100 protein-coding genes and 4 tRNA genes (1 of these 104 running past the window's edge) are annotated in these 104,570 nt (G+C 69.8%); 62 read left to right on the forward strand and 42 right to left on the reverse strand.

The features are described 5' to 3' along the window. The 5 genes from AABM41_06530 to sodX form a co-directional block, all read left to right on the forward strand. Window positions 1-893, forward strand: partial view of a beta-ketoacyl-ACP synthase III gene (locus AABM41_06530; protein ID MEK6191965.1) — the 3' portion only. 184 nt of this gene lie to the left of the window's left edge; 893 of the gene's 1,077 nt are visible here — the last part of the coding sequence; its start codon lies off the left edge, out of view; the stop codon is at window positions 891-893. Further along, the gene (gene fabG, locus AABM41_06535) at window positions 893-1,648 is read left to right on the forward strand and encodes a 3-oxoacyl-[acyl-carrier-protein] reductase (GenBank protein ID MEK6191966.1); all 756 of its coding nucleotides are present in this window, start codon (window positions 893-895) and stop codon (window positions 1,646-1,648) included. The genes AABM41_06530 and fabG overlap by 1 nt, the downstream gene beginning before the upstream one ends. A 21-nt stretch (window positions 1,649-1,669) precedes the next feature. Then, window positions 1,670-2,251, forward strand: a complete 582-nt coding sequence (locus AABM41_06540) for a urate hydroxylase PuuD (GenBank protein MEK6191967.1) — start codon at window positions 1,670-1,672, stop codon at window positions 2,249-2,251. Between the two features lie 67 nt (window positions 2,252-2,318). Continuing rightward, on the forward strand, window positions 2,319-2,738 hold the full coding sequence (sodN, locus tag AABM41_06545; protein ID MEK6191968.1) for a superoxide dismutase, Ni: 420 nt from the start codon (window positions 2,319-2,321) through the stop codon (window positions 2,736-2,738). Next, window positions 2,735-3,175, forward strand: a complete 441-nt coding sequence (sodX, locus tag AABM41_06550) for a nickel-type superoxide dismutase maturation protease (protein MEK6191969.1) — start codon at window positions 2,735-2,737, stop codon at window positions 3,173-3,175. Before sodN ends, sodX begins: the two co-directional genes overlap by 4 nt. Here the strand turns inward: sodX and AABM41_06555 are convergent. Then, on the reverse strand, window positions 3,165-3,557 hold the full coding sequence (locus AABM41_06555) for a hypothetical protein (GenBank protein ID MEK6191970.1): 393 nt from the start codon (window positions 3,555-3,557) through the stop codon (window positions 3,165-3,167). The genes sodX and AABM41_06555 overlap by 11 nt on opposite strands. A gap of 62 nt (window positions 3,558-3,619) precedes the next feature. Between AABM41_06555 and deoC the strand changes: the two genes are divergently transcribed. From deoC to AABM41_06580, 5 genes are all read left to right on the forward strand, one after another. After that, window positions 3,620-4,540, forward strand: coding sequence for a deoxyribose-phosphate aldolase (gene deoC, locus AABM41_06560; protein MEK6191971.1), 921 nt, complete (start codon window positions 3,620-3,622; stop codon window positions 4,538-4,540). A gap of 15 nt (window positions 4,541-4,555) precedes the next feature. Further along, complete coding sequence (locus AABM41_06565) at window positions 4,556-5,071, forward strand: sigma-70 family RNA polymerase sigma factor (protein ID MEK6191972.1); 516 nt, start codon at window positions 4,556-4,558, stop codon at window positions 5,069-5,071. Beyond that, window positions 5,068-5,676: a methylated-DNA--[protein]-cysteine S-methyltransferase gene (locus AABM41_06570; protein ID MEK6191973.1), complete on the forward strand. Its 609-nt coding sequence runs from the start codon at window positions 5,068-5,070 to the stop codon at window positions 5,674-5,676. The genes AABM41_06565 and AABM41_06570 overlap by 4 nt, the downstream gene beginning before the upstream one ends. Before the next feature lie 89 nt (window positions 5,677-5,765). Then, window positions 5,766-7,226: an aldehyde dehydrogenase family protein gene (locus AABM41_06575; GenBank protein MEK6191974.1), complete on the forward strand. Its 1,461-nt coding sequence runs from the start codon at window positions 5,766-5,768 to the stop codon at window positions 7,224-7,226. A gap of 14 nt (window positions 7,227-7,240) precedes the next feature. After that, the gene (locus tag AABM41_06580; protein MEK6191975.1) at window positions 7,241-8,245 is read left to right on the forward strand and encodes an aldehyde dehydrogenase family protein; all 1,005 of its coding nucleotides are present in this window, start codon (window positions 7,241-7,243) and stop codon (window positions 8,243-8,245) included. A 95-nt stretch (window positions 8,246-8,340) separates the two neighbouring features. Here the strand turns inward: AABM41_06580 and AABM41_06585 are convergent, their stop codons facing one another. From AABM41_06585 to AABM41_06595, 3 genes are all read right to left on the reverse strand, one after another. Continuing rightward, a complete protein-coding gene (locus tag AABM41_06585) occupies window positions 8,341-9,096 on the reverse strand; it encodes a helix-turn-helix transcriptional regulator (GenBank protein ID MEK6191976.1) in 756 nt (251 codons plus the stop codon). 174 nt (window positions 9,097-9,270) lie between these two features. Then, window positions 9,271-10,626, reverse strand: coding sequence for a magnesium transporter (gene mgtE / locus AABM41_06590; protein ID MEK6191977.1), 1,356 nt, complete (start codon window positions 10,624-10,626; stop codon window positions 9,271-9,273). A gap of 201 nt (window positions 10,627-10,827) precedes the next feature. Further along, on the reverse strand, window positions 10,828-11,502 hold the full coding sequence (locus AABM41_06595) for a CGNR zinc finger domain-containing protein (GenBank protein ID MEK6191978.1): 675 nt from the start codon (window positions 11,500-11,502) through the stop codon (window positions 10,828-10,830). Between the two features lie 139 nt (window positions 11,503-11,641). On the opposite strand from AABM41_06595, the gene AABM41_06600 reads away from it, so the two are divergent. From AABM41_06600 to AABM41_06620, 5 genes are all read left to right on the forward strand, one after another. Next, on the forward strand, window positions 11,642-11,803 hold the full coding sequence (locus tag AABM41_06600; protein ID MEK6191979.1) for a hypothetical protein: 162 nt from the start codon (window positions 11,642-11,644) through the stop codon (window positions 11,801-11,803). A gap of 81 nt (window positions 11,804-11,884) precedes the next feature. Beyond that, window positions 11,885-13,633, forward strand: a complete 1,749-nt coding sequence (polX, locus tag AABM41_06605; GenBank protein MEK6191980.1) for a DNA polymerase/3'-5' exonuclease PolX — start codon at window positions 11,885-11,887, stop codon at window positions 13,631-13,633. After that, entirely contained in the window at window positions 13,630-14,418 is a 789-nt protein-coding gene (locus AABM41_06610; protein ID MEK6191981.1) for a hypothetical protein, read from the forward strand. The genes polX and AABM41_06610 overlap by 4 nt, the downstream gene beginning before the upstream one ends. Window positions 14,419-14,544: 126 nt before the next feature. Continuing rightward, on the forward strand, window positions 14,545-15,372 hold the full coding sequence (locus AABM41_06615; GenBank protein ID MEK6191982.1) for a tetratricopeptide repeat protein: 828 nt from the start codon (window positions 14,545-14,547) through the stop codon (window positions 15,370-15,372). A 5-nt stretch (window positions 15,373-15,377) separates the two neighbouring features. Then, a complete protein-coding gene (locus AABM41_06620) occupies window positions 15,378-18,206 on the forward strand; it encodes a hypothetical protein (protein MEK6191983.1) in 2,829 nt (942 codons plus the stop codon). A 269-nt stretch (window positions 18,207-18,475) separates the two neighbouring features. On the opposite strand, the gene AABM41_06625 is transcribed toward AABM41_06620, so the two are convergent. Next, a complete protein-coding gene (locus tag AABM41_06625; GenBank protein ID MEK6191984.1) occupies window positions 18,476-18,817 on the reverse strand; it encodes a metal-sensitive transcriptional regulator in 342 nt (113 codons plus the stop codon). 75 nt (window positions 18,818-18,892) lie between these two features. On the opposite strand from AABM41_06625, the gene AABM41_06630 reads away from it, so the two are divergent. After that, window positions 18,893-20,956, forward strand: coding sequence for a thioredoxin domain-containing protein (locus AABM41_06630; protein MEK6191985.1), 2,064 nt, complete (start codon window positions 18,893-18,895; stop codon window positions 20,954-20,956). Here the strand turns inward: AABM41_06630 and AABM41_06635 are convergent. Beyond that, window positions 20,953-21,366 carry a secondary thiamine-phosphate synthase enzyme YjbQ gene (locus tag AABM41_06635; protein MEK6191986.1) on the reverse strand — a complete coding sequence of 138 codons (414 nt, stop codon included), beginning with the start codon at window positions 21,364-21,366 and terminating at the stop codon, window positions 20,953-20,955. The genes AABM41_06630 and AABM41_06635 overlap by 4 nt on opposite strands. A gap of 89 nt (window positions 21,367-21,455) precedes the next feature. On the opposite strand from AABM41_06635, the gene AABM41_06640 reads away from it, so the two are divergent. Then, entirely contained in the window at window positions 21,456-22,424 is a 969-nt protein-coding gene (locus AABM41_06640; GenBank protein MEK6191987.1) for an LCP family protein, read from the forward strand. A 7-nt stretch (window positions 22,425-22,431) separates the two neighbouring features. On the opposite strand, the gene AABM41_06645 is transcribed toward AABM41_06640, so the two are convergent. Further along, window positions 22,432-22,800: a zinc ribbon domain-containing protein gene (locus AABM41_06645; GenBank protein ID MEK6191988.1), complete on the reverse strand. Its 369-nt coding sequence runs from the start codon at window positions 22,798-22,800 to the stop codon at window positions 22,432-22,434. 76 nt (window positions 22,801-22,876) lie between these two features. Here AABM41_06645 and AABM41_06650 point away from each other — a divergent pair, with 76 nt between their 5' ends. From AABM41_06650 to AABM41_06660, 3 genes are read left to right on the forward strand one after another with little or no spacing between them, the layout of a single operon-like run. Continuing rightward, a complete protein-coding gene (locus tag AABM41_06650; GenBank protein ID MEK6191989.1) occupies window positions 22,877-23,953 on the forward strand; it encodes an adenosine deaminase in 1,077 nt (358 codons plus the stop codon). An 18-nt stretch (window positions 23,954-23,971) separates the two neighbouring features. Next, window positions 23,972-24,850, forward strand: a complete 879-nt coding sequence (locus tag AABM41_06655) for a PIG-L deacetylase family protein (GenBank protein ID MEK6191990.1) — start codon at window positions 23,972-23,974, stop codon at window positions 24,848-24,850. A gap of 42 nt (window positions 24,851-24,892) precedes the next feature. After that, the gene (locus tag AABM41_06660) at window positions 24,893-25,978 is read left to right on the forward strand and encodes an Mrp/NBP35 family ATP-binding protein (protein ID MEK6191991.1); all 1,086 of its coding nucleotides are present in this window, start codon (window positions 24,893-24,895) and stop codon (window positions 25,976-25,978) included. A 1-nt stretch (window position 25,979) separates the two neighbouring features. Here AABM41_06660 and AABM41_06665 read toward each other — a convergent pair whose 3' ends face one another. The 4 genes from AABM41_06665 to AABM41_06680 form a co-directional block, all read right to left on the reverse strand. Next, window positions 25,980-27,044, reverse strand: a complete 1,065-nt coding sequence (locus tag AABM41_06665) for an ABC transporter permease (GenBank protein ID MEK6191992.1) — start codon at window positions 27,042-27,044, stop codon at window positions 25,980-25,982. A 4-nt stretch (window positions 27,045-27,048) separates the two neighbouring features. Further along, window positions 27,049-28,176, reverse strand: coding sequence for an ABC transporter permease (locus AABM41_06670; protein MEK6191993.1), 1,128 nt, complete (start codon window positions 28,174-28,176; stop codon window positions 27,049-27,051). Then, window positions 28,173-29,750 carry an ABC transporter ATP-binding protein gene (locus tag AABM41_06675; protein MEK6191994.1) on the reverse strand — a complete coding sequence of 526 codons (1,578 nt, stop codon included), beginning with the start codon at window positions 29,748-29,750 and terminating at the stop codon, window positions 28,173-28,175. Before AABM41_06675 ends, AABM41_06670 begins: the two co-directional genes overlap by 4 nt. A 73-nt stretch (window positions 29,751-29,823) precedes the next feature. Further along, window positions 29,824-30,990 carry a BMP family ABC transporter substrate-binding protein gene (locus tag AABM41_06680; GenBank protein MEK6191995.1) on the reverse strand — a complete coding sequence of 389 codons (1,167 nt, stop codon included), beginning with the start codon at window positions 30,988-30,990 and terminating at the stop codon, window positions 29,824-29,826. Between the two features lie 198 nt (window positions 30,991-31,188). Between AABM41_06680 and AABM41_06685 the strand changes: the two genes are divergently transcribed. Further along, window positions 31,189-32,022, forward strand: coding sequence for an HAD-IIA family hydrolase (locus tag AABM41_06685; GenBank protein MEK6191996.1), 834 nt, complete (start codon window positions 31,189-31,191; stop codon window positions 32,020-32,022). Here the strand turns inward: AABM41_06685 and add are convergent. Further along, window positions 32,012-33,070: an adenosine deaminase gene (gene add, locus AABM41_06690; protein MEK6191997.1), complete on the reverse strand. Its 1,059-nt coding sequence runs from the start codon at window positions 33,068-33,070 to the stop codon at window positions 32,012-32,014. The two genes, AABM41_06685 and add, sit on opposite strands and share 11 nt — an antisense overlap. 20 nt (window positions 33,071-33,090) lie before the next feature. Here add and AABM41_06695 point away from each other — a divergent pair, with 20 nt between their 5' ends. Genes AABM41_06695 through AABM41_06730 form a run of 8 tightly spaced genes read left to right on the forward strand, consistent with a single transcriptional unit; the run spans window position 33,091 to window position 43,822 of the window. Beyond that, window positions 33,091-33,963: a hypothetical protein gene (locus tag AABM41_06695; GenBank protein ID MEK6191998.1), complete on the forward strand. Its 873-nt coding sequence runs from the start codon at window positions 33,091-33,093 to the stop codon at window positions 33,961-33,963. A 3-nt stretch (window positions 33,964-33,966) separates the two neighbouring features. After that, complete coding sequence (locus tag AABM41_06700) at window positions 33,967-35,511, forward strand: aminopeptidase (GenBank protein ID MEK6191999.1); 1,545 nt, start codon at window positions 33,967-33,969, stop codon at window positions 35,509-35,511. A gap of 2 nt (window positions 35,512-35,513) precedes the next feature. After that, on the forward strand, window positions 35,514-36,167 hold the full coding sequence (locus tag AABM41_06705; GenBank protein ID MEK6192000.1) for an A24 family peptidase: 654 nt from the start codon (window positions 35,514-35,516) through the stop codon (window positions 36,165-36,167). Between the two features lie 51 nt (window positions 36,168-36,218). Continuing rightward, entirely contained in the window at window positions 36,219-38,996 is a 2,778-nt protein-coding gene (locus AABM41_06710) for a transglycosylase domain-containing protein (GenBank protein MEK6192001.1), read from the forward strand. A 15-nt stretch (window positions 38,997-39,011) separates the two neighbouring features. Then, a complete protein-coding gene (gene glgD, locus AABM41_06715) occupies window positions 39,012-40,268 on the forward strand; it encodes a glucose-1-phosphate adenylyltransferase subunit GlgD (GenBank protein MEK6192002.1) in 1,257 nt (418 codons plus the stop codon). A gap of 34 nt (window positions 40,269-40,302) precedes the next feature. Next, window positions 40,303-40,827: a hypothetical protein gene (locus AABM41_06720; GenBank protein ID MEK6192003.1), complete on the forward strand. Its 525-nt coding sequence runs from the start codon at window positions 40,303-40,305 to the stop codon at window positions 40,825-40,827. Beyond that, window positions 40,824-42,791: a hypothetical protein gene (locus AABM41_06725; protein ID MEK6192004.1), complete on the forward strand. Its 1,968-nt coding sequence runs from the start codon at window positions 40,824-40,826 to the stop codon at window positions 42,789-42,791. The genes AABM41_06720 and AABM41_06725 overlap by 4 nt, the downstream gene beginning before the upstream one ends. Next, entirely contained in the window at window positions 42,788-43,822 is a 1,035-nt protein-coding gene (locus tag AABM41_06730; GenBank protein ID MEK6192005.1) for a nicotinate phosphoribosyltransferase, read from the forward strand. Before AABM41_06725 ends, AABM41_06730 begins: the two co-directional genes overlap by 4 nt. Here AABM41_06730 and AABM41_06735 read toward each other — a convergent pair. Then, the gene (locus AABM41_06735; protein ID MEK6192006.1) at window positions 43,819-44,349 is read right to left on the reverse strand and encodes an NUDIX hydrolase; all 531 of its coding nucleotides are present in this window, start codon (window positions 44,347-44,349) and stop codon (window positions 43,819-43,821) included. The two genes, AABM41_06730 and AABM41_06735, sit on opposite strands and share 4 nt — an antisense overlap. Window positions 44,350-44,425: 76 nt before the next feature. Here AABM41_06735 and AABM41_06740 point away from each other — a divergent pair, with 76 nt between their 5' ends. The 10 genes from AABM41_06740 to AABM41_06785 all read left to right on the forward strand — a co-directional run bounded on the left by AABM41_06740 (window position 44,426) and on the right by AABM41_06785 (window position 52,247). Then, on the forward strand, window positions 44,426-45,382 hold the full coding sequence (locus tag AABM41_06740) for an ABC transporter ATP-binding protein (protein ID MEK6192007.1): 957 nt from the start codon (window positions 44,426-44,428) through the stop codon (window positions 45,380-45,382). Further along, window positions 45,372-46,163, forward strand: a complete 792-nt coding sequence (locus AABM41_06745) for an ABC transporter permease (GenBank protein MEK6192008.1) — start codon at window positions 45,372-45,374, stop codon at window positions 46,161-46,163. Before AABM41_06740 ends, AABM41_06745 begins: the two co-directional genes overlap by 11 nt. 36 nt (window positions 46,164-46,199) lie before the next feature. Continuing rightward, window positions 46,200-46,275: transfer RNA gene (locus tag AABM41_06750), tRNA-His, on the forward strand. Window positions 46,276-46,291: 16 nt separating this feature from the next. Beyond that, window positions 46,292-46,798, forward strand: coding sequence for an RDD family protein (locus tag AABM41_06755; protein MEK6192009.1), 507 nt, complete (start codon window positions 46,292-46,294; stop codon window positions 46,796-46,798). A gap of 148 nt (window positions 46,799-46,946) precedes the next feature. Further along, on the forward strand, window positions 46,947-47,870 hold the full coding sequence (locus AABM41_06760) for a CAP domain-containing protein (protein ID MEK6192010.1): 924 nt from the start codon (window positions 46,947-46,949) through the stop codon (window positions 47,868-47,870). A gap of 40 nt (window positions 47,871-47,910) precedes the next feature. Continuing rightward, window positions 47,911-48,657, forward strand: a complete 747-nt coding sequence (locus tag AABM41_06765; protein ID MEK6192011.1) for an ABC transporter ATP-binding protein — start codon at window positions 47,911-47,913, stop codon at window positions 48,655-48,657. A gap of 22 nt (window positions 48,658-48,679) precedes the next feature. Continuing rightward, window positions 48,680-51,214: an FtsX-like permease family protein gene (locus AABM41_06770; protein ID MEK6192012.1), complete on the forward strand. Its 2,535-nt coding sequence runs from the start codon at window positions 48,680-48,682 to the stop codon at window positions 51,212-51,214. 11 nt (window positions 51,215-51,225) lie between these two features. After that, complete coding sequence (locus AABM41_06775) at window positions 51,226-51,654, forward strand: PPC domain-containing DNA-binding protein (GenBank protein ID MEK6192013.1); 429 nt, start codon at window positions 51,226-51,228, stop codon at window positions 51,652-51,654. 25 nt (window positions 51,655-51,679) lie between these two features. Next, window positions 51,680-51,755, forward strand: a tRNA-Arg gene (locus AABM41_06780). 15 nt (window positions 51,756-51,770) lie between these two features. Further along, the gene (locus AABM41_06785; protein MEK6192014.1) at window positions 51,771-52,247 is read left to right on the forward strand and encodes a hypothetical protein; all 477 of its coding nucleotides are present in this window, start codon (window positions 51,771-51,773) and stop codon (window positions 52,245-52,247) included. On the opposite strand, the gene AABM41_06790 is transcribed toward AABM41_06785, so the two are convergent. From AABM41_06790 to aceE, 8 genes are all read right to left on the reverse strand, one after another. Further along, complete coding sequence (locus tag AABM41_06790) at window positions 52,244-54,316, reverse strand: APC family permease (GenBank protein MEK6192015.1); 2,073 nt, start codon at window positions 54,314-54,316, stop codon at window positions 52,244-52,246. The genes AABM41_06785 and AABM41_06790 overlap by 4 nt on opposite strands. 55 nt (window positions 54,317-54,371) lie before the next feature. After that, window positions 54,372-55,883 carry an alpha-amylase family glycosyl hydrolase gene (locus AABM41_06795; GenBank protein MEK6192016.1) on the reverse strand — a complete coding sequence of 504 codons (1,512 nt, stop codon included), beginning with the start codon at window positions 55,881-55,883 and terminating at the stop codon, window positions 54,372-54,374. Then, window positions 55,880-57,145: an MFS transporter gene (locus AABM41_06800; GenBank protein MEK6192017.1), complete on the reverse strand. Its 1,266-nt coding sequence runs from the start codon at window positions 57,143-57,145 to the stop codon at window positions 55,880-55,882. Before AABM41_06800 ends, AABM41_06795 begins: the two co-directional genes overlap by 4 nt. After that, window positions 57,145-57,513, reverse strand: coding sequence for a hypothetical protein (locus AABM41_06805; GenBank protein MEK6192018.1), 369 nt, complete (start codon window positions 57,511-57,513; stop codon window positions 57,145-57,147). Before AABM41_06805 ends, AABM41_06800 begins: the two co-directional genes overlap by 1 nt. Next, window positions 57,510-58,496 (reverse strand): DUF4097 family beta strand repeat-containing protein, encoded by a 987-nt coding sequence (locus tag AABM41_06810; GenBank protein MEK6192019.1) that lies wholly within the window; start codon window positions 58,494-58,496, stop codon window positions 57,510-57,512. Before AABM41_06810 ends, AABM41_06805 begins: the two co-directional genes overlap by 4 nt. Then, the gene (locus tag AABM41_06815; GenBank protein MEK6192020.1) at window positions 58,496-58,921 is read right to left on the reverse strand and encodes a DUF2089 domain-containing protein; all 426 of its coding nucleotides are present in this window, start codon (window positions 58,919-58,921) and stop codon (window positions 58,496-58,498) included. The genes AABM41_06810 and AABM41_06815 overlap by 1 nt, the downstream gene beginning before the upstream one ends. Next, window positions 58,921-59,061: a hypothetical protein gene (locus AABM41_06820; GenBank protein ID MEK6192021.1), complete on the reverse strand. Its 141-nt coding sequence runs from the start codon at window positions 59,059-59,061 to the stop codon at window positions 58,921-58,923. The genes AABM41_06815 and AABM41_06820 overlap by 1 nt, the downstream gene beginning before the upstream one ends. 128 nt (window positions 59,062-59,189) lie before the next feature. Next, entirely contained in the window at window positions 59,190-61,871 is a 2,682-nt protein-coding gene (gene aceE, locus AABM41_06825) for a pyruvate dehydrogenase (acetyl-transferring), homodimeric type (GenBank protein ID MEK6192022.1), read from the reverse strand. A gap of 38 nt (window positions 61,872-61,909) precedes the next feature. On the opposite strand from aceE, the gene AABM41_06830 reads away from it, so the two are divergent. Genes AABM41_06830 through pgsA form a run of 3 tightly spaced genes read left to right on the forward strand, consistent with a single transcriptional unit; the run spans window position 61,910 to window position 63,493 of the window. Continuing rightward, a complete protein-coding gene (locus tag AABM41_06830) occupies window positions 61,910-62,218 on the forward strand; it encodes a hypothetical protein (protein ID MEK6192023.1) in 309 nt (102 codons plus the stop codon). A 4-nt stretch (window positions 62,219-62,222) separates the two neighbouring features. Beyond that, the gene (gene plsY, locus AABM41_06835; protein MEK6192024.1) at window positions 62,223-62,870 is read left to right on the forward strand and encodes a glycerol-3-phosphate 1-O-acyltransferase PlsY; all 648 of its coding nucleotides are present in this window, start codon (window positions 62,223-62,225) and stop codon (window positions 62,868-62,870) included. Then, on the forward strand, window positions 62,867-63,493 hold the full coding sequence (gene pgsA / locus AABM41_06840) for a CDP-diacylglycerol--glycerol-3-phosphate 3-phosphatidyltransferase (GenBank protein MEK6192025.1): 627 nt from the start codon (window positions 62,867-62,869) through the stop codon (window positions 63,491-63,493). The genes plsY and pgsA overlap by 4 nt, the downstream gene beginning before the upstream one ends. On the opposite strand, the gene AABM41_06845 is transcribed toward pgsA, so the two are convergent. The 3 genes from AABM41_06845 to AABM41_06855 are packed head-to-tail and all read right to left on the reverse strand — an operon-like array spanning window position 63,486 to window position 66,012. Then, window positions 63,486-64,310: an ABC transporter permease gene (locus AABM41_06845; GenBank protein ID MEK6192026.1), complete on the reverse strand. Its 825-nt coding sequence runs from the start codon at window positions 64,308-64,310 to the stop codon at window positions 63,486-63,488. The genes pgsA and AABM41_06845 overlap by 8 nt on opposite strands. A 2-nt stretch (window positions 64,311-64,312) precedes the next feature. Further along, window positions 64,313-65,080, reverse strand: coding sequence for an ABC transporter permease (locus AABM41_06850; protein ID MEK6192027.1), 768 nt, complete (start codon window positions 65,078-65,080; stop codon window positions 64,313-64,315). Then, the gene (locus AABM41_06855) at window positions 65,077-66,012 is read right to left on the reverse strand and encodes an ABC transporter ATP-binding protein (protein MEK6192028.1); all 936 of its coding nucleotides are present in this window, start codon (window positions 66,010-66,012) and stop codon (window positions 65,077-65,079) included. Before AABM41_06855 ends, AABM41_06850 begins: the two co-directional genes overlap by 4 nt. A 446-nt stretch (window positions 66,013-66,458) precedes the next feature. Here AABM41_06855 and AABM41_06860 point away from each other — a divergent pair, with 446 nt between their 5' ends. From AABM41_06860 to AABM41_06890, 7 genes are all read left to right on the forward strand, one after another. Further along, the gene (locus AABM41_06860; GenBank protein MEK6192029.1) at window positions 66,459-66,761 is read left to right on the forward strand and encodes a PadR family transcriptional regulator; all 303 of its coding nucleotides are present in this window, start codon (window positions 66,459-66,461) and stop codon (window positions 66,759-66,761) included. Beyond that, window positions 66,758-67,342 carry a hypothetical protein gene (locus AABM41_06865; GenBank protein MEK6192030.1) on the forward strand — a complete coding sequence of 195 codons (585 nt, stop codon included), beginning with the start codon at window positions 66,758-66,760 and terminating at the stop codon, window positions 67,340-67,342. Before AABM41_06860 ends, AABM41_06865 begins: the two co-directional genes overlap by 4 nt. Window positions 67,343-67,389: 47 nt before the next feature. After that, window positions 67,390-69,588 carry a glycine cleavage T C-terminal barrel domain-containing protein gene (locus tag AABM41_06870; GenBank protein ID MEK6192031.1) on the forward strand — a complete coding sequence of 733 codons (2,199 nt, stop codon included), beginning with the start codon at window positions 67,390-67,392 and terminating at the stop codon, window positions 69,586-69,588. Further along, on the forward strand, window positions 69,575-69,955 hold the full coding sequence (locus AABM41_06875) for a hypothetical protein (protein MEK6192032.1): 381 nt from the start codon (window positions 69,575-69,577) through the stop codon (window positions 69,953-69,955). The genes AABM41_06870 and AABM41_06875 overlap by 14 nt, the downstream gene beginning before the upstream one ends. Next, window positions 69,952-71,160 carry an FAD-dependent oxidoreductase gene (locus AABM41_06880; protein MEK6192033.1) on the forward strand — a complete coding sequence of 403 codons (1,209 nt, stop codon included), beginning with the start codon at window positions 69,952-69,954 and terminating at the stop codon, window positions 71,158-71,160. Before AABM41_06875 ends, AABM41_06880 begins: the two co-directional genes overlap by 4 nt. Further along, the gene (locus AABM41_06885; GenBank protein MEK6192034.1) at window positions 71,160-71,396 is read left to right on the forward strand and encodes a sarcosine oxidase subunit delta; all 237 of its coding nucleotides are present in this window, start codon (window positions 71,160-71,162) and stop codon (window positions 71,394-71,396) included. Before AABM41_06880 ends, AABM41_06885 begins: the two co-directional genes overlap by 1 nt. Window positions 71,397-71,548: 152 nt before the next feature. After that, window positions 71,549-71,953 (forward strand): hypothetical protein, encoded by a 405-nt coding sequence (locus AABM41_06890; GenBank protein MEK6192035.1) that lies wholly within the window; start codon window positions 71,549-71,551, stop codon window positions 71,951-71,953. 18 nt (window positions 71,954-71,971) lie between these two features. Here the strand turns inward: AABM41_06890 and AABM41_06895 are convergent, their stop codons facing one another. From AABM41_06895 to lipA, 6 genes are read right to left on the reverse strand one after another with little or no spacing between them, the layout of a single operon-like run. After that, the gene (locus AABM41_06895; protein MEK6192036.1) at window positions 71,972-72,679 is read right to left on the reverse strand and encodes a metal-dependent hydrolase; all 708 of its coding nucleotides are present in this window, start codon (window positions 72,677-72,679) and stop codon (window positions 71,972-71,974) included. Window positions 72,680-72,684: 5 nt separating this feature from the next. After that, a complete protein-coding gene (locus tag AABM41_06900) occupies window positions 72,685-73,125 on the reverse strand; it encodes an SRPBCC family protein (GenBank protein ID MEK6192037.1) in 441 nt (146 codons plus the stop codon). A 12-nt stretch (window positions 73,126-73,137) separates the two neighbouring features. Beyond that, complete coding sequence (locus tag AABM41_06905) at window positions 73,138-73,833, reverse strand: MBL fold metallo-hydrolase (protein ID MEK6192038.1); 696 nt, start codon at window positions 73,831-73,833, stop codon at window positions 73,138-73,140. Further along, window positions 73,830-74,576: a lipoyl(octanoyl) transferase LipB gene (lipB, locus tag AABM41_06910; GenBank protein ID MEK6192039.1), complete on the reverse strand. Its 747-nt coding sequence runs from the start codon at window positions 74,574-74,576 to the stop codon at window positions 73,830-73,832. Before lipB ends, AABM41_06905 begins: the two co-directional genes overlap by 4 nt. A gap of 3 nt (window positions 74,577-74,579) precedes the next feature. Next, window positions 74,580-75,113, reverse strand: coding sequence for a DinB family protein (locus AABM41_06915; protein ID MEK6192040.1), 534 nt, complete (start codon window positions 75,111-75,113; stop codon window positions 74,580-74,582). An 8-nt stretch (window positions 75,114-75,121) separates the two neighbouring features. Further along, window positions 75,122-76,156 (reverse strand): lipoyl synthase, encoded by a 1,035-nt coding sequence (gene lipA, locus AABM41_06920; protein MEK6192041.1) that lies wholly within the window; start codon window positions 76,154-76,156, stop codon window positions 75,122-75,124. Window positions 76,157-76,196: 40 nt separating this feature from the next. Between lipA and AABM41_06925 the strand changes: the two genes are divergently transcribed. The 3 genes from AABM41_06925 to AABM41_06935 all read left to right on the forward strand — a co-directional run bounded on the left by AABM41_06925 (window position 76,197) and on the right by AABM41_06935 (window position 79,843). Then, a complete protein-coding gene (locus AABM41_06925; GenBank protein ID MEK6192042.1) occupies window positions 76,197-76,934 on the forward strand; it encodes a DNA alkylation repair protein in 738 nt (245 codons plus the stop codon). 189 nt (window positions 76,935-77,123) lie between these two features. Beyond that, a complete protein-coding gene (locus AABM41_06930; protein ID MEK6192043.1) occupies window positions 77,124-78,923 on the forward strand; it encodes a diguanylate cyclase in 1,800 nt (599 codons plus the stop codon). Beyond that, the gene (locus AABM41_06935; GenBank protein MEK6192044.1) at window positions 78,920-79,843 is read left to right on the forward strand and encodes a hypothetical protein; all 924 of its coding nucleotides are present in this window, start codon (window positions 78,920-78,922) and stop codon (window positions 79,841-79,843) included. Before AABM41_06930 ends, AABM41_06935 begins: the two co-directional genes overlap by 4 nt. Here AABM41_06935 and AABM41_06940 read toward each other — a convergent pair. The 6 genes from AABM41_06940 to AABM41_06965 are packed head-to-tail and all read right to left on the reverse strand — an operon-like array spanning window position 79,840 to window position 86,628. Beyond that, window positions 79,840-81,549, reverse strand: coding sequence for a dihydrolipoamide acetyltransferase family protein (locus tag AABM41_06940; protein ID MEK6192045.1), 1,710 nt, complete (start codon window positions 81,547-81,549; stop codon window positions 79,840-79,842). The genes AABM41_06935 and AABM41_06940 overlap by 4 nt on opposite strands. Before the next feature lie 21 nt (window positions 81,550-81,570). Continuing rightward, entirely contained in the window at window positions 81,571-82,557 is a 987-nt protein-coding gene (locus AABM41_06945; GenBank protein MEK6192046.1) for an alpha-ketoacid dehydrogenase subunit beta, read from the reverse strand. Between the two features lies 1 nt (window position 82,558). After that, window positions 82,559-83,572 carry a thiamine pyrophosphate-dependent dehydrogenase E1 component subunit alpha gene (locus tag AABM41_06950; protein MEK6192047.1) on the reverse strand — a complete coding sequence of 338 codons (1,014 nt, stop codon included), beginning with the start codon at window positions 83,570-83,572 and terminating at the stop codon, window positions 82,559-82,561. Window positions 83,573-83,574: 2 nt separating this feature from the next. Then, complete coding sequence (gene lpdA, locus AABM41_06955; GenBank protein MEK6192048.1) at window positions 83,575-84,993, reverse strand: dihydrolipoyl dehydrogenase; 1,419 nt, start codon at window positions 84,991-84,993, stop codon at window positions 83,575-83,577. Next, entirely contained in the window at window positions 84,990-85,433 is a 444-nt protein-coding gene (locus AABM41_06960) for a thioesterase family protein (GenBank protein ID MEK6192049.1), read from the reverse strand. Before AABM41_06960 ends, lpdA begins: the two co-directional genes overlap by 4 nt. Before the next feature lie 19 nt (window positions 85,434-85,452). Beyond that, on the reverse strand, window positions 85,453-86,628 hold the full coding sequence (locus tag AABM41_06965; GenBank protein ID MEK6192050.1) for a M20 family metallopeptidase: 1,176 nt from the start codon (window positions 86,626-86,628) through the stop codon (window positions 85,453-85,455). 24 nt (window positions 86,629-86,652) lie between these two features. On the opposite strand from AABM41_06965, the gene AABM41_06970 reads away from it, so the two are divergent. Then, window positions 86,653-88,278, forward strand: a complete 1,626-nt coding sequence (locus tag AABM41_06970) for a Mur ligase family protein (GenBank protein ID MEK6192051.1) — start codon at window positions 86,653-86,655, stop codon at window positions 88,276-88,278. Between the two features lie 12 nt (window positions 88,279-88,290). On the opposite strand, the gene cphA is transcribed toward AABM41_06970, so the two are convergent. Continuing rightward, window positions 88,291-91,044, reverse strand: coding sequence for a cyanophycin synthetase (cphA, locus tag AABM41_06975; protein MEK6192052.1), 2,754 nt, complete (start codon window positions 91,042-91,044; stop codon window positions 88,291-88,293). 74 nt (window positions 91,045-91,118) lie between these two features. Continuing rightward, a complete protein-coding gene (locus tag AABM41_06980) occupies window positions 91,119-92,108 on the reverse strand; it encodes a cyanophycinase (GenBank protein ID MEK6192053.1) in 990 nt (329 codons plus the stop codon). Between the two features lie 54 nt (window positions 92,109-92,162). Here AABM41_06980 and AABM41_06985 point away from each other — a divergent pair, with 54 nt between their 5' ends. Next, complete coding sequence (locus AABM41_06985; GenBank protein MEK6192054.1) at window positions 92,163-93,311, forward strand: J domain-containing protein; 1,149 nt, start codon at window positions 92,163-92,165, stop codon at window positions 93,309-93,311. Here AABM41_06985 and AABM41_06990 read toward each other — a convergent pair. From AABM41_06990 to AABM41_07005, 4 genes are all read right to left on the reverse strand, one after another. Beyond that, a complete protein-coding gene (locus AABM41_06990) occupies window positions 93,308-94,669 on the reverse strand; it encodes a pitrilysin family protein (GenBank protein ID MEK6192055.1) in 1,362 nt (453 codons plus the stop codon). The two genes, AABM41_06985 and AABM41_06990, sit on opposite strands and share 4 nt — an antisense overlap. Beyond that, window positions 94,666-95,955, reverse strand: a complete 1,290-nt coding sequence (locus AABM41_06995) for a pitrilysin family protein (protein ID MEK6192056.1) — start codon at window positions 95,953-95,955, stop codon at window positions 94,666-94,668. The genes AABM41_06990 and AABM41_06995 overlap by 4 nt, the downstream gene beginning before the upstream one ends. Before the next feature lie 77 nt (window positions 95,956-96,032). After that, a tRNA-Lys gene (locus tag AABM41_07000) sits at window positions 96,033-96,107 on the reverse strand. Window positions 96,108-96,142: 35 nt separating this feature from the next. Continuing rightward, window positions 96,143-96,787 carry a DUF3105 domain-containing protein gene (locus AABM41_07005; protein ID MEK6192057.1) on the reverse strand — a complete coding sequence of 215 codons (645 nt, stop codon included), beginning with the start codon at window positions 96,785-96,787 and terminating at the stop codon, window positions 96,143-96,145. Between the two features lie 79 nt (window positions 96,788-96,866). On the opposite strand from AABM41_07005, the gene AABM41_07010 reads away from it, so the two are divergent. From AABM41_07010 to valS, 8 genes are all read left to right on the forward strand, one after another. Next, window positions 96,867-97,274, forward strand: a complete 408-nt coding sequence (locus AABM41_07010; protein ID MEK6192058.1) for a phage holin family protein — start codon at window positions 96,867-96,869, stop codon at window positions 97,272-97,274. Continuing rightward, window positions 97,244-97,930 (forward strand): hypothetical protein, encoded by a 687-nt coding sequence (locus tag AABM41_07015; GenBank protein MEK6192059.1) that lies wholly within the window; start codon window positions 97,244-97,246, stop codon window positions 97,928-97,930. Before AABM41_07010 ends, AABM41_07015 begins: the two co-directional genes overlap by 31 nt. 64 nt (window positions 97,931-97,994) lie before the next feature. Next, a tRNA-Leu gene (locus AABM41_07020) sits at window positions 97,995-98,078 on the forward strand. A 37-nt stretch (window positions 98,079-98,115) separates the two neighbouring features. Continuing rightward, entirely contained in the window at window positions 98,116-99,465 is a 1,350-nt protein-coding gene (tig, locus tag AABM41_07025) for a trigger factor (GenBank protein ID MEK6192060.1), read from the forward strand. A 5-nt stretch (window positions 99,466-99,470) separates the two neighbouring features. After that, entirely contained in the window at window positions 99,471-100,154 is a 684-nt protein-coding gene (clpP, locus tag AABM41_07030; GenBank protein ID MEK6192061.1) for an ATP-dependent Clp endopeptidase proteolytic subunit ClpP, read from the forward strand. Window positions 100,155-100,232: 78 nt separating this feature from the next. Next, the gene (gene clpX / locus AABM41_07035) at window positions 100,233-101,546 is read left to right on the forward strand and encodes an ATP-dependent Clp protease ATP-binding subunit ClpX (protein MEK6192062.1); all 1,314 of its coding nucleotides are present in this window, start codon (window positions 100,233-100,235) and stop codon (window positions 101,544-101,546) included. A gap of 146 nt (window positions 101,547-101,692) precedes the next feature. Further along, entirely contained in the window at window positions 101,693-102,829 is a 1,137-nt protein-coding gene (locus AABM41_07040) for a hypothetical protein (GenBank protein MEK6192063.1), read from the forward strand. Window positions 102,830-103,107: 278 nt separating this feature from the next. After that, window positions 103,108-104,570: valine--tRNA ligase (gene valS / locus AABM41_07045; protein ID MEK6192064.1), on the forward strand; the 1,463-nt coding region annotated here is incomplete at its 3' end.

Raw genomic sequence — 104,570 nt, forward strand, 5'->3', positions numbered from 1 at the left:
GCCGCGACGCGCTGGCAGTGGCCGGACTCGATCCGGCCGATCTCGACCTGGTGGTGGTGGCGACCTCCAGCCCCGACTACCTGATGCCGGCCACTGGGGTCCTGGTAGCCCGCGACCTGGGGGCCACGCGAGCCGCGGGGTTTGACGTGAACGCCGCCTGCTCCGGCTTCCTGTTCGGGTTGGCGACCGGGGCCAGCTTCATCGGCAGCGGGATGTACCGCAACGTGCTCATGGTCGGCGTGGACCTGTTGAGCCGGTACCTGGACTGGACCGATCGGAACACGTGCGTCCTGTTCGGCGACGGGGCCGGCGCGGTGGTCCTGTCCGCCTCGGAGGGCCCCGGTGGGCTGCTCGGGCTCCAGCTGTTCAGCGATGGGACCGGGGCCGAGGGCATCATCATCCCCGGAGGCGGCACCGCCCACCCAGCCACGGCCGAGACGGTCGCCGGGCGGCTCCACTACATGCGGATGGCCGGCAAGGAGGTCTACCGATACGCCACCCGCCAGCTGGCGGACTCCACCCAGGCGGCGGTGGCACAGGCCGGGCTGCGCATGGCCGATGTCGACCTGTTCCTGTACCACCAGGCCAACCTTCGCATCCTCGAGACGGTGCGTGACCTGCTGGGCGTGCCGGCCGACAAGGTGTACGTGAACATCGACCGCTACGGAAACACCTCGGCCGCATCAGTGCCCATGGCCCTGGTCGAGGCGGTTGCCGGCGGCCGGGTGCAGGTCGGGGATCGGCTCTTGATGGGCGCCTTCGGGGCAGGCTACACGGCCGGCGCAGCTGTCGTGGAGTGGACCGCGGATCCCGCGCGCGCGTTCCTGGCTCCTGGGGAGCAGACCCGCGCCGGCCAACCGCGCCGCGAGCCGGTGACGGCCGGCAGCGCCTGATGTTCGACCTGGCCGGCCGGGTGGCGCTGGTCACGGGTGCCAGCCGGGGCTTGGGTCGGGCGATGGCACTGGCGTTCGCCCGGCAGGGCGCCGACGTGGTGGTCAACTACCGCGAGAGCGCAGCCGCCGCTGACGAGGTGGTGAGCGAGATCACGGCCATGGGCCGCCGCGCAATCGCGGTCCAGGGCAGCACCGCGGAGGGACGCGAGGCCTGCGAGGCGATCGTGAAGGCTGCGCTGGACGAGTTCGGCAAGGTCGACATCCTGGTCAACAACGCCGGCATCACACGCGACGACCTCCTCATCCGAATGGACGCCGAGGAGTGGGACGCGGTCATCGCCACCAACCTGTCGGGACCGTTCTGGATGACCCGGGCCGTGGCCCGGCCGATGATGAAGGCCCGCCATGGCCGGATCATCAACATGTCCAGCGTGGCAGGCCGGATCGGGAATCCCGGCCAGGCCAATTACACGGCGGCCAAGGCGGGCCTCATCGGTCTGACCAAGACGACCGCACGCGAGCTGGCAAGCCGGAACATTACCTGCAACGCCATTGCGCCGGGGCTCATCGACACCGACATCTTGATCGGGATGCCAGAGGCCGCGACGCAGGCCATCCTGCAGATCACGGCTATGGGCAGAATCGGGAAGGTCGAGGACGTCGCCGCCGCCGCCGTCTATTTCGCGAGCGATGAATCAGGCTTCGTCACCGGCCAGGTGCTGGGGGTGGACGGCGGCATCGCGATGGGAAGCTGAGGACAGGAGGAGAGCGAGCCGATGTTCACACCGGAGGTCTTGATCGGCCTGCGCTGGGTCCACTTCGTGGCCGGCATCACCTGGATTGGTCTGCTGTACTGGTTCAACGTGGTCAACGTGCCGTTCCAGAAGGTCCTGGACCCATCGGTCAAGGGCCAGGTCAATCCACCCCTGTTCACCCGGGCCCTGGCCTGGTTCCGATGGTCAGCGGTGGTCACCGTGGTCGCCGGCCTGCTCTTGATCTGGGGCCTGTACTGGCAGGACGGCAACCTGTTCGGGAGCGACACCGAGATCACGATCTTCGCGGGCGGGCTGCTGGGCGTGGTCATGCTCGTCAACGTGTGGGCCTTCATCTGGCCCAGCCAGCGCCGGGTGCTGGCCGCCATGCGGGCCGGCGAGACGCCCGACCCCGCCTGGGCCCGGACCGCCCTATTGGCATCGCGGACGAACTTCGCCCTGTCGTTCCCGATGCTGTTCTTCATGGCCGGCTCGAGCCACTACCCGTTGGGCTGGACCGGAGTCGTGGTCGTCGGCGTGGTGCTTGCGGCGCTCGGCGCGGGCGTGGTCCTCACCGTGCAGAAGTACTGGGCTGCCCGCTTCTGAATCGTTTCCGAACCTGCTTCCACCGCGCTGCAATGCGCTTGCCCGCGGCGTGGGGGACAATCGGCGTATGTTGAACCTTCGCCGTCTCATCCACCCCACCCGCCGCGTGTCGGCGCACTGCGACCTGCCGTGCGGCATTTATGACCCCGATCAGGCGCGGATCGAGGCCGAGTCTTGTCTGCGGATCCTGGAGAAGTACGCCGCCAGCGATGACCGCCATTTCCGCGCACGATGCATCCATATCAAGGAGGAGCGCGCCGATCTCGTGATTCACCACCTCGACGACCTGTGGCACGACTATTTCAAGCCAGCCCACCTTGAGAAGTATCCAGATCTCCACGACACGTTCTGGATGGCTGCCAAGCAGGCGTCCGCCGTGAAGGGTTCGCTCGACGTCGAGGAAGCGCGGAAGCTGCTGACCATGATCGATCGCATCGGAGAGATGTGGAAGGCCACCGGGGGTCCGGAGAAGACCCGGGTCCAGTGATCCGCACGGTCATGGCGCGCCAGGCCTGGATCGCCGCCGCCGCCGGCGCGGCCGCGGTCATGGTCGGGCTTGGCTTCCTCGGTCGGCGGGTGCTGGGCCACCTGGACGCGGTCGAGGTTTCCGGACGCTCCATGGTCCCGACCCTGCGACCCGGCGACCGTCTGCTGGTCGAGACCTGGACCTACCGCCGACGCCCGCCACAGGTCGGGGAGGTGGTCGTCGCACCCGATCCCCGCGCTCCGACCCGCGAGCTGGTCAAGCGAGTGGCAGCCGTGGCCGACGGGCGCGTCTCCCTGCGCGGGGATGCCGCTCGCAGCACCGACTCCCGTCGGTTTGGCTTCGTTCCGCTGGCATCGGTGCGGGCCCGGGCGGCCTTTCGGTATTGGCCGCTGGCCCGAGCTGGCCTCATCCCGGCGAGGAGCGCCGTCAGCGACTGAGCGCGACCACCGCCTCGGCGCAGGCGGCGACGCCCACCGGCAACATCACCACCCCCGCGCCCGCCTCGGCCCCTACCAGCCAATCGGCGCCCGATCCCGGCCGGACCGCGATCCGCGCTGTCGCCGCCCGCTCTCGGACGAACCTCACCACCGGGCCTAGCCCCGCATCGCCGAACTCGGGCCGGATAGCCCCGGTGTCGATCACCACCAGGTCTGGCGGCCGCAGCACGATCGCCTGGTGGAGGCGGGCCGCGTCGTTGTAGAAGAAGACGAGCGCGCGATCGAGTCGCTCGTCGAGGATGCCCGCCAGCTCCCGGTCACGGGTCAGGCAGTAGACCAGCGGCTCGGCCGAACCGCCCAACGGCTCAGCGGGAGTGCCCACGGCCAGAGCGTATCATCGGCTCCGTGGCTCGAACCTCGCTCGCCCCGCGCAAGCCAGCCGGCCTGAGTGCCCCCCGTCACCAGGCCCTTGGCAACCTGCTGGGGCGGGTGTGGGCGGTGGACCAGGTGGGGATCGAGGAGCGCGCGGCCATGCTCGCCCGCCGCAGCATCAAGCGCGAGTCCAAGCTGTGGGCGCTCGACCTGGCGATCCGGATGATCGACCTCACCACCCTGGAGGGGAAGGACACGCCCGGCAAGATCCGGGCCCTGGCCGGCAAGGCCGTCCGCCCCGATCCCACCGACCCCACCATTCCATCGGTGGCCGCCCTGTGCGTGTACCCGAACATGATCGGCCCGGCCAAGGAAGCCCTGCGCGGCTCGACTGTCAAGGTCGCCGCGGTGACCACCTACTTCCCCTCCGGCCAGGCGCCGCTGACCGTCAAGCTCGAGGACGTGCGCCAGGCGCTGGCCGCGGGCGCCGATGAGATCGACATGGTCATGGACCGCGGTGCGTACCTGGCCGGCGACTACGGGAAGGTCTACGACGAGATCGTATCGGTCAAGCAGGCGTGCGGGGACACCCACCTCAAGGTCATCCTGGAGACCGGTGAGTTGGAGACCTACGACAACGTGCGCCGGGCATCGGTGCTGGCCATGGCCGCCGGGGCCGATTTCATAAAGACCTCCACCGGCAAGATCCAGCCCGCCTCTACCCTGCCCGTGACGCTGGTCATGCTGGAAGCCATCCGCGACTTCCACGCCCAAACCGGGCGTGCGGTGGGCATGAAGCCGGCCGGCGGGATCCGCACCTCCCGGGAGGCCATCGCCTATCTGACGGTGCTGTACGAGACCCTCGGGCCGGACTGGATGACGCCGGACCGATTCCGGTTCGGTGCGTCAACGCTGCTGAACGACGTGCTGATGCAGATTCGCAAGGAGCGGACCGGGCGCTACAGCGGGAGCGACTACTTCACCATCGACTAGCCGTACCCTTGGCCGGTGCCTCACGTTTCGCCCCGACCGCGCGTTTCAAGACGTGTGAGCCTGCCGCCGTTCCAGCGCCTGGTCGACGACCACGCCACCGAGCTGCATCGGTTCCTGGTGGGTTGCGTCGGGCCTGACATGGCCGAGGACTGCCTGCAGGACACGCTGATCGCCGCCCTGCGAGCGTACCCACGCCTGCGTCACGCCGAGAACCTTCGTGCGTGGCTGTACACGATCGCGCACCGCAAGGCGACCGACATCATCCGCCTTCGCGCGCGACGACCGAAAACGGTTCAGCTCAATGGGATGGGTCCGGCAGAACCCCGAACAGCGCCCGCCGCACTCCCCGACGATGGGCTGTGGGCCGCGGTCCGGGCGTTGCCCGCCAAGCAGCGCGAGGCCGTGGTGCATCGGTATGTTGTGGACCTCGACTACCGCCAGATCGCCGAACGGATGGGCACCAGCTCCGAAGCAGCCCGACAGAACGTGAGCGCCGGCCTGCGCCGGCTGAGAATTGAGGTAGACCGATGACCGAGCTTGAGCGGCGGCTAGCCCGTCCCGCCACGCCAGACCTGGATCCCGCGCGGGTCACCGTCGAGCTGGCGCGCCGCGCCGATGCGGAGGGGCTGCTCGATGTCGCATGGTCGACCCTCGACACGCCCCTGGGCCCGATCGCGGTATTCGTGACGCCCCGCGGCCTGGTCCGGATTGCCTACGATCGCGAGAATTTTGGCGCGGTGGCGGACGAGGTCGCCGAACGCGTCTCGCCCCGCGTTCTGCTGGCCCCGCGGCGCACCGATGCGGTGCGAGCGCAGCTGGACGCCTATTTCGCAAAGGGGCGGCGGGTATTCGACCTGCCCATCGACTGGACGCTGGTCCGCGGCTTCAACCAGGGTGTGCTGCGCGCCACGGCGGCCATCCCGTACGGGGAGGTCGCGAGCTACGGGGACGTGGCCTCGGCCGCCGGTTCGCCCCGTGGCGCCCGCGCGGCGGGCAACGCCCTGGCCGGAAACCCCATCCCGATCGTCGTGCCCTGCCACCGGGTCATTCACGCCGATGGTGGCCTGGGCGGCTACACCGGCGGCCTGGAGACCAAGCGCTTCCTGCTCAAGCTCGAAGGAGCGCGACCCAGCTAGCGCGTTTCGGGCCGCGATCGGTCCATAATCGGTCGCATATGGCGCTGACCAAGAAGCCGGAGACGCGGCCCGCCCCTGCCTCGTGGGGCATGGCCGCCCGAGGCGTGCCGTGGGAGTACGCCGCCGCTCCGGAGTCCACCGACCACATCCGGATCGAGCGCGAGTACGGGCTGTTCATCAACAACGCCTTCTCGCCGGCCCGCCCAAGGGCCACCTTCGACGTCATCAATCCGGCCACCGAAGAGGTCCTGTCCAAGGTCGCGCGGGCCAGCAAGGCGGACGTCAATCGGGCCGTGACCGCCGCACGCCAAGCCCACGACACGACCTGGTCGCGCCTGCCCGGCAGGGAGCGCGCCAAGTACCTCTACCGGATCGCCCGGATCATGCAGGAGCGCTCCCGCGAGTTCGCCGTGGTCGAGACCATGAACTCCGGCAAGCCAATCAAGGAGAGCCGCGACGTCGACGTCCCGTTGGCAGCGGCCCATTTCTTCTACTACGCGGGCTGGGCCGACAAGCTGGACTACGCATTCCCCAACCGTCGCCCGACGTCATTGGGCGTGGCCGCGCAGATCATCCCCTGGAACTTCCCGCTCCTGATGCTGGCCTGGAAGATCGCGCCCGCCCTGGCCTGCGGCAACACGGTCATCCTGAAGCCCGCCTCAACAACCCCGCTTACCGCCTACTTATTTGCCGACGTCGTCCGTCAGGCGGAGCTCCCGCCGGGGGTCGTGAACATCATCACCGGGCCGGGCGAGATTGGGATGGAGCTGGTCCGCCATCCGCTGGTCGACAAGGTCGCGTTCACCGGCTCGACCGCCGTCGGCAAGCTCATCGGCCGCGCCATCGCCGGCACCCACAAGAAGGCGACCCTGGAGCTGGGCGGCAAGGCGGCCAACATCGTGTTCGACGACGCGCCGCTGGACCAGGCCATTGAGGGCATCATCAACGGCATCTACTTCAACCAGGGCGAGGTGTGCTGCGCCGGTTCGCGCCTGTTCGTGCAGGAGTCGGTCTATGAGCCGCTGCTGGACAAGTTGAAGGACCGATTGTCGACGCTCCGCGTCGGCGACCCACTCGACAAGAACACCGATGTCGGGGCCATCAACTCCGCCGGCCAGCTGGCCAAGATCGCGGAGCTGGTGGAATCGGGCATCGCGGAGGGGGCCGAGATCTTCCAGCCCGACTGCGTCCTGCCCGACAAGGGCTTTTTCTTCCGGCCCACCCTCTTCACCGGCGTGTCGCAGAGCCACCGCATCGCGCAGGAGGAGATTTTCGGGCCGGTCCTGTCGGTCCTCACCTTCCGGACCCCGGAGGAGGCGGTCGAAAAGGCGAACAACACCCCCTACGGCCTGTCGGCCGGGGTGTGGACCGAGAAAGGGAGCCGGATCTTCAAGATGATCGGCGCCATGAAGGCCGGGGTGGTGTGGGCCAACACCTTCAACCGCTTCGACCCCTCCTCACCCTTCGGCGGGTACAAGGAGTCCGGCTATGGGCGTGAGGGCGGCCGCCACGGGCTGGCGGGCTACCTGCGCCTGGACGGCGCGGCCTAGGCCGATCCGGACCGATGGCCACCGCTCGCCGACCCGCGGCCCAGAATCGCACCGCCACGCGACGCCGCGCGGCCCGCGCTACGGTCCTGTACGCCCGCGCCCCGGCGCCGCTGGCCCTGCGGGACGGGGCCGGGACCGCCGTGGAGCGGCTCGGCGTCCGCAAGACCTACAAGCTCTTCATCGGCGGCGAGTTTCCGCGCACGGAGTCGGGGCGGTCGTACCTGGTCTACGGGGCGCGGGGCGAGCTGTTGGCCAACGCGTGCCGGGGGACGCGCAAGGACATCCGCGACGCGGTGCGGGCCGCACGCAAGGCGCAGCCGGAATGGGCGACCAAGACCGCCTTCAACCGGGGCCAGGTTCTGTACCGAATCGCCGAGCTCATGGAGGGTCGGCGTGACCAGTTCGTGGCCGACGTCATGGCCGCCGAGGGCGTGGGCAAGCAACGCGCGCGGCGCCTGGTGGACGCGGCCATCGACCGCTGGGTGTGGTACGCCGGCTGGGCCGACAAATTCCCGCAGATCCTGGGCAACGTGAACCCGGTCGCCGGGTCGTACTTCAACTTCAGCATCCCCGAGCCCACCGGCGTGGTTGGGATCATCGCGGCCCAGGACTCGGCGCTCCTCGGGCTCGTGAGCCGGCTGGCGCCCGTCATCGTGTCCGGGAACGCGGCGGTCGTCATCGCCAGCCAGACGCGCCCGCTGCCGGCCATTACCCTGTCCGAGGTGATTGCCACCTCCGACGTCCCAGGCGGCGTCGTGAACGTCATCACCGGCTTGCGCCGCGAGCTCGTCGGCCACCTGGCCAGCCACATGGACGTCAACGCCCTGGACGGTTTCGGCCTGGAAGCGGCGGCGGTGACCGCCGTGGAGGAGGCGGCCACCGACAACGTGAAGCGCTTCGCGCGCCCCCCATCAGGCGGACTGGACGGCTACGACTGGCTCGCCCCAGCCGCCCAGTCGCCGTACCTCATCGGCGAGTTCGTCGAGATCAAGACCGTCTGGCATCCCATCGGCGTCTGACCAGGCCGGCTACGCCGCTGCCGTCCCGTCTTCCTGGAGCGCCAGCTACACATGACTGACATCAAGCGCAGGTGGCGCTTGGGGCACCGATTCAGTCACACGTGACTCCCATCACGTCGGTTCGGACCTTCGCTCTCGTTGCCAGTCACCCGTAACTCGGATCCGCGGCCCGAACGTAAAGGTCGGATCCACAACAGCCCATCCCGGTTCAGAGCCACGCCGCCACGCAGCGCCGCCAACACCTCCCGCGATGACGCGGGTAGGGCCGCTCGAACGACGCTACCCACGCCTCGGACCGCCGAACGATTGCGTTCGGACTCGCGAAGAGCCATCACGAACGCGAGTTTGATGCCGGCCCTGCGCTCCAGCCCGTCCCGCTTCAGCTGGCCCTTCCGCAGCTGGGCCTGCAGATCAACGAGCGCCGATTCGAGCTCGATGTGGATGCCGAACGAGCGCCCAAGCAACAGAACGTCGGCAGCCTGTCCATTCTGATCGCCCACCGGCGCCTCGAGGCTGAGCCGCCAGCTGGGGTGCGCTTCCACTCGGATCATCTCGGTTAGAGCGATCTGGCCGCTATCCCGAAGCCGCACCCCAGCTCCGGGAAAGGCGCGCAGCGACAGATCCATCCCGAGGGCGGAGAACACGCTCCCAATGATCATGACCGATAGACGGGCGTCGCCGGCTTCCAGTCGCCCCACACTGGTCTGGGACACTCTTGCCCGGCTCGCCACGGCGGCCTGGGACATTCCTTCAGCCACCCGCGCCATCCGCGCATCGGTTCCAAGTCGTTGGATCTGATGCTGAATGCGGGTCCGGGCGGCGTTGGCCGGCTCTGCCCTGGCACCACCCATGCAGTAAGCCTACTGACCGGTGCATACCGCGGACTTATCGGTCAGTCACGTCAGACTCGCATCTCGCGCGGTCGGCGCTTGCGGCACCGTTTCAGCCACTCAGGGCTGACGGCCCGTCGCTTCGGGCGTCCGCTCTCGTTACAAGTCACTCCTGCCTCGGAATGCCGAAGGGCGTCAGAGGTTGAGCACCAGGCGGGCGATCTCGAAGTAGATGATCAGCCCGGTCCCATCCACCACGGTCGTGATCAGCGGCGCCGAGACGACCGCTGGATCGACCCGCAATCGGCGAAGGACCAGCGGCAGGGCGGCGGCGACGGTCGCCGCCCACACGCAGATGGCGATGATCGTGAGGGCCACCACGACCCCGATATCGGCGCTCACCCCCAGCAGCTCGGCCCGCACGAACGCGGCCACGGCCATGACCCCGCCCAGGACCAGTGCCACCCGCATCTCCTTGAAGACGATCCACGCGATGTCGCGCATCGCGACCTCGTTGAGGGCCATGGCCCGCACGATGAGCGTGACCGTCTGGCTGCCGATGTTGCCGCCGGTGCCGATGAGCAGGGGGATGAAGAAGCTCAGGGCCACCACATCGGTCAATTCGCCCTGGAAGTTCTGGAGCACGGTGCCGGTGTATCCCGCCGCCACGAAGAGGAGCAGGAGCCAGATCACGCGCTTGCGCACCAGGAGCGGGACACTCGCCAGGCGGTAGGGCAGGTTCAACGGCTGCGAGCCACCCAGCCGCTCGATGTCCTCGGTGGCCTCGGCCTGGAGGACGTCGGCCACGTCGTCCTCGGTGATGATTCCCAGCAGGTGGTCCTCATCGTCGACGACCGGGATGGCCAACAGGTTGCGGTCGGTCAGCAGCCGGGCCGCAGCCTCCTGGTCGGCGGATGCCCGAACCCGGACCGTGGTCGGGGCCATGAGCTCGCTCACGGGCGTCTCGCCGGGGCTCAGGAGGAGCCGATACAGGGACAGAACGCCAAGCAGGTGGCGTTCGGCGTCCACGACATAGACGTAGTTCACCGTCTCCGCCTCGTCCACCAGGCGACGAATGGCCGAGATGGCCTGGTCGCTGGTCGCGTCGGCGGCGACCGCCACGAAGGCGGGAGTCATGATCCCGCCGGCGCTGTCGGGTGGATACGCCGCCAGGCCGCGGATCTCGGCCGCATCCTCGGCGCGCATGCGGACCAGGATCTGGTCCATGGCCAGGGAGGGGAGGTTCTCCAGGACGTCGGCCGCGTCGTCGGGGTCCATCTCCTCCAGGAGGGCGGCGGCCTCCGGCTCGGCCAGGGTCCGCAGGATGCGGGCCGCCTCGACCGGTGGCAGCTCCTCGAGCAGGGCCGGGATTTCCTCGTCCGGCAGCCATTGCAGGAGCACGGCCACCTCCCCCGGTTCCAGCTGGGGGACCAGGTCAGCCCACTCGGGCGGACCGATGCGCTCGGCGAGGCCGCGCACACCCTCCTCCTCGCGCTCGCGAATGAGAGCCTGCACCTCGGCGAGCAGCTCGCCGGTCTCCACGGAGCTCATCGGACCACCTCCTCGTCAGCGCCGCGGGAGGGCATGCAATGACCACCTCGTCGCGGCCCCGTGATTGGGATACGCGCCGGGTGGTCGTCGATCGCCGGGTCCGCCGGATCGGGTCTCGCTAGGCGGTCACCTCGGCGTCGGCCGGCCGACGGCGCGCGGATATCGGGGTTTGGAACCAGCGTCCACTGGGGCGATTCGGCCTCAGATGCGGATTGATCCGATTCTAGTGTGCGGCACCGCCGTCGGGAAGTGCTGGGGGAACGTCGCCTCACGGACTCGGGCGCGGTGACGGGCGGCCTTGGCCTGGTTGCCGCAGGTCCGCATGTCGCACCAACGCCGCCGCCCGGTGGGGGAGCGGTCGATGAAGATCTCCAGGCACCCCTGGTTGTCGCAGATCCTCAGCTGGCGGGCCGCGCGCCCGGCCAAGAAGTCGGCCAGGGTTCCAGCGATCGTGGCCCGGGCCTGGTCCAGGCGGTCGCCGACCCGTGCCAGCCCGTATTGGGTCCCATCGGTGCTTACCTCCAGCTGGTGATAGTGGAGGCCGTGGCGCAGGATGTGGTTCAGGGCCCGCACGTTCTCCCGGCCCACCTGGTCGGTATCGGTGACCTCGGTCGCGATGCCGCGGATGAGATCGCGCAGGTCGTGGAACCGCTCGATCCGGCGCGCGGCCTCGTCGGGATCGTCCCGCAGGTGCGCCCGCTCGGCGCTCGCCGCTCGATCCGACAGCAGGCGCGCCTTGCGCAGCCAGCCGATGAGGGCGTCCGCATCCGCGACCTCGTCCGCCGGCCGGCCGTGGGTGAAGGCCAGGGTGTTCACGAAGCGGACCCACAGATCGCTGGAGGGCGGTTCGGGCAGGAAGTCGCGCGTTCGATTCATGGCGGTAACCATTATAGGGCCCTTGACAAGTTACTGACACTCTCTTAGTATCAGTAACCGATAGTGACATTGTGAACAGTTACCGATGCCTCCGGTTCGCCCGGCGGGGAATTATCGGGAATACACAGGAGGAACCAGGATGAGCCGCGGTCTGACATATATGGCTTTGATCGCATCCATCCGCCAGCGCGAGCTGCTTGAGGAGGCGCATCGGGAGCGGTATCACACCGAGATCCCGCGTCGCCGCCGAAGCCGAATCTTCGGCCTGAGCCTGCCGCGCGCGCTGCGCCGGACGCGATAAGACCACCACAACCGAAGACGCCGGGCCGACGGGCCCGGCTTCTTTCGTTTTCCGATGAGTGTCGGTTCGTAGAATGACCGGATGCCGCGACCCCAGGCCGCTCGGCGTTCGGCGTCCACCGGGCTGTCCAACGCCGAGCTGGCCGCCACCTTTCGCGAGATCGGTGACCTTCTCGACCTCCTCGACGAGGTCCCGTACAAGGCGGTCGCCTACCGTCGGGTGGCCGATGCCATCGAGCGCTATCCAGCCGACCTCGCCCCGCTGGTGTCTGCCGGCCGAACGCCCAAGATCCCGGGCGTGGGCCCGGCCATCGGCGCCCGACTGACCGAGCTGGGCACCACCGGCAAGCTGGAGTACCACCAGCGGCTGCGCGAGCAGGTCCCGCCCGGGCTGCTCGACGTGCTCCACATTAGCGGCGTCGGGCCGCGCACCGCGCGCCAGCTCCACATCGAGCTGGGCATCACCTCGGTCGACGAGCTGCGCGCCGCGGCCGAGACCGGGCGCGTGCGCGAGGTGTCGGGCCTCTCGGCGCGCACCGAGCAGAACATCCTGGAGGGCATCGCGCGGCTCGACCGCCAATCGGATCGGCTGCTGCTGCACGAGGCGGATCGATTGGCCAACGAGATCCTCGACGGCCTCCGGCGCGTGCCGGGCGTCCGGCGCCTGGAGGCCGCCGGCTCGCTTCGCCGGCGCCTGGCGACCATCGGTGACCTGGACTTGCTCGCCGCCTGCGACGACCCGGCCGAGCTGGTGCGCGCCTTCGAAGGCCTGTCCACCATCAACCGCGTGATCGCCTCGGGAACCGATAAGGCGAGCGTCGTGCTCGCCGTCGACGGCGACCGGCAGGTGGATCTCATGCTGTGCCGGCCCGAGGCGTGGGGGTCGCACCTGGTCCACTTCACCGGCAGCAAGGAGCACAACGTCACGCTCCGGGCCCGAGCCCTGGATCGCGGGCTTTCCCTCAGCGAGAAGGGGTTCCGGGTGGTGGACACCGGGGAGCTGCTGCTGGCGGCCGACGAGGAGGAGGTCTACGCCCGACTGGACCTGCCGTGGATCGCCCCCGAGCTGCGCGAGGGTGAGGGCGAGATCAGCGCGGCGGCAGACGGGCGCCTCCCGCACCTGGTCGAACGCGCGGACATCCGCGGCGACACCCACACCCACTCGTCCTGGACCGATGGCGTGGATGACATTGCGACCATGGCCAACGCCGCCCGGGCGACGGGCCTGGAGTACATGGTCCTGACCGATCACTCCCCGTCGCTGGGCGTGACCCGTGGTCTGTCACCCGAACGGGTGGCCGAGCAGCGCGCCGAGATTGGGCGCCTGAACGCGGAGCTGGACCCGTTCCGCATCCTGCACGGCACCGAGATGGAGATCCACGCCGACGGCTCGCTCGACTACCCCGACGAGCTGCTGGCCGGCTTCGATGTCGTGGTGGCAAGCATCCACACCGCCCGCAGCCAGCCCACCGAACAGCTGACCCGGCGCGCCCTGGCCGCCATCGAGAACCCGCACGTCGACATCCTGGCCCACCCGACCGGACGCATCGTGAACCGCCGCGACCCGGTGTCGTACGACTGGCCGCAGCTGTTCGAGGCGGCGGCTCGCACCGGGACCCTGCTCGAGATCAACGGCAGCCCGCGCCTGGACCTCGACGAGCGGCTGGCCCGGGATGCGGCCCGCGCCGGTGTCCGGCTGACGCTGGCCAGCGATGCCCACCGCACCGAGGAGCTCGGGTACCTCGACTACGCCGTCGGCGTGGCGCGCCGAGCGTGGCTGGAACCGGATCAGATCGCCACCACCCGTGGCGCGAAGGACCTGCTCGGATGAGCGCCGTGGCCGACGGACGCCGGATGCTGCGCGCAGGGCGGGTGCGCAGCGCCCGGGCGGTCAAGCGGGCCGGGCCGCTCGCCCTGCCCCTCCTGCTGGCCGCCCTCGTGGCTGCCGGCTGGGCCGTCGATCCGGTGGCCCTGGCCATAGTCCTGGCGCTTGAGCTGGCTCTTGCTGGCCTGGGGACGGCGGCCCTGCTGGGGGCCGTGCGTCCGTCGATCGGCTATGCGCGTTACGCCATCCTGGCCGTGGTCGCGGTATCGGTCACCCTCGCCGGACGGCAGCTGCCGGACGGCATCGGCCCGTTGGCCGCCCCTGTCGCCTGGGCGTTCCTGTGGTGGACCCTCAACACCGAGCGGAAGGGGGCGACCAAGCGCAGTGGCCGGCTGGCATTGGACCTGTTCCTGGTGTTGACCGTGTTCGCCGCCGCCGTCGGCCTGGCGGGGCTGCTGCCGCCCGAGCTGTGGCTGTTGCAGATTGTCCTGCTGGGCATCCTCACCTCCGTCGCGTGTCTGCGCGCGGCCGAGGCACGGGGCGCGCTCGGGGTACCCGCCGTCGGCCACGCGGCGCTGCACCTGCTCGTCGTCCTCCAGGTGGCCACGGCCCTCATGCTGCTGGAGCTTCCCCAGCCGGTGGGGCCTGCGCTGATTGCGCTGACCTTTCATTCGTGGAGTGGGGCCGCCGACGCCCTGGAGTCCGGCACCTCCGACCGCGCCGTGGTGCTGGAATACGGTTCGCTGGCCGCCATCGGCGCCATCGTGGCCCTCTTCCTGAGCCGCGCCTGACCAGCGCCGAAATCGCGTTGACACCATGAGGGGGCGGTGATACAAATTGGCGCCCTCCGACGGTCCCGCCTGCCGCACGCGGTGCCGTTCGCCCACTGATCACGCCGCGGGGAGAGTCGCGCGCCCATGACCGCCGGGGATCCGGACGCCACCATCCGGCAACGCCGCCAGCTGGCCGACATCGCGATTGGCCAGGCGACGCGCGGCGAGTGGCCGGCTGCGGTCGAGACCAACCAGCAGATCATCGAGCTGGGCGGCGACGTCGACGCCTACAACCGGCTGGGCAAGGCGCTGAGCGAGCTCGACCGCCACCCGGAGGCGCTGGAGGCCTACCAGGCCGCCCTGGAGCGGGAGCGGACCAACCGGATCGCAGAGCGCAACATCGAGCGCCTCGAGGCGTTGCTGACCGCCGCGGATGCCGCCCGCGGCGACCGCCACGCGGCCCGCGCGCCGGCTGCCCTGTTCATCGAGGAGATGGGCAAGACCGGCAGCGCGCGGCTCATCAACTTGGCGCCCGCCAAGCAGCTGGCCCCCCTGTCACCCGGCGACGCGATCGAGCTGCAGGCCGCGGACGAGGAGCTGGAAGCCCGGGTGCGCGGCCTGAAGGTGGGCCAGGTTGAGCCGCGGGTGGCGAATCGGCTCCTGAAGCTGATGGCCAAGGGAAATCGGTATGAGGCGGCCCTGACCACCATCCGCGACGACGACCTCCGCCTCATCATCCGCGAGGTGTTCGCCGACCCGGCGAATTTCGGGACCGTGTCCTTCCCGGGCGCGGCCGCCGGGCGCACGGGTGACGTCCGACCGTACATGAAGGGCACCGCCCTCCGGTACGATGACGACGAAGAGTCGGAGGAGCCCGAAGAGGAGCCGGAGGAGGTCGAGGAGCTCGACACCTCCCTTCCGGAGCTCTCGAGCGAGCCCGAAGAGGAAGAGGAACTGCTCGAAGAGACCTAGCGCTCATGACCGAGGCCGAACGGAAGAGACTTGACCACGTCGTCCTTCCTAGGCGGCTTCCCGGCCTCGCCCTGCTGGAGCGCTACTTCCCCTCGCCGGCGGATAACGTCCTCGACGCCGAGCTGGCCTCGTTCGCCGCATCGGGCGACACGATCCTCGACCCGTGGTCCGGGACCGGGTGGACCGCTCGGCGCGCCGTGGCGCACGGGATGCGGGTGGTCGCGGCCGAGGCCAGCCCGTTCGCCCAGATGGCGGCGCAGGCCTTCCTGCTCGCGCCCGAAGTGGCCGCGGTGGATGCCGCCTTTGCCCAGCTGGCTTCCTCGCGGCGGGTGGACATCCCGCTCCGCCAGCACATCGAGGAGCTGTACGCGTCGCGCTGTCCGGTTTGCAACCGCCCGGTCGTGGCCGATGAGTTCATCTGGCCGCGGGACGCGGATGCGCCGGGGCGCAAGGTCTACCGCTGCACCGCCTGTGACATCGCCCTCGGCGGAGCCGACGAGCGCGTGGCTCCGGTCGACGAGACGGACTACGCCAAGCTGGGGCTGGAACCGCCCCGGCCGCAGGCCGCCGAGCCGGCCGTGGAGCCGGCGGCCGATGCCGACGAGGACCTGCCCCCCGCCCCGGTGGGCCTGATCGGGGATCCTCTCCCGGTCGAGCCGCCCATCCTGGCCCCCCTCGGCGAACCGGGTGGTCCGCCGCCTCCGCCGGCCCGGGCGCCGGATCCGCCGGTGTCGTTCCCATCCGGTGAGGGGCCGCGGTACGCCTCCACCGTGCGGCCGACGCCGGTGCCCGGGCCGGTCGGGACCGATATCCGCCAGGGGCTGGCCTACCAGCAGATGCACGACCGGTTCCCCGTGCTCGACGACCGGCGCGACGTCGTGGACGAAGTGCTCGACCTGTACACCGCGCGCAACCTGTACGCCCTGCAGGCGATCGCCAACAAGATCGACGCTGAGTTCCACGACCAGCCCCTGGCGGCGGTGTTCCGCCTCGCGCTGGCCGGCTGTCTGCTCCCCGCCAGCCGGCTGAACGGCTACCCCGGGCGTGTCGCTTCGCTCCGGATCAGCGGCGGCCACGTCCGCCAACCGGCCTCGCGCCATAACCGCGAGGTCAACGTGTGGCGCCTGTTCGAGGTCGCCTACCAGGACGTACGGACCGCGCTGGCCGCGCTGGGCCGCGATCGGCGTCCGGTGCGATTCGCCGCCGATCTGGACGAGCTGGGCGGCATGAATGCCGCCAATCTGCTGTGGATCCGGTGCCGCCCCGCGGTGGTGGGCCAGTACCTGCCGCCCGAAAGCGTGGACCTCGTGATCGGCGCCCCACCACCGCCGGAGAGCGTGGACGAGCTGAGCTTCGAGTACCTGGCCACCGCCTGGCTGCTGGGACGGGAAGCTGCCGAGACGCTTCGCCTGGAGCCGCTCTTCGGCGGCGGCTCGTCCCGCGCCGATGGCGCGGAGGTGACCGCCTACCGCCACGCCATGGCCTCCGCCGCGGGGGCCCTCAAGCCCGGCGGCTGGTTCTGCGTCCTGCTGGAGGGCGATGACCCGGACCGGGTCCTCGCGGTGGCCATGGCCGCCGCGGCCGCGGAGCTGGAGCTGATGCATGCCATTCCCCGGGAGTCGGGCCGGGTGGGAGACGGTGTGGCGCTCCATTTCCGTCGCGCGTCGGCCGAGGATCGGCTCCGGGACGCGGTCCGACCCAAGCCGCTGCGCCTGGGCGCGGAAGGCGGTCACCTGACGTATCCGGAGCTGGCGGGCGCCATCGAGCGAGCCACGGTGGGGCTGCTCCGCGACCGCGGCGAGCCGGCCGGCCTGGCGCGGATCGCATGCGCGGTGCTGATCGAGCTGGAGCGGACCGGCCTGCTGCGGCGCCTGGTGCAGGCCCGATCGCCGGACGAGGACGACGATGGAGCCACCCCGCGCGAGGAGGAGCTGGTCGGCCGGGTGGAGCGCGCCGGTCCCGCCCTGCTGGCCGTCCTTCTCCGCGAGGAGCTATGGCGCGACGACCACCCCAGCCTCGAGCGGATCGCCGATGCCCAGCGCCCCGTCTGGTGGCTGCGTGAGCCCGCCCTGGCTGACGGGACACTGGCCGACCGCGTCGAATGGGCGACCTTCTCGCTTGTCACCACGGCTGGCCGCCTGGACGAAGCCGGGTTCCTGGACCGGATCTTCGCCCTGTTCCCGGGGACGGCGTCGCCTGACGAGGAGCTCGTCCGCGCGTGCCTGGGCGCCTATGCCGCGGTCGGGGATCACGGTCAGCTGCGGAGCGAGGAGGACCTCGCGACCCGAATCGCCGATCACACGCGGGTTTTGGCCACCATCGTCGAATTCGGGCATCGGCTCGGGCTGCGGACGTGGGTCAGCCGGCGTGAGCAGGAGCGTCCGTGGCGGGATGCCACGCTCGGTGACCTGCTGCGCGAGGACGAGCGGCGAACGTACCTGCCGCTCGTGATCCGTGCGCCGGCCGATGTGCTGGGCGCCGTGGATGGGCTGTGGTACGTCCGCAATCGGTCCAGCTACCTGTTCGAGGTTGAATGGACGGCCATGATTGGCGAGGCCGTCCTGCGCCGCGGCAGCCAGATCCCGACGTCGGAGCAGCAGGCCCGGTTCCTGGTCATTCCCGCCGAGCGGACCGACCTGCTGCGGCTGAAGCTCGATCGCTCACCGTGGCTGCGGGCCGAGGTCGAGCGCCAGAACTGGCACGTCCTGAAGTGGCCGCACCTGGAAGCCCTGGTGGCGCGCGACGGCGCTCGGATCGAGTGGCTGGAGCCCATGATCGGCCTGGACCCGCTGGTCGAGCGCGGCGGCAAGCAGCTCACCATGTTCGGGGAGTGAGTCCGTGACCGAGCCCCATGGGCCCAGAGTGCGCTGACGCGGCCCGAGTAGTCACCTGCGACTGGCAACGCGCCTAAGCCGCGGAATCTCGGGGCCCGCATTCACACCTGACTGGTTGGCTGGCCCTGGCAGGTCCCACGCAGGATGCCAGTCACTGGTGACTGCCCATCCGTAGTCATGCCGGCCGGCTTGACCGGCGCCCGTATAGTCGAATTCGGGAGTGCCGCGGTTCCCCCCTGCGGCACTCCCGTTCTGTCTGCGGAAGCGCCTCAGCCGGTTCGACTCGCGCGACGCCCTGGCCGGCGCATGGCGCGCCGGACGACCGTCATGACCTCGCGAACGTACGGCTCGCCCTGCCCGCTGTCGATGGCATGCGTCAGGCAGCCGTCGATGTGGTCTTCCAGAACCAGCATCGCGACCTGGTCGGCAGCGGCGGTCATGGCCTCGACCTGCTGGAGGATGTCGAGGCAGTAGGCCTCGTCCTCGACCAGGCGCTGGAGGCCACGGGCCTGGCCCTCGATCCGGCGCAGCCGGTTGATGAGCTCTCGGCGATCGCGGGTGTAGCTGTGGCGGAAGTGCTCGGTCTCGGCCGCGGCGTCACGCGTGTCCATACTCGGGGGTAGTATGCGCATCGGCTCCGAAGGCGGTCAATTCGATCTGCCAAGCCTTCCGATACGATGCCCGACATGAATCGGCTTGCGAGCGCCACCAGCCCGTACCTGCTGCAACACGCCGACAACCCGGTCGACTGGTACCCGTGGGGGCCCGAAGCCCTAACCCGGGCGCGGAGCGAGGATCGGCCCATCTTCCTGTCCATCGGCTACTCGGCCTGCCATTGGTGCCATGTCATGGCCCACGAGTCATTCGAGGACCCCGTCACGGCCGAGCGGCTCAACCGCGACTTCGTGGCCATCAAGGTCGACCGCGAGGAGCGCCCGGACATCGACGACGTGTACATGGGCGCCGTGCAGGCCATGACCGGGTCGGGCGGCTGGCCGCTCAGCGTTTTTCTGACCCCGGACCTGGAACCGTTCTTCGGCGGGACTTATTTCCCGCCCGATAACCGGCACGGCCTGCCCGCATTCACGACCGTGCTGGAGGGCGTGGCGGAGGCGTATCGGGAACGGCGTGGCGAAGTGGCCGGAATCGGGGCCCAGCTGGCCGCCCACCTGCGGCACCAGATGGCCGTTGACGACAGCGCCGGCGCCGCCCCAGGGAGTGAGCAGCTGGACGCCGCGGTGCGCCGGCTGGGCGGGTCGTTCGACGCGGTCCGCGGCGGCTTTGGCCCGGCCCCCAAGTTCCCCGCTCCCATGACCCTGGAGTTCCTGCTCCGCCGCTGGCGGGACACGCGGGACGAGGCCACCCTGCGGATGGTGACGGTCACCCTGGATCGCATGGCCGACGGCGGCATCCATGACCAGCTGGCCGGCGGCTTCGCGCGCTACAGCACCGATGCCTCCTGGCTGGCACCCCACTTCGAGAAGATGCTCTACGACAACGCCCTGCTGGCCCATGCCTACCTGGATGCGTTTCGGGCCACCGGGATGGACCGATACGCCCGCGTCGCCTCCTCGACCCTGGACTTCATGCTGGCCGAGCTGCGGACCGATGAGAATGGGTTTGCGGCCGCGCTGGACGCGGACAGCGAGGGCGAGGAGGGCCGGTTCTACGTTTGGGACGCCGACGAGGCGGCCGCGGTCCTGACCGATGCCGGGCTGGCCGCGGCGGACGCGGCGGCGGTGGCCGCACACTGGGACGTCACGGGTGGCGGCAACTGGGAGGGCCACACCATCCTGCACGTCACCAACCATCCGCCGCCGGAGCCGCCGATCCTGGAACGCGCCCGGGCGGCCCTGCTGACCCGCCGGAGCGAGCGGGTCCGTCCGGGGCGCGACGACAAGCAGCTGGCGGCCTGGAACGGCCTCGCGCTGCGGGCGTTCGCCCTCGCCGCGCTGGTGCTGGGTGATGAACGGTTCGTGGCGGCAACCCGGGACCTGGCGGCATTCATCCGAAAGGCCCTGGTCCACGATGGTGACCGGTTGTGGCGCACGGCCCGCGCGGGCGTGGCCCATACCCCCGGCTTCGCCGAGGACTACGCGGCGGTGGCCGACGGGCTGCTGGGGGCATATGCCGCCCTCGGCGAGCCGCGGGATCTGGAATTGGCCGAGGCGCTCATGGGGCGGCTGGGGTCGGACTTCTGGGACGAAGAGAGTGGCACCCTTTACGACACGGGGCCCGATCACGAGCAGACGGTGGCCCGTCCACGGTCGCTCCTCGACGGCGCGACTCCTGGCGCGAACTCGATCGCCGCTGACGTCTGGCTCCGGCTGGCGCTTCTGGGCGGCGATTCGGAGCACGACCGACGCGCCCGTCGCATCCTGGCGGCGGTCGGTTCGGCCATCGAGCGCCAGCCGTCGGCCTTCGGGCGGATGCTGTGTGCCGCCGATCGCGCTCTGCGCCCGGCAGTCGACGTGGTGGTTGCCGGCGAGGCCGCGGACCCGCGCTCGGGCGCGCTCCGCCGTGCCGCCGCGGCTCCATACGCGCCGGACCTGGTTATCGCCGGCCTGCCTGCGGGCGATGAGCTCCGGAGCCGCCCGCTGTTTATCGACAAGGTCGCGCGGGAGGGCGTGCCCACCGCGTACGTGTGCCGGGGGTACGCGTGCGATGCCCCCACCGCGGAGCCGTCCACCGTGACTGCCCAGGTGATACGTCTCGCCGGGAGCGGGGCGTCAGCCGAGGCGCCGGCCTAGGCCGGCACGAACGACAGCCGGACTCGCCGCCGGATGTGATCCGCGTTCGGGTCCAGCAGGGCGATGGATTGCCAGGTCCCCAGCGCCATCTGGCCACCGATGACTGGCACGCTGAGCGATGGGCCGACCAGCAACGGGAGGACGTGGTCCGCGCCGTGGCCCTGTGAGCCATGCTGGTGGCGCCAGCGATCGTCGCGCGGGAGGAGCCGGTCCAGGGCCTCGACCACGTCGGCGTCGGAGCCGCTGCCCAGTTCCATGACGATCAGCCCCGCCGTGGCGTGGGGGGCGAACAGGTGGAGGAGCCCATCGCGGCCGGCTGCCACATCGGTCAGGAAGACGGCACAGGCGCCGGTCAGGTCATGCACGCCGCGCCGCCCGGCCGTTTCGACGTTGATCTCGCGGCTGTCCACGCCGCGAGCCTAGCAGCGGGCAGGCGGCTATGAGGGCCGAGCGGGCTGGCCGAGCGGTCCTTGCCGCGGGCGGATACCATCCGCGGTCGATGTCTGCCGTGATACTCCGATCTCGCCTACTGTCAGTTGCCCTGGTGGTCGGCGTGGCCGGCTGTGCTCTGTTGGGGCCCTCCCCGTCGCCCACCCCGGATCCCACCCCGACCCCGACGCCAACTCCCCGCCCCACGCCCGCGCCGACCCCGACGCCGACCCCGGAGCCCACCCCGATCCCGATCAACCCGGCGCTGCTCGATCGGCGGATCACCGTCCTGTTCGCGGGCAACGATTCCACGCCGGACCGGGTGGCCAGCGGCGCCGGCCCCCTTACCGACTCGATGGTCGTCGCCTCCATCGATGCCACCCACGGCCAGCTGTCGATGGTCGCCCTCCCGCGGGACACGGTGGACATCCCGCTCGCGAACGGGGCCATCTGGCGTCTCAAGGCCAACGCCATCCGCTTCTCGTACGGGATGGAGGGTCTGGAGGGAGCACTGGAACAGACGTTCGGCGTGCCGATCGATTACTGGATCGAAATCAACATGCCGGACTTCCCGCGCCTGGTCGACGCCCTCGGGGGTCTGTGGATCAACGTGCCCTACGCGATCAGCGACAGCCAGGCGCAGTTGAGCATCAACGCCGGATGGCAGCGCATCGATGGCGCCACCGCCCTGGGCTACGCCCGCTCCCGCCAGATGGACGGCGACTACGCGCGGGCCGGCCGCCAGATGCAGCTGCTTGCGGCCTTGGCCCATCGCATTGCGCTGCTCGACGAGCAGTTCGACCCAGAGGCGATCCTCGCGTTGCTTACCACGCTGCGGACCAACGCCCCGCTCAGCGACTTGCCGACCCTGTTCCAGGTGGTGAACGACGCAGCCGACGCCCAGGTGACGGCCACCGTGCTCGCTCCCTACCAATTCGCGCTGTACGAGGGAATCGAGCCGGGAACCGGCCGCGGCTGGGTGATGATCGCCAACGTGGCCGAGATGCGCGCCTACGTGCGCTCCCTGATGGGGAACTGAGCCGGCGCTACTGGCGAGCCCCGCAGTTGAAGCAGACGGCGTCGCTGGCCCGGATGGTCGTCCCGCAGGTGGCGCAGTCTCGAGCCAGGTCGGCCTCGCAACGCGCGCAGTACACGGCGCCGGGCGGATGCACGAGGCCGTCGACCAGGCAATACGGCGCCCCCGCCGGCAGGCGGACCGACGCCCCCGGCTCGGGTGCGATCGCCTCCCCCACCACCGCCTCGGCCTCGATCCCGGTCTGCGAGGCGCGGAGGTACCCGATCAGCAGCCAGGCCACGTACAGTCCCAGCGCCCCGATCAGGGCCAGCGGGACGAGGATCGTCAGGCGTTCGGCCCATCCGGTGGCGAGCGACTCGATCAGGCCCTTGAGATCCATCGGGCGCCGATTCTAGCGCGGTTCGGCATCGCCGGACCGCCTGATAAACTCCCGCAAAGTCCGCAGCCGGTGGCACATGGCCCGACCCCGGATCGATCCCCGCACGCCGCTCAGCGAGCTCCATGTGCACCTGGGAGCGGCCGTCACCCCGGCCATCATGTGGGGCATCGCGCACGCTCAGGGCATCCGGCTGCCGACCAAGGACTACTGGGCCTTCCGCGAGCTGATCACCCTCGGGCGACGTCGGCGGCGGACACTTGACGGGTACCTCGACCTGTTCCACTGGACCGAGCTCATCCAGTCCAGCCCGATCGCCGTCGAGCGCAGCGTGTATGAGGTCATTGGGGGTGCGTATCGGCGCAGCAACATCACCCGTCTGGAGCTGCGCTTCAACCCGATGAAGCGCAACCGGGGCGGGGAGCAGGACCTGGACCACATCATCGCGGCCGCTGTGCGGGGAATGGATCGGGCCATCCTCGAGTACCCCCAGGTGCAGGCCGGCCTGATCTTCTGCCTGGACCGCGCATTCAGCCGCGAGCTCAACGAGATCCTGGCCGCCAAGGCCATCAGCTGGCGAGCGCGGGGGGTCGTGGGGATCGACATCGCGGGCCCGGTGGTCGCCGGGTTTCGATTCGCGGACTACCGCGAGATCATGGCCGAGTGCCGCCGTGCCGGGCTGGGGATCACGGTCCATGCCGGCGAGACCGGGGGCGCCGACGAGGTGGAGGAAGCGGTCGAGGCGCTGGATCCGGCGCGCATCGGTCATGGGATCCGCAGCGCCACCGATCCGCGGGTCATGGGCATCCTCCGCGAGCGGGGAATCGTGCTCGAGGTCTGCCCCTCCTCGAACCTGAGCACCGGTGTGGTGGGCAGCCTGGGCGAGCTCCGCGGGTACCTGCGCAACCTGGTCGCGCACGAGGTCGCCTTCACACTGTCCACCGATGGGCCGGAGATCCTCCAGCGCTACCTGCGCGATGAGTTCGCGCTGCTCCTGCGTCATGGGATCCTGAGCCTGGACGAGATTGAGCAGGCCATCGAGGCCGGCCACCGGGCAAGCTTCCTGGAGCGCGTTCCGGCCGCCGAGCGGGTCCCCGCCGTGCGGGATCGGGGCCGCGATCCGTCGGCGAGGGTGGCCCTCGAGCTCGAGGTCTAGGCTGATAGACTCGCCGCCGTGTCGTCGATCTGGCGGCCCATCCGTGAGAGGAATCCGGCCCGCAGCCTGATGGTGATCGTCGCCCATCCGGGTGACGAGGCGTTCGGTTTCGCGGGCGCCATCGCGAGTGCCGCTGCCGAGGGCGCGTACGTGGTGGTCGTGTGCGCCACGCGCGGCTATTTCGACGCCCGCATCACGACCAAGCCGCCTGCGCCCGGCGGCCGCAACCGGGACCTCCTCGATTCCCTGGGCTGGCGGAACCTGGACACCGTCCGCGAGGATGAGATGCGCCGTTCCGCGGCCCTGCTCGGGGTGCGAGTCCTCCGCATGCTGGACTACGCCGAGGGCGACCTGGTGTCGGTCGACTTCCATCACCTGGTCGGGCGCCTGGTGGAGCCGATCCGGATGCACCAGCCGGAGGTGGTCCTGACCTTCGGGCCGGATGGCGTGACCGGCGACTCGGACCACGTGACCCTGTCCCGGGCCGTCGGGGAAGCGGTGGACAGCGCCGCTCTGCCATTGGCCTACGAGGACAACATGGAAGAGGACCAGGTCGCGTGGCGCATCGCGAAGCTGTTCCACCTGGTCGTGCCGCCGGGGGCCCTCGCGATCCTGGGTGACCTTGCGCCGCGTGCGGGATACCACACCCCGTCGGCCGGGCCGACGGTGGCCGTCCCGCTTGGGGAGCTGGTCCCGCTCAAGCTGGCGGCCATTCAACGCCACGTGTCGCAGACTGGCTCGGATGGACCGTTCGCGGGCTGGGATCCCGCCGTCCGCGACAACTGGCTCTCGGCCGAGCACTACCGCCTGGCCGTGTCCAACCTGGCCGTGTCCAACCTGGCCGCCTCCCAGCCGTCCGCCGGGGTCGGGTCCGGACTGTTCGACGGCCTGGCCTGAGGCCCGCGGGCGCTCGCCCCGCACAACTGATACCCTCAAACGGTGACCACCGTGCTGACCGACGACGCGATCATGGCTGCCCTGGCTCGGGTCAAGGACCCTGAGATCGGGCGCGATCTGGTCTCTCTGAACATGGTCCGCTCGGTGGACATCTCCGGATCGCTGGTCACGGTCACCGTTGAGCTCACCACTCCGGCCTGCCCGCTCAAGGCCAAGATCGAATCGGACATCGCCGATGAGCTTTCCGGCGTGGGTGCCGGCGCGGTGAAGATCGAATGGGCCGCCAACGTCAAGCGCAGCTTCGGTGGGCCGATGGCTGACCTCATCCCCGGGGTCCGCAACACGATCGCCGTGGCCTCCGGCAAGGGGGGCGTGGGCAAGACCACGGTCGCCGTCAACCTGGCGGTCAGCCTGGCACGCGACGGGGCCCGGGTCGGGCTCCTGGATGCCGATATCACCGGCCCCAACGTGCCGCTCATGATGGGCACCCAGGAGGGGCATGTGACCGGTGTGGGCGGTCGGGTCAACCCCGTTGTCAGCCACGGCGTGAAGATGATCAGCATCCAGTACTTCCTGACCGGCGACGCCCCGGTCATCTGGCGCGGGCCGCTCATCCACTCCGCCATCCAGCAGTTCCTGCGCGACGTGGAGTGGGGCGACCTGGACTACCTGGTCATCGACCTGCCGCCCGGTACGGGGGATGCCTCGCTGTCCCTGGCCCAGCTCATCCCGCTGTCGGGGGCGGTCATCGTGACGACACCTCAGGAGGTGGCGCTCCTCGACGCCCGTAAAGCGATCGGCATGTTCACCAAGGTCAACGTCCGGACCCTGGGCGTGGTGGAGAACATGAGCGGCTTCATCTGCCCCCACTGCGGGACCGAGCACGATCTGTTCGGTTCGGGCGGCGGGGATAGCATGGCCCGCGAGCTCGGGCTGGAGGTCCTGGGCCGCATCCCGCTCGAGCCGGCTGTGCGGGCCGGCGGGGACGCGGGCGTGCCGATCACCTCAGCGCAGCACCCCGATGCCGATGCCTCGGCGGCCGCGGCGGCCCTGCGCGAGGTGTCCCGGGTCGTGGCCGGGCGGATCTCGGTCCTGGCCGCGCCCATGGCCATGGCCGCCGCCAGCTGAGCTAGGCGGCCTTCGACTCTCGCTCGTAGGGCCGGCCCACGGCGGCCGGAGGAATGCTCCGCCCGACGACCCCGGCCAGGACCACGATGGTGATGATGTACGGCAGCGCCTCGTAGACCTCGAGCGGAATGCTGGTCAGGATGTCGCCCAGGGTGCCCTCGGGTGGGACGAAGCGGATGAGGCGCTCGATGCCGACCGTCGCGCTGAACAGGAGGGCGGCTCCGAAGGCGCCGATGGGCGTCCAGCGCCCGAAGATGAGCGCCGCCAGCGCGATGAATCCGCGGCCGTTCGTCATCCCGCCCTGGAAGGCGCTTCCGAACTCGATCGTCAGGTAGGCGCCCGCCAGTCCGGCGAAGACGCCGCCCAGGATCACGTTTCGGTAGCGGAGCCGGATGACGTCGATGCCCACTGTCTCGGCCGCCTTGGGGTGCTCGCCCACGGCCTTGGTCCGCAGACCCCACCGCGACCGGTGGAGGAGGACCTGGAGCAGGATCACCGACACCAGCATGCTCAGCGCAATCGGTCCCACCGCCAGGAACGAGTTGAACAGCCAGCCCACGAGCGGGAGGTCGGTGATGGCTGACGGCAGGCTGATGGACTTGAACGAGCCCGCCGTCGCCGGTGCGTTCTGGCTGATGAGCAGGTTCAGGTAGCCGGTGATGCCAAAGGCAAAGATATTGATGATCGTGCCGCTGATGATCTGGTCAGCCCGAACCGTGATCGAGAGCCACGCATGCACGGCCGACACCGCGCAGGCGGCGGCGATGGCCGCTGCCAGGCCCACCAGCAGCGCCGGTGTGATGCCGAATGGCCCCGGTGAGGACGGGATCAGGCCGTGGACGATTGATGCGACCCACCAGGCGACAAAGGCGGCCGTCAGCATCATCCCCTCGATCCCGATGTTCACGACCCCCGACCGCTCGTTCATGAAGCCACACAGAGCACCCAGGGCGACCGGGATCGCCGCCGCCACGACGATGGGGGCCACCACCGGCGTATGACCGGCGAGGTACACCACGAACTGGATGAACAGCCCGATGACAGGGATGTCGTACAGAAATTCCATGGCGCTACCGTCGGGCCGCGTACGAGCCGGACAAGTTGGCCAATTCACCCGGTGCCTTGGCGTCGGACTTGAGACGGAAGACTTGCCGGACCAGCACCTCGGCGGTCAGGAAGAACAGGATGACCGCCTGGAGCACGCTGACGATCTGGACCGGGATCCCGGCCTGGATCTGCATCGGTCCGGCCCCCGCCTGGAGCGCGCCGAAGAGCAGCCCTGCGAAGAGGATGCCAACCGGGTTGGCCCGTCCGAGGAGCGCAACGGCGATGGCATCGAACCCGACCGTGGTCGAGAACGATGCGGGCATGTAGCCCACGTCACCCAGGATCTCGGTCGCGCCGGCCAGTCCGGCGAAGAGGCCACACAGCGAGAGGGTGAAGATGATCAGCCAGCGCGGGTTCATCCCCGCGTAGCGCGCGGCCTCGCTGTTGGCGCCAGTGGTGCGGACCTCGAAGCCGATGGTCGAGCGGAACAGGAACCACCAGACGATGGGGACCGACACGGCCGCGAACAGGATCCCGATGTGCCCGGCACCGCCGAGGAAGATGGGGAGGGTGGCGGCCTGGATGTCATCGGTCCGGCTATACGTCACGTTCTCGCCGCGAAGCGGCCCGCCGATCACTCCCGACACTAGGAAAATCGCGACGTAGTTCAGCATGATCGTGGTCACGACTTCGTGGGCTCCACTGAACGCCTTCAGAACGCCGGGGATCATCCCGTACAGCAGCCCGCCGGCCATCCCGCCCAGCAGGGAAAGCGGAATGGCCACCACCGGCGAGGCGTCATTCAGGGCCAGGGCCACCGCGGTCGCACCGAGGGCGCCGACCAAGAACTGTCCCTGCGCGCCAATGTTGAAGAGCCCGGCTTTGAAGCCGATACCCACCGCGAAGCCGGCCAGGATGAGCGGGGTCGCGTTGGCGAGGGTCTTGATCCAGGCGTCGACGGAGCCGAAGGCGCCTTGGAACAGCGCCGCATAGGCCCGGACCGGGAGCAGCAGGTCAACCGAGTCGCTGACGAGCGGGCTCGACAGGATCATCACCACCGCGCCGGCGATGAGGGCCAGGACGATGGCCAGGAATGGAACGAGGACCAGGGACCGGATCCGGGCCAGGGACAGTGTCCGCCTCCCGGTCACGAGGCCACCTCGTCGGGCTCCGCTGTCCGGCCGCCGGTGGCCATCAGCAAGCCGACCGTCTCGCGGTCAGCCGTCCGGCCATCGAGGACGTCGACGATCGCGCCGCGGTACATGACCGCGATCCGATCGCTCAGCTCGAGAATCTCGTCCAGCTCTGCCGAGACCAACAGTATCCCGACGCCGGCGTCGCGCCGAGCGATGGCCTGGCGATGGATGAACTCGATCGAGCCCACGTCGAGGCCACGCGTCGGTTGATCGAGCACGAGGAGCTTGAGATCTCCCTCGAACTCGCGGGCGACGATGATCTTCTGTTGGTTGCCGCCGGACAGCGTCGAGGCGATGACCGTGGCTGACGGCGTTCGGATGTCGTAGCGGGCGATCAGGTCCTCTGCATCCCGCCGGATGGCTGCGTCAACGCGGACCGGGCCGCGGCTGTACGGGGGGTGGTAGTAGTCGTTGAGGACGAGGTTGTCGGTCAACGGGAAGGAGAGCACCAACCCGAACCGGTGCCGGTCACCGGGCACGAACCCGATACCGGCCCGGTGAAGGCGCCGGGGGCCGACGCCGGTGACGTCGGTTTCCGCCAGCCGGACCGATCCGGAGGTCGGCCGCCGCAGGCCGGTGAGCGCCTCGACTAATTCGTCTTGGCCGTTGCCGGCCACGCCGGCAATGCCAAAGATCTCACCAGCTCGCAGGGTGAAGCTCACGCCGTGGACGACTTCTCCGCCGCGGTCGTCACGCACGTGGAGGTCTTCGACGGTGAGCATCGGGTCGCCTGGATGGCTTGTCCCCCGATCGACGGTGAGCTGGACCTCGCGGCCCACCATGAGCTCGGCCAGGTCATCCTCGTTGGTATCGGCCGGCCGCCGCTCACCGACGACCTTCCCGCGCCGGATGACGGTGATCCGGTCGGCGACCTCGAGCACTTCGTACAGCTTGTGCGAGATGAACACGACGGCATACCCCTCGTCGCGGAGGCGGCGCAGCACTTCGAAGATCTCGCGCGTCTCCTGCGGTGTGAGCACCGCCGTGGGCTCGTCGAGGATGAGCACCTTGGCGTTGCGATAGAGGGCCTTGAGGATCTCGACCCGCTGTTGCCAGCCCACCGACAGCTGGCCGACCTTGCGGTCGGGATCGATCTCCCATCCGAACCGGGCGCCGAGTTCGCGGATGCGGTCCCGGGCTCCCGAACGATCGAGAAAGATCTTCCGCTTCATCGGCTCCTCACCGAGGAGGATGTTCTCGGCCACCGAGAGGACCGGGACGAGCATGAAGTGCTGGTGGACCATGCTGATCCCGCGAGCTATGGCGTCGTGCGGGCTGCTGATCTCCACCCGCTCGCCGTAGAGGCGGATCTCGCCGGCGTCGGGGACCGCCAGGCCGTACAGGACGTTCATCAGGGTCGTCTTACCCGCGCCGTTCTCCCCGAGCAGGGCGTGAATCTCCCCGGCACGCACCTCGAGATCAATGCCGTCGTTGGCGACCACCCCCGGATACCGCTTGGTGATGCCGCGCATCTCCAGCGGTGGGGCGCCGGGGGTGGTGCTTGTCGTCGTCGCCTCGTCAGCCGTCATGTCGGTCACGAAAACGCGAGCGGGCCGATCCGAAGACCGGCCCGCTCGATGGGCTTGGTTCCGACTCGGAGTCCTACTCGGTTCCGATGTCCTCTTCGCCGGCGTAGCACAGACCCGAAGGCTGGCACGGATCCAACGATCCATCGGCCATGCCAGCGAAGGCATCGTCGATTGCGGTCTGGACTTCGGACGTGATCAGATCCGAGAACTGGTAGAACGGCGACAGGCCGATACCGTCGTTGTCGGCTCCATAGAAGACGTTGTTGCTGCGGACATCGTCGGCAGCGAAGGTCGTGATGGCCTCGCTGACCGCCTTAGTCAGCTTCTTCTCGGCGCTGACGACGATGCAGACCTGGGCCGAGGGGTACGAGACCCACTGGTCGACGTCCACGCCGAAGCCATAGATCCCGTGCTCCACAACCGAGTCGAGCATGCCGTTGCCCGTCTTGCCGGCGACCTGGAACAGGACGTCGACTTCAGGGTTCACCGACAGGAACTCGTCAGCGAAGGACTTCCCGGTGGTCGGGTCGTTGAACGCGACGGCCAGGTCGTTGCTGACGTACTTGAGGTCCACGACGACGTCAGGATTGACACTATGGGCGCCGTTCTCGAAGCCGCGCATGTAGTTGACGACCGGCGGGATCGTTCCCGATCCACCGAGTGCCGCAACCTCGCCACTCTCCGAGATGGACGCGGCCACGATGCCAGCAAGGTATCCGGCCTGGGCCTCGTTGAAGATCAAGCTCTCGTAGTTCGGGAGCGGATCCCAATCGCCACCGAAGTCGGTGTTGACCTGGAACTGGTCCACGCCGACGAAGTGGATGTCGGGGTTGGCCTGGGCCGCCTCGAGGGTGGCCGCGCCAAGGGCGAATCCAACCGTGATGATGATGTTCGCACCGTCATCCACGAACGAGTTGATGTTGTCCGCGTAGTCCGCGGAGTTGGTCGTGACGATGTTCCCCGGCTCCGGTGCGCCGATGATTGCCGCGCCCTGGAGTGCGCCTTCCCAGCTGTACTGGTTGAAGTTGGCGTCGTCCAAGGTGCCGACGTCGGTGACCAGGCCGATGACTAGGTCGCTGGTCCCGGTGGTCTCCGGCGTCGTCGGCTCGGCGGCCGCGTTGTCACCGATCTCCCGACAAAGTCCCTTGCCCGTGCTGATCTGGCCACTGGTGCACGCGCCCAGAACCAGGATCGACGAGACAAGGAGTGCGAGGTATCCATACCTTCGCTGGTTCCGCATGAACACTCCTCCACCCGTTAGGGGGTCTCTCTCCGTCTCCCGCTGGTCGCGGACACTGCGCGTTCAGGCGGGGCTCGGGCACGGTCAGTAAGGCGACTGACACGGCCGATTGCGGCCGCATCATACAGGGCAGTCGGCGCGCGAAACAAATTTCTTGTCACGCCGGGCAGAGCGTGCGCGGGCCCTATCATCGGTGCCGTGCCCAAGGCCCGCCGTCCTCGTCGATTGCAGGTGGTCATCCTCGACCTGGACGGCGTCGTGTACCGCGGCGATCGGCCGGTGGACGGAGCCGCCCAGCTCATCGGTCGGCTGCATGGAGCCGGCCTCTTGGTTCGCTACGCGACGAACAACTCGATGTCCACCCGCTCGGACTACGCGGAGCGGCTCCGGAGGATGGGGATCGCGGCCGAGGCCACCGAGATCGTGACCTCCACGTCGGCCACGATTGCCCATTTCGGCCGCCACGAGCCCCGGGTGCGCACCGTTCTGGCGGTGGGCGCCGACGGCATGGTCGAGGAGCTGCGATCCGCGGGCTACGAGGTCTTCCCGGCCGCCGATGCCGCGAATCGGAGGGTGGATGCCGTGCTGGTCGGGCTCGACCCGGACTTTGACGACCGGCGGCTGGCTGCCGCCGCGCGGGAGGTACGGGCAGGCGCGCGGTTCATCGCCACCAACGCCGATGCCCAGTACCCGACCCCGACCGGCTTCCGGCCCGGAGCCGGCGCCATGGTAGCCGCCATTCGCGACGCGAGCGGGGTTGAGCCGCTGGTCATCGGGAAGCCGGAACCGGCCATGTTCCACGCCATCCTTGAGGCCACCGGCATCGGTCCGGAAGAAGCCCTGGTCATCGGTGATAACCCGGATTCGGATATCCGCGCGGCTCACCGAGCCGGGATTGAAAGCGTGCTCGTCCTGACCGGGGTCACCGCTCCCGACGCGGTGGCGTCGCTTACCGGGGAGCTCGTCCCGGACCACGTGGCGGTTGATCCGGGGGAGGCGTGGGACCTGGTCGAAGCCCGTATCAACCGCTGAGCGTCGCCGTGGTGCCGGCCCACGCGTGCCAGGCGCGGGCCGCCTCCGCCCGGTGCGTCGCCAGTTCCAGGGGAGCGCTGAAGCCGCGCCGAAACCCGTTGATGGCGATCTCCGCCAGCTCATCGGGCGTCAACCCGGTCGCCAGCGCCACATCCGCAAGCTCGTTGCTGAGGGTGGTGTTGCTCACCGTCCGATCATCGGTGGACAGGGTCACGCTGACCCCGGCCCGATGCAGCCGCGCAACCGGGTGCGAGGCCAGGTCGGGCACGATCGCGGCCTGGACGTTGCTGGTGGGGCACAAGTCGAGCGTGATCCCGCGCTCGCGGAGCGACTCGACGAGGTCCGGATCGTCGATCGCCGGCGCGCCGTGTGCGATACGGCTGATCCCGAACTCGAGCACGTCCCAGATGTGTGCCGAACCGGGGGTTTCACCCGCATGGGCTGTGAGGCCCAGGCCGGCGGCGCCCGCCGCGCGGAAGGCCGCCGCATGGGGTGGGGCAGGATACTCGGCCTCGGGGCCGGCCAGGTCGAATCCCACCACCGGTGGGCCGAACGCGGCCGCCCGGAGGGCGAGCTCGACATTGGCACCCGGCGGGTGTGAGCGCATGGCGGTGACGATGAGCCCGATCAGCGGCGACGAACCCCCGCCCTCCCGGGCATCCGCCACCCCGTTGGACACCGCTTCGATGACATCGCTCACACCCAGGCCGCCGTCCAGGTGGAGGCGAGGCGCCCAACGGATCTCGCCGTATGTCGCGCCATCCGCCGCCATGTCCTCGACCAGCTCGGCAGCCGCTCGGCGCAGGGCGGCGGTGGACTGGAGGAGGGAGACGGGGAGATCGAAATAGGACAGCAGTTCGGCCTGGTCGCGGCAGCGGACCGGCGCGACGAGGCGCTGACGGGCCTCGTCCAGGCTGAGGCTGATGCCCACCTCCGCAGCCAGCTCGACGGCAGTCTGCGGGCGCAGCGCGCCATCCAGGTGCTGGTGGAGCTCGGCCTTGGGCAGCCGGCGCAGGGTCTCGACCAGTGCTGTGGGAGCGCTCTCCACCGGGGCATGATAGGAGCCGCGTGATCCGCATCGTCCTGTTCCTGGCCTCCGCCATTCTCCTCGCGCTGCTGTTCGGGGCACGCTCGGCCGACTCGCGGGTAGCCGATCCGATCAGGGTGGACTGGCTCACCGACGAGACGGCTGCGCAGGCCCGAGCGGCGGACGCCGCGCTGGAGGCAGCGGAGACGCTCATGCGCGAGGCCACCGACGAAGCGAGGCGAGGACAGGCCGCCGTTCTCGGCGGCCTCGAGGACCCAGGCGCCGCCATGGATGCCGCGGGACTCGGCTTCGAGGCCGCCGCCACCCCCCTCGCCGACGCGCAGGCCGCGCTCGCCGGGTTGGGCTGGACGCTGCGCGCAATCGACCCCCAGGAATCGTCGCCGCAGCTCGGCCTGCTGCCGGCGGACCTGGTCGCCATCGGGGCGCAGTGGCGCGCCGCGGCGCTGCCCAGCACGGCGCTCACGGACATGCGGCGAGAGGCTGAATCGACGCTGGAGGCGCTGAACGATGGTCTCGCGGCCCTCGAGGCGGACGACCCGTCGGCCGCGTTGGAGGCCATGGACCGCGCCACCGGACACCTCGAGCAGGTGCGCGACGTCAACGCGGAGCTTTCCACGCTCGGGTATTGGGTGGATACCGTGGGCGCCCTGATCGACGCCGCGCGCGGCATCTCCCTCGCCGCTCAGGCGGGTGACGCCGCGGCACTCGCGGCAGCCCAGGCGGCCTACGATGCCGCCGCCACCAACGCGGGCCGCGCGGACCAGGCCCTGACCATCGCCCTGGGCGAGGCCGCGACCGGGATCACCGGCCCCGCGGCGGCCTCGTCGGCCGATGCCCTGCGCGCGGTCAGGGGGGCCCGGGATTGGCTGGCCGGCCTGTCTATACTCCGCTGACCCGTGTGGCGGCAGACGCCGCCCTCGTATCGGTCTGTTTCGAGCACCTACGAGTCAGGAGATGGGATGAGGCTGCGCGCGGAAGCCACGGACCCGGGATCGGTCGAGGCCACCGTTCTCGCCGTCCCCGTGTACAAGGAAGACGACCCGTTCGCGGACGACCTGGCCAACCTGGATGCCGCTGCCGGAGGCGTCATCCGCCGCGCGATCGACTGGGGCCGGTTCAACATCGTCGAGGACTACTTCGCGTTGATCGACGGTGGCGACCTGCCGGTCGAGCACATCCTGCTGGTCAACGGGGTCCGTCGCGGACGGGGCCCATGGCGAGCCCGTCGCACGGCCGGCGTGGCGACCCGCGCCCTGCAGGGCAAGGGAGCCACGCGGATGGCGCTCTGGTTGCGGGACGGCGAGGACGCGGATGGATTCACGGCGGCCGCGGTGGGAGCGGTCGCCGGCACCTATCGGCCGATGAACCTGTACGGGCGCGTCCGTGACACCGAAGCCATGAAACGCAACGTGGAGGAGGTCGTGATCCTGGGTGCGGACCAGGCCGTGCTCGACCGGGCCGCGACCCTTGCCGACGGCGTCGCGTGGTGCCGCGACTTGTCGAACCGCGCTGCCAATGACCTGTATCCGGAGAAGATGGCCGAGGAGGCCCGGGCCCTGGAGGCCGATGGCTGCACGGTCGAGGTCCTCCACGTCCCCGAGATGCGGCAGCTCGGCATGAACGCACTGCTGGGCGTGGGCCAGGGTGGGGAGCACCCGCCGTGCCTGATTGCGATCAAGCTCCCAGGCTGGGATCGCGGCGGCGACCGCCGGTTGGCGCTGGTGGGCAAAGGGGTGTGCTTCGACTCGGGCGGCCTGAGCATCAAGGGCGCCGACCGGATGGACGAGATGAAGCACGACAAGTCCGGCGCGGCCGCGGTCATTGCCGCCGCCCGCACCCTGGCCCGCCTGGCCCCCGACGCGCCGGTCATGGCCGTCGCGCCCATGGTCGAGAACATGCCGGGGGGCCGGGCGCAGCGACCGGGCGACGTCGTGAAGGCCATGAACGGCAAGACCATCGAGGTCACCAACACCGATGCCGAAGGCCGCCTGATCCTGGCCGATGCCCTGGCCTGGGCCGAGACCCAGGGCGCCAGCCACCTGGTCGACGTCGCGACCTTGACCGGGGTCGCGGCCATGGCGTTCGGCGAGCTCATCAGCGCCTACTTCGCCAAGCCACGCTCGTGGGGCGACCAGGTGCGCGCCGCGGCCGACGCGACCGGGGAGTGGGTATGGGAGATGCCGCTGGCCACCGAGTACCGGACCCAGCTCGAAACGCCGTACGCGGATATGGTCAACAGCGGTTCACGAGATGGATCGCTGATCAAGAGCGCGCTTTTCATCTCCGAGTTCACGACCCGCCCATGGGTCCACCTGGACGTGGCGGGGACGGCCTGGATGAGCACGGACAAGGCCACGTTCCCCAAGGGCGCCGTGGGCGTCGCGGTGACGACCCTCGTCCGGCTGGGGCTCGACTTCGCGGCCGGGGAGAAGGTCGAGTAGCGGTGCCCGTGCCGGCCGTCGCCGCGGCCGTTTTCGGCGTCCTTGGGATCGCCGCCGAACGACTCGCGAGCGTCTGGCCGGCGGTTGAAGCTCGCCGGCGACGTCCGAGCTGGCGGACGCTGGGCTTGGGCCTTGTTTCGGGGGGCGCGGCCTACGGATTGGTGACCGTCGCGCATCTTCCTCCATGGGCCGTCCTGGTCCACCTGGTGATGCTCGGCCTGATGGTCGGCCTGGTGGCGACCGACCTCGAACAACGCCGCCTGCCTCACCTGCTGCTTGACCCCCTGATCGTGGTCGCGGTCGGCTACGCATTCGTCAACCCGGCCCTCGAAACCCTGGCCGCCTTCGCCGGGGCGGCCGCCGCGGTGGTCTTCCTCGGGATCCTGACCCTGATCATTCGGGGCGGGATGGCGCTCGGGGACCTGTACCTGGCCGTGCCCATCGGTCTGACCCTCGGCTGGCCGCTGGTGTGGAGCGGCCTGTTCACCGGGGCGCTGCTGGCCGCGGCGGTCAGCCTGTTTCTGGTCGTGACCGGTCGAGTCGGCCTGCGTTCGTACATCGCATTCGGTCCGTACCTCGTGGCCGGCTACGTCCTGACTCTGCTTCGCGAGGCCTCTTTGCTGGCCCCATCGGCCGCGGCCGCCCTGCCATTCTGAGCCGATCGGCCTATTCGACCGATCTCACAACGGCTGGTACCCTGTCGCCCGATGCATCCGGCTATGCAGCGGCGGCGTCGGCAGTTGCTGACCCGCCGAGGCGCTCGGCGTGGGTCTCAACACCGAGGGCTGCTCCTGGCTTTCCTCGTCGTATTCGGGCTCTTCGGAGTCCTGATCGGCGGCTCGGTGCTTGGCGCGGGGGCGGGCGCGCTGTTCGCCTACAACTACTTCGCGACCGGCCTGCCCGACCCGCACCTCCTGGATGAGGTGCCGCTGCCGCAGTCCAGCCTCGTGTACGACCGCACCGGCGCCGTCCTGCTGGCTCGTTTCGAATGTCAGAACCGCGAATCGGTGCGATTCGACGAGATCCCCGGCGTCATCGTGGACGCCACGGTGGCGAGCGAGGACCAGACGTTCTGGACCAACAACGGGGTGGACGTCCAGGCTGTCGCCCGCGCCGCGTACGCCAACCTGCAGGCCGGGTCGATCGTCCAGGGCGCATCGACCATCACCCAGCAGGTGATCAAGTACGCCGGTTCCATCGTGCTGGCCCAGGAGCAGGTGGGCGACGCCATCGCCCTGCCCAGCATCGCCCCCCTGGGCGACATCGCGGGCGGCGACGGCAATATCGAGGACGACGTCTGCCCGCCGCCGCAGCTGACCTTCCTCGAAGGCCGCGGGTTCGAGGACAAGATCCGCGAGCAGATCATGTCCATGCAGGTCACCGCGGCGTACCCGGGCCGCGAGGGCAAGGAGCTCATCCTGGCGACCTACCTGAACCTGATCTTCTACGGGAATGGCTCGTACGGGATCAAGGCCGCGGCCGCCAACTACTTCGGGGTCACCGATCTGTCCCAGATGACGCTGGCCCAGGCCGCCTTCCTGTCGGCCCTCCCGCAGCGTCCCAGCGCACTGGACCCCTACCAGAACGGAGGCGGCCCCCCGGGCTCCCCCGAAGCGGCCGCGGATGCCATGCGGGAGCGCGACGGCGTGCTGTTCAACATGCTCGGCGAGGGCTACATCACCCTGGATGAGTACGAGACCGCCACAACCACCACCTGGGAGGAGATGAATCCCAGCCGGGTCGTCCACCCGCTGCTCGAGCCGCATTTCACGTTCCGCGTCCAGAGGGAGATGGTCAACATCCTGGCCTCGCTCGGCGTGCCTGACCCGGAGCAGGCGGTCCGCACCGGCGGATACCACGTCATCACCACCCTCGACTACCCGCTGCAGCAGGTCGCCCGGTCGGAGGTCGTGCGCTGGGTCGCGGCATTGGGCGACAAGAACGTCCACAACGGGGCGCTGGTGGCGATCGACTCGGCCACCGGAGAAATCGTCGCCTACATCGGCAGCGTGGACTACTACAACCAGGAGGATCCGCTCGTCCAGGGCCAGTTCGACGTGGCCGGTCTGGCCCGTAGGCAGCCGGGATCGGCCTGGAAGCCCATCGTCTACACCTCCGCCTTCCAGGCTCGCCAGGCGACGGTGTCAACCATGTTCGTGGACGCGCTGACCAACTTCGGGAACGAGCAATTCCCCTACCTGCCGACCAACGCCGACGTCCAGGAGCATGGCCCGCTCTTGGCCATGGACGCCCTGCGCTACTCCCTGAACGTGCCCTCAGTCCAGATGCAGGGTCTGGTGGGTCCGGATATCACCGCGCACTTCGCCGAGTCCCTGGGCATCGCCAGCTACGACTACATCATGGCCCAGGATCCAGGCCTTTCCCTGGGCCTGGGGACCGTGCCCGTCAACCTCACCACCTTCACCCAGGGATACAGCGTCTTCGCCCAGCAGGGTCGTCTTCACCCGGCCACGGCCGTCATCGAGATTCGTGACCGCGATGGCCAGGTGGTCTACACCCGTGCGGCCAACGGGCCGGCCGAGACCACCCCGTTGTCCCCGGCCGAGGCCTACCTGACCCACTGGATCATCGAGGGCAACACGAACCCGGCCACCAACCTGCTGTGGGGTCCTCGCGCCCGCATCACCGATCCCAGCGGCGTGCGGCGACACGCCGGGTTCAAGACCGGAACCACGGACGACTTCAAGGACGTGTCCGGCCTCGGCTACATCCCCGGCAGCCTGACGGTCGGGGTCTGGATGGGCAACGCCGGCGGGGAGCCCATGTCCAACGCGCTCGGGCAGGGACTGTTCTCGGCGGACGGCCCGCTGTACCTGTGGCACGACTTCATGGAACTGGCCGTCAATCAGCCATGGGACTGGAACGGGCACCAGCCGGTCCCCAACCTCGACTTCGCCCAGCCCGCAGGCGTGCAGATGTCCGCGGTGTGCCGGTTCAGTGGCATGAGCCCGGGCGGGGGCTGCGGCCAGACGATCCAGATCCCGTTCCTGGAAGGCACGCTGCCGCCGGTCGACAACGTCCACCACACGGACCAGTGGCATCCCAACGGGTGCTTCGACATCGTCCAGTACGTCCAGCAGGCCGGACGGCCGCCCCGATGGGTGGCGGCGGCAGCGGCCTGGGCAGACAAGTTGAACAATGGGCGGCAGGCCAGGAGTGGGAGCCAATACAACATTGCCCCGCTGCACGGCACCGGCGGATTTGGCGGCCCCATCTGCGGCGAGCTGATGGCGACGCCGACGCCGAGCCCGTCGCCGCCCGGCTGCCGCGGCAACCAGAGCTGCCCGCCAGCGCCGAGCTGCCCGCCGCAACCGTTGCCGTGCGTCACCCCGGCGGCAGCGGTCGACTCGCCTCTCGCATCCGGAGGGCCGGTCTCGGCCGGGTTCCTGGTGCCGATCTTCGCGCTCCCACTCATCCTGGGCGCCGTGCCCTACCTGGTGCGCCTGGTCAGGCGCCGCCGCTGATCGACGCCGCACGGCGTGGCTCGATCCGTCCTGACCCTGATCCTGGCTGGCGGTGAAGGGGAGCGCCTCTCGATCCTGTCGCAGGTCCGAGCCAAGCCCGGCGTCCCGTTCGGGGGGAAGTATCGGATCATCGACTTCACCCTTTCGAACGTGGTGAACTCGGGCCTGACCGATGTCGGGATCCTGACCCAGTACGCGCCCCGCTCGCTCATCGACCACATCGGGGTGGGGCGGCCGTGGGACCTCGACCGCAGCCACGGCGGGGTGACCCTCCTCCAGCCATTCCTTGGCCGCGGTCGAAACCGCGACTGGTATCGCGGCACCGCCGACGCCGTGCTCCAGAACCTGGACTTCATCGCGGACCGAGACCCGGAGCTGGTGCTGGTCCTGGCCGGAGACCACGTCTACAAGATGGACTACCGGCCGTTCGTGGCGCTCCACCGCGCCCGCGACGCCGACCTGACGGTGGCGGTCCGAACCGTGCCCATGGCAGAGGCGAATCGGTTCGGCATTCTCGAGCTTGGAGATGCCGGGCGAGTCACCCGCTTCGTGGAAAAGCCGGCCCGGCCCACGTCCAACCTGGTCAGCATGGGTGTGTACGCATTCAGCTGGCCACTCCTGCGCGAAGTGCTGTCGGCCGAGCGGCTGGACTTCGGCCGCGACGTCCTGCCCGCCATGGTCGCGTCGGGCCGAGTCGTGCACGGCTACGAGTACCGCGGCTACTGGCAGGACATCGGCACCGTTGACGCGTACTGGCAGGCGAGCATGGATCTGCTGGCTGACAATCCCCCGATCGACCTGTACGAGACCGGCTGGCTGATCTACACCAAGAGCGAGGAACGGGCACCGGCCCGCATCGGCTCCCAGGCCTCGGTGTCGCGCAGCATGATCAGCCACGGCTGCGTGGTGGAAGGCACGGTCGACCACAGCATCCTGTCGCCGGGCGTGCGCGTGGGCCTCGGCGCGGTGGTCCGCGACTCGATCGTAATGTTCGACTCCGAGATCGGCGAGGGAGCCGTCATCGACCGTGCCATCCTCGACAAGGAATGCGTGGTCGGGGCGTATGCGCGAGTTGGGGAAGGACAGGTGCTTCGACCCAATCGAAGCGAGCCGGAGCGCCTGTTCAGCGGCCTGACCCTGGTCGGCAAGAAGGCTCGCGTGCCGGCCCGGACCCGGATCGGCCGCAACTGCCGGATCGATCCGTACGTCATCGAGTCTGACTTCCCGCGGCGCCGGGTGGCGTCCGGGGACACGGTGGTGCACGCTGGCTGACACGCCCGGGCCCGAGGCGAGCACCGCGGAGCCTGTGCCGCCCATCGATGCCTGGCTGGAGGAGCTCGGGCTGGCGGTGGTCGGCCGCGGCGCCGCGCCACTCGGGCTCGCCTTGAGCCGTGACGTCATCCTCGACGGGGAGCGGCGATTCGACCTGCGGGTCACGATCGCGTGGGCCGCCGGCATGGGGCTGCACCTGTGGGCCTACTACGGGCCCGACGCCATGGAGCTCCCACGCCGGACGCTGCTCCGCCTTTTGGGCGCCAACGCCGAGTACCCGTTCGTGAAGTTCGCCGTGACCGAGGAGGATCGCCCGATGCTCATCGCCGAGCTGCCACCCGGCGCGGTGGACCGTGATGAGCTGGGCCGTGCGCTGGCGCGCATGACAGTAGTCGCCGATCGGCTGCTCGAGGAGACCGCGCCGGCGATCGCGGACCGGGGCCGGCTCCCGGACTGGGGCGGACGCACCGGTCGCAACGCTGAGCTGCTGGAACGATTCCGGGCCGAGGTCGAGTCCGCGATGCCGGACTGGCAGCCACCTCCGGCCCCGTCCCGATGAGGCCTCGCGCGTCCCGTCGGCTGACGGTCGCCGGCATGGTGGCCGCGGTGGTGGCCGCCGGCATGGCCGGCATTTCGCTCCCCGTTGGGCCGGCGGCGGCCGCCGAGTATGAGATGGCGACCCAGGCCACCTACACCGTCGAACCAGAGTCTGAAAAGATCGTGGTGATCGTGAAGGTCGCCTTCACCAACACCTACGCCGCGCCGTCGGGCCAGGTCAGTGTCTTCAGCGAGATCCGGCTGGCGATCCACGACCACGCGGCGTCTGTCACGGCCGGCGACGGGAGCGGGGCGCTGAACGTCTCCACCGCGGTCAGCGAGGGCGTGAACGTGGCCACCATCGTGCTGCGGGCTCCGGTCGAGTACGCGAAGACGGCGACCGTGGAGTTGGCCTACGAGCTTCGCGATGGCAACGACCCCGCGATCCGGGTAGGGGATCACCTGGTGAGCTTCGCGGCATGGGGATTCGGGACACAAAGTGCGGTCAGTGTTGACCTGCCTGCCGATTTCGAGGTTCGCGTCGACGGCGATCCCATGCAAGCCCACGACGAGGCGGACCGGGCAGTACTCGAAAGCGGGCCGATCGACGATCCGACCCGGTGGCTGGCCCACATCGGAGCGACCCGCGACCCGGTGTACGAGACCCTGCAACAGGCGGTGGCCCTGACCGGCGGCACGGCTGACCTACAGGTCCGCCACTGGGCTGACGACCCCGAATGGGGCGCTGCGACCGTGGCCCTGCTGGTCGAGGCGCTTCCGCGGCTGGAGGCCGTTTTCGGGCTTCCGTACCCGGGCCAGGGTCCGCTGGTGGTGACCGAGTCGGTGACCGGCGTCGGGCTGGACTCGGAGCTGGTCGACGGCGAGGTGGCGGTCGGGTTCACGGAGCCGCCCTTCACCCTGCTCCACCAGGTGGCCCACGTGTGGGCCAACGATGCGCTGGCCAGCGACCGATGGATCCTGGAGGGGCTGGCGTCGTGGGCGGCCGGACGGGTTTCAACCGAGCTCGAGCTCGAGCTGCCCTACGACCCGGTCGCGGTGGCCGCCGACCTCCAGGACGAGGCGTTCCCACTGGCCGAGTGGAGTGCCGAAGATCGCTCGGCCGAGGGCGACGGGTGGGGGTATGCGAGGGCCTGGTCACTGACCGATGCCGCGGCGCAGATGGCCGGCGAGGACGACTTCCGATTGGCGCTGCGCCGGATGGCCTCCGGGCTGGATGGTTACGATCCGGTGACCGCCGAAGCAGCGGGTTCGCCAGCCGCGCCTGGCGCGGGGGCGGTGGACTCTCGCGGCTACCTCGACCACCTCGATGCGGTCACCGACGAGCCCGTGGTCGCCGCGCTGGCCCCAGCCGTCCTGGGCGCGGGTGCCGAGGCCGAGTTGAGCGCCCGCGAGGCGGCGCGCACCGCCTTCGACGCCCTGTTGGAAGCCGCAGCGGACTGGGGGGACCCCGATCCGGTGCGAGAAGCGATGGTCGAATGGCGCTTCGCCGACGCGCAGGCCGAGATCGCGGCGGCCGGGGAGTGGCTCGTCGAGCGCAACCGGCTACTGGCCGAGATCGAGGACGCGGACCTGGCCGCCCCGGACCGGCTCGCCGCCGCGTATCGGACGCATGGGGGCGGGACCCTGGCCTGGGCCGAGATCGATGCCGAGCGGGCAATCGTGACCGCGCATGCACAGGCAGCATCGCGGATCGCCGAGGGCCTGGACCCCTTCGCGCGCGCCGGCATGCTGATCGGCCCCGGCCCCGAGGAACGCCTGGCCGCCGCCGCCACCGCGTTCGCCGCCGGCGACCTCCGGGCGGCGGCGGATCGGCTGGCCAGCCTGAACCAGGACCTCAACACCGCCACTGCCGCCGGCCTGGTCCGGATCCTGGGCCTGATCGTCGCCGCCGGTTCGGCGGCGGTCGTGCTGTCGGTCGCCATCCGTCGACGCCGGGTAGCCACCGACTACACTCCCGACCCATGACCGGCGAGGACGTGGTCCAGCGGTTCGAGGCGGCGGATGACGTGTTGACTGGACAGACCGCCGACGTCTATTTCGAGCGCGCCCGCGCCATCCTCCGCGCCGAGCATCTCGACCCGGTGGTGGTAATGGAGGTCTTCGCGCGGGACGGGGGGATCCTGTGTGGCGCCGCCGAGGTCCATGCTTTTCTCCGTCGCGTGCTGGGCCCCGGCAACGGCCACGACCCGGCTCCGGTGCTCGAGTCCCTGTCGGACGGCGACCGGTTCGAGCCCAAGGAGGTCGTCATGCGGATCGAGGCCCGCTACTCGGCCTACGGCCTGTATGAGACGGCGGTGCTGGGCACCCTGGCCCAATCCTCCGGCTGGGCCACCGCGGCCCGGGTGGTCGTGGAGGCGGCGGCCCCGATCCCGGTCGTCGGATTCGGGGCGCGCCACGTCCATCCCAGCGTGGCCGACCAGATGGACTACGCCAGCGTGGTCGGCGGCTGCATCGGTGCTTCCACGCCGGCTGGCGCGCGACTGGCGGGCCTGTCACCGACCGGCACCATGCCCCACGCCCTGGTCCTCATCTTCGGAGACACGGTTCGGGCCGCGGAAGCCTTCGACCGCCACATCGATCCGGAGGTCCCGCGCATTGTCCTGGTCGACACCTTCAAGGACGAAGCCGAGGAGTCGCTCCGCGTGGCCGAGGCCCTTGGGGAGCGGCTGTGGGGCGTCCGGCTCGACACGCCCTCCGAGCGCGGCCGCGTCACGCCGGACCTCGTCAAGGAGGTCCGGGCCCGCCTCGACCTGGCCGGCCACCAGCACGTCAAGATCGTGGTGTCGGGCGGGTTGGACGCCGAGCGCATCGGTCAGTTCAAGGCAGCCGAGGCGCCGGTCGACTCCTTCGCGGTGGGCTCCGCCATCGCTGACGCCAGCCCCATCGACTTCACCGGCGACCTCAAGGAGATCGACGGCCGGCCGATTGCCAAGCGCGGGCGGATCCCGGGCCGGACGGCCAACCCCCGCCTGCAGCGCCTCGACCTGGCCGGTTAGCCCCGCCCCTGCCGCCGCGCCAGCCAGTAGATCCCGACCAGCGACTTCGCATCGTTAATCGTCCCGTCGGCGACGGCGGCCAGCGCCTGATCAAGGGTCAGCCACACGAGCTCGAGCGATTCGTCCTCCGGGCCGGCGACGCTGACCGGGTGCAGGTCGGTGGCCAGCCACAGGGTCAGGAACTCGGTGCAGAAGCCGGGGGCGGTCCAGAACCCGGGCCCCGGCTCCCAGGTCGCCGCCGCCAGGCCGCATTCCTCGGCCAGCTCCCGCTCGGCGGTGCGCCGCGGAGCTTCGTCCGGGTCCCGCGTGCCGGCGGGGAGCTCGAGGGTCAGGCCTCCCGCCGCCTGGCGCCATTGTCGGACCGCCGCCAACCGCTCACCGTCCCAGGCCAGGATGGCCACCGCCCCTGGATGCTCGATGATCTCGCGCTGCGCGGGCCGGCCATCGGCCATGGCCACGTCGTCGACCCGCACCTTCAGCAGCCGGCCCTCGAACACCCGCCGCGTGCGCAGGGTCCGCTCCTCCATGGGCCGATCTTGCCACGCCGGCCCGACGAAATGGCCGCTTCCGGACCACCGGCCGCGCCCTGCTAGCATCGGTCCGGTGATTACGGTTGAAGGTCTGGAGCGACGATTCGGGGTCGTCACCGCGCTGCGGGACGTGTCCTTCACGGTGCCCGCGGGCCAGATCTACGGGCTGCTGGGCCCCAATGGCGCGGGCAAGACGACCACGGTCCGGATCCTGGCCGGCCTGATCGCGCCCAGCGCCGGCAGGGTGCGCGTGGTGGACCTCGAGCTCGGTCGCGACAACCCGCAGATCCGATCCCTGACCGGGATCCTGACCGAGAGCCCCGGCCTCCACGACCGGCTGACCGCGCGCCAGAACCTGACGTATTACGCGCGCCTATACGGCTTGACCGATGCCGCCCTGCGCGTGGCGGTGGACCGCTACCTGGCCGTGGTCGGCTTGACCGATGCCGCCGACCGGCGGGTCGGCGGCTACTCCAAGGGCATGCGCCAACGGGTGGCGATCGCCCGGGCCCTGCTCCACGAGCCGCGGGTGATCTACCTTGACGAGCCAACCAGCGCGCTGGACCCTGAGGCCGCCAAGTCGATTCGCGAGCTGGTCGTCACCCTGCGCGACGAGGGACGCTCGATCGTCCTGTGCACCCACAACCTGGACGAGGCGGAACGGGTGTGTGATCGGATCGGGATCTTGAACGGGCGGTTGCTGGCCGAGGGGACGCCCGCGGAGCTGCGCCGCCGCGGCCGGGCCGCGGCCACCCGGGTCGCGCTGGACGGTGGCTCGGTTGACGGCTCGGTCCTGGCGGCTGCACTCGGTTCGCTGCCCTACGTCCGGAACGCGCGGGCCGAGGGCGGCGACCTGTGGGTGGAGCTCGCCGAACCCCGGCGCGACACACCGGAGCTGGTGCGTGAGCTGGTGACCCGCGGGGCTCGGGTCCTGGCGGTGGCCGAGGACGTCGCCAGCCTGGAGCAGGTCTACCTGGAGCTGGTCGGCGAGCGGGGCGAACGCGACCCGGAGGGCGCTCGTGCGGCTTAGCCTGGTGGCCACCGTCTTCGGCAAGGAGTGGCGCGAGATCGGGTCCAACCGGCTGCTGCTGGCTGCCGTCGCCGCCCCGGCCGTCATCTTCGCCGCTATTCCGATCGCCATCGTGGGCTTCATCGAGGTCAACGACCTGGATGTGAACCAGCTGGGCCAGATCGCGGTCATGCTCGCCGCCTTCCCCGACCTGCCGCCCACGCTGGCGGCCCAGGGCTTCATCGTCACCAACTTCATGGCCTACTTCCTGCTCATCCCGGCCATGGTGCCCATCGCGATTGCCTCGCAATCGGTCATCGGTGAGCGGCAGGCGCGATCCCTGGAGCCGCAGCTCGCCACCCCGATCGAGGTCTCTGAGCTGCTCGCCGGCAAGACCATCGCGGCCGCCTTGCCGGCCGTCCTCGCCACCTGGGCGGTGTGGGTTGCCTACGGCCTCATCAACGGGGCGATTGCCGACCCGCGCCTGCTGCGGATGGTGTTCAGTCCGCAGTGGATGGTGGCCATGGCCACCCTCGTCCCGCTCATCTGCGTGCTGTCGGTCCTGCTGGGCGTCATCGTCAGCTCGCGGGTCAGCGACCCCCGGACCGCCCAGCAGTTCGGCGCCTTCGTGGTCCTGCCCATCATCGCCATCGCGGTGGCCCAGTTCCTGGGAGGGCAGGCAACCTTCACCATGAGCCAGGTCCTCGTCGGCGACCTGGTGGTCACGGGCCTGATCGGGGCCCTTTTGATCATCGGCTCATGGGCCTTTGACCGGGAGGAGATTCTCACCCGCCTCGGCTGACCCGCCCCTTGTCGTGGACTACACTCGTCAGCCGCGGTGGCCTTAGCTCAACTGGTAGAGCATCGGATTGTGGCTCCGAAGGTTACGGGTTCAAGCCCCGTAGGCCACCCCACATCGAGGAGGGTGTCATGACCCCTGCAACGCCCGGGCCACAGACCCCGCCCCCGGGCTGGGCCGCTCCGCCCGAGGCCCCCGCCGGGCCCGCCCAGGGTCTCCGGTACGCCGGCTTCTGGGTCCGGTTCGTGGCCTTCATCCTGGACGCCATCGTCTTGGCTGTGCTCACGGCGGCGTTGGCGCCGCTCATCGGCGGCGGCGGCGGCATGGTCGACTTCGAGAACGGCGTATACAACGTCAACTACGGCGCCAACGCCATCGTCCTCCTCATCGACCTCGTCTATTTCGTTGGCTTCTGGACCTGGCGTGGCCAGAGCCCGGGCATGATCCCGTTCAACATGCGGATCGTGCTGGCCGCCGACGGCGGTAAGGTCGACGTCGTCCGCGCGCTGCTCCGCTACGTCGGGCTGCTCATCAGCATCGCGGTCCTGTTCCTGGGCGTGATCTGGGTGGCATTCGACCGCCGCAAGCAGGGTTGGCACGACAAGATCGCGGGAACCGTGGTCGTGCGCCCCACCTGAACCGCGGTCCGGCGACAGTCCGGGCCTGGCGACCTGATGGTCCCGGCCCGGGCCGGGACGACCGCGCTACAGACCTCGGCTTCGGGTCACCGTAGCCTCCTGGTACGTCCGTCGCGAATGGCGGACCGATCCAGGGGGTGCCTATCGCATGCGCTCAGCGCCCAATGCGCCTCGGCGTCAACCGAACGTCCTCCTTCGCGCCACCGGGCTGGCGGGCACGGCCCTCATGGCTGCTGCGCTCCTGGTCTGGTCGGGTCCTGCGACCGCCAGCGGCTGGAACCAGGCGACGGCCGAGGCGACGCTGTGGCAGCTCCTGAACGGCACTCGAGCCAACAACGGGCTCAATGTGCTGGTCCAGCACGGGACCCTGGTCTCGATCGCACGCTGGCGCAGCCAGGACATGATCCAGCGCAGCTACTTCGACCATACCGTCCTGGGCACCGGATATCAGGTGTACCACTGGTATGACCTCAACGGGCTGAGCTATTCCCTGGGCGGCGAGAACATCGCCTGGAACAACGGCTACTCGGATGCCGACTCGCCTGTGGCCGCGCACAACGGTTTCATGAACTCCCCCGGCCATCGCGCCAATATCCTGGGTGGCAGCTGGACCCATGGTGGCGTCGGCGCATGGGCTGCTGACAACGTGCAGTTCCTCGGATCCCTCCGCAGCCCGCGGGTGTACACCGAGCTCTTCATGGCCGCCGCCGGCTCGGCTCCTCCCCCTCCGCCGCCGTCAGGCGGGGGCGGTGGCGGCGGTGGCGGTGGCGGTGGTGGTGGTGGTGGCGGAGGCGGCGTTGCCTACCAGCCGGCCCCGGCACCCACGCTCCCTCCCCGCATCGTGCCGGCCCCTGTGCGCCCTACTTCGGCTGAACCCCTCGACGGGAGCGGCAGCCTGGTTCATGTGGCGTCGCTGAACGTCCCGAACCGGGCCTTGGCCGGCCTCGACACCCGCGGCGCGCCGATCCAGCCACCGGCCGTCGCCAGTCTGCGGGTCGAGGCCGCTGGTCCCGCCGACCAGGGCGTGTTCGAGACGCTCCTGGGAGCCTTAATCGGGTTCGTCTTCGGCTGACCCGCTCCCCGGCTCGCCCCTGGCCGTATCCTGTCGCCCGATGACGGCCATCCTGGAGGCCCAAGACCTCGTCAAGCGCTACCCGGTCGGGGATGGCCAGGTGGACGCCCTGCGCGGAGTCAGCCTGGCGGTGGAGCGCGGAGAGTTCGTGGCCATCATGGGAGCCTCCGGATCGGGCAAATCCACCCTCCTCCACCTGCTCGGTGGCCTCGACAAGCCCACCGCGGGCCAGGTTGTCATCGACGGCGTGAACATCAGCACCCTCGACGATGAGCAGGCGACGCTGACCCGGCGCGACAAGACCGGCTTCGTGTTCCAGTTCTTCAACCTCATCCCGCTGCTGACGGTGCGGGAAAACGTGGCCCTCCCGTTCCTGATCGGCGGAGAGTCGGTGCATGAGCGCCGCCAGCGCGTGGATGAGCTGCTGGCCATGGTTGGCCTGGAAGGCAAGGCCGATCACGCGCCCGACCAGCTGTCGGCCGGGGAGCAGCAACGAGTGGCCCTGGCCCGTGCGCTGGCTACCGAGCCGGCCCTCCTGCTGGCGGACGAACCAACGGGCAACCTGGATTACACGAGCGGAGGCGAGATCCTCGATCTGCTCTGGCGCTCCTGCGTTCAGCTGGGCCAGACCATCGTGCTGGTGACCCACGAAGCTCGCGCGGCGGCGTATGCGGACCGCGTACTGGTGGTGCGTGACGGGCAGATCCTGGATCAGATCGAGCTGGGGCGCCGGCCTGACCACGACCCGGGTGAGCTCCTGACCCGCCTGGCCCTGCTCGGCCTCTGAGCGAATCCGAGCCGACGAGCGCATGCGCCTGTCCGCCATCGCCTGGAGGAGCCTGACCGCCCGACCGGCGCGAACCGCGCTCACTGGCATGGGCGTCGCGCTCGGCGTGGCGCTCGTGGCCGGCACCCTCCTGACGGCCGATGCGGCCACCCGGGCCGTTGCGGAGGCCGCCCGGGACCTGTACGGCGAGGCGGACCTGCGGGTCCGCGCGTTCGACGACGACGGCCTGCGCGCCGGGTCGGTGGAGGCCATTCGGGTCATCCCCGGGGTGGCCATCAGCGCTCCGCTGGCCGAGCGTCGCCTGACCCTGTCCACCCAACCGGGCCCCGATGAGCAGGTCTTCACCCTTTCGGCGGTGGGGGTCGACCCGGTGGCCGAGGCAGCCCTCGGCCGTCCCAGCCTCACGGCCGGCGTGCCCCTGGACGCCGACCGCCCCAACGGTGCCCTGGTGGCCGCACAGTGGGCCGCCGATCACCGCCTCGGCCTGGGCGACGAGCTGCTCCTGACCGGCGCCCGGCTCGACACGCCGCCCCTCACCATCGTCGGCCTGCTCGCCAACAGCGGCTTCGGGGCGCAGGCCGGGGGATCGGTCCTCCTGGTTGCCCGAGACACGCTGAACGCCGCCTTCGAGGTCATATCACCGGTCACGGCGGTGGACGTGGCTGTCGCCGAGGGCCGGATGTCCGAGGTCGAAGCGGGGCTGGATCGGAATCTGACGGAGCCGTTCGTGGTCGAGACGGTCGCGGACGCCGAGGCTGCCTTCGAGCGCGCGCAGGCCGGGTTTGCGGGCATCGCCTTCCTGCTCGGTTTGGTGGCGCTGAGCGCCGGGGCCTTCCTGGTGGCCAACACGCTGGCCATGACCCTGTCAGAGCGAACCCGCGAGATCGGCCTGTTGCGAGCCGCGGGAACCACGGGTCGTCAGGTGCGCGGCCTCGTCATCCGCCAGGGCCTGGCGCTGGGGCTGTTCGGATCCGCCCTGGGGCTGCCCATCGGGGTCGGGATCGGAGCGCTCCTGGTCAACGCTGTTGCCGCGACACGAGCCGCACTCGTGGTTGACCTGGCCCTGAACCCGGCCGTGCTCGCGTTCGCGTTCGGGCTAGGGATGGCCGTCACGCTGCTGGCGGCCTGGGTCCCCGCCGCGGAAGCGGCTCGAGTCAGCCCGCTCGAGGCCCTCCGCCCCACCCACCGCCCAGGTCGCAGCCTCTGGATCAGGCTGCGCTGGATCGTCGCCGCTGAGCTGGTCGTGGTGGCTGCCGGTTTCGTCCTCTATCCACTCGAACGTGGCGCGCCACCGTTCCTGGCCACGCTGCTGGCCGTTGGGGTGCTGATCGGCGGAGCGGTCGCGACGGCGTTCATGCTGGAACCGCTGGGGAGGCTGGTCGGGGCACCGTTCGAGCGCCTGTTCGGCGCCCAGGGGTTGCTGGGACGCGCCAATCTGGGCCGGCACCGGGCGCGGACGGGGCTGAGCGTGGCGGCCCTGACGGTGGCCCTTGCGGCGGTGGTCACCCTCGGCACGACGGCCGCCTCGGCCCGTGGGACGGCGGAGCGTTGGGTTCAGTCCATCCTCCCCGGCGGACACGCCATCCGGCTCACCATCCCGTCGTCCATCGACTTCCTCCAGGACACGATCGCGTCCACCCCCGGGACGTTCTCGGCCAGCCCGGTCCCCGAGTTCGGTGTTGTGGTCACCACCCCGGATGGTGACCACGAGGCAGGCGTCGCCGGGATCGATCCGTCGGTCTGGCAGGACGCCGGTGCCCTGATCGTGGTGGAGGCGGACCGGGCCGCGGCGTTCGAGGCCCTCCGCGCCGGCGGAGCGGTTCTCCTCCCCGAGTCATTCGCCGCGCAGGCGGGCTTGGGCACCGGGGATCGGATCCACCTCGCCATCCCGGGTGGCCCCGCCACCGATCTGACGGTGGCCGGGCTGGTCGCCTACTCGCTACCCGGCCGATCGGGCGAGGGGGCGCTCCTCATCAGCTTGGCGGATGCGCGCACCACGTTCGGCGCCGAGCTGGCGACCATCTGGGCCATGGTTCCCCAGCCCGCGATTGGCGAGGCAGCTTATAGAGTGTTGGTGGCCGAAAAGGCCGCCGAGCTGGCCGGCGAAGCGCTGACGGCGAACGTGCTGGCCGAACAACTGTCGCGCTCATTGGATCGGCTGCTCGGGCTGTTCGACGCCCTGGCCTTGCTGGCCGTGGTCATCGGCGGATTGGGCATCGTCAACACCCTGACCCTGGGCGTGTCCGAGCGGACGCGGGAGATTGCCGTGCTCCGGGCCCACGGCATGACCGTGGGCCAGGTCGAAGGCATGGTCGTGACCGAGGCTGCGATCATGGGCACGGTGGGCGGCCTCGTGGCCGCCGTCGCGGGTGTCGCCGTCACCGGCCTGCTCGTCACTCTCGCTCCCCGAGATTTCGCGGCCGGGCTGGTCATCCCCTGGCCGCTCGTGATCGCGGTGGTCCTGCTCGGATTGGGCGTCGCCTGCCTGGCCGGGCTGTACCCGGCGCGACTGGCCGGCAATCGGCCAGTCCTGGCCAGCCTGAAGCACTTCGAGTAGGAGATAGACCGATGACCGAGCGCACCTGGGAGGCCTCCGCGGGCCGGACGTTCATCGGTCGATTGGAGAAGGGGAGCGACCTCGTCGCCGAGATCGAGCGGATCTGCACCGATCGGGCCGTCTCGGCTGCGTGGGTCAGCGTCATCGGCGCGGTGCAGCGCGCGGCGTTCGCGTACTACCACCAGAGTGACTTGAGGTATCTCGAGCTGTCCTCCGACACGCACCACGAGATCGTGGGCTTCATCGGCAACGTCAGCCTGCGCGACGGCAAGCCATTCCTCCACGCTCACGCCACCTTCGCCGATGAGCACGGGGCCTGCGTGGGCGGGCACCTGCTGCGGGGGATCGAGGTCTTCGTGGCCGAGTTCGAGATCCGCGAGACGCTCGGCGTGGATCTCGTCCGGACCTACGACGAGGAGTTCGGCCTGGCGCTGTGGTGAGCGGGCGCCGGTACAATCGGGCCTGGCGCCGGTAGCTCAGTGGATAGAGCGGGTGGCTTCGGACCACCAGGCCGCGGGTTCGAATCCTGCCCGGCGCGCCATCTCGAGGCCCCCCCATGAACGCCTCCCGTCCCCGCCGACGTGCGTCACGCGTCTGGAGTCTGCTGCTGCGCCTGGAATATGCCTGGCTCCGCCTCACCGATCCGCTGATTCGCACCGCCTGGCGCGGTGGTGGCATGGGGATCACCGTCGACCTCCGCGTCCCCGGCCGCCGCACGGGGCGCCCTCGCGCCGTCCTGGTGGGCCTGATCGAGGTTGCCGGGGGCTGGTATGTCGGTCATCCGAACGGGGACGTGGGATGGACCCGAAACCTGGCCGCGGCCGGCGAGGCCGTGGTGGCCCGGCCGAGCGGGATCAGCCATCGAGTGCGCGCCGAGCGCCTGGCGGACGTCGATGAGCGGGATGCCGTCATCCTGGCAACCGCTCATCAACAGCCGTTCCCCGGCAACCTCGTGTACCGCGCGGCGCGCCGCCACATCCTGGCGCGCGGCGCTTACTTCCGACTCGAACCGATGGACGAATCGCTGCCCTAGTCGGGGCGGTGGTAGGGCACGTCGGCCACGATGGTGTTCTTGCGTCCGAACAGCCGCAGCTTGAGACGCAGGCTGGTCTGGTTGTGGAGCAGGTTCTCCCACCAGTGGCGGGGGACGACCTCCGACAGGACGACCATGATCGGCCGATCCGGGGCCTGGGCCTGCAGGGCATCCATGTAGCGGACCAGCGGCCCGATCAGGGCCCGATACGGCGATTCGACCACGACCAGCTCGGTGGTCCCGCCCACGGCGGGCCACTGGCGGCGGAGCTCGTCCGCGTCGCGCGGGTCGTTCGTGATGTGGACCGCGGTCGCATCGCGGCTGATCGAATTCGCGAACGCAATGGCGTGCATGGCCGTGCGGTCCAGTCGAGCGATGGGCACGATCACGATCGGCTCCGGGAGGCGCTCCGCCGCTACCGAACCGCTCCCATCATCGGTGGCCACAAGGCTTACGACGGCATCGTGAGTCCGGTAGTGGCGCCGAATGCCGAACAGGATTGCCATCAGGATCGGGACCAGGACGATGACGAGCCACGATCCTTGGAAGAAGTTGCTGGTGGCGACGACCACGGCCACGACCGCGGTGGTGGCCGTTCCCAAGCCGTTGATCGCCATCCCGCGCGCCCAGCCGGGTTCGCGACGGCGGTACCAGCGCACGAACATGCCGCCCTGGGACAGCGTGAACGCGATGAACACGCCCAGGGTGTAGAGCGGGATGAGGCCGGACACGCTGGCGCTGAACATGATCAACAGGATCCCGGCCATTCCCGACAGGGCCACGATGCCGGTCGTGAACGCGAGGCGCTCACCGCGGAACGCGAACTGGCGAGGCATGAACCCGTCGCGGGCCAGGAACGACGACAGTCGTGGAAAGTCGGCAAAACTGGTGTTCGCGGCCAGGACCAGCAGTAGCGCCGTTGCCACCTGGGCCAGGATCAGGATCCATCCATCGCCCACGAGATGACGGACCATCAGCGACAGGACGGTCTGCTCCTCGTTCGGGTCGGGGACGATGCCGATCGTGGTCGCGAGGTACGCGATCCCGATGAACAGCACGGCGAAGATGGCCGCCGCCCAGGTCAGCGTGGTGCGCGCATTGCGCCATTCCGGTGACTTGAACGCCGGCACGCCATCGGAAACCGCCTCGACCCCGGTCAGGGCCACCGCCCCCTGCGAGAACGCGCGCAGGATCAGGAACAGTCCCAGGACCTGGGCCGATGGCTCGATGGCGGCCACCCACTCGGCGGGTGGCACGTAAGCCGGCATCTGGCCTGATATCGAAAGCGCCACGCCGTAGCCGATGATGCCCAGCATGACGACGATGTACAGGTACGTCGGGGCCATGAAGATCGTCCCCGATTCCCGGATGCCGCGCAGGTTGCCGATCATGAGCAGCCCAACCAGCACGACGCTGATGATGACCCGATACGGATAGATCTCGGGCACGATGGAGGTCATGGCCGCCACACCGGCCGAGATCGAAACCGCCACCGTGACGACGTATCCGATCAGAAGCGCAGAGGCGGCGAGGATCCCCATCCTGTCGCCCAGGTTGTCGCTGGCGACGATGTAGCTGCTGGCGCCCTGGGGGTAGGCCTTGATCGTCTGCCGGTAGGACAGGGTGACGATGGCCAGCATGATGATGATCAGGCCGGCCAACGGGATGGTGAGGACCAGCGCCCCGACGCCGGCGAACGCCAGCACCCGCATGATCTCCTCGGGGCCGTAGGCGCTGGAGCTGATGTTGTCCGAGCTGAACACGGCCAGGGCCTTGACCTTGGACAGCCGCTCGTGTCCCTCGTGCTCCGAGGAGATGGGGCGCCCGAAGAGGAAGCCGCGCACCCCCTGGACCCAGCGACCGAATGGGGTGGCCGGGGCGTTCGCGCGCTCGGAGGCGATGAGCTGACCCTCCTCGCCATGCTCGAACTCATCCTCGAACGGGCGCACAATCCGCACGTATGCGTCGCCCGGCCGCTGGCCGCGGCGCCGCTCGCGCACCTCGAGCATGGGATCGACTTGAGAGCCGCTCGATCCGGTGGGCGGTTCGAGCGGACGTCGGCTACTCATTTGCTTCGCCTATTACAGCACCGTGCGCCGACCGGCGGCACGCCAACTGGCCCCCTCAGCCGATGACCACGCCCTGGTCCGCATCCAGTTCGACCCTGCTGGCGGCGGGGTGCACCTGGTGGAGGTCGGTGGCCATCAGGAGCACGTCTGGTTGGCCGGACGGCAGCCGGACCACGGCGGGCCGATGGTTCATGTTGGCCAGCACCGTCAGCTCTTCGGCTCCGAGCAGCCGCTGGTAGCCAAGCACACCCGGCGGCAGGCCGCGGAGCAGGCTCAGCGCCCCGTGTCGCATCGCGGGCGAGCGACGACGCAGCTCGATGAGCACGCGGTACAGCGCGAGCAGCGATTCGTGGTCGTCCCGTTGGCGCGTCGCTTCGTCCCAGTCGAACGGCCCTCGAGCCGGATCGCGCCTGGCCCGATCAGCCCGGGGCCGATCAGCCCTGGGGCCGGGCGCGACGTCGGTCATCCCGATTTCCTCGCCCTGGTACAGGCACACGGTCCCGCGCAGGGTCAGCAGGATCAGCGCGGCCAGGCGGGTGCGCTCGGGACCCCAGCGCGTCGCATGCCGGGACAGGTCGTGGTTCGAGAAGGCCCAGGTGGGGGAGAGGGGCGGCGCGAGGTGGCGCTCGGCCGCGGCGATGGCGCGCCGGAAGGCTTTCGCGTCCCACCCCGACTTGGCCAGCTGGTGGTTTAGGCCCAGGTGCAGCCCGTCACCGCGGGCGCGGCCCAGCGCCGCTGCAACCTGCCTGGCGGGTGCGTACAGCTCGCCCAGCAGGATGCGATCGGGGTACTCGTCGGTGACGCGCCGCAGATGGCGGAGGACCCCGGCCACGCCCGGCTGATTTCGCGTGCGCCGCCGGCGCAGGCCACCCGGCTCGGGTGACCATGGGGGTAGGGGTGGGCCGGCGGGCGGGTTGTCCCGCAGCTGCCGGTCCTTGATCAGAAACTCGATCGCGTCCACCCGGAAGCCGTCCACTCCGCGATCCAGCCAGAACCGCATGGCCTTGGCCATTTCCTCGCGCACTGCCGCGTTGCGCCAGTTGAGGTCCGGCTGCTCCGAGTAGAACGAGTGGTGGAAGAACTGCCCGCTCCCCGGGTCCAGGGTCCAAGCGGGGCCGCCGAACGCGGCCACCCAGTTGGTCGGTGGCGCCGGGCCGGGGCGCGGATCGGCCCACAGGTACCAATCACGGGACGCGGCGGCGCGCGAGGCGCGGGCGGCCGCGAACCACGGATGTCGGTCGGAGGTGTGGCCAGTGATCAGGTCGAGGAGCACCCGGACGCCCCGCCCGTGGGAGGCCGCCAGCAGGCGGTCGACATCGGCCAGGGTTCCGTACTCGGGGGCGACCCCGGTGAAATCGGTCACGTCGTATCCGCCGTCGACGCCCCCATGCGGGTAGAACGGGGACAGCCAGATGGCATCCACGCCCAGCGAGTCCGGAGGACCGGCCAGGTGATCCAGGCGGGCCGCCACCCCGGGCAGGTCGCCGATGCCGTCCCCGTCCGCGTCCGCGAAGGCGCGCGGATAGACCTGATACAGGACCGCTCCGTCGGCCCAGCTCAGGGTCACGCCTCGCGCATCTGGGTCGGTACGCCCCACACCACGCCGGCAAGGGCGGCGACGACCACCAGGCCGCCGGCCACCGCGAAGCACAGGGTCGCAGCACCGATATCGACGAGCAGGCCGGCGGCGGCCAAGGAGAGGGGCGACATGGCGATACCGCCCAGCATGACGAGGCTCATTACGCGCCCGATCATGGCCTCGGGCGTGCGCGCCTGGAGCCAGGCCACGATTCGGACGTTCAGCAGGCCCACGGCAAGGCCAATCGCGACATTCAGGACCATGATGACCGCTACCGAGGGCGCGAAACCGATCAGCCCCAGCGCCACTCCCATGACAACCGAGCCGCCGAGGGTGACCCATCCCAGCTCGCGGATGCGACCCAGGCTGCCGGCCGCCACGGCGCCGACCAGGGCCCCCGCCCCGAAGGCGGAGAGCATGATCCCGAACGAGGCGGCGCCGCCCTCGAAGCGGTTGTCGGCCAGCCAGGCCAGTCCCACGCTGACCGGTCCGTTGATCGCAAAGTTCAGGGTCGCCGACAGCAGGATGAGCGATCGAACGGCCGGGTCGCGCCAGGCATACCCCACGCCCGAACGGATGGTGCTCAGCACGTTCGGACGCGACGCCCCGGCGGCGGCCGGCCGGCGACCGCCCCGTATCAGGAGCAGGGCCAACGCCGCAACGGCGAAGGACGCAGCATCGATCCCGAACGCCAGGCCGGTACCGACCGCCGCCACGAGCAACCCTGCCAGCGCGGGGCCGATCAGCCCGGTCAGCTGGGTCGAGCCCTGCATGAGGGCGTTGGCGGCCGGCAGTCGCTCCTCGGTCACGAGCATGGGAACGATCGTGCTCATTGCCGGCCAGAAGAACGCATCCACGATCCCGAAGATCGCCGCCAGGACGTAGAGCTGCCACAGTTCGGCCCGCCCGGACAGCACCAGGACGGCCAGCACGCCGACAAACGCCGCCCGCAGCGCGTTCGAGGTGAGCATCAGACTCCGTGGGGAGGCGCGGTCGGCGAACGCGCCGCCGACCAGGATGAAGACTGCGCGGGGGATGCCGGCGACCATGAGCACGGTGCCCACCGCCAGGCCCGAACCGGTCATCTGGAGCACGAGCCAGGCCAGCGCTACGAAGTGGAATTGGTCGCCCAGGAGCGAGATCGTCTCGCCGCTGAACAGGAGGCGAAAGTCTCGATCGGCGAGCGGCCGAAAGATCCGGGTCAGTCCGTTGGCGGGCGGGACGGAGGCACCGACAGACGCGTCGCTCATCACTCGATACTGATCAAGACGCCGTCGCCGTCAGGGTCTTCGACATCGATGATGGGACCGATCGCGCCGCCCCGGAGGGCCGCGCGGACGCGAGCGGCCTGCTCGCCGGCCAGCCCCGGCACCATGTTCAGGGCGATCTCGGCCACCGACAGGGGGACGCGCAGGTTCACGACCGTGCGGCCGCGCTCCTCCACCCGGATGCGGAGCTGGCGCGGTCCGGCACCCACCTCATGGACGCCCTGCTCCGACGCTCGTCCAGCGGGTGCCGGGGCGCGATCGGTCAAGGCGGCCACGATCGGTGCCGCCTCCTGTGGGGTGAGCCGCCCATCTGCCACGAGGCGCAGGACGGTCTCCAGCTCGTCGCTCACGCGTCGCTGCCCAGACGGCGCATGGCCTCGTCGACATCAATCTCGCCTCGCTCCAGGGCGCCCAGGACAGCAATCCGATCCGTCTCGCTGGCGGGGGCTGCCGGCTGTGTTGCCGGGGCGGGCGGTTGGGCTTGCTGCCGGGAGCGGGTGACCGCCAGGTCGCCCGACATGGAATTGAACGCGACCGAGGCTGCTCCGTCCCCGACGATCAGGCGTCGTCGGTCGGCGCCGCCCTCGAATCGATGGGGGAGAGCCGAGTGGATGTCGCTCGACATGCCGCGCACCGCCACGGTCATCCCGCTGGCCGACGCGAGCCGGAAATCGCCACTCACCGTGTCCACGGCGTGCGGGGTCGCATCGCCCAAGTCGCCATCGACCGACACGTCGCCACTCACGCTCTGGATCCGGAGGCTGTCATAGACCGGTGCCTGGGCGGACAGGTCGCCCGACACGTTGATGACTTTCAATGAGACCGGCGCGACCGCGCGCAGGCTGATGTCGCCGGACACCGAATCGATGTCCATGCTGCCGCCGGCGTCCGCCAGCCGCAGGTCGCCCGACACCGACTGGTACCGCTGGGCGCCGCGGAAGCCCGATGCCTGGACGTCGCCGCTCACCGCCCGCAGCTCGAGCCGGCAGCCGGCCGGGGCAGTGCCCTCGACCTCTTCGAGGTCGGCGGTGACTCCTACCAGGTAGGGCATCGCGCGTACCAGGCGGTCGATCGCCGATCCCATGCCCCAGCTCCCGTCCACTTCGGCCACGTGCAACCGTCCCTCCGCGGCCTCCGTGGTGAGCAGGCTGGACTCGAAGATCGCGTCGGCCTCGGCCTCGGTGGGCGCATCCACCTCGAAGGTGGCGTGCAGCTGCGCTTCGGTGCCGTCGGTGGCGGTCAGCCGCACCTGGGCCGAGGTCACGGAGATGAACAGGAATCCATCGATGCCGATGTCATGCGCGACGTTCTGGACGCGGCGGTAGGTGGGCATCAGTCGCTCTCCTCGAGCGCGCGCAACGCCTCGGCGGCGGTCGCCGCATCGATCTCCTTCTTGGCCAGGCGCTCCAGGATGATTCGTCGCCCGACGGCTCTGGGTACCGCATCGGCGTCGCCGTCTTCGGCGGTCAGTCCCTGGGCGGCTTCGCTGTCTGCCAACCCGAGGGCCTGGACCAGGGCCTCGACCCGCGCCCGCACGGTGGGGTACGAGATCCCGAGCGCCCGCTCCATCTCCTTGAGGTTGCCGCGGGAGCGGAGGAAGCTCTCGAGGAGCGCCATCTGCTCGCGGCTCAGCTTTCCGAATCGACCGACCCCGAATTCGCCCTCCAGCGTGGTGCCGCAGGTCCGACAGTGCAGGCGGCTGATGGCCAGCTCACCCTCGCATACGGGGCAGGTGGCGATGACGTCGCGAGGCGCCATCAGCGGCGGCGGGTGGCGGAAGCCGCTGGCTGCGGTTCGCGCCGGTGGACGCGCGGCGCGGGCCGAGTGGTCTGCGTGGCGCGATGCTGGCGCAGGCGGTCCTCGATGACGAGCTGCGCGTAGTGGAATCGGTAGTCCAACACTGTCCTGTCTCCCTATCTGAGTGGTCTGATGGGCAGACAGTAATGTGTGCTTGCTATATTGTCAAGGCCATTTTCTATTTTGCCCGTCGGTCGTTCAGATTGGGCGTTTCGGTGAGCGGATGATCTTAGGCCTGAGGCGATGCCGGATCGGGGCGCTCGGGATCAATTGCCAGGTCGCCAAGGGCGGCCTGCAGCTCGCCAACGGTGGCTTCCCCGGTTTGTTGCAGCCCGACCAGGGCGGCATACGCGATCTGCTCGGGACTGACCTCGAAATAGGTTCGGAGCGCTTCGCGCGTGTCGGACCGGCCGAATCCGTCGGTCCCGAGGACCACGTAAGGGCGGTCGATCCAGCGCGCGACCATGTCCGGGACGGCCTTCACGAAGTCGGTTGCCGCGACGATGGGCCCGGGCGCATCGGCCAGCTGGCGCACCAGGTACGGCACCTCGGCTTCCGCGCCGGGGTGCAGCCGGTTGTGGCGCTCGACCCGCAGGCAATCGGCGCGCAGCTGCTGGAACGATGTGGCGCTCCACACGGCGGCCGCCACCCCGAATCGTTCGGCCAGCAGGTCCGCGGCGCGGAGCGCCTGGTGGAGGATCGAGCCCGAACCGAGGATCTGCACCCGGCGGCCCTCGCCCGACGCCGGGCGGCATTCGTACAGCCCTCGCAGGATCCCGTCCTCGGCCCCCTCGGGGAGGGGCGGCTGGGTCCAGTTCTCGTTGTACAGGGTGATGTAGTAGAAGACGTCCTCGCCGGCGTCCCACATGCGCCGGATGCCCTCGCGGACGATGACCCCCAGCTCGTAGGCGAAGGCCGGGTCGTAGGACTGGAGGTTCGGGACGGCCAGCGCGTATAGGTGGCTCTGACCGTCGTCGTGCTGGAGGCCCTCCCCGGTGAGGGTGGTGCGACCCGCGGTGGCGCCCATCATGAAGCCCCGGCCGCGCGCGTCGCCGAAGGCCCACACCTGGTCGCCGGTGCGCTGCAGGCCGAACATGGAATAGAAGACGTAGAACGGGATCATCGGCTGGCCGTGCACCGCGTACGCGGTCCCGGCTGCGGTGAATGAGCCCATGGCCCCCGCCTCGGTGATTCCTTCCTCGAGGATCTGGCCATCGGTCGCCTCGCGGTACGAGAGGAGCAGCTGGCGGTCGACCGGGGTGTAGCGCTGGCCCAACGGGTTGTAGATCCCGAGCTCCTTGAACAGCGGGTCCATCCCAAACGTCCGGGCCTCGTCGGGAATGATCGGGACCACGCGCCGCCCAAGGCCCGGGTCGCGGACGAGGTTGCGCAGCAGCCGGCCGAAGGCCATGGTCGTGGAGGCCGGGCGATCGGCGCCGGCGAAGACGTCGACGAACACGGCATCCGCCGGAGCCGGCAGAGGCTGGGACTCCACCCGCCGCTGGGGGAGGGTGCCGCCGAGCGCGGCTCGACGCTCGAGCATGTAGCGGATCTCCGGGCTGTCCATGCCGGGGTGGTAATAGGGCGCATCGGCCAGCTGGTCGTCCGGAATCGGGAGCTGGAGCCGATCCCGGAAGATGCGCAGCTCGTCCACGGTCAGCTTCTTGGACTGGTGGGTGACATTCCGGGCCTCGATCCCAGGACCCAGGGTCCAGCCCTTGACCGTCTTGGCCAGGATCACGACCGGCGCCCCCTGGTGCTGGGTCGCGAAGTGATACGCGGCGTACAACTTGCGGTAGTCGTGGCCGCCGCGCCGTAGTGCCGCCAGCTCGGCATCGGTCTTGTCGGCCACCAGGGCGGCGAGCCGGGGATCGGGCCCGAAGAAGTGCTCGCGGACGTAGGCGCCGTCGGCCACCGACAGGGTCTGGTAGTCGCCGTCCAGGGTCTCGGTCATCTTGTTCAGGAGCGCGCCGTCGGTGTCACGCTCCAGCAGGGCATCCCACTCGCGAGACCAGATGACCTTGATGACGTGCCACCCGGCGCCACGGAACACCGACTCCAGTTCCTGGATGATCTTGCCGTTGCCCCGCACCGGGCCGTCCAGACGCTGGAGATTGCAATTCACGACGAAGATCAGGTTGTCGAGCCCCTCGCGCGCCGCGAGGCTCAGGCCGGCCAGCGACTCCGGCTCGTCCATCTCCCCGTCGCCCACGAAGCCCCAGACCCGGGTGTTGGCCGTATCGGCGATACCGCGGGCGGTCAGGTAGCGGTTGAAGCGGGCCTGATAGATGGCCGCCAGCGGGCCGAGTCCCATCGACACGGTCGGGAACTGCCAGAACTCGGGCATGGTCCGCGGGTGGGGATACGAGGGCAGCCCGCCCGCCCAGAGTGCCTCGCGCCGGAAGTGGTCGAGCTGTTCGACCGTCAGCCGGCCTTCGAGAAAGGCCCGGGCGTAGATCCCAGGCGCGGCGTGGCCCTGGAAGTAGACCAGGTCGCCGGGGCCGTCATCCCAGCCCCGGAAAAAGTGGTTGAAGCCGACCTCGTACAGGCTGGCCGCCGAGGCGTACGTCGACAGGTGTCCGCCGATGCCCTCGAACCGGGTGTTGGCCCGCAGGACCATGACCAGCGCGTTCCAGCGGATCATGCGCCGGATCCGCAGCTCCATCGCCTCGTCGCCGGGGAAGGGCGGCTCCTGCTCGGTCGAGATGGTGTTCACGTACCGGGTCTGAGTCAGGGGTGGCAGGCCGACCTGGAGCTGGCGCGCCCGCTTCAGGAGCCGGTACAGGATGAACCGGGCGCGCTCCGGCCCGGCCTGCTCGACCACCGCGTCGAGCGACTCGAGCCACTCCTCGGTCTCTGTCGGGTCCTGGTCGGGGAGCTGGTGCTTGAACTGGTCGAAGACGTCGTGCACGACGGTCGCATCCTACCGGCAGATAGACTTGAGGGCCGATGTCGCGCGCCGAACGCCGCCAGTACCAGCGCATGATGAAAGGGCAGGACCCGTACGCCCCGCCCAAGGCTGGTGGGCGGCGCCCGCCGCGCCGGTCCGGCCCACGGGCGCCGCGGGATTGGTCGTTCCATCGCGGGTTCTGGCTCAGGAGCGCGGCCGTGGCCGTTGTCGCCGGTTTGATCGGCCTGTCGGTTGTCTGGCCGTCGGGTGCCGAGCGCGCGGCGGTCGTCGGCCTGGGCGCGGCGGCGGCCACGATCGGTGTGCTGGTGATCCTCCGCCTCCTCCTGCGCCGGGCCGCTGCCCGCTGAGCCGGTGGGCCCCGCCGTTGGCCTGTTGGCCGCCATCGCTCTCGGCTACCTGCTGGGGGCCATCCCGTTCGGCGTGGTCGTCGCCCGCCTGGCCGGCGGGCAGGACCCGCGCGCCGTTGGCTCGGAACGGACTGGCGCGACCAACGCGGTCCGGGCGCTGGGGATCGGCTGGGGGGTGCTGGTGGGCCTGCTCGACCTGGCCAAGGGCCTGGTGGCCGCGGCCATCGGCGCGGGTATCGGCTGGGGGGTGGGCCTGGCGCCCGAGTGGGTGGCAGCGGGGAGCTGCGTGGCGGCCGTGACCGGCCACATCCGCTCGGTGTTCATCGGCTTTCGAGGCGGTCGGGGAGTGGCGACCGCGGCCGGAGGGTTCCTGATCCTGGTGCCCGTGGCCCTGCTGGTCGTGATCCCGATCATTGGGGTGGTGGCGGCCGTCACCCGCTACGTGTCGCTCGGCTCGATCGCGGGCGCGGCCAGCGCCCCGCTGGTGGTGGCCGGCCTGTGGCGGGTCGGCCAGGCGTCGCTGGCGGACGTGGCCTACGCCGGCGTGGTCGGCATCCTCATCATCGCGGCCCACGCCGACAACATCGCCCGCCTGCGAACGGGCACCGAGCGGCGAGTGGGGGGCGGGGCCGGCGCGGAACCGCGCACATGACCACCCGCTGGACGTTGCCCAACCTGCTCGGCCTGTTCCGGCTGGCCATCACCCCGGTCCTTGTCGCCCTCGTTCTGCTCTCGTTCCCGGGCGGCGGGCTGCTGGCTTTCGTCTTATTCGTCCCGGCAGCATTGTCCGATCTGTTCGACGGGTGGCTGGCCCGTGCCCGGGGCCAGGTGACCACGCTCGGCGTGTTCCTGGACCTGACCGCTGACAAGGTGCTCGTCACCGCCGTGCTCATCGCGCTGGCCCAGGCCGGCCTGGCCGCGGCCTGGATCGTGATCGTGATCGTGGTCCGCGAGCTTGTCGTGGCCGGGGTGCGCCAGCTGGCGGCCAACGCGCAGCTCCTCGTGGCGTCCGAAGGGCTGGGCAAGGCCAAGACGGTGGTGACCCTGGTCGCGATCGGCGCCCTGCTGATCGCCTTCGACGCCCGGACCGGCGGACCGTTGGCCACGATCGGGATCGGTCCGCTGGCCCACGTGACCGGCGGCTGGCTGCTGGTGACGGCCATGATCCTGGCCGTCATGTCCGGGATCGACTACCTGGTCAAGGCCTGGCCGATCCTGAGCGCCGAGGGCCAGACCGAGGACGACGCCGCGAAGGAAGCCCCGCGGCCTACTTGATCAGTTTGGTGGCCAGCCGCCGACGGGCGATGACCATCGCCACGCTCCCAAACACCCCCAGGTACGCGACGTGGACGAGGAGGGACCAGCCCACGACTCCGGTCGTCAGCCCACGCAGCAGCTCGACGCAGTGGTACAGAGGCGTGACCTGGACCGCCCACTGGATCGGCTCGGGGTAAATGCCGATCGGGAAGAAGGTGCCGCTGAACAGGAACATCGGCATGATGATCAGCCCGAAGGGCAGGTCGAAGTCCTGGACCGTGCGCAGGAAGGTGCTGGTCGCCAGGCCCGCGGCGCAGAAGGCCAGAGAGCAGAACAATGTGGCCGGCAGGGCCAACACCGCCCAGGGGCTGATGAGCAGGCCCATGACCCACATCACGCCGACGAACGCGACCGCGTAGATGGTGGCCCGGATCATGGCCCACATCAGCTCACCCAGCGCGATGTCGCCGATCCCCAACGGCGTCACCAGGATCGCGTCGTAGACCTTTTCGAAGTTCAGCTTGAAGAAGACGTTGAAGATGGTCTCGCTGATGGCGCCGTTCATGGTCGACTGGGCCAGCAGGGCGGGCGCTACGAACGCGGCGTAGGTAACCAGCCGGCCGTCGGACAGCTCGACGTCGCCCACGATCGTCCCCAGCCCGTAGCCTATGCCCAGCAAGTAGAACAGCGGCTCGAAGAAGCCGGAGAAGATGACCATCCAACTGTGGCGGTAGACGAGCAGGTTGCGCTGGACCAGGCGCCGCGCGCGCAGGAAGCTCCCCACCACTGCCGGGTACGGGCGCGGCGAGGGAGTGGGGCGGACGATGACGGCCATGGCTACTTCACCAGACGCCGATGCAGGAGCCGATAGGCGAGCCAGCCTGCGACCATCGTGAAGGCCACCAGGTAGGCCAGGTGGATGGGCCAGTTGGCCAGCTCGGGTGTCTGCAGAACCAGGCCCCGGATCAGGCCCACCCCGTGGTACAGGGGCGTCAGGGCGGCCACGAACTCGATCGCGTCCGGCAGCCGGTCGACGGGGAAGAACGTCCCGCTGAACAGGAACAGCGGGTTTATGACGAAGCGGAACATGGCCGCGAAGCCGCTGTCGTTCTTCTGCGTCGCCGTGAAGCCCATGATCGCCGCGAAGAATGCCAACCCGGTCAGGACGGCGGCCGGAATGCCGAGCACGGCCAGTGGAGAGGTGGGAATCCCGAACAGGGTCAACACCACCATGAACGACAGGGCCATGGTCGTCAGCCTGACCGCCATCCAGCTGATCTCCCCCAGGACCAGGTCGCGGACCGACAGTGGCGCGGCCAGCATGGCCTCGTAGTTATGCCGCCAGCTGATCTTTCCCATGATCGGGAACGTGGCCTCGAACGAGGCGGTCTGCATGCAGGCCGCCGCCAGCAGCCCCGGGCCCAGGAACTGGAGGTAGCCAACCCCGCCCAGCGCGGTGGTGTCCTGCGCCGCGATGAAGCTGCCCAGACCGACGCCCAGCGCGCCGAGATACAGGAGCGGGTTCAGGAACGAACCGAAGACGCTCCCGCGCCAGGTCCGTCGGTAGACCCAAAGGTTGCGCTGCGCGACGCGCAGGGCGGTCATTCGATCAGCGTGCGGCCGGTGAGCCGCAGGAACACGTCCTCCAGGGTGGACCGACGGACCAGAGCGGACTCGATCTGGACCTGACGCTCATGGACGCGCTCCAGTGCCTGCTCGCCATCCGCGGCATACAGCAGGATCCGGTCGGGCAACTCCTCGACCCGATCGGCCAGATCGTCCAGGCGGCCGTCCAGGGAGGCGCGGACGGCATCGGTCAGGCGCAGCTCGAGCACCTCGCGGGTGGAGTGCTGCTCGATGAGCTCCCGCGGGGAGCCCGCGGCCACGATCTTGGCGTGGTCCATGACCACCAGCCGGTCGCAGAGCTGCTCGGCCTCATCCATGTAGTGCGTCGTGATGACCAGGGTCACACCGCGGCTCTTGAGTCGGTACAGCCGATCCCAGACTAGGTGGCGGGCCTGCGGGTCGAGGCCGGTGGTCGGCTCGTCGAGTAGCAGCAGGTCGGGCTCATTGATCAGAGCCCGGGCGATGGTCAGGCGCCGCTGCATCCCGCCCGACAGCGGCTCGACCTGGTCGTTGGCGCGCTCGGTGAGCTGGACGAAGTCGAGCAGTTCTTCGGCGCGCTTGCGCGCGACCTCGCCGGGAATGTCGAAGTAGCGGGCATACATGAGGAGGTTCTCGCGGACCGTCAGCTCGGCGTCGAGATTGTTGAGCTGCGGCACGACCCCAAGGCGGGCCTTGATCCGGCTTCCTTCGCGCTGTGGATCCATGCCCAAGACGGTCAGGGTCCCGCCCGTGATCGGGCTGGTGCAGGCGATCATCCGCATGGTCGAGGTCTTGCCCGCGCCGTTGGGGCCGAGGAACCCGAACGCCTCGCCGACGTGGACGTCGAAGTCCACACCATCGACCGCGGTCAGGGCATCAAACCGCTTGGTGAGGCCCCGGGCGTGGATGAGAACATCGGTCTGGGCGGTCATGGCAGGCCGTTGATTGTACCGATGGCCACCGGGATTGACCGATGGCCTGCGGGTCGGCCTTGACATCGGCTTGGCAGCCTCCGATACTACGCGCCACGTAGTAGTTGGAGAGAGTCGTCATGCTGCAACGCTCCTGCCTATGAACCGACTGGGCTTGGCGTTCCTTCTTGGTCTTGTCCTCTTGGTCGCGGTGGTCCTGGCGTCAGCTCTTGCTGGAGCAGCGGGTGTCTGCGCGGCGACCGCTGGGGTTCCCTGTCGATACGACCCGATCTCGAACTGTGAGCGGGCTGACGGGCGGGAGCCCCGGGGCCAGGAGCGGACGGAAGTGGTCGACGGCGTGCTCTACCTCTGCGGGGACTACTAGGGGTGAGGGGGGGGGTGAACCCGGAAGCCCAGCCCTCGATCGTTTCCTAGTGGGTGGAGCCGAACATGTCGGAGCCGAGCCGATGACCGAGAACAACGGGCGTGATCCCGGGCTGCTGGTCCTTATCAGCCTGGCCGGCGGCCCCAAGCATGGGCATGCCATCTTCCTTGACGTCGCCGACTTTGCCGGCCTGCGTCTCGGGCCTGGCACGCTGTACGGCGCGTTGGCGCGCCTGGAGGAGAGTGGGCTGATCGAGTCCCTGCCGATGGACGGACGCCGCCGGCCGTACCACCTGACCCTGAGGGGTGCTGCCGCGCTCAGGGGCCGGTTGACGGGGCTGGACGCGGCTGTGCGCGTTGGCCTGCGGCGGATCGAGGCCGCATGAAGCGGCTCCTGCGGCTCTACCCCGCCGCGTGGCGGGCTCGATACGAGGAGGAGGTCGGGGACATGCTCGACGAGCTCCCGACCGATCGGTCAACGGTGCTTGACCTCGTCCGCGGCGCGTTCGCCGAGCGCGCCCGCGCCGTCTGGCGACTGATAGCCGTTACGCCGATTCCCGATGGAGGTCCCCCAATGCTCGAGCATCCGTTGCAACGCTATCCGACGAGCCTGGCACTGCTCGCCCTGCTGCTGGTCGCGCCGACGTTCCTCTTCGCCCTCGTCTCGCTGCTCGCGTACCAGATTGCGGTGCCTGGCTTGGCCGCCACGGTCGAGCCTGCGATCGAGGCGCTCACCGCGTTACGCGGGGTCGACCTGTTCCTGCTGGCCGCCCCGTTTCTCGCATCGCTGCTGGCGGTCGTTCCGCTGGTTGGCGTCGGCCTGGGTCGCGCCGACGGGGAGTTGCGTGTGACGATCAGCCTCCGGCCACGCGCCCTGAACGTGGCCGTCCTCATCCTGTGCGTGCTGGTGGGTGGGCTCCTGGTCGGCTATCTGGTCAGCGAGTTCCTGTTCGAGGCAGCCCGCTAGGTCACGAGCTCACCTTCCCCCGAAAGTGCCGGTGCTAGCCTCTCGAGGTGCGGTCCTCGCCCGGCCAGTTTCTGCTTGACGGCGCCTCACTGGCGTATGAGCCGGGTGACACGGTGGCCATCGCCGTGGTTCGAGCCGGCGCCCATCCGGGCCAGGGCGGGACCCTATGCCTGGCCGGCGATTGCGGCAACTGCGCGGCGGAAGTCGACGGGATCGCTTATGTCAGAACCTGCCTGACCCCCGCCCATGACGGCGTGGCGGTCCAGCGCCATCCGGCCAGCGGTCCGCCGCGGTGGCACGAGGATCCACGGGACGTCGAGACCCACGTGGCCCACGACGAGACCGATGTCGCGATTATCGGTGGCGGCGAGGCAGGACGGGCCGCCGCGGCACAGGCCGAGCGCGACGGGCGCCGGGTCGTGGTCCTGGACGGCGGAGCCGGGGACGAGGTGGTCGCCGTCTACGCAGGCCCCACCGTGATCGTGCGCCGCGCCGGCGGCACGTTCCATCTCCGATCCCGCGAGGTGGTGGTGGCGACCGGGACGGCCGAGATTCAGCCGGTGGGACCGGGGAGCCAGCTGGCCGGCCTGCTGACGGCGCGAGCGGCACGGCGAATGCATGAAGCTGGCGTCGACCTGGGCGTGGCGGTGGCCATCGGTCCACTCCCCAACGGCGTGCCATGCACTCCGCTCCGCGGCGAAATCGTCCGGCTCCTGGGCGAGGAGCGCGTGACCGGCGTGGTGACCGCCGACGGAGACGGCGCCGAGGTGACGACCCCGTGCGACACCGTCATCCTGGACCTGGGTCGCAGCCCGCGGGACATCCTGGCCCGCATGGCCGACGAGCTCACGGTGACTGTGGTCGGATCGGCTGCGGCGAGTTATCCGTTACCGGCACCGCCGACCGAGGGCGTGGTGTGTCCCTGTGTCGGGACCACCGTCGATGACCTCGAGGGCGTCTGGGCCCGCGGATTCCAGGAGCTGGAGCTGGTGAAGCGGGCAAGCCTGGTCGGCACCGGGACCTGTCAGGGGAGCGTGTGTTTGCCCCACGTTCGTTCCTGGATCGCCGCGCGCACGGGAGAAGCGCCGGGACCGTTCACCGCCCGCCCGGCATCGCGCCAGATCACGCTCGGCGAAGCCGCCGCGGACGTTCACCTTGACGCGTTCCGGCGCACCCCACTCCACGACGAACACATCGCGCTGGGAGCGCAGATGGATCGATTCGGCGGCTGGTGGCGGCCGTGGACCTACGGCGACCATCTGGCGGAGTACCGGGCAGTTCGCGAGGCCGTCTCGCTCGGGGACGTCTCAACCCTCGGCAAGTTCATCGTCGCCGGTCCCGATGCGGTCGAGTTCCTCCAGCGCCTTTATCCCACCGACGTCAGCACCATCCGCCCCGGCCGCAGCCGATACGCCTTGCTCCTGAACGAGCGGGGCCACGTCATCGACGACGGGATGATCTGCCGCGAGACCTACGACCGGTTCGTGCTCACCTTCACCACCGGGGGCGCCGGCAACGCCGAGATGTGGATGCGCGACTGGATCGAGACCTGGGGCCTGCGGGTCCTCCTCCTTGACCGCACCATGTCGCTGGCCGCCATCAACGTCACCGGTCCGCGGGCCTTGGAGTTGCTGGCCCGGGTCGGGCTCGCCGATCCGCCGCGGTTCCTCCAGCACACGCGCATCGAGCTGGCCGGGATGCCGTGCCACGTCATGCGCCTGAGCTTCACCGGCGAGGCGTCCTTCGAAATCCATCACCCGATCAATCGATCCGCGGACCTGTGGCGGGGCCTCATGGCAGTTGGCGAGGACCTGGGGATCAAGCCGCACGGCCTCCAGGCGCTGTTCGCTCTGCGGCTGGAGAAGGGGCACGTGATCATCGGCATGGACACGGAGCTCGACACCACCCCTCGCCGGCTGGGGATGGAGTGGGCGGTGAACTTGGACAAGCCCGAGTTCCTCGGCCGCGACGCCCTGGCCCGCACGGCCGGACTCCCCGATGAGCGTCGACTGGTGGGGCTCACCATGGACGGCACCGCTCCCACGGAGGGCAGCCCGATCTGGTCGGATGGCGACATCGTTGGGCACGTCACGTCGAGCTTCACCTCACCGATCCTTGGCCAGGCGGTGATGCTCGGCTGGCTGAAGCGCGCTCCATTCCCAACGCAGGTCGAGATCGACGGGCGTCCGGCCGTCGTGACCCGGCCCCCGTTCTATGACCCGGAGGGACTTCGTGCGCGCGCCTGAATCGCTTCTCGCGCTCCGCGTGGTCGCGTCGCCACCGGCGCTCGATGGTCTTGCCTGGCCCGATGCCGTGACGGCTCTGCGGTTGGCCCCCGACGACCTGCTCGTCATCGGCAAGGCCATGGTGGCGCTCGGCGACGAACCGGCCATCATCGAGAGCGACGTCGGGTACGCCGGATGGTGGCTGACGCCCGGTGAGTTCGCGCATACGGTTCTGCCGCACGTTGACTGGCCCCTTCCCGCGGCACGTCCAGCGCTGGCTCAGGGGCTGGTCGCCGGGGTGCCGGCCAAGATCTGGCTGACCGATGATCAAGCGCTGCTCCTGTGCGCCGCGGCCTACGCGCACGAGCTGGCCGAGCGCCTGGCATGAACGAGTTCGTCGAGACCCTGCTCGACCTGCCCTGGCACGAGCCGAAGGATTCGTACGACGTCGTGATCATAGGCGGCGGCGGCCATGGCCTGGCGACCGCCTACTACCTCGCCACCCGGCACGGCATCACCGACGTAGCCGTCGTCGAGGCCAGCTACATCGGTTCAGGCAACACCGGGCGCAACACGACCATCATCCGGGCCAACTACGGCATCGCCGAGTCGGTCCGCTTCTACCAGCACAGCCTGGAGTTGTATCGGTCGTTGGAGGAGGAGACCGGGTGCTGGATCATGCATTCCACCAAGGGGCTGCTGTGGCTGGCGCATACGGAATCGGGGCTGCGCGCCGAGCGCGCTCGCTCCCTCCTGAACCAGGCATGCGGTGCCGAAACCGTGATGGTTACGCCCGAGGAGGCGAAGCGGATCTGCCCGCAGCTCGACCTGTCGGGCGGCGGCCGCTATCCGGTCCTGGGCGCCTCGTACCATCCCGGCGCGGCGACCGCCCGCCACGACCGGGTGGTGTGGGCCTATGCCCAGGGCGCCATGCGCCGCGGGGTGGACATCCTGCAGCACACGCCGGTGACTGGTCTTCTGCGCGACGGCGGGCGGGTGGTTGGGGTCCAAACTGAGGGCGGACCGATCACCGCCGGGATCGTGATGAGCGCGGTCGGTGGGCGCGTCACGACCATCGCGGCCATGGCCGACGTCCGGCTCCCCATCCGAACCCATCCGCTGCAGGCCCTGGTCACCAACGCATATGCCCAGGGCTTGGGTCCGATCGTGAGCGACTCGGAACTGCTGTGCTACGTCTCGCAGACGGCCCGCGGCCAGATGCTGATGGGCGCCGAGTTCGACTCCCAGCCCAGTTACTCGATGGCGTCCTCGTTCGAGTTCCTGCAGAGCGTGGCCACGAAGGTGACCTCCATCCTCCCGTTCCTGCGCGACCTGCGCGTCCTGCGCCAGTGGACCGGGATCTGCGACATCTCGCCCGATTACTCGCCGATCATGGGCGCCACCGGCGTCGAGGGATTGCTCGTCACCACCGGCTGGGGGACGTGGGGCTTCAAGGCCATTCCGGCAGGCGGCGAGGCCATGGCCGAGCTCATCGCCACGAGCCAAACGCCGTCGCTGATTGCATCATTCGGCCTGGACCGATTCGCGCGGGACCATGCCATGGCCGACCAGGGATCGGCGGGGACCCGCTGATGCTGTGGATCATTTGTCCCACCTGCGGAGAGCGCCCGATCCCGGAGTTCCGGTTCGGCGGCGAGCTCCCGCACGTGCCCGATCGCATCACGGATGACGCGGAACGGAACCTCGACTGGGTCTGGATGCACGACAACGTGGACGGCGTCACCACCGAGCGCTGGTTCCACGCGGCGGGCTGCCGCCGATGGCTGACGCTCCGTCGGGATACGAGCACCGACCGGGTCGTAGCCTGATACCCATGTCCGGAAGGCCGTTTTTGCGCACGCGATTCCAAACCGCGGTCCCAGTTGCCTTCCTCGTCGCCCTTGTCTGCGGCTTGCCGGGTCCCGTTTGGGGAAGTCACGATCCCCGGCACCCGGGTCTTTGCGGACAAGGCAAGCAGTACATGTGCGGCGAGATCCTCGTCATCCTCGAGGAGTCGGCTCAATCGACTATTGAGGACGTCATCGAAGGACAGGGGGGCAATCCCACCACCGATCTGCTCTACGAGTCCCAGGCGGTTCGAGATCTGCTCGATCCGGATGGCATGCCCGACGACCAAAGTGCCGCGACGGTGTACGGCATCGCGGTGCCAGTCGGAACCGAGGAGGATGCTGCCCGCGGTTACGCGGCCGATCCAGCTGTGTACGCCGCATCGGTGAATCGCCAGACCATCGGCTTTCTGACCCTGAATAGCGCAATGAGAAGGCCTGAGCCGTGGCGTCAGCTGCTACCAGGTGTGGGTGTTGTCTTGCTGGTGCTTGCGCTCGTCTTGGCAATTCGGCGAAGGTCCCGCCCCACCCTCGGGTAGCTTGCCGGATGAGAGGACTCAGGCCTCCCAGGTCTCCCCGGGTTCGAGCGCCACGACTTCGGCGTCGGTCGCCTCGGCCAGCTCGGCCGGGGTGCCGGCCAGGATCGGGAAGGTGGCGTAGTGGACCGGGATGACGGTCCGCGCCCCGATCAGGGACACCGCCCGCGCGGCGTCGGCCGGCCCCATCGTGTAGTGGCCGCCGATCGGTAGCACCGCGATCGTCGGGGTCCACCGCTCGCGGACGAGGGCCATGTCGCCAAAGACATCGGTGTCGCCCGAGTGGTAGACATGGGTCCCGTCCTCGAAGCGGATGACCCACCCCCAGCAGCCGACCTCGCGGGTTGCTTCCGGACCGGCCCCGGTGACGGTTATGCCACCGGTGTGATCGGCGCGGACCATGGTGAAGCCGATCCCCGCCGCCTCGACCGTGCCGCCCTTGTTCATGCCGATGGCCTCAACCCCGCGCGATGCGAGGTAGATGCTCATCTCGTGCGAGCACAACACCGTCGCGCCCCCGGCGGCCAGCTCCACGACATCGGCCGCGTCGTTGCCGACGTGGTCGAAGTGGCCATGCGTGGGCGCCACCACGTCCACCCGCTCCGGGGTCCGGTAGGCGTCGGGATATGTGGGCGCGCCAGTCCATCGGTCAACCCACACCCAATTGTCGCCGGGCGACCGATACAGGATGCCCCCGTGTCCGAGCCGGGTGATCCGCAGGCGCGACACGCCGATCACCCTCCTCGTTTGGCGCGCGCGAGCTGTGCCTGGAATCGGGGGATCGCCCGGTCCACCAGCCGGGCGTAGAACCAGGCGAAGGTCCGACCCAGCACGGAGCGTCTGCCGCCATCCTCGGAAACAGTCCAGGTCATCTGCGTCCGGTCCCCGTCTGCCGCGAATCGGTGGTCGTACCGGATCCTCAGCCACAGCACGTTGCCGACCCACTCCCACCCGGCGCCTTCGTCGTACCGCGAGATCTGGAAGCGGCTCCGGCCGATGGGTCGGAAGGAAAGACTGCCCGTGCTGGCTGGGCCGATCAGTCCGGGCGGGACCACGTTCACGTGCCGGATATGCGGTGCCCAGCGTGGCCAAGCGGCGACATCGGCAAATGCATGCCACGCGCTGGCGAGGGGCGCCTCGACCGTGAAATCGCGGCGCAGCAGCTCGGTGGCCACGCGCCGAGTCTATCAGCCAGGGATGAGTCGACCGGATTGGGCCACGCGCTCCATCCAGTGGGCCTCCCGGAGGATCGTTGTCTCCGGGCCGTGGCCCGGCAGGATGCGGACATCGGGCGGAATGTCGTGCAGGAGTCTTGTGAGCGAGGCGACCATCTGATCATCGTTCCCGCCCGGCAGATCGGTCCGGCCGAAGGAGCCGCGAAACAGGACGTCGCCCCCCAACAGCAGGCCGCGATCGGCCTCGTAGAGGCAGACCGAGCCTTCGGTATGGCCGGGTGTGTGCAGCACGCGGAATTGGAGGGCACCGATTTCCAGGCGGTCTCCTTCGCGGAGCTCCTGCTCGGCGACGCTGGCTTCGACCTCTAGGCCGTAGATGTTCTCTCCGCTGAGCCGATACGCATCGTCGGGATGGATGCCCAGCGGCGCGCCGCTCGCTCGTTTCAGGGCTGCGTTGTCAAAGATGTGGTCGATGTGCCCATGGCTGTTGGCAATGAGGTGGATGTTCAGACCGATGTCCGCCGCTCGCGCCGTAAGCGCGGCGGCGGCGCCCATTCCCGGGTCGATCACCAGCGCATTGTCCGAACGTCCGTCCCAGATCAGGTACGCGTTCGTCTCCCACGGCCCGAAGGCGCCGACCTCGATCCTGACCGCGTGCTCGGGATCGCCCGCCGTGCTGCCGCGCTCGACGACGACCTCGTCGGTCATCGGCGCAGGCCGAATACCTCGGCGAGGTGATCGGCGAGCCCCTCCGCGACCTCCGCCATGGCGGGAGGCTCGCCCCGTTCACGGGCCAGCGAGGTGACTTCAATGTCGCGCAGGCCGCACGGGATCATCTCGTCGAACCACGCCAGGTCGGTGCTGACGTTGAGGGCCAGGCCATGGGTCGTGACTCCGCGCTTCACGCGCACCCCGACGGCGGCAAGCTTTCGAACACCCTTCACCCAGACTCCGGGCAGTCCTTCGATGCGAGTGGCGCCCACGCCGAAGTCGGCCGCGGTGGCGATGATCGCCTCCTCCAGGGTCCGCACGTAGCGCCGGAGGTCGAGCGGGTCGAGCAGCTCGACGATGGGGTAGGCCACCAGCTGCCCGGGTCCATGGAACGTGATGTCCCCGCCCCGGTCGATGCGGACCAGCTCCGCGCCCAGCGCCGCCAAACGCTCCGTTGTGGCCAGGAGGTTCCGTTCGTCGCCGCCGCGGCCGATGGTGTAGACCGGGTCGTGCTCGAGCAGCAGGACGCGGTCACCGATCTCGCGCCGGCGGCGCCGATCGGCCAGCTCATTCTGCAGGTCCCAGGTGGGCCGGTACGGGACGCGGCCCAACCACTCGACGGTCAGCTCCCCGCCGTGACCCAGCAGCAACGGCCGATTGTCGTCGACTGCCGCTGATCGGCGGCGGACCGGCTCCAACTCCTCCGCCGGTGGACGGCTGATGTCGCGCAACTGGACCATGCGTCAGACCGTCGCCGTGCCGTGGCCGCCCCGGAGCCCGCGCAAGGCCTCGACCATCCCCAGGTGGCGGTTGACGTGCGCGAGGTGTCGGGTCAACGAGTCCGCCAGCGGGGCCCGCTTGCCGAGAAGGTCGTCGCCGAGCACCAGGATTGTCTCGTCGTCGAGCGCTCCAACCGCTTGCTCGAGGTCGTTGAAGGCTCCTCGCAGGTACGTTGTCAGCTGATCACGCCTTGGGAACGGAAGCGCTGCGGCCTCGTCGTCAGGCAGCAGCATCCCGGTGTCGCCCTGGCCCTGCGCCGCCGGGAAGCCCCACTTGGCCGTCAGCCCCTCGCGCACCCACCGTTGCGGGGCGCCGCCGACGGTTTCCGCCCAGCGATCGGCCCATCGGCCGGTGTGCCACAGGTGGAACGCGATCGGTGGTGAGGTGGGGCCGGCACGCCATGAAAGGTCGTCATCGGTGCACGTCTCTGCGGCGTCGAGGAGCTGGCGATGCGTGATCGCAAGCCGTCCCGCGAAGATTTCGACGTGCTTCCGCATCGGTCAGCTCAGACGGCGGCCGCCAGGTCGCCGCCCGGAACCTGCTCGGCGGCGTGGTAGCTGGATCGCACCAGCGGCCCGGACTGGACGTGAGCGAATCCCATGTCCAACCCGATCCGGCGCAGCGCCATGAACTCCGCCGGGGTGTAGTACTTGACCAGCGGCAAATGGGACCGGCTGGGGCGCAGGTATTGGCCGATGGTCAGCACGTCGATCCGGGCCTCGTGCAGAAGGCCCATCGCCTGGGTGACCTCGTCCCACGTTTCTCCGAGGCCAACCATGAGCCCGGTCTTGGTGGTCATCTGATGACCGATGTCGGCCGCCAGCTGGCGGCCGGTCGTGAGCACCCCCACGCTGCGATCCCATTTGGCCCGCCGGCGGACCGGTCGTTGCAGGCGCGGGACCGTCTCGACGTTGTGGTTCAGGATCTCGGGCTGGGCCTCGACCACGGTCCGGATGTCCGCCTCGCGACCGTTGAGGTCGGAAATGAGGACCTCGATGCTGGTACCGGGGGACGCCAGCCGAGTCTGGCGCACGGTCTCGGCCACGATCCCCGCCCCGCCATCGGGCAGGTCGTCGCGGGCGACCATGGTGATGACCGCATGTCGCAGGCCCATGCGTCGCGCTGCCTCCGCCACCCGACGCGGCTCATCGAGGTCCGTCTCGGGCGGGCGTCCGGTCTCGATGGCGCAGAACCCGCAGTTCCGGGTGCAGACGCTACCCAGCACCATGAACGTGGCGGTGCCCAGCGTCCAGCACTCCCCCTGGTTCGGGCAGCGGGCCTCCTCGCATACGGTATGGAGCGCCTCGTCCCGCAGCAGCCGGCGCAGGCCGGCGTACGTCTCCCCGGCGCCGAGGCGGACCTTGAGCCACTCTGGCCGCCGGCCACCGGGGCCCGCATTCTCGGGGAGCGCCTCACCGGGGCCGGGGAGGCCGCCGTCCAGGTCTGGGCCACCGGGGTACATGACCGCCGACGGGCCGGCGTGACCGGCGGGCTGGCCCAGGACCGACAGCTCGCCCAGTTCCGAGAAATCGCGAGACATGGGTGCCAGTCTAGCGAAGGCGGACGATAGACTCGACGGCGTGGCCATCGACGCTGCCGCCGTGGCGGCTGAGATCGAATCTGCGTTGCGCGTGATCGGGACCCCAGAGCGTGCGGAATCCGAGAAGCGCTACCTGAAGAGCGATCTCGCGTTTCTGGGGACCACGGTGTGGCAGATCCGGGCCGCGGTGAAAGAGGCCCGCCGTGGGCAGGTCCTCGACCACGACCGGCTGGTCGAGCTGGTAACGGTGCTGTGGGCGACGCCGGTCCACGAGCGGCGGATGGCCGCGGTCATGCTCCTCGACGTACATCCCAAGCTGCTGAACGCCGCCGACCTGCCCCTGATAGAACGCCTCATCCGTGAGTCCCGCACCTGGGCGTACGTTGACGCGCTGGCGGGCGACGTCGCAGGCGGCATCCTGACCGCGGACCCCAGCGTGGAGGCCACACTTGATCGATGGGCCGCCGATGCCGACTTCTGGGTCCGCCGCTCGTCACTGCTGGCAGAGCTGCGCCCGCTCCGCGCGGGAGATGACCTCGGCCCGTTCCTCCGCCGCGCCGACGCCATGCTGGACGAGAAGGAGTTCTTCATCCGCAAGGCCATCGGCTGGGTCCTGCGCGAAGTGGGCAAGCGCCGTCCGACCGACGTGGCGACCTGGCTGGCGCCTCGGACAAACCGGGCATCAGGCGTGACCATGCGCGAGGCCGTGCGCTACCTCGCGCCGGGCGATGCGGAACGCCTCATGGCTGCCTATCGGGACCACCGCCCGGCCGACTAGGCTGACCTCGGCCAGGTACAAAAGTCCTAACGAGTACTGGGCGTCCCGGCGGCCCGCTGCACCGCGTGTCCCCGCTCTCCAGCCGGGGGCCGAAATATCCTATCGACCCGAGATCAGCCCTCGCCTACGGTCCTCGATATGTGGCACCCGCGCCTGCCCGACCGCCGAGCGGGGCCCCAGCGTCGACCGATGCTGCTGGCCCTCGTCTACGGCGTCTTCCTGGTGCTCGTCGGCGTCACCGCCACCGCCCTGGTGACCGTCACCGGCACCCACCTGTCGAGTGCGACGGTCAATGCTGCGGTGGGCCGTGATCGGGCGTTGGTCGCGCTGTTCGTCAACGGCAACATCAGCCAGGAAGACGTGGACAGCGATGGACCGACCCGGGCATCGGCTGCCGCGCTCGAGGCCAAGCTGGCGACCCTCATTGCCGCGGACGAGATCCTCCGGATCGACCTGCGCGCGACCGACGGCACCATCCTGGCCAGCACGGCGGCCGGCGTGCGCGGCGACAAGCCAACCGTATCGGCCTCCATGCAATTGGCGCTCAGTGGACAGCCGGCGGTGAACGTCCTCGCTGGCGACGAAGCCACGGACGCCGGTTCTGCCGGGTTCGGCGCCGAGCAGGTGGTCCAGGAGTACCTGCCGCTCAAGTCGGACGCCGGCGAGCCCCTCGCCGTGATCGCGATGTGGCGAGACGCCGCTCCGCTGATGGCCAGCCTCGAGGCCGCGCGCCGAGACATCGTGCTCGTGACCCTGGGCGCGGCGCTGGTCCTCGCGTTGATCCTGTTCGGCGTCTTCCGTGCCGCGCAGAGGCGGATCACCCGCCAACAGGCGGAGCTGATCGACGCCGAGCGGCGTGACCCATTGACTGGTCTGTTGAATCACGGCGCGGTGGTCAACCTCCTGGCCGAGGCAGTGGAGGCGGCCCGGGCAGGCGCCGGCCGGTTCGGCGTGGCGCTGATCGACATCGACAACTTCCGGCTCTTCAACGACACCCACGGCCACGAGGCGGCCGACGAGGTCCTGCTGCGAGTGGCTGACCTCGTCGAATCCGAGGCGGGAGCAGACGATGCGGTCGCCCGCTATGGCCCGGACGAGTTCCTCCTCGTCCTGCCCGGCGCCGCCAGCGCCGAGGTCGAGGCCGCCGTGAACCGAATCCGATCGGCGCTGGCGGAGGTCAGCGTGCAGTTCGGTGACTCGGAGCAGCTTCCGGTCACCATCAGCGCCGGGGTATGCCTGTACCCGAACCATGCCGATTCGGTGACGGAGCTCCTGTCCGCGGTGGCGGTGGCCGTCGGGGAAGCCCGGACCGGTGGTGGCGATGCGGTCTGCGTTGCGTCGATCAGCGACGAGCAGGAGAAGATCGTGTCGGGCAGTTTCGACGTGCTGCAGGGCCTGATCATCGCGGTCGACTCCAAGGACCGATACACCAAGCGTCACTCCGAGGACGTGGCCCGATATGCCGTCTTCCTCGCCGGCCAGCTGGGCCTCGATCCTGACCTGCGGCGCACGATCCAGCTCGCGGGTCTGCTTCACGACGTCGGCAAGATTGGCATTCCCGATCACCTTCTCCGCAAGCCCAGCCGGCTGACCGCGGACGAGGTGCACATCTTCCAGCAGCACGTCGCCCTGGGCGACGCCATCGTCCGGGACATTCCGAACGTCGACCTGGTTCGTGCCGGGATCCGGCACCACCACGAGCGCTGGGATGGCCGTGGCTATCTCGAGGGCCTGGAGGGCGATGCGATCCCGGTTATCGGGCGCATCCTGGCCGTGGCCGATGCGTTCTCGGCCATGACCACCACCCGCCCGTATCGCAAGGCGCTGCCGGTCGAGGAGGCGCTGAAGCGTCTGGGCGATGCCGCGGGCCGGCAGCTCGAAGAGGAGCTCGTGGTCGCCTTCATCAAGGGGATGGAGACGGCGCCGGACGCGCCGTTGCCGGCCGACCGAACGCCCGGTATCTGGCGTCCCGCCCTGTGGATGTCGTGAGCGTGCGTCGGGGGGTCCTGGCCGCGCTCGCGGTCGTCAGCCTGACTGTCGGCTCCGCTGGCGGCGTCCGGGCGGCGAGCCTGTGGACGCTCACGGCTACGCCACTGGTCGCCACCGCCGGCCAGTCCACGACCTTCCACATGCTGGCCGCCAACCTGGTCGGGCCTCCCGCCGGGTGCGTCAACGTTGAGATTCCCAGCAGCTTCGTGATCCAATCCGCCGGCAACGTGGTTGCGTCGGACGGGTCAACCTGGGTCGCCGCGATCGTGGGGACGTGGGTCGAGGTCACCTCCGTATCGGGGATCGACTTCCTCGATCCCCTGGAGTCAGTGAGCTTCGACATCCAGCTGCTGCCCACCCAGGCGGGCACATGGAACTGGAACAACCACGTGCATGTTCCTCAGCAGTGCACGGGCACGGCCTACAACGGGCTGCCGGTCACCGTCGTGGTCGCGCCGGCGATCGTGCCGACGCTGCCGCCGGTCCCGACCCCGATCCCGACGCTGCCGCCGGTCCCGACCCCGATCCCGACGCTGCCGCCACTCCCGACGCCCACTCCACGGCCCGACTCGACGCCCAGCCCGGGGCCTGTGTCGACGCCTCGTCCAAGCCTTGCGCCCCAGCCAGGTGCGGCTGCGGGTCCATCTGCCCCAACCGATGGCGCGGTCCCGGTTGGGGCCATCGCGGACGTGGGCGCCAATGAAACCGGGATTGGCCTCGGCGCCGATGTGCTCGCCTTGCTGGATGCGCCGCTGGTCTTGTTCGTACCCGGCGCCGTGGTGGGCGTGCCGGGGCTCCTCGTCCTGCTGTGGGTTGCCCTGCAGGCGGTCGGCGCCCTGGCCTGGATCCCCGCCGTGCGGCGGATGAGCGGGGAACCGCTCGCCGCGCGCCGGCGACGGAGGCGACCAGCCCAGACTTAGGCCAGCGAGGTCTCCGTGTCCCAGCCCTCGAGGCGCTTGCGCACGTCGGTCAGGAAGTAGCCCACCTGGGCCCCGTCCAGGACCCGGTGATCGAACGAGCAAGTCATGTTCATCAAGTGCCGGACCGCGATGACGTCCGCGCCGTCGACCTCGATGACCCGCGGCCGTTTGACGATGGCCTCCATGGACAGGATGGCGACCTCGGGCGCATTGATGATCGGCATGGATGAGACCGATCCGAACCAACCAGTGTTGTTGACGGTGAACGTCCCGCCCTGGATCTCATCCAGCTTGAGCCGATTCGCGCGGGCGCGCGCCGCCAGGTCCTGGACGCGGCGGTTGACCCCGCTGACGGAAAGCTGGTCGGCATCCTGGATGACCGGCACCACCAGCCCGTTTTCGACAGCGACCGCAATTCCGATGTTGGTCCGATGCTTGAGGATGATCCGATCCCCGGCGAACTGGCTGTTCAAGGTCGGATGCTGGCGAAGGGCTTCGGTGACGGCTTTGACCACCACGGCGACGTAGCTGATGCCGATCGCCTCGCGCGCCTTGTAGGCCTCGTTGTTCGCCTCCCGCCACCGGACGACGTTGGTCATGTCGACCTCAACCACGGTGTACGCGTGGGGGACGGTCTGCTTGACCTGGGTCATCTTGGCCGCGATGGCCTTCCGCATCTGGCTCATCGGCCACTCGACGTCGCCGCTGGTCGGGGCCGGAATCGGCTCTGGTGCGGGAGCGGCGGGTGCCGGGGCAGGGGCAGGGGCAGGAGCAGATGAGGGAGCGGGCGGCGCAACGGCAGCTGGCGCGGGTGGCGGCGCTGGTGCCGCTGGTGCCTCGGGCATGGGTGCAGGTGCCGGCTCCGACGGCGTCGCCTGGGGCGGTTGTGCAGCCTCAGGAGTCGGAGTCGGCTCAGGGACCGGCGCTGACGGGGCGGCCTGCTGGGCGGCCACGAAGGCCAGAACGTCGTCGCGCGTCACGCGGCCACCCGCCCCCGTGCCCGAAATCTGGGTGACGTCCAGGTCGTGCTCGCGCACCAGGCGACGAACGGCGGGCGTCATCCGCATGGCGGCGTCACCAGGGACGGTGTCAGCAGACTCCACCGCCGATTCCGCGGGCTGGGGTTCTGCCGCGGGCTCGGGTTCTGCCGCGGGCTGGGGTTCTGCCGTGGCCTCGGGAGCTGGTGTCGCCACGGCCTCCGCCGGGGCTTCGGCGACCGCCGGCTCCGGCTCCTCTGCGGCCTCCGCAACCGGCTCAGGCTCTGCGGCAACGGTCTCAGACTCGGCCGCAATCGGCTCCGGTTCCGCTGGGGCTTCGGCGACCGCCGGCGCCGGCTCAGCCGCGGGTTCGGCCTCGGCAGCTGGTTCCGCCTCTGCCTCGGGCGGATCCTCCTGCTCGACCGCGGCGATCGGTGCCGGCGTTTGGGCCGTCGCGTCAACCGCCCCGTCAGCCGCTGCGGGGGCTTCGCCATCCTCGGCGATCTCGGCCAGCGGCGTTCCCACCTTTACCGTCTCACCGTCGGGGACCAGGATGCTGGTCACCACCCCGCCGACCTCGGCCGGGACCTCGGCATTGACCTTGTCGGTCACGACCTCGAACAGCGGGTCGTATTGCGCGACCGAGTCGCCCACTTTGACCAGCCAGCGCTCGATGGTGCCCTCGGTCACCGACTCGCCGAGCTGGGGCATCTTGATCGTGGTCGACATCGGTGCAGAAGACTAGCCGATTCAGTAGGCGGCCAGCGTCCGGGCCGCCTCGACGATGCGCTCCGGGTTGACCATGAACCACTCCTCGAGGTCGTGGTGGTACGGCACGGCAGGCACCTCTGGCCCGGCCAGGCGGGTCACCGGCGCGTCCAGGTGCTCGAAGCCCTGCTCGGCGATGATCGCCGCCACCTCGCCCCCGAAGCCCCCGAATTGGTTTGCCTCGTGCACCACCAGGGCCCGCCCGGTGCGCTCCACGGAGGCCAGCACCGTCTTCGTGTCCAGCGGCCGCAGCGTCCGGAGGTCGACCACCTCGGCCTCCACTCCCTCACCGGCCAGCGTCTCGGCCGCCTCGAGGGCGCAGAAGCGCATGTAGCCGTAGCAGAAGATCGACAGGTCCGACCCGGGCCGCACGACCGCCGCCGGTCCGATGGGGACCAGCCCGTCGCCGTCATCGGGCACCTCGGCCTTGAACAGGCGATACGTCTTCTTGTGCTCGAAGAACATGACCGGATCGGGGTCGCGGATGGCGGCCTTGAGGAGCCCGTAGGCATCGGCCGGGGTGCCCGGCGCGACCACCTTCAGGCCCACCGTCGCCGTGAAGTAGGACTCGTTCGACTGGCTGTGGTACAGCGCCCCGTGGACCCCGCCGCCGTACGGCATGCGGATGACCATCGGTACCCCAAACGCACCGTTCGAACGGAATCGCATTCGCGCGATCTCGCTCACGATCTGGTTGAAGCCGGGATACACGAAGTCGGCGAACTGCATTTCGGCAATGGGCCGCAGGCCGTACAGGGCGGCCCCCATGGCGGCGCCCGCGATCAGGCCCTCGCTGACCGGGGTGTCGAGGACGCGCCTGTCCCCGTACTTGGCCCACAGGCCCTCGGTGGCTCCAAAGACGCCACCCTTGCGGCCCACGTCCTCGCCCAGGACCATGACCCGCTCGTCGGCAGCCAGCTCCTCGTCCATCGCCCGCCGGATGGCCTCCAGGATGTTCAGCTCGGCCATGTCACGATCCGTCCGCGTACACGTGGCGCAGGATGTCTGTCGGATCGGGGTCGGGGTGGGCTTCGGCCCGCGCCGCCGATTCGACCACGTGGGCCTTGACGTCCGCCCGCAGCGCCTCGTCCGCTGCCTCGTCGAGGAGGCCCCACTCCTGCAGGTTCGCCGCCAGGCGGGGGATCGGGTCGCCCTCCTTGAGCGCTTCAACTTCAACGGCGTCGCGGTACCGGCGATGGTCATCATCCGAGGAGTGGCTCGTAAGCCGCACGACGTGGGCCTCGATGAGCGTTGGACCGCCGCCGGTGCGCGCCCGCTCGTGCGCGTCGACGCCGGCGGCGTAACAGGCCAGCAGGTCGCCGCCGTCCACGTCGACCCCGGGGAAGCCGTAACCGGATGCGCGGGCTGCGACCGACCCGCCGCCCACCTGTCGCTCGAGCGGGACGCTGATGGCGTACCCGTTGTTCTCGCACACGAAGATGACCGGCAGGCGGTGGACCCCGGCAAAGTTCATGGCCTCGTGGATCTCCCCCTGGTTCGCGGTGCCCTCCCCGAAGTAGGTGATGGCCACCGCGTCGTCGCCGCGGACCCAGGCGCCCATCGCCAGACCCACCGCATGGAGGACCTGGGTGCCGACCGGCGAGCTGACGCTCAGGATGTTGTGCGCCGCGGCCCCGTAGTGGCCGGGCATCTGGCGGCCACCGGAGGAGATGTCATCCGCCTTGGCCAGGTGGGCGGTGATGATGTCCTCGGCCGTCATCCCGAAGCTCATGGCGGCCGCGATGGACCGATAGTACGGCGCCATCCAGTCGTGGTGGGGGCGGAGCGGCCGGCTGACCCCGACCTGCGCCACCTCGTGCCCCTGGACGCTGATGACGAACGCGATCTTGCCCGCTCGCTGCATGAGCCACATCCGTTCGTCGACGGCCCGGGCGGTGAGGATCTGGCGGTACATCGCCAGGACGTCCTCATCGGTCAGGCCCACCGCGTGGTGGGGTGCGGTCTGGATGTCGATTTCGGTCATCGTCAGTTGTGCAGGGCGACCCCGTCGACGGCCAGGGCGGCCTCGGCCAGGACCTCGGTCAGAGTCGGATGGGCGTGCACCGACAGGGCGATCTCCTCCGCCGTCCCCTCCACCAGGCGGGCAAAGGTGGGCTCTGCCAGCAGGTCGCCGGCATGCGGACCGATGATATGCGCCCCGAGGAGCCGGCCGGTCTGCGCCTCGGCCACGAACTTCGCGAACCCGTCAACCTCGCCCACGATGGTCGCCTTGCCCAGCGCGCGGAACGGGAAGCTGCCCACCTTTACCGCCAGCCCCTGCTGAGCCGCGTCCGCCTCGCTCAGCCCCACGCTGGCGATCTCGGGCCGGCAGAACGTGACGCGCGGCATGAGGTCCATCCGGACCGGCTCGGTGTCAAGCCCGGCGATGGTCTCGACCGCGACGATTGACTCGTGGCTGGCGACGTGGGCCAGGGCATACCCGGGGACGATGTCGCCGATGGCGTACAGGTGCGGGACGCCGGTGCGCATGTGGTCATCGACCAGCACGAAGCCGCGATCGGTCCGCAGGCCATCGATCTGCTCCAGTCCGATGTTCTCGGTGACCGGTCGGCGGCCGATGGCGATCAGGATCCAGTCGCTCTCGATATCGATCCGCGCGCTTCCGTCATTGGCCACGATCGTGTGCCGAATCCCGGTCTCGGTCCGCTCCAGCGACGCGGGATCGATGGTGGACCCGGCGTGGATCGCCATCCCTCGCTTGCGGAACAGGCGACTCAGCTCCTTGCTGATGTCGGGGTCCTCGAGCGGGACGACGCGATCCATGAACTCGACCAGCCGCACCTCCGCTCCCAGGTCCCCATACAGGCTCGCCCATTCGACGCCGATCGCGCCCGCACCCACGATCGTCACCGATCGGGGCAGGTTGTCGCGGCGCAGGGCTTCGTCCGAGTCGATGACCCGGTCCTGGTCAGCCTCCAACCCGGGCAGGGGCCGGGGTGCGCTGCCGGTGGCCAGGATCAGATCGGTGGCGCTGGCCTCTACGTCTGCCAAGCCGCCGCCTCCGATACGGACACTGGTCGGGCCGGTCAGGACCCCGTGGCCGCGGAGGACCGTCACCGCGTTCTTCTTCATCAGGAACTCGACGCCCTTGACGTGCTTGTCCCGTACCGCATCGCGTCGTTTGCCGAGCATCGCCGGATCCAGGCCAATGCCCTCCGACCCGGTCAGGCCGAACTCGTGACCGAGCTCCCGGACCCGATGCAGCAGATCCGCCGACTCGAGGAGCGCCTTGGAGGGGATGCAGCCGCGGTTCAGGCAGGTTCCGCCCAGCTTGTCCCGCTCCACGATCGCGACCTTCATCCCTAGCTGTGCGGCGCGGATGGCGCCCACGTAGCTCATCCCCCCGCCCAGGATCAGCAGGTCGTAGCGATGCTCGTCGGTCATGCCGTGCGCTCCAGGCTGCGGCCCTCGTAGGTCGCGAACGCCACGCGCCACGGGTCGGGCACGCGGATCGGCCGCTCGGTGGCGTACTCGTAGGCCACCAGGACGGTCGTCGCCTCCGCCGCCAATCGGTCGCCCGCATCAGGCCCCGTCCCGGCCGTCATCCGATGCGACAGGCTGAAGCTGGTGTTGCCGACCCAGTCCACTCGGGTGCCGATCTCCACTTCCTGGCCGAACAGGATGGGCGCCCGGAAGTCGACCTGGAGCGCGGCCAGGATGAGTGGCAGGTGCTGGGGGGTGTCGACGTGCAGATTGTCGATCAGGTACCGGATCCGCGCCTGCTCGAGGTAGGTGACGAACGCCGCATTGTTTACATGGCCGAACGCGTCGATGTCCCGGAACCGGACCTCCAGCCGGGTGTGGTGGCGGAATGAATCGGTCACGGGGGACCGATTCTAGCGGTCACAGCGCTTCATCGATCCTCAGCACCAGGCCTGCCAACAGGCTTATCCGAGGCACGACACTGGCCAGGTCGAGCCATTCGGCCGGACCATGATCGTCGCCGCCGATGGGCCCCAGCCCGTCCAGGGTGGGCAGCCCTGCGGAGGCGGTGGTGTTGGCGTCCGACGCACCCCCGGTCGCCGCGTCGCGGACCGCGAATCCCAGGTCGCCGGCGATGGCCTGGGCCAGGTCCACCAGGCGCCCGGTCTCCGGGGATTTCTCCATCGGCGGATGGGAGGCCGTGACCCGGAGCTCAGCCGAGGTGTCCGCGACATGGGGGGTGGCGACGAGCTCGCGCAGCGCATGCTCGGCATCGGCGAACTCGGCCGCGGTCGCCGCCCGCAGGTCGACCTCGAGCTTGCAGCGATTGGCGACCACGTTGGGGCGCGTCCCGCCCGCGATGGTGCCCACGTTGCAGGTGACCGACGGCCAGCGGCCGTTCAGTCCGTGCAATGCCTCTACCATCCGAGCCGCGGCCAGGATGGCGCTCCGCCCCTTCTCCGGCTCCACCCCCGCGTGCGCCGCCCGGCCGCTGATGGCGACCTCCAGGTCGGCGATGCCCTTCCGGGCGCTCACGAGGTCCCCGTTGGCCCGCGCGCACTCGAGCACCAGCGCGGCGTCGTGTTCGGCGGCCAGGGCCCGAATGACCGGGCCCGATAACGGGGAGCCGATCTCCTCGTCCGGGTTGGCGACGAACGTGACCGATGGTCGATGGCCCGCCGCCCGCAGCGCATCAAGTGCCGTCAGTCCGGCCAGCAGTCCGCCCTTCATGTCGGACACGCCCGGGCCACGGGCCGTGTCGCCCTCGATCCGGAACGGGCGCTCGGCCGCGGTGCCCGGCTCGAACACGGTGTCCATATGGCCGATCAGGAGCAGTCGTGGCCCGGTCCCGTCCAGTCGGCCGACCACCAGGTCGCCGAGCGGTCGACCGTCGGGCGCAGCACCGCCGCCCGTCCGGGCCACCTGTCCGCCCATTGCCGTCAGGCGCTCGACCACGAGATCCGCCACCCGGTTCACGCCATCCGGGGTGTACGAGCCGCAGTCGATGTTGACCACCCGCTCGAGGTCCGTCAGGTAGGCCGGCACCCGCTCGACGACGTGGTCGCGGATGGCGGACAGGGGCGAGTTGGACGGCATGCGGCCGAAACTATACTGGCCGCCATGCCCCCCGACCGCGCGGCCAAGCCAGCCGTCGAGCTGCTGGAGCTGCGGGTCCTGGAGGGGCCGAATCGGTTTGCGAACCGGCCGGCGATCAAGATCGAGTTCCAGGGTGACCCCGAGGCGGTGATGGGCGTCGCCCGCGCCGCCGGGGAGGCCGTACGGCGCCTGCACCACGGGCTGGGTGTTCCTGCTCCGAGAGTCGTGTTCCGGGAATCGGAGGACGGGCGTCGAGCCCTGGCCGCCTTCGCCTGGCGGCGACGGGTCATCGCGCAGGCGATCGCCGGTGCAGCGGCCCGCCTGGCGTTGGGAACGGGCAACGAGCGGCGGGAACGGCGGGAGCTGCAGGCCCTGCGAGCCGTGGCCGACGGCCCGCGCCCGGCGCTCCCCACCCCGCGGGTCCCGATCGTGGCCATCACCGGCACCAACGGCAAGAGCACCACGACCCGCCTCATTGCCCACGTGGCCAGCGAGGCCGGGATGGTGGTGGGGATGACCAACTCGGACGGGATCTACCTTCGCGGCGAGCTGATCGAGGCCGGCGACTGGACCGGCTTCGGCGGCGCCGGACGCATCCTGGCCGAGCCGGAGCTCGACCTGGCGGTCCTCGAGACGGCTCGGGGCGGGATTCTGCTGCGGGGAATCGGCTACCAGCGCAACGACGTTTCGGTGGTGACCAACGTCAGCGCCGACCACCTGGGGCTCCAGGGAATAGACACCCTCGACGAGCTGGCCGAGGTCAAGGGCGCCGTCGTGCGCATCACCCGCCGTGGCGGATGGGCGGTCCTCAACGCGGAGGACCCCCGGGTGTGGGCCATGCGCCTTCGCACCCACGCCCGGCCATACGCCTTCAGCCTCGACCCGCGGGCTCCCGGGGTGGCCGAGGCGCTGCGGGCCTGGGGGCGGGCCGCGGTCCTGCATCGGGGTCATCTGGTCCTCCGAAGGCGCGGCGCCCGCGGCATCAGCGTCGCGTCGGCCGCGGATCTGCCGGTGGCGTTCGCCGGCCTGTCCCGGTACAACATCGCGAACGCCCTCGCTGCGGCCGCCGCCTGCGACGCCCTGGGTATCCCCCTCGATAAGATCGCCTCCGGGCTGGCCTCCTTTTCCCAGGACCAGGCGATCAACCCGGGCCGGCTGAACCTGTATGGCCGCCACGGCGTGCTGGTCCTGGTGGACTTCGCCCATAACGAGGCGGGGCTGGCCGGCCTGCTCGACGTCTGCGCGCGGCTGTCCGGCGCGCGCGGCCGCGTCCGGCTGGGGCTGGGGACGGCCGGGGACCGCAGCGACGAGATCCTGCATCAGATGGCCCGGTTGGCGGGTAGCCGGGTCGACGATCTGGTCATCTGCGAGAAGCGGCATTACCTCCGCGGCCGGGACCTGGCCGAGATGAACGCCATCTTCCGCCGCGGAGCAGCGGACGGGGGCTACGCCGAGCGCATCCCGACCTACCGCACCGAGCTCGGGGCCCTCAAGGCCCTCTTGGCGCGCAGCCGCCGGGGTGACGTGGTCGCGGTCATGAGCCACCTGGAGCGTGATGCGATCTTCGCCTGGCTGGCGAAGGCGGAATATCGACCCGTCTCGCTGCCGCGGCTGCGCGCGTTGGTCGCCGCCCGGCGCGCACCCGGCTAGCGGGGCGCCGCCTCAGGCATAGGGTTCTTCCTCGTCGTCGACGTCGGCCGAGGTGCCGGAGCCGGGGTCCTCCGCCCCGCTTCCGTCTGTGTCGCCGGACGGCGTCCCGTGGCGCCGATGCTGGAGCTCCTTCCAGGCCAGGTTGGCGTGGTCCACGCACAGCACGACCAGGTCGCCATCGCGGCCCATGTCCAGCGCCTGGCGGGTGGCCTCCAGCTCATCCAGCACCGTCTCGACGGCACGGCAGCGCGCCCCGTCGCGTATTCCGGCCTCGATGCCCTCGCGGACGAGGTCCGCCGTCGTGCCCCGCTTGCGGCCGCGGGGGTTGGCATCCTCCCGGATCACGATCGTGTCGAAGAACGAGGAGGCCACGCGCCCCAGCTCGCGGATGTCGCGGTCGCGCCGGTCGCCGGCGGTGGCGATGACGCCGATCCGGTGTCCCGTTACGAGTGGATGGTGTCCGTTGGACGTCTCGGCCGCCAGCGCCTCGATGAAGGCGCCCAGGGCGGTCATGGCGTGCGGATTGTGAGCGTAGTCGACCAGCACGCGGTACCCGTCCAGCTCGAACAGATTGAGCCGGCCAGGCGCCTGGAAGTAGGACGAGGCGAAGGTCCGGAGTCCCTGCCGGATGTCGTGCAGGTGCGCGCCGACGGCCCAGGCGGCGGCGGTGGCGGCCAGCGCGTTGACGACGTTCATCCGGGCCCGGCCCTCGTACGTGGCCGGGATCAGGTGGGTCCATACGAGTGGCAGGCTCTTGCGGCCCTGGCGCAGGACGATCATCTCGCCGTTCCGCCCTGGCTCCACGGTGACGGCCCGGCGACCGCGCGATGCCTGACGGCGGAGCGTCTCGTGGTCGGGATTCAAGCTGAAGTAGATGACCGCTCCCGAGCAGGCGGCGGCCATCTTGGCGACCAGGGGATCGTCGGCGTTGAGGACCGCGGACCCGTCCCGCGGCACGGCCTCCACGATGACCTGCTTGACCGCGGCCAGCTGGCGCAGGCTGGTGATGCCGCCCAGGCCCAGGTGGTCGGCTGCCACGTTCAGCACGACTGCCACGTCGTTCCGCTGGTAGCCCAGCCCCTCGCGCAGGATCCCGCCCCGCGCCACCTCGAACACGGCCGTGTCGACCAGCGGGTTCTGGAGCACCATCGACGCCGACCTGGGGCCGCTCATGTCCCCCCGCCGGATGACGCGCCCATCGATGAAGATGCCGTCGGTGCTGGTCATCCCGACCTTGCGGCCCATGCCCCGCAGGATGTGGTTGATCATCCGGGCGGTGGTGGTCTTGCCGTTGGTGCCGGTCACCGCCACGATCGGGATGCGGGACGCCGAACCGGGCGGGAACAGCATGTCGATGACCGGCTTGGCGACGTACTGGGCCTCGCCTTCGGTCGGGTGGGTATGCATCCGGAACCCGGGCGCGGCGTTGACCTCCACGATGCCGCCCCCGGTCTCGCGGACCGGCACGCTGATGTCGGGGCAGACGAAGTCGATGCCGGCGATGTCGAGCCCGATGACCTTGGCCGCCTGCTCGGCGATCTCCGCGTTCTCAGGGTGGATCTCCTCGGTTCGGTCGATGCTGATGCCGCCGGTACTCATGTTCCCGGTCCGCTTCAGGTACACCCGCCGTCCACGAGGGGGGACCGTGTCGAGGGCGTGGCCCTGCTCGGCGGCGTATGTGACCGCCTCCTCATCGAGCACGATCCGGGTCAGGACCTTCTCGTGGCCGATGCCGCGTCGTGGGTCGGCGTTCGTGACCTCGACCAGCTCCGCGAGGGTGTGCTTCCCGTCCCCCTCCACGTGAGCGGGCACTCGCTCCGCGACCGCGCGCAGCACCCCGCCGATGACCAGACAGCGGTAGTCGTTGCCGACCAGGAACGACTCGACCACCACACCGCCGTAACGGGACTCTGCTCGGGCGGTCGGGTAGGCGGCGCGAACGGCCGCTTCATCGGCCAGGTTCAGCATCACCCCGCGCCCGTGGTTGCCGTCGATGGGCTTGATGGCGACCGGATACCGGACCCGGCCTGACGCGGCTACCGCCTGGTCGACGCTGCGCACCAACTCGGATCGCGGCACGGGCACGCCGGTGGCCGCCAGAAGGCGGTTGGTGAGCTTCTTGTCCTGCGCGATGTCCACTCCCAGCGAACTGGTGTGCGACGTCATCGTGGCCCGGATGCGCTTCTGGTGGCGGCCGTGGCCGAGCTGCACCAGGGACTCCTCGTTGAGCCGGATCCAGGGGATGTCGCGCAGGTTCGCCTCGTCCAGGATGGCCTGGGTCGACGGCCCGAAGGCCGCCCGCTCGGCGAGCCGGACGAGCTGCTCGAACTCCGCCGCGTAGGCGAATGCCGGATCCGGCTCGACCAGGTGGTTGACGAGCCGGACCGCCAGGCGACCGGCGGCCAGGCCCACGCTCTCCTCGGCGTAGGAATAGATGACGTGGTAGCGGCCCGGCTGTCCGGTGGACCGCGTCTTTCCACGCCCGACCTCGGTGCCGGCATCGCGCTGGATCTGGAGCGCAATGTGCTCGGCCACGTGGCCCAGCCAGGTGCCGTCGCGAAGCCGGTCCTGGAAGCCGCCCGGACGCCCGGTTCCGCACGAGTGCTGAGCCACTCCGGGCACAACCGCCAGCAGACGCTCGGCGAATCCCGGCAGCCGGTTGGTGGGCCACTCCTCCAGCGGGCCAAGGTCCACCACGAGCTTGATGGTCGGCTCGTAAGACCAGTAATTCGGCCCCCGGTAGACGCGTTGCTGGACGATGCGCAGGGTGCCGCCCGGGCCCTGGGCCTCGGACGCTGCGGGGCGGCGCGGGCGTCGGCGGCCGGAGGCGGGAGCGCGGGTCACTCGCTGGCTTCCTCGAGGGGTCGCGATCGGGTCCCGCGGCGACGCGCGCGCTCCGGGGCGGTGTCATCGGCCCCCTCGGCGGCGATGCGCCGGATCAGGCGCCGGGTCCGCTCGCCCGCGGCGTGAGCCGCGGCCAGCTCGCGGTCGGTGGCGTCCACCGGTCGGAGGGTGGCGCGCAGCTGACGCCGGCGCAGGTCGAATCGGTATCCCGACGGCAGGCTGTGGAGGATGACGCCGCTGACCATGATCGGCCGATAGCGCTTGGCCTCATAGGCATCGGTTTGGAGCCTGGCAGGGTCGAGGATGGTGACCGATCCCCTCCCGATGACTTCCAGCACCCCGCTGGGTCCGACCACCGCCGCGGTGTCCTCGTCGATCCCGATCCCCAGCAGGCCCGGCGAGAGGGCAACCAGCGCGAGCAGGCGCCCGATCCGGTTGCGCTGCTCGAAGTGCTGGTCGATGACCACCCCCGGCAGGAGGCCCAGCCCGGCGCTCATCTGGGTCATGCGCTGCTTGGGAGTGGCACCGCCCGCTCCGAAGGCGACCATGTGGCTGGCCATGGCCGACGCGCCCGCACTCGTCCCGGCCACCACCAGCCCGTGACGGTGTCGTTCGGCCACGGCGCGGCCCAGGCGGGTTCCGCCCACCACGCTCGACAGCCGCAGCTGGTTGCCGCCGGTCAGAAATACGGCGGTCGCGTCGCGCACCAGCTCGGCTGCGCGGAGCGTGTTCGCTTCCTCGCGGAGCAGCGGACGCAGGCTGACGACCTCGGCTGCCCCGAGCGTGCGGAACAGCGAGGCGTACAGGTCAGTCGCCTCCTCGCCCAGCGAGGAGGCCGTCGAGACGATCAGGATCCGCGCTTCGGGGCCCCCGGCCAAGGTGATGAAGCGGGTCAGGATTGTACGGTGCCGAAGCTTGTCCTCCGCGCCGCCGATGATCACCAGCTGGCCGGCGCGGGGCCGCGCTAGGCGGGCGGTCGCAGCCATATGTACGGGAGCATAGCAACCTCGACCCCGCCTGCGGACCCGTACACTCGTGGGATGGCCTCCTCGGCGGACGTCCTCTACCAGGACCTGGATTACTACGCTGTGCTCGACGTGGACCCCGACGCCACCGCCGATCAGTTGCGGGTTGCATTCCGTCGGGCCGTCCTCCGTCACCACCCCGACCGCAGCGGCGCGCCCCCCGGATTGGCCACGCGCCGGACCTCGCTCCTCAACCGGGCCTGGTCCGAGCTGCGTGACCCGGCCCGCCGCCGGCAGTACGACGGCGCGCTGTCCCGCGGCGTGGCGGGCACTCTCGCCTGGCCGGTGGCGCTCGGGGAACCGGTGCCCGCGCGATCGCGGCGCGTGCGCCGCCCGGCGCGGAGTGCTGGCGAGCCCGCTGAGCCCAGTCCGTGGCACCAGCCGGCCTGGCGATCGGTGGCTGGATTTCGGGTGCCGGCGGCGGTCTTCCTCGCCGATCCCGACGCACAGCGCCGCTGGATCGTGGAGCATTTCATCGACGGCCAGGACTGGCGCGATCACCGCGAACGGTACTGGCTGCGGTTCGCCCGCACGTACTACCGAGAGCGAGGTCGCCTCGAGGACTGGGCCGGCACTGCGGAGCGCTTGGTGGAGGTGGACCCCGCGTTCGACACGCTGGCCCGCGCCGGGCTGCGCGAAGCGTACGTGGCGACCGACCGGCATCTGGCCGGCGCCACATTTCTCGCCGAGCTCGGTGGCAGGTGGCCCGATGGGACCGCCCCGCGCATCTGGCTCGTTCGAGAGCAGCACGCCCTGCTGGTCGATTTCCGGGAGCGTCACGTGCGTCGAGGGCCGCCCGCTGAGCGGGCCGCGAACGCGGATCTCTTGCTCGATTACCTCGATGGCCTCGCCATGGAGCCGACCTTTGCCGACCTGCGCGCGGCCCACCTCGCCCATCGTCGGGCCGGGAACAGCGAGCGAGCGGTGGCCATCCTCGAGCGCCTCCTGGCGGCGTCGGTCATCGACGGCGACGGGTGGTACGCGCGAGTCCAGCTCCTGACCGAGGCCGGCCAGCTGGAGCAGGCGTCCGCGCTGCTGGCCGAGATCGCCCGGGGCGAACACCCCGACGCCCTCGATTCCCGCCTCGTCCGCGGTCAGCCGTCGCAACGGATGTCGCGAGCCCGGGATCGGCTGGTCCGCGCGCAGCGCCGCGCTTCGAGCTAGTCGTCCGCGGGCCGAACCACCTCGATCGGTCCCAGGTCAGCCGCCTCGAGATCGGGTCGCACGCGCGCCGCATCCCCGGCCAGCACGATGAGCGCATCGGCCGGTCGAAGCAGGTCGACCGCCGCATCGTGAACCTGGACCGGGCCCACAGCCTCGATCCGGTCACGGTAGGTGGCCCACCAGTCGTGGTCCAGCCCGTACACCGCAATCGGCTCGATCCCGGCCGCCGCGCCTCCGGTCGTCTCGAAGCGGAGGGGGAATACACCGATCAGGAAGTCGATTACCTCGCGCAGCTCCGCCTCGTCGGGCGGGGCCGCCCGCATCCCCTCCACCAGCGCCAGTGTCTCGCGCACGGCGTCCGCGGTGACCTCGGTCTGTACCGCGGCGCGCGCGCTGAATGGTCCGGCCGCCCGCCGCATGTCGAATGCCGCGCGGGCGCCGTAGGTGTACCCGAGCTCCTCGCGCAGCCGCTGGTTCAGGCGGCTGCTGAACGTACCGCCCAGGAGGGCGGCCATGACGAGGGCCGGGAAGTAATCCGGATGGCTCCGCTCGATGCCGACATGGCCGACCCGCAGCTCGCTCTGGACCGACCCCGGCCGGTCCACGACCACGATCCGCCGGCCTCCCCGGTCGGCCACCGGAATCGTGCGGTGGCCTGGGCTCGTCCCGTCCCAGTCGCCGAGCGTGGCTTCCGCCGCGCGTACGACGTCGTCGACGCGGACCGGGCCGGCGACCACGAGATGGGCACGGTCCGGTCGCCAGTGCCTCGCGTGATGGGCACGGGCCTGCTCCACGGTCAGGGGTTCGACCGTCTCCGGCGTGCCCGCCGACAGGCGCGCGTACGGAGAGTCATCGGCGTAGACGGCCCGGAGGAACCATTCGTCCGCCAGACGTCCGGGCTCGGAGCGAGATTGGAGGATGTCGGCCAGTCTCTCCTCACGCAGGCGGTCGAATTCGCCCTCGTCGAAGCGCGGCTCTCGAACCATCTCGGCCAGCAGCTCGAGACCAGCCGGATAGCGGTCGGCCAGGGCGCTGAATCCGGAGCGCGCGACGTCCCACGACGAGTCGGCGAAGATCTCGATCCCCAGCCGTTCGGTGGCCTCGGCGAAGGCATGGCCGTCCAGTCGCCGGGTGCCGGTGACCAGGGTCTCGGCGGTCAAGGCCGCGATCCCGCCCTCCGGCTCGGATTCGGCGGCGGCCCCGCCGTCCACCAGGAGCTGGACGCTCACCAGCTCACGGTCGGGGAGCGGCACGACCCACAGCGTCAGCCCCTGGCCCAACGGCCGGTGGGTGAAGTCGGGGAAGTGATACGGGCGCGGCGGGCCCGGCGCCGGGCGGAGCGCGTTGGGCGGGGTCATGCCGCATCCTCCGCGGCGTCCTCGGCGGGGATGTAGGTCAGCACCAGGCGGTTGTCCGCCCCAGCACGATCGGCCATCGCCTGCCGAACCTGCCCGGCCGTTACCGCGTCGTAGCGCTCGATCTCGGTGTTCACCATCTCGGGCCGATCGAACAGGCAGGCGTACTGGCTGAGCCGATCCGCGCGCTCACCTACCTGCTCCAGGCCCTGCTCCGCGGCAGCGGCGTGGAGGGTCCGGACCCGGGCCAGCTCATCGTCGGTCGGTCCGTCCGTCGCAAGGCGAGCGACGTCGTCCAGGAGCTGCGCCTCGAGGGTGTCGACTTCGATCTCAGGTCGGGCGGTGGCCCACACCGCCAGCACGGTCGAGCCGCCGGCCCACGGGAACACGAAGGCGGCCACATCGGCGGCCAGCTGGCGCTCGCGCACCAGGGACCGGTACAGGCGTGAGGCGCGACCGGTGCCCAGCAGGTCGCTGACCACGTCGAAAGCCTGGTGGCCCTCCGTCCCGAAGGGCGGAATGCGGTACGCGACGTGAACCCGCGGGAGCTCGACCTGGTCGGGAACCACCTCCCGAACCTCGCCTCCCAGGCTGTCGGGAACGTCCATGATCGGCGAGGGCGGCAGGTCCGGGTTGGCCGGAATGGGCCCGAAATGGCGCCCGACGGCGGCAAGCGCCGCCTCGGGATCGAAATCCCCGGCCACGGTCAGGACCGCGTTGTTGGGGGCGTAGTAGGTCGCGAAGAACCGGCTCACGTCTTCCAGCGAGGCAGCCGACAGGTCTTCCATGGAGCCGATGGTCGAGTGGTGGTACGGATGGCCCTCCGGCCACAGCAGCGCCTGCATGCGCTCCTCGGCCGTGCCGTACGGCTGGTTGTCGACCGACGAGCGCCGCTCGTTCTTGACCACGTCGCGCTGGTTGTCGAGCTTCTCCTGGGTCATGGCCGGCAGGAGGCTGGCCATGCGATCGGATTCGAGCCACAGGGCCAGCTCCAGCTCGTGGCTGGGGAGCGTCTCGAAGTAGTTGGTCCGATCGGTCCAGGTCGAGGCATTCAGGGTGCCGCCCACCCCGTTGACCATGGCGAAATGCTCGCCCTTGGCCACGTTGGCCGAGCCCTGGAACATCATGTGCTCGAACAGGTGGGCGAAGCCTGTCCGCCCCCGCTCCTCGTGCCGGCTGCCCACGCCGTACCACAGGTTGACAGCGACGATCGGGGTGCGCCCATCCGGCGACAGAATCACGCGCAGGCCGTTGTCCAGCCGATGCCGCTGGATGGGAATGTGGGCCATGGCGCGTGCCTCGCGAGCTTGTGCGGCGACCGGAACGGGCCCGCGGAAGCAGACCGTCGCGACGCCATGGATTCGGATGGTGAGCGCCCAGGGATTCGAACCCTGAACCTAGTGATTAAGAGTCACTTGCTCTGCCGTTGAGCTAGGCGCCCCGCCGGATGATGCCCGCCCGCGGCGCGGCACGCAACTACTGGACGGGTCGCCCCGGACCGCCGCCCGGCTCGGGCGCGTCACCGTAATGCTGGTCCACGAATCGGTCCATCACATCGGTGTCGATCTCGTCGAGGTACAACAGCCAGGTCCAGGCCAGCATGGCCATCGGATGGCCAAAATCGGACCCCGTCCAGGGGGCGACGATCACCTTGAAGCGCTCGGTCGCATTCCACGAGCGAGTGAAGGTCTCGAGCGCGTCGATCTGCTCGGCGGTGACCTGGTCGGCCTGGTACCAGATCACGATCCCGCCGTGCTCGAGATTGTGGATGGCCGGCTCCTGGGGTTGGGCAGTCGTGTAGACGCCCCAGGGCAGGGGGTGGTCCCAATGCGGGCCCGAGGCCGCGGGCGTTGATGAATACGGACCGCCCGCGGTGCCGTCGGCGATATGGTCCCGACCGTCCATCGCCTGCGCCACACCCACTGACGCCGAAGCGCCCGGCGCCAGGAGGGCAAATATGAGGATCGCCGACAGGCCGGCTATCACCAATGCCCCGATGCCGACGATGGCCAGGGTCGTCCCGCTCAGCCGGCTGGCGCCGTTCGACCCCACGCGGCGCCCGAGGGCAGCCTCGGTAGCGCGGGTTCGGCGCTGGGGTGACGACGTTCGGCGGCGGGTCATACGGCGGGTCAGGATAGCCGAGCCCGGCCCGATGGTCCGGGCAGGGGAGATGGAAGGGCGTTGATAGAATCGGCGGGCCGTGGCTGCCCAGACGCCTGAACCAAGCGGGATCCGGGGGCTTCTCAGCCTGCTCATCGAGCAGGTCTCCGAGCTTGCCCGGCTCTACGTTGCCGCCGCGCGCCAGGAGGTGGGGGATGGCCTGAACCAACTGAAGGTGGCCGTCGTGCTGGCAGGGATCGCGCTGATCCTGCTCGCCCTGGCGGCCGTGGTCCTGGTCGTGCTGCTGGTCTCCGTCATCAGCGCCGTGATCGGGATACCCCTATGGGCGGCCGCCCTGATCGTGCTGCTGGGTCTCCTGCTTCTGGCCGGCCTGTGTGGCTGGCTTGCCTATCGGCGCCTTCGACATGCCAGACTGATGCCGGAGGAGACTATCGCCGCCGCCAGAGAGGACCTCGAGTGGGCGCAACACTGGACGAAACGCGGGTAGAGCTCGCGGCACAGCGAGCACGGGTGCGCGCCACCGCCGACCGGCTGGAGTCGGCCGTGAGGCGCGGGTTCGACCTGCGGGCCAGGCTGCGCCAGCACCCGGTCCAGACAGCAGGCGTGGCCGTGGGCCTGGCGTTCATCCTGCTCGGCGGGCCGCGGCGCACCGTTCGCCAGATCCGGCGCGCCCTGGGCGGGTCGGCCGAGGCCGAGCGGGCGTATGCCTCGCTACCGGGTGCGCTCCGCGCGCTGGTGGACGCGTCGGCGTCCGGTGGGAAGGACCGGGATGAGGCCCGACGGCAGCTGGCGCTGGCCCTCCACGCCTGGCGCGAGGACCCCAAGAACCGGAAGCGCGCCGCGCGGCTGGTGAGCGAAACCCTCGCCCCGCCGGGGCCGGGACGCGCCTTCTGGTCCTTCTTCGAGATCGCAGCGGTTACGGCTGCGGGGATCGTCGTGCGACGGGTGGTGGCGAACCGACTGGCGGACGAGCCGAAGTCGAGGCCACGGTCTGCCGGCTCGAGATCCGAAGAGACCCCGCCCGCCGATCGGTACTCCGGGTGGTCCGGACAGCGGGGCACGCCCGCCGGCCCGGCCAAGCCGACCCTGCAGCCAGCCAAACCCGCCGAGGAGTCGGCAACGCCCGCCCGGAAGCCTTCATGACCCGATCGGGTCGGATGCCGCGGTTGGTTTGCTAGACTCCGCGGGCCGCCGAGCACCCTCGTTCGGGCGAGTGGCGGAACGGCAGACGCGCCAGCTTTAGGAGCTGGTGTCGCAAGACGTGCGAGTTCGAATCTCGCCTCGCCCACCATCCATCAGAAGGTCGTACCGCTCGTGACGCTGCTCACATGATCACCGTTTCCACGCGCCCCGAGCCGGGCTCGCGGGTCCGCCTCGACATCGAAGTGCCGGCCGAAGAAGTGTCGCGCCATTTCGAAACGGCGTATCGCCACCTGGCGGAGCGGACTCGGGTCCCCGGGTTTCGGCCCGGCAAGGCGCCGCGCAATGTGATCGAGCGCTATGTCGGCCGAGACGCGGTGCTGGCCGAAGCGGTCGAGCACCTGGTCGGCGAGGGCTATGACGCCGCCATCGACCAGACCGATCTCATCCCCATCGACCAGCCCGAGGTGGAGATCGACACCGCGTCACTACGGGAGGGCGACACGGCGCGATTCGCAGCCGTGGTGGCGGTTCGTCCAACCGTGACCGTGGGGGCATATACCGACTACCCGTTCAAGCTCGAGGTGCCGCCCGTCAGCGACGAGGACGTCGAGGTGGTGCTATCGGAGCTCCGCGACCAACAGGCCACGCTGAGACCTGTGGACGACCGGGGAGCCGGGAAGGGAGACCTGGTCGCGGTCTCGTTCCGCGGCACGATCGATGGGGAGGCATTCGATGGCGGGACTGCCGACCGCCTGCCGCTGGTCCTGGGCGAGGAGCGGATGATCCCCGGCTGGGAGGACCAGCTGCTGGGCCTGCGGATCGGTGAAAGCCGGGAGTTCGACCTGACCTTCCCGGCCGATTACCGGGTCGAGGCGCTGACCGGCAAGGAGGCCCACTTCAACGTCACCCTGGTCGACCTCCGGGAGCGGATCCTGCCCGAGCTGGACGACGCGTTCGCCGCGTCGGTCACCGACGGTCAGACCCTCGACCAGCTGCGCGCCGAGATTCGCGAGGCACTGGGGCGCCGAGCCGAGGCCGAGGCGCGCCATCAGTTCGGCGACCGGATCATCGAGTTCGCCACCGCCAACGCAACCGTCGAGCTGCCCGAGGTCATGATCGCCAACGAGGTCGAGATCATGCGCGACGAGCTGCGCGCGCGCCTGGCCGAGCAGCGAATCGGGATCGACAAGTACCTCGAGCTCGCCCGCCAGACTCCAGAGGAGCTGATGGCCGAGCTTCGCGATCCCGCCAGCCGGCGCGTGAAAACCCTGCTCGTCCTGTCGGCCATTGCGGAGCGGGAGGGCATCGACGCGACCGACGCCGAGGTCGACGCCGAAGTCGAGGCCCAGCTGGCTCGCTACCCCGGCGAGCCGCGCCTCCGCGAGTACCTCGCATCGCGCCGCGGTCGGTCGTACCTGCGGATGACGCTGCGGAACCGTAAACTCGTGGATGGCCTCATCGACCGGGCCGCGCCGCCAGCGGCAACCGAAGACGCGGCTACCGAAGAAGCGGCAACCGAACCACGCGCGGAGTGAACACGATGCTCATCCCGATGGTCATCGAGAGCAGCGCTCGCGGAGAGCGGGCCTTCGACATCTACTCGCGGCTGCTCAAGGAGCGGATCATCTTCCTCGGCGAGCCGATCGAGGATCACGTCGCCAACCTGGTCATCGCCCAGCTCCTGTTCCTCGAGAGCGAGGACCAGGCGAAGGACATCATGCTGTACATCAACTCCCCGGGCGGGATCGTGACCAGCGGCCTGGCCATCTACGACACGATGCAGTACCTCAAGGCGCCGGTCAGCACCATCTGCATCGGTCAGGCGGCCAGCATGGGAGCCGTGCTCCTGGCAGCCGGGACCAAGGGCAAGCGCTACGCGCTGCCGAACTCGCGAGTCATGATCCACCAGGGGTCGGGCGGCTTCCGTGGCAACACGCCGGACATCGAGATCCAGTTCCGCGAAGTGCTGCACCTGACGGACCGGTTGATGCGGATCCTGGCCGAGCACACGGGCCAGGAATTCGAGAAGGTGAAGAAAGACGCGGATCGCGACTACTTTATGAGCTCCGAGGAAGCCAAGGCCTATGGCGTCATCGACGCGGTCTTCGAGCCCACCGGCGAGTCGCTGATCAGCATGAAGCAGGCGGCCGGCGGGACGGTGCCAACGGCCAAGGAAACTGCCGCCAAGGAAGCCGCCGCCCCGGACGCCAAGACCAAGAAATAGGTCGGGCTAGGGTTCTGTGGCCCAGGACCCCTGGCCGATACCGGAGCGTGGATAAGGCCGTGCTATCCTCGCCCGGCGATGACCACCAAGACCAAGGCTCCCTACCGCTGCTCGTTCTGCGGGAAGAGCCAGGAACAGGTCCGCAAGCTCATTGCGGGGCAGGGCGTCTACATCTGCGATGAGTGCATCAACCTGTGCCAGGAGATCATCGACGAGGAGATGGCCGAGGCGCCACGCGCCAGCCGGACCCCGCCGGCACCACTCCCCAGCCCACGCAAGATCAAGGAAGCCCTGGACCAGTACGTCATCAGCCAGGACGCCGCCAAGAAGGTCCTCTCGGTGGCGGTCTACAACCACTACAAGCGCGTCAATGCCGGCTCGGCGGTGGACGACGTGGAGCTCGGCAAGAGCAACGTGTTGCTGGTCGGCCCGACCGGGTCGGGCAAGACCCTCCTGGCCCAGACCCTGGCCCGCGTCCTGGACGTCCCGTTCTGCATCGCGGACGCCACCAGTCTGACCGAGGCCGGCTACGTCGGCGAGGACGTCGAGAACATCCTGCTTCGGCTCATCCAGGCCGCGGACTTCGACGTCCAGCGGGCGCAGCGCGGCATCGTGTACGTCGATGAGATCGACAAGATCGCGCGCAAGACCGACAACCCCTCGATCACCCGCGACGTGTCCGGCGAGGGCGTTCAGCAGGCCCTGCTGAAGATCCTGGAAGGCACCGTGGCCAACGTGCCGCCACAGGGCGGTCGCAAGCACCCGCACCAGGACTTCATCCAGATCGACACCACCAACATCCTGTTCATCTGCGGCGGCGCGTTCGAGGGCCTGGAGCGGATCGTCGAAGAGCGGGTGGGGCGGCGCGGCATCGGTTTCGGCTCCGAGGCGCAGCGCGACCCGGAGCAGCGACGTGAGCTGCTCGAGCAGCTCATGCCGGACGACCTGCTGCGATACGGGCTGATCCCCGAATTCGTCGGCCGCTTGCCGGTCGTCGTCAGCCTGGCTGCCCTGTCGCGTGACGACTTGGTCAAGGTCCTGACCGAGCCCAAGAACGCGGTGGTGCGCCAGTTCGCGAAGTTCCTGTCCCTGGACCGGGTGGAGCTCGTCTTCACCGACGACGCGCTGGAGGCCACCGCCCGTTTGGCGACCGAGCGCAAGACCGGTGCCCGCGCCCTGCGCACCATCGTCGAGGAGGCGCTGCTCGAGGTCATGTACGACATCCCCGAGCGGACCGATGTGACCAAGGTCGTCATTACCGCCGATACAATCGAGCGCGGCCGGCCGCCGATGCTCGTCACCGAGACCGATGAGTCCGGTCCACGCCGGCGCGGGAGTCGCGCCCGTGATGACGCCGCGCGCGAGGACTCCGCCCACGAGGAATCCGCCTGACCTTTACCTCTACGGTGGTACCACCGTTTGGCTGGGGCGGTACGACCGGGCGGGCCGGTTTCGCCGGGGTGGGGTACTAGGATGCTCCCAGGCGTTGATCAGCTGGCTCCTGCTGGATGGCTGAGTGCGCCAGATGGAGACGCTTCATGACGGCCACCCAACGCCGCCTCGGATTTCGCTTGAAGTGGAGCCCCGAAGGCGACCCGGTGGAGGAAGAGCAGCGAGCGGAAACAGACATGACGGAACGCGCCGAATCGGGGGTCTTCAGAACAGCTGGCGGCTGGGAGCCGGCGCGTCCGGTCGAACCTTCTGATCAGTTCCTCGATTCCCTGACTGCCGCCATGCGGCGGGTGGCCGACGATGCCCGAGAGACGAGCCTGGCCGATGCGCGGGCCGCCGTGGCGGCCAAGATCGCCGACATGCGCGTCGCGGCCGGATCCCGGGCCGAGGAGTTGCGGACCCGCGCCGAGCAGGACACCACCGGCGTCGGCGACTGGTCGCGGGCTGAGATCGTGCGGATCGAGGCCGAGACGCAGCGCAAGATCGAGCAGCGGCGCGCGCAACTGGCCGAGCAGCTGGATGAGCATGACCGAAAGGCTGCCTCCGACATCGCGGCTCTGGAGGCCCAGGTCGAGCAGTACGAGGGCGAGCTGGCACTGTTCTTCTCGCAGCTGGGCGAGATCAGCGATCCCGACACCTTCATCGCGGCCGCGCGCCGCATGCCGCGCCTGCCGCAGAGCAATGGCGAAGCGGCGCCGGACGGCGAAGCGGCAACTGACGCAGTGGCTGAGGAGGCGACGGGTGGGCATGAAGAGCGGCTGCGGCGCCTGGGCATCGATCGCGATCCCGAACCCGACCTGGCCGACGGCGACGGCGGGCCGACCAACGGCGTGGAGCCTGAATCGGAGGCGGTCGCTTCCGACGGTCCGGCACCGGTCGCTAAGGTGGCCCCGGCCTCTCCCGTGGCCACGGCCGCCGACCAGCCCGTCACCGCTCCGTCAGCTGCGCCCAGTGAACCGGTGACCACTGACGCCAGCACACTGGTGGCCGCGGTCGGGCTTGGCAGCTTCGGTGCCGTGACCTCGTTCAAGACCGCCCTCGAAAAGGCGGAGGGCGTGACGAACGTTCGCCTCAGCCTGGGCTCGGGCGGCGAGTTCATGTACAACGTCACCCACCGCGCCGACGTCGACCTCACCGCGCTCATCATTGCCGCCCATCCGGGGGCATCGGTCCAGCGCGACGACGACGGCGTTCTGCACCTGAGCGCAGGCAAGCGCCGCTAGCCTCACCGGCCAGCGCCGGGACGGGTGATAGACTCGGTTCTCGGCGCCGATCGTGAGGAGTAGCCCTCCAGACGGCCGACAGAGACGGCGGGTCCCGGCTGAGAGCCCGTCGCGGCACGAGCGGGCGAAAGTCGCACGAGAGCCGATCGGGATCCGCCCGATAGCGCGGAGATGAGGGTGACACCGGCTCGGTGAGCCGATGTCGCCGCACGAAGGTGGTACCACGGGCCCGCTCGTCCTTCGACGAGCGGGCCGGTTGTTTGATGGAGGGTGAGATGGTGAGCGGACGGGCCGAGCTACCGCCCCGCTACGCGCCGGGCGAGGTCGAACCCCGCATCTACCAGCGCTGGCTGGAGAAGGGTGCGTTCACCCCCGCACAGGAGGCGCCGCCCGGGGCGGCGCGCTTCGTCATCACGCAGCCACCCCCCAATGTCACCGGCGCGCTGCATATCGGCCATGCGCTGACTGCCACCGTGGAAGACACGCTGATCCGCTACCACCGCATGCGGGGGGACGACACGCTTTGGCTGCCCGGCGTGGATCACGCCTCGATCGGTGCCCAGTTCGTGCTGGACAAGATCCTGGCCGAGGAGGGCGAGAGCCGCGAGTCGCTGGGTCGGGAGCGATACCTGGAGCGCATGTGGCGCTTCATGGACGAGACGCGCGGCGTGATCTCGAACCAGCACCGCCGTCTGGGCGTCAGCGCCGACTGGACCCGCGAGCGCTTCACCATGGACGATGGCAGCGCCCGGGCCGTGCGCGTCGCATTCAAGCGGCTCCACGACGCAGGCCTCGTCTACCGGGGCGAGGCGCTCGTCAACTGGTGCCCTCGGTGTCGGACGACGATCAGCGACCTGGAGAACGTTCACCGCGACCAGATGGGCACGCTGTGGACCATTCGCTACCACCTCGTCGGACCCGACGGCGCTCCCGACCCGGATCAGTGGGTGGCGGTGGCTACGACCCGCCCCGAGACGCTGCTCGGCGACGTGGCGGTCGCGGTTCACCCCGACGACGATCGCTACCGCTCACTGGTCGGTCGGGAGGCGGTCCTGCCGTTCCTCGGCCGCCGGCTGCCGATCATCGCCGACCCGGTCGTCGACCCCGCCCTCGGCACTGGAGCGGTGAAGATCACGCCGGCCCACGACCCGGACGACTACGAGACCGGGAAGCGCCATGGGCTGCCGGCCATCTCGGTCCTGGACGAGGAGGCACGGATCAACGAGGCCGGCGGCGAGTTCGCCGGACTGGATCGCTTCGAGGCGCGGAGCCGGATCGTGGACCGACTGGCAGAGATGGGCGACCTGGAGGGCGAGCAGCCGCATCCCATGGTGGTGGGCCACTGCGACCGGTGCGGAACGGTGGTCGAGCCGCGCCTGTCGGTGCAGTGGTTCATTCGAACCCAGTCCCTGGCCGCCCGGGCGCTGGACTCGGTCCGCGAGGGGCGGACGCGGATCATTCCGGCCCGCTTCGAGAAGGTCTACGCCCACTGGCTGGAGAACATCCGGGACTGGGCCGTGGGCCGCCAGCTGTGGTGGGGCCATCGCATCCCGGCCTGGTTCTGTCCCGACGGCCACATCACCGTCACCGATGAGGCCGATGGCCCGTTGGCCTGCGAGGTCTGCCACCGTCCCGCCGCGGAGCTGGTCCAGGAGACCGACATCTTCGACACCTGGTTCAGCAGTGGGCTGTGGCCGTTCTCGACCCTGGGCTGGCCGGACGACACGCCGGACATGCGGCG

This window comes from Chloroflexota bacterium, assembly GCA_038040195.1.
GTDB lineage: Bacteria > Chloroflexota > Limnocylindria > QHBO01 > QHBO01 > DASTEQ01.

Excerpts from the sequence above, each read along its gene's own strand:
- AABM41_06570 (MEK6191973.1), top strand. The coding sequence starts at position 5,068 with ATGACCGAGCTTGAGCGGCGGCTAGCCCGTCCCGCCACGCCAGACCTG.
- AABM41_07040 (MEK6192063.1), top strand. The coding sequence starts at position 101,693 with ATGACGGCCACCCAACGCCGCCTCGGATTTCGCTTGAAGTGGAGCCCC.
- AABM41_06990 (MEK6192055.1), bottom strand. The coding sequence starts at position 94,669 with ATGACCCCGCCCAACGCGCTCCGCCCGGCGCCGGGCCCGCCGCGCCCG.
- AABM41_06775 (MEK6192013.1), top strand. The coding sequence starts at position 51,226 with ATGACCGAGCGCACCTGGGAGGCCTCCGCGGGCCGGACGTTCATCGGT.
- AABM41_06770 (MEK6192012.1), top strand. The coding sequence starts at position 48,680 with ATGCGCCTGTCCGCCATCGCCTGGAGGAGCCTGACCGCCCGACCGGCG.
- AABM41_06710 (MEK6192001.1), top strand. The coding sequence starts at position 36,219 with ATGCATCCGGCTATGCAGCGGCGGCGTCGGCAGTTGCTGACCCGCCGA.
- AABM41_06940 (MEK6192045.1), bottom strand. The coding sequence starts at position 81,549 with ATGTCGACCACGATCAAGATGCCCCAGCTCGGCGAGTCGGTGACCGAG.
- clpX (MEK6192062.1), top strand. The coding sequence starts at position 100,233 with ATGACCACCAAGACCAAGGCTCCCTACCGCTGCTCGTTCTGCGGGAAG.
- AABM41_06645 (MEK6191988.1), bottom strand. The coding sequence starts at position 22,800 with ATGGATCTCAAGGGCCTGATCGAGTCGCTCGCCACCGGATGGGCCGAA.
- AABM41_06915 (MEK6192040.1), bottom strand. The coding sequence starts at position 75,113 with ATGCGGAAGCACGTCGAAATCTTCGCGGGACGGCTTGCGATCACGCAT.
- AABM41_06665 (MEK6191992.1), bottom strand. The coding sequence starts at position 27,044 with ATGGAATTTCTGTACGACATCCCTGTCATCGGGCTGTTCATCCAGTTC.
- AABM41_06980 (MEK6192053.1), bottom strand. The coding sequence starts at position 92,108 with ATGGCTGCGACCGCCCGCCTAGCGCGGCCCCGCGCCGGCCAGCTGGTG.
- AABM41_06650 (MEK6191989.1), top strand. The coding sequence starts at position 22,877 with ATGGCCCGACCCCGGATCGATCCCCGCACGCCGCTCAGCGAGCTCCAT.
- AABM41_06945 (MEK6192046.1), bottom strand. The coding sequence starts at position 82,557 with ATGGCCGAGCTGAACATCCTGGAGGCCATCCGGCGGGCGATGGACGAG.
- lipB (MEK6192039.1), bottom strand. The coding sequence starts at position 74,576 with ATGGTCCAGTTGCGCGACATCAGCCGTCCACCGGCGGAGGAGTTGGAG.
- AABM41_06755 (MEK6192009.1), top strand. The coding sequence starts at position 46,292 with ATGACCCCTGCAACGCCCGGGCCACAGACCCCGCCCCCGGGCTGGGCC.
- AABM41_06600 (MEK6191979.1), top strand. The coding sequence starts at position 11,642 with ATGAGCCGCGGTCTGACATATATGGCTTTGATCGCATCCATCCGCCAG.
- AABM41_06760 (MEK6192010.1), top strand. The coding sequence starts at position 46,947 with ATGCGCTCAGCGCCCAATGCGCCTCGGCGTCAACCGAACGTCCTCCTT.
- AABM41_06890 (MEK6192035.1), top strand. The coding sequence starts at position 71,549 with ATGTGCGGCGAGATCCTCGTCATCCTCGAGGAGTCGGCTCAATCGACT.
- AABM41_06680 (MEK6191995.1), bottom strand. The coding sequence starts at position 30,990 with ATGCGGAACCAGCGAAGGTATGGATACCTCGCACTCCTTGTCTCGTCG.
- AABM41_06995 (MEK6192056.1), bottom strand. The coding sequence starts at position 95,955 with ATGGCCCACATTCCCATCCAGCGGCATCGGCTGGACAACGGCCTGCGC.
- polX (MEK6191980.1), top strand. The coding sequence starts at position 11,885 with ATGCCGCGACCCCAGGCCGCTCGGCGTTCGGCGTCCACCGGGCTGTCC.
- AABM41_06725 (MEK6192004.1), top strand. The coding sequence starts at position 40,824 with ATGAGGCCTCGCGCGTCCCGTCGGCTGACGGTCGCCGGCATGGTGGCC.
- fabG (MEK6191966.1), top strand. The coding sequence starts at position 893 with ATGTTCGACCTGGCCGGCCGGGTGGCGCTGGTCACGGGTGCCAGCCGG.
- AABM41_06580 (MEK6191975.1), top strand. The coding sequence starts at position 7,241 with ATGGCCACCGCTCGCCGACCCGCGGCCCAGAATCGCACCGCCACGCGA.
- sodN (MEK6191968.1), top strand. The coding sequence starts at position 2,319 with ATGTTGAACCTTCGCCGTCTCATCCACCCCACCCGCCGCGTGTCGGCG.
- lpdA (MEK6192048.1), bottom strand. The coding sequence starts at position 84,993 with ATGACCGACGAGCATCGCTACGACCTGCTGATCCTGGGCGGGGGGATG.
- lipA (MEK6192041.1), bottom strand. The coding sequence starts at position 76,156 with ATGTCTCGCGATTTCTCGGAACTGGGCGAGCTGTCGGTCCTGGGCCAG.
- mgtE (MEK6191977.1), bottom strand. The coding sequence starts at position 10,626 with ATGAGCTCCGTGGAGACCGGCGAGCTGCTCGCCGAGGTGCAGGCTCTC.
- AABM41_06845 (MEK6192026.1), bottom strand. The coding sequence starts at position 64,310 with ATGGCCGTCATCGTCCGCCCCACTCCCTCGCCGCGCCCGTACCCGGCA.
- AABM41_06850 (MEK6192027.1), bottom strand. The coding sequence starts at position 65,080 with ATGACCGCCCTGCGCGTCGCGCAGCGCAACCTTTGGGTCTACCGACGG.
- AABM41_06855 (MEK6192028.1), bottom strand. The coding sequence starts at position 66,012 with ATGACCGCCCAGACCGATGTTCTCATCCACGCCCGGGGCCTCACCAAG.
- pgsA (MEK6192025.1), top strand. The coding sequence starts at position 62,867 with ATGACCACCCGCTGGACGTTGCCCAACCTGCTCGGCCTGTTCCGGCTG.
- AABM41_06965 (MEK6192050.1), bottom strand. The coding sequence starts at position 86,628 with ATGCCGTCCAACTCGCCCCTGTCCGCCATCCGCGACCACGTCGTCGAG.
- AABM41_06790 (MEK6192015.1), bottom strand. The coding sequence starts at position 54,316 with ATGAGTAGCCGACGTCCGCTCGAACCGCCCACCGGATCGAGCGGCTCT.
- AABM41_06630 (MEK6191985.1), top strand. The coding sequence starts at position 18,893 with ATGAATCGGCTTGCGAGCGCCACCAGCCCGTACCTGCTGCAACACGCC.
- AABM41_06615 (MEK6191982.1), top strand. The coding sequence starts at position 14,545 with ATGACCGCCGGGGATCCGGACGCCACCATCCGGCAACGCCGCCAGCTG.
- AABM41_06585 (MEK6191976.1), bottom strand. The coding sequence starts at position 9,096 with ATGGGTGGTGCCAGGGCAGAGCCGGCCAACGCCGCCCGGACCCGCATT.
- AABM41_06905 (MEK6192038.1), bottom strand. The coding sequence starts at position 73,833 with ATGACCGACGAGGTCGTCGTCGAGCGCGGCAGCACGGCGGGCGATCCC.
- AABM41_06800 (MEK6192017.1), bottom strand. The coding sequence starts at position 57,145 with ATGAGCGACGCGTCTGTCGGTGCCTCCGTCCCGCCCGCCAACGGACTG.
- AABM41_06880 (MEK6192033.1), top strand. The coding sequence starts at position 69,952 with ATGAACGAGTTCGTCGAGACCCTGCTCGACCTGCCCTGGCACGAGCCG.
- AABM41_06595 (MEK6191978.1), bottom strand. The coding sequence starts at position 11,502 with ATGAATCGAACGCGCGACTTCCTGCCCGAACCGCCCTCCAGCGATCTG.
- AABM41_06885 (MEK6192034.1), top strand. The coding sequence starts at position 71,160 with ATGCTGTGGATCATTTGTCCCACCTGCGGAGAGCGCCCGATCCCGGAG.
- AABM41_06950 (MEK6192047.1), bottom strand. The coding sequence starts at position 83,572 with ATGACCGAAATCGACATCCAGACCGCACCCCACCACGCGGTGGGCCTG.
- AABM41_06830 (MEK6192023.1), top strand. The coding sequence starts at position 61,910 with ATGTCGCGCGCCGAACGCCGCCAGTACCAGCGCATGATGAAAGGGCAG.
- AABM41_06930 (MEK6192043.1), top strand. The coding sequence starts at position 77,124 with ATGCTGCTGGCCCTCGTCTACGGCGTCTTCCTGGTGCTCGTCGGCGTC.
- tig (MEK6192060.1), top strand. The coding sequence starts at position 98,116 with ATGATCACCGTTTCCACGCGCCCCGAGCCGGGCTCGCGGGTCCGCCTC.
- AABM41_06970 (MEK6192051.1), top strand. The coding sequence starts at position 86,653 with ATGCCCCCCGACCGCGCGGCCAAGCCAGCCGTCGAGCTGCTGGAGCTG.
- AABM41_06815 (MEK6192020.1), bottom strand. The coding sequence starts at position 58,921 with ATGGCGCCTCGCGACGTCATCGCCACCTGCCCCGTATGCGAGGGTGAG.
- AABM41_06860 (MEK6192029.1), top strand. The coding sequence starts at position 66,459 with ATGACCGAGAACAACGGGCGTGATCCCGGGCTGCTGGTCCTTATCAGC.
- AABM41_06730 (MEK6192005.1), top strand. The coding sequence starts at position 42,788 with ATGACCGGCGAGGACGTGGTCCAGCGGTTCGAGGCGGCGGATGACGTG.
- AABM41_06675 (MEK6191994.1), bottom strand. The coding sequence starts at position 29,750 with ATGACGGCTGACGAGGCGACGACGACAAGCACCACCCCCGGCGCCCCA.
- AABM41_06735 (MEK6192006.1), bottom strand. The coding sequence starts at position 44,349 with ATGGAGGAGCGGACCCTGCGCACGCGGCGGGTGTTCGAGGGCCGGCTG.
- AABM41_06610 (MEK6191981.1), top strand. The coding sequence starts at position 13,630 with ATGAGCGCCGTGGCCGACGGACGCCGGATGCTGCGCGCAGGGCGGGTG.
- AABM41_06625 (MEK6191984.1), bottom strand. The coding sequence starts at position 18,817 with ATGGACACGCGTGACGCCGCGGCCGAGACCGAGCACTTCCGCCACAGC.
- AABM41_07005 (MEK6192057.1), bottom strand. The coding sequence starts at position 96,787 with ATGACCCGCCGCCGAACGTCGTCACCCCAGCGCCGAACCCGCGCTACC.
- AABM41_06620 (MEK6191983.1), top strand. The coding sequence starts at position 15,378 with ATGACCGAGGCCGAACGGAAGAGACTTGACCACGTCGTCCTTCCTAGG.
- clpP (MEK6192061.1), top strand. The coding sequence starts at position 99,471 with ATGCTCATCCCGATGGTCATCGAGAGCAGCGCTCGCGGAGAGCGGGCC.
- AABM41_06640 (MEK6191987.1), top strand. The coding sequence starts at position 21,456 with ATGTCTGCCGTGATACTCCGATCTCGCCTACTGTCAGTTGCCCTGGTG.
- AABM41_06865 (MEK6192030.1), top strand. The coding sequence starts at position 66,758 with ATGAAGCGGCTCCTGCGGCTCTACCCCGCCGCGTGGCGGGCTCGATAC.
- AABM41_06785 (MEK6192014.1), top strand. The coding sequence starts at position 51,771 with ATGAACGCCTCCCGTCCCCGCCGACGTGCGTCACGCGTCTGGAGTCTG.
- AABM41_06540 (MEK6191967.1), top strand. The coding sequence starts at position 1,670 with ATGTTCACACCGGAGGTCTTGATCGGCCTGCGCTGGGTCCACTTCGTG.
- AABM41_06985 (MEK6192054.1), top strand. The coding sequence starts at position 92,163 with ATGGCCTCCTCGGCGGACGTCCTCTACCAGGACCTGGATTACTACGCT.
- AABM41_06575 (MEK6191974.1), top strand. The coding sequence starts at position 5,766 with ATGGCCGCCCGAGGCGTGCCGTGGGAGTACGCCGCCGCTCCGGAGTCC.
- AABM41_06765 (MEK6192011.1), top strand. The coding sequence starts at position 47,911 with ATGACGGCCATCCTGGAGGCCCAAGACCTCGTCAAGCGCTACCCGGTC.
- AABM41_06810 (MEK6192019.1), bottom strand. The coding sequence starts at position 58,496 with ATGCCCACCTACCGCCGCGTCCAGAACGTCGCGCATGACATCGGCATC.